Source organism: Pseudomonas sp. zfem002 (genome assembly GCF_032621685.1).
GTDB classification, from domain to species: domain Bacteria; phylum Pseudomonadota; class Gammaproteobacteria; order Pseudomonadales; family Pseudomonadaceae; genus Aquipseudomonas; species Aquipseudomonas japonica.
This window is the reverse complement of record NZ_JAVYJH010000014.1, coordinates 57,672-171,766: the sequence shown is the minus strand read 5'-3', so window position 1 is coordinate 171,766 and position 114,095 is coordinate 57,672. Positions and strand designations below refer to the sequence as shown.

The window sequence follows — 114,095 nt, the reverse complement described above, 5'->3', positions numbered from 1 at the left end:
CGCCATGACGAACACGTTGTCCATCGACAGCGACTGTTCCACCAGCAGGCCGGTGTAGAACTCCAGGGCACTCTGCGCGCCCAGCGCGTACCAGATCCAGCCGCCGAACATCAGGCCGACGCTGAAGTAGCCGGCGTACAGCAGCAGGCTCTCGCGCATTTCGATCTCGTGCTGGTCGCGGTGCAGGACCCCGAGGTCGAAGACCAGCAGGGCGATGACGATAACGATGAAGGCTAGCCAGAGCAGGCTGCTGGTGCCGAGGAATTCGCCGCTGAAAAAATCATGCAGAGCTGTCATGAGCCCCTCCCGATGTCGAAGAAGTGACTCCGACATGGCGGTTGGCGAACCGTCAGAGGGGCCCGGCGTCACAGGCTTGAGCCTAGTCGGGGAACGGCGCGGAAGGGGGATGAGAGCGTTACAAGGTCTTACAAGGCTTTCGGAATTTTCCTTCAATAAACCCAGGCTTCGACACGGCGATTGCGAATGCGCCCCTGGGTATCGGTGTTGGCCGCCACCGGCAGTTCCGCACCCAGGCCCATGACCTCGCGCAGCGTCACGCCCTGCCTGAGCAGTTCGCGGCGTACCGCCATGGCCCGCAGGCGCGAGAGCAGGAAGGCGCGGCGAGCGTCGTCCTTGGCGTCACCGAAACCCACCAGGACGACCTTGCGCTCCAGTTTGCGATTCTGCTTCAGGTAGTCCACCAGGCGTTGGATATCGCGCCGGGCCTTGTTGTCGAGGGTCGCGCTGCCTTCCTGGAAGCGGAAGTTGACCGACAGCCGCTGGGCCTCGCCGGACAGGCGCCGGTAGCTCGGCGGCATGTCGGCCTGGGGTGGTGCGCTGAGGGTGCGCACGCGCTGGTCGATGAAGCCGTTGCTGGCGACGATGGCCTGCCCGCGCGGGCTCTGGGTGAAATCCAGCAGGGCGCGGGCGAGGGGATTGCCTTGCGCCGGCGGCAGATAGAAATACAGGCGGCGGGACAGCGGGTAGTCCTCGCTGGCGACCTGCTCGGGGCTCGGCAGCAGGGCCCGCGAGGCGCCATCGGCGACCGCCAGGACCCGCGCGCCGTGCACCGTGCTCAGGCTGCTGAAACCGATGGCCTGGCGGTCGTGACGCACCGCCTCGGCCAGTTCCTCGCCGGACTCGAAGCGGCGGGCGCTGCTGGCCAGGCTCTGGCGATGCGGCTCGAGGACCAGGGCCTTGAAGGTTTCCCAGGTGCCGGAGCGATCGTCGCGGGCATACAGCTGGATCGGCCCGCCGCCGACGCCGAGTTCTTCCCAGGTGGCGATCTGCCCGGAAAAGATGCGCGCCAGTTGCTCGGTGGTCAGTTGCGGCAGGGGATTGTCAGGGTGCACCAGCACGGCGACCGCATCGAGGGCGATGACCTGCTCGGCGTCGGCGCTGGTCAGGTTGCCGAGGGCCTGGAGATCGGCCGCCTCGCTGTCCTTGATCGGTCGCGAGGCGGCGGCGAGTTCGGCAGTGCCTGCTTTCAAGGCGACGAAACCGGTGCTGCTGCCGTGGGCGGCGATGTCCACCTGGATGTCGCCGCCGCGGATCCGCACTTCGTTGGCCTGCGCCCCGGGTTCGCTGTGGATCTCGCTGATGCCGCGGCTTTGCAGCAGGCCGCGCACCAGTGCCGGTGCCAGCGTCGTGCCGATGGTGTTGGAGCCCTGGATACGCAGGGTATCGGCAACCGCCAGGGGCGTGAGCAGGGCCAGGAGCAGGGCACAGAGGCGGGTCATTGCCGTCGGGGACTCGCGAAACGAAGGTTTCGGCAGATTAAGACAGGCAGGTGACAGAAGTGTGACCGGGCCCGCAAAGCGGGCCCGGACAGGTAATCAGCTCAACTCGAGCCAGATCGGTGCATGGTCCGAAGGTTTCTCCATCCCGCGCAGCTCATAGTCGACCCCGGCCGCCTTGACCCGCGGCAGCAGCCCCTGGGAGGTCATGATCAGATCGATGCGCAGCCCGCGCTTGGGTTCGTCCTCGAAGCCGCGGCTGCGATAGTCGAACCAGCTGAACTGATCGATCACCTCCGGATACAGGTGACGGAAGCTGTCGGTCAGACCCCAGGCCTTGAGTTTCGCCATCCACTCGCGCTCTTCCGGCAGGAAGCTGCACTTGCCGGTCTTCAGCCAGCGCTTGGCGTTGTCCGGGCCGATACCGATATCGCAGTCTTCCGGCGAGATGTTGACGTCACCCATGACCACCAGTGGCTGGTCGTTCTTGAACTGGTTTTCCAGCAGGGCCTGCAGATCGGCGTAGAAACGCTGCTTGGCCGGGAACTTGGTGGGGTGGTCGCGGCTTTCGCCCTGGGGGAAGTAGCCGTTCATGATGGTCACCGGGGTGCCGTCGGCGTCGGCGAAGGTACCCCAGATGAAGCGGCGCTGGGCGTCCTCGTCGTCGGTATGGAAACCCTTGTGCAGGCTCAACGGTGCCTGGCGCGAGAGCAGGGCGACCCCGTAGTGGCCTTTCTGTCCGTGGTAATGCACGTGGTAACCGAGGGCCTGGACGTCCTCCAGCGGGAACTGATCGTCGGCGACCTTGGTTTCCTGCAGGCCGATCACGTCCGGCTGGTGCTTGTCGATCAACGCCGCCAGTTGATGCGGTCGGGCGCGCAGGCCGTTGATGTTGAACGAGACGATCTTCATGGAAGGGCAATCCTGGGTAAAAGGCAGGATGCTAGCCGACAAAGGCGCCATCGGCCAGTACCGAAGCGGCTGCCGATCCCCGCCTATACTGCATCCCGATCAGCAAGGAACGTTGGCGTCGCCCATCCCTCAAAAGGCAATGCCCAACCGCCATCAGGAGACCCGTGACCATGCCCGAATCGACCCCCGCGCCGGCTGAAGTGCGTCTGCTCGACGGCGGCTACAGCCGCGAGGCGCGCTCGCTGCTTTACCACGCCTATCGCCACGAACCCACCTACGGCTATCTGTTCGAGGCCGAACGGCTGGGCTTCGACCAGCGGGTAAGGGCGCTGGTGCGCGAGCGGGTTCGCCAGCATTTCCTCCAGGAGTTGCCGGCCCTCGGGCTGCTGGTTGAGGACCGCCTGATCGGCATCGCCCTGATCTCGCCGCCGGTACGCCGTCTCGGCGTCACCGAGAGCTGGGCCTGGCGCATGCGCATGGTCCTGTCCACCGGCTTTCGCTGCACCCGCCGCTACCTCGAATACCGCGCCGCACTTATGGCCTGCCTGCCCGGGGATGCCGTGCACATCCTGCCGTTGCTGGGCATCCATCCGCAGTTCCAGGGGCAGCACTACGGCGAGCAGCTGCTGGCGGCGGTGCACGACTGGTGCGCGGAGGATGAAACCTCCCGTGGCGTGGTCCTCGATACCGGCAATGAACATTACCTGGCGTTCTATCAGCGCCAGGGCTACGTGGAGATCGGCGAGGTGGCGGTCGGGCCGATCCGCGAACACCTGTTTTTCCATCCCAGTCCGCAGCGGATCGAGCGGGCACGGGCCTGACCGGGGCCGATGGCAGACGGCTTTCGACATGCAAGCCGCTGCCTGGCTCTGGTAGCATCCGCGCCTATGACGTATTCAGGACGCTTCACCTGTGGTTTGATCCTGTGCCTGGCCAGCAGTCTCGCGGCCGCGGCGCAGAGTGAACTGGTTATCCGCATCAAACCCGCCAACAACGCACTCAAGGCCAATGTCGAGGGCTATATCGGAAGCCTCGGCGAGCGCGACGAAGAGGCGCTGCTGCGCTTCAGCCGTGGCGCCGAGGAGCAGGCCCGCAAGGCCGCCCAGGCATTGGGCTACTACCAGCCGCAGATCGCCAGCGAGGTGTTGCCGCCGCGCGATGAAGACAAGGGCCCGCGCCTGCGTCTGACGATCGAACCCGGCGAGCCGATCCATCTGCGCAACGTCAGCGTGCGCATCGAAGGTCCGGCCAGCGAACTCAAGGCATTCCGCATTCCCGACAGCAAGGCGCTGCGCAGTGGCGAGGTGCTCAACCATGGGCATTACGAGGACGCCAAGCGGCTGATCCAGAACCAGGCCTCGCGCTACGGCTTCTTCAACGGCCGCTTCACCCGCAATCGCCTGTCGGTGGACCCGGCCGCCGGGGTCGCCGATATCGAACTGGTCTACGCCAGCGGCCCGCGCTTCACCCTCGGCAAGGTGCAGTTCGAGGGCGACTCGCCGTTCGACGAAGCGCTGCTGCAACGCATGGTGCCGTTCAAGGAAGGCACCCCCTACGACTCCGAATTGATCGCCGAACTGAACAACGCCCTGCAGTCCAGCGGCTACTTCGAAGGCGTGCGGGTCGATGCCGCGCCGACCACCGCGGTCGGCCAGCGCATTCCGGTGGCGGTCGACGTGCAGACCCGCAAGCCGCGGACGATGGGCCTGGGCCTGGGCTTCTCGACCGACGTCGGCCCGCGCGGCAAGGCCAACTGGACCCGCCACTGGGTCAATCCGCAGGGTCATAGCTACGGCATCGAGAGCGAACTGTCGGCGCCGCGGCAGAACATCGGGCTGTGGTACGACATTCCCCTGGATCCGCCGCTGACCGACAAGCTGCGTTTCGCCGGCGGTTATCAGAACGAAGAGATCGCCAACACCGACACCCTCAGCAAGCTGCTCACCGTCGGCCCGGAATGGCACAGCAAGCTGCCCAGTGGCTGGCAACGGGTGATCTCGCTGAAATGGCAGCGCGAGGAATATCGACTCGGCGACGACTCGGGATTGAGCACGCTGCTGATGCCGGGCATCAGCTACACCTATCTGCGCAGCGACAATCGCATCGACCCACACAATGGCTATCGCATCCAGTTCGATGCGCGCGTGGCCAAGGAGGGCCTGCTCTCCGACACCAACCTGTTCAACGGCACGGTGCTGCTCAAGGGCCTGACCACCCTCGGCCAGAACCATCGCTTTCTCGGCCGGGTGCAGTTCGGCGGCAGTGCCACCAATGGCTACAAGTCGGTGCCGCCGTCGCTGCGCTTCTTCGCCGGTGGCGACCAGAGTGTGCGCGGCTACGACTACCAGACCCTGTCCCCGGAAAACAGCGATGGCGATCGCATCGGCGGGCGCTACATGGTCGCCGGCAGCGCCGAGTATCAGTATCAGGTCGCCGATAAATGGCGCCTGGCGACTTTCGTCGACCAGGGCAATGCCTTCAACAACCTGGAGTTGCCCAGCCTCAAGACCGGGGTCGGTTTCGGCGTGCGCTGGATCTCGCCGGTAGGGCCGCTGCGCCTCGACCTGGCCAGGGCGCTGGATGACGACGGCGGTATTCGTTTGCACTTCTCGATGGGGCCGGAGCTGTGAGGCAGGTAATGAAAACCCTGGGCATCGGCCTGCTGGCCGTGCTGCTCATGTTGCTGCTCGGCATCGCCGTGGTGCTCGGCACCCAGACTGGCAGCCGTTGGGCGCTGGGGCTGGTGCCCGGGCTGACGGTGGACAACTTCCAGGGCCGTCTGGCCGACCGCTGGCAGGCCGAACGCTTGGTCTGGGAGCAGGGCGGCGATCGCGTCGAGCTGGTCGCGCCGCTGCTGGAGTGGTCGCCGGGCTGCCTGCTGCGGCGCACCCTGTGCCTGGACAAGCTGCACGCGGCGAATGTCGAGCTGGCCTTCGCACCCACCGAAACCGATCCGGACAGCGGTCCGTTGCAATTGCCCGCACTCGATCTGCCGCTGGCCATCGAGCTGGGCGAGGTGCAGGTCGGCACCTTGCGTCTGGACGGCGCCGAGCAATTGAGTGGCCTGACCCTGGCCGCGCACTGGACACGTGCCGGTCTGAAGATCGACAGCCTCGACCTGCGCCGCGAGGACCTGCACCTGACGCTCCAGGGCCTGCTGCAACCCAATGGTGACTGGCCGTTGCAAGCCGAGGGCCAGGTGCAACTGCCGGCTGTGGACGGCCAGGCCTGGCAACTGGCGGTGCAGGTCAAGGGCGAACTGCAGAAAAGCCTGGAGCTGCAGGCCGACAGCAGTGGCTACCTGCAGGGTCGCTTGAGCGGCCAGGTACAACCGCTGGCCGAGCATCTGCCGGCGCAGGTACACCTCAGCGCGGCGCAGTTCAAGGCTGTCGCCAGCCTCCCGGACACGCTGCTGTTCGAGCAACTGGAACTCACCGCCCATGGCGATCTGGCCAAGGGTTATCAACTGGTCGGCGCCGGCAACCTGGCGGCCAAGGACGGCCCGATCAACCTCGCCGTGCGTGGCCGGGTCGATGCAGAGGGCGCCGAACTGGCCGCCCTCGACCTGCACGCCGCCAACGAGCAACGCCTCGTGCTCAGCGCCAGCGCCGACTGGCAGAACGCCCTGACGGCCAGTGCCACCCTCGACTGGCAGGACTTTCCCTGGCTGCGCCTGTACCCGCTGGAGCAGCCGCCGCAGGTGGTGCTGCATCGCCTGAAGGCGCAGGTGCAGTACCGCGACGGCAACTACGAAGGCGATTTCAGCGGCGACCTCGACGGTCCCGCCGGTGCGTTCAAGCTGAGCAGCCCGTTCACGGGCGATCTCGGCCGGATCAGCCTGTCGCAGCTGGCCCTGGAGGCCGGGCAGGGCAAGGCCGCCGGCAGCGTCAGTGTGGCCTTCGCCGACGGTGTGGCCTGGGACGCGGCGCTGGAGCTGTCCAATTTCGATCCCGCCTACTGGCTCGTGGAAATGCCCGGCACCCTCGGCGGCCCGTTGCGCAGCAAGGGCGAGCTGAAGAACGACAAGCTTTCGCTGAGCGCCGACCTCGATCTCAAGGGCCGTCTGCGCGGCCAGCCCGCGTTGTTGCAGGTCAAGGCCGAAGGCGCGGGCGAGCAATGGACCCTCGGGACCTTGCAGGTGCGCCTGGGTGACAACCAGATCAACGGCAGTGGCAGCCTGCAACAGCGCCTGGCCGGACAGATCGACCTCAACCTGCCACGCCTCGGCCAGCTCTGGCCGCAACTGCAGGGGCGGGTCACCGGGCGTCTGGATGTCGCCGGTACCCTCGATGCACCGCAAGGCCAGCTCAAGTTGCAGGGTGCGCAACTGGTGCAGGCGGAAAACCGTTTGCAGAACCTCGATCTCGACGCGCGCCTCGACCGCGCGCAGAAGGCCGTGATCGACCTCACCGCCAGCGGTATCCGCGCCGGCGAGACTGCGCTGGGCACCCTCACCGCCAAGGGCCAGGGCGATATCCGCCAGCAGCAGTTGCAACTGGCCCTGGACGGCCCGCAGCTCAAGCTCGACCTCGGCCTGGACGGGCAGTTCGAGCGCAGCAAGGGCGATTGGCGCGGCCGTCTGGCCCGCGGCGCGATCCAGGCCGGTGGCCAGGACTGGCGCCTGCAGGCACCGGCCACCCTGCAACGCCTGGGCAATGGCCAGATCGATTTCGGCGCGCATTGCTGGCGCGCCGGGCAGGCCAGCCTGTGCGGCGATCCACAGCGCCTGGCGCCGGAGCCGCGGATTCGCTATCACCTCAAGCAGTTCCCGCTGGACAGCCTGGCGCAATGGCTGCCGAAGGACTTCGCCTGGCAGGGCCAGCTCAACGCCGATATCAATCTCGATCTGCCGGCCAGCGGGCCGAAGGGCACGGTGCAGGTGGACGCCAGCGGCGGCACCCTGCGTATCCGCGAGAAAGGCCAGTGGCTTGATTTCCCGTACCAGAGCCTGCGTCTGGACAGCACCCTCGGGCCGCGTCGGGTCGACACCCGCCTGGACTTTCGCGGTGACCGGCTGGGCGAGCTGAGCCTGTCGGCGCGTATCGATCCGCTGGCGCGCAACAAGCCGTTGAGCGGCGATTTCAACCTGCGCGGCCTGGACCTGGCGGTGGCCCGGCCGTTCGTGCCGATGGTCGAGCGCCTGGTCGGGCAATTGAACGGCAGCGGCAGGATTTCCGGCACGCTGCTGGCGCCGCAGGTCAATGGCAGCCTGGTGTTGTCCGGGGGCGAGGTCGGCGGCGCCGAATTGCCGATCAGCCTGCGCGACCTCAGCGTGCGCGCCATGATTGCCGGCGAGCAGGTGCAACTGAGCGGTGACTGGCGCAGCGGCGAAGTGGGTCAGGGGCAGTTGAGCGGCCAGATCGGCTGGGGCCGTCTGCTGATGGTGGACCTGGCCCTGCAGGGGCAGCGCCTGCCGGTCAATGTCGAACCCTACGCGGCGCTGGAAGTGGCGCCGGATCTGAAGATCAGCCTGCAGGGCGAGCGCCTGGCGGTCAGCGGCAAGGTCCTGGTGCCCAAGGGCAAGATCACCGTGCGCGAGCTGCCGCCGTCCACGGTCAAGGTGTCCGAGGACACGGTGATCGTCGGCCACCAGACCGAAGAGGGCAAGGCGCCGATGCAGGTGGCAATGGACATCGATGTCCAGGTCGGCCAGGAAAAACTCTCGTTCAGCGGCTTCGGTCTCAGCGCCAATCTGCTCGGTCATGTGCATATCGGCGACAACCTCGACACCCGCGGCGAACTGAGCCTGGCCGACGGTCGCTATCGCGCCTACGGCCAGCGCCTGACCATTCGCCGGGCGCGGTTGCTGTTCGCCGGTCCTATCGATCAGCCCTACCTGGATATCGAAGCGATCCGCAAGACCGACGACGTGATCGCCGGCATCCGCCTGACCGGCAGCGCCGAACAGCCGACTACCCAGGTGTTCTCGGAACCGGCGATGAGCCAGGAGCAGGCGCTGTCGTACCTGGTGCTGGGGCGTCCGTTGAGTACCACGGGCGAGGACAACAACATGCTGGCGCAGGCGGCACTGGGCCTGGGCCTGGCGGGTAGCGCGGGGATCACCGGCAGCCTGGCGTCGAGCCTGGGGATCGAGGACTTCCAGTTGGATACCGAGGGCAGCGGCCAGCGCACCAGCGTGGTGGCCAGCGGCAACCTGACCGAGAAGCTGAGCCTGCGCTACGGCGTTGGCGTGTTCGAGCCGGCCAACACCATCGCCTTGCGCTATCTGCTGAGCAAACGCCTGTACCTGGAAGCGGCCAGTGGCCTGGCCAGCTCCCTGGACCTGTTCTACAAAAGGGATTTCTGAGGGACTGCCTCAGCGGACGGTCGCCGCCGTGACGAACTCGTCGTCGGCGGGTGGTGGATCGGGCTGGCGCAATGGCGAAATCAGCTGGGTGTATTCCTCGATCAGCCGGTTCAGGGCCTCCGGTGGTTCGCAGGCCTGGAACTGCATGCGGATCTGCACCTCGTCCGGGTCGCGGGCTTCGCCCTGGCGCCGGGTCTGCTGGCCGACCTTGACGAAGAAGCGCTGGTGCCCGGCCTCGGCGCACTGCTCGGTAGCGGGTCGAGTGTTCTGGATCTTCACCGAGAGGTCGACCTGCATGCGTTCCAGGGCCAGGCCGCGCGGCGCGACCAGGGCGATCAGCGGGATCTTCAGGGTGTGCCGATCGTCCATCGCCACTTCGACCATTTTCGCCTTCATCGGCGCCCCCAGCGCCTGGCTGTCGTAATCGAAGAACTGGTCGAACAGCTTGATGTACTGCTGGGCGATCAGACCGGTGGTGGCGGAGGCGGCTTCCTGCAAGCCGCGGGTGATGTCGCACAGATCGCTGGTGGCAATCGGTTCCTTGGAGGGCGTCTGGTCCACGGGCGGCATTCCTTATCGAGGTGGCGGATGCCCCGCCCGGGGCGGGCGGGGCGGTGGGGCGTGGGCAAAGGCGACGACGATCAGGCGGGAGCCTGCTGTTTGTCTTGCGGCTTGTTCTGCGCTTCCGGGCCCTTGAGGGCGTTGTCGGTGGGCGGCGCGTCCAGGTTGTCCGCCTTGCTGTCGGGCAGGGTGACCGGCTTGGTCGCGGCCTCGGTGAGGTAGTCGATCACCCGCATCAGTGCTTCCGGTGGCGCCTGGCGGGAGACGCGGGTGTGGATGGCATAGCGCGCACGGGTGTCGGTCTTGCGCGTCTGTGCCGACTTGTGGCTGACCTGGCCGCGCACATCGACCTTGAACGGGCCCCAGCCGAGGGATGCGCCGAACTCCGCGGAACCGGCGGTTTCCTTGGTGTCTTCGGCCTGCTGGCTGATGGTCAGTTCGAAATCGATGGTGCCTTCCTCGATCACGATGTTCGGGTGGGCGATGGCGGCCAGCAGCGGGACCTGCATCTTGCGCGACACAGTGCCCTTGTAGACACCCTGTTCGTCGACGATGGATTCGTCGTAGTCGAACTGGATGGAGACGGCCTTGCCGTCCCTGATGCAGACGCCCAGGAGGAAGTCCGCGTAGCTTTTGCTTGCCGTCACCTGGGCCTGGATCATGGCCTGCAGGGGACCGGAGATCATCCGGTCAAGTGGCAGGGCGTTGATTACCGAGCCGATGAGGCTGTTGTCGATGGACATTCAAGAATTCCTTCTCTCGATGTGCGCGGGATTGCGCGGGTTGCAGCGGGCGGCCCGGGCCGCCCGTCACTGAGGGTTCAGCGCGAGTGCGCCTCCTGGCGGCGGATATTGCCGATCTGGCGCAGGCTCAGGCCGTACTTGTTGGCCAGCACACTGCGCGACAGACCGTTGGAACTTTCCTCCTGGATCTGCTGGTTGCGCAACTGGCGGTTGAAGTGATCGCACTTGGGAATTTCCAGGGCCATGCCGGCATAGCGCTTGATCAATGCTTCCAGCGCATCCGGCGGGAGGATTTCCGCCAGCGAGGTGCGTTCGCGGTGCTTGGGAATGTACTTGGGGCGACCGCCGTAGATGTGGGTCAGGCGGTACGCATGTTCGATGCCGATACAGTCGATGAGCATCTGCAGCGATTGTGGAAGTTGCTCTATGTCGATTCGCTTCAGGTCACAGGATTGCATGATGACTTCCTTGTTTTCTTGCGTGAGCAGTGGGGGTCTGTCTTTGGGCCACACAAGGCTTGAGCATCCGTGCCGGGCAAGAAGCGGGTGAGCACCGAGCCGGCCAAGTGGCGTGAGATCGATTCTCGACCAGGCGTACTGCTGTCGCTAGGTGACAAGCAGGTCAGGTGCGGTAGCCCAGGAGTCAAAGCACTGTAAGTTTCATGGTCGCAGACGGTAGGCAGAACCCCCTGTCTTGATCCGCAGCCCCTGTGTTTTCGTGATCCTTCACAAAAGACTGGTCTCTGCTTCGCCAAGGTTGACTCAAGGGCAAGGTTTGCTGACCAACAGGCTGACCTGGCCCATCCAGGAGGTCGCCGCGCCACTGACCCGCTCCGGCAGGGTGCGCCAGTCGACCCACAGGCACAGGGCGGTCAGTGGCCTGCCGTTGTCGTTGCCCAGCACCAGTGGCTGGAAATCGCGCCGATAGCGGGCGCGGGTCCCGCTCTCGGCCTGGGCGGACTGGGGGTTGTCCAGGGTGGCCCGGGTCAGCTGGGCGATCTGTTGCTGGGTGAGGGTGAAATGCGCGACGCTGCCGGGGCTGAGGTGGCCGGCGCTGCGACTGCGCTGCCAGAGCTGCTGCCACTGGCTGCTGCCAGCGCTCTGCGCCAGGTGGCTGGCCAGGGCCAGGAGATCGGCTTCGCTGAGGCGTTCGCTGTCGAGCGCGTGGGCGTCAAGACTGGTGGACAGCACGAGGCTGCCGAGCAGGGTGCGGATGGGCATGGGAGGGTCGACTCGCAGGAGGGGGCGTGGGCCCGAAGTCCCGGATGTTTTCAGTTGTCGACCGAGGAAAAAACCGGGAAAGCATGCTCCGGCAGTGGTAGCGATGTATCATGGCGCCCGGCCATTTACCGGCCGTCACCACAGCTGTCGCAAGGATTTCTCAATGACTCAAGGGCAACGCCTGAAATATTCCATCCTGATGACCCTGGTCCTGCTGGCCGCCATGCTGGGCCTGTCCTGGCTGGTGAAACAGGGCGTGATCACCGAGCAGATGTTCCAGTACATCGCCATGGGGCTGGCGGTGGTGTTCGTGGTCATCAATGGCATTCTGCGGCGCAAGGTCAAACCCTGAGCGCGGGCAGAGCAGGGCGGCCGGCGGGGTGCCGGCCGGTCGCTCAACGTGCCAGGGGCTGTTCCAGGACCGCGCGGGCCTGGGGGTTGAGGCTGTAGCATTTGTCGCTGCCCATGCTGATCACGCCTTCGACGCACAGGCGCTTGAGCACCTCGCGCACGCTGAGGAATGACAGCGGGATATCCAGTTTCTCCAGTTGGCTGTGAATGCCGCGCACGCCGATGCTGCGACCCTCGCGATCGGCCATGTGCAAGGCGTCGATGACCTTGAGGCGGATCAGGCTGGTGCGCAGGCCGAAGACCCGCAGCAGTTCGCGGATCTGCTCGTTGCCGCCGCGTTCCTCGCTCTCCGCGATCTCGCTCTTGACCTGCAATGCGCTGTTCACCTTGCGTCTGTAGCGCAGTGCTTGCGCCGGTTGTTGTTGCGGGTTGTACATGGGTAAAACTCCCTTTTCAGAGCTGGTCTGTCCTGCGTTCAAATGACGCTCCCAATCTATAAGACGAATGAAAACGACAAATCTGCAACGTTCGCGGAAAAAAATTCCGCGTTCCTTGATGTAACGAAGCAGCAGCGCCTTTACCGTAAATTTTTCATCTGAACTTCGTTCTTTCAGGATGCCCCCAACATCCTGATCCGGCCGGAGTTCGCGTGATCATCAATCCTCCCTTCTCCAGACTCTGCCTGGCCGTGCTGCTCGCCGGCCTCGGCCTTGCCGCCCAGGCCCGGGAAAACCCGGGTGAAACTTCCGCCGAGATCCGTCGCACGACGTTCGGCGTGCCCCATATCCTCGCCAGCGACGACCGCGGCATCGGCTATGGCATCGGCTACGCCTACGGCCAGGACAACCTGTGCCTGCTGGCCAATGAAGTGCTCACGGTGAATGGCCAGCGCTCGCGTTACCTCGGTCCCGAGGCGCGCACCCTGGAGCAGCGGGAAAACCTCGCCAGCGACCTGTTCTTCACCTGGTTGAACACGCCGCAGGCGGTGTCGGCGTTCTGGCAGGCGCAGCCGGCGCCGATCCAGGCGTCGCTGGAAGGCTATGCCCAAGGCTTCAACCGCGCCCTGGCCGAGCGCCGCGCGCAAGGCCTGCCCGCAGAGTGCCGGCAGGCCGAATGGCTGCGGCCGATCACCGCCTTCGACCTGGTCAAGCTGACCCGACGCTTGCTGGTGGAGGGGGGCGTCGGTCAATTCGCCGAAGCCGTGGTGGGCGCCACGCCGCCCAATGCCACCGCGCAGCACGGCGCGCAGGATTTCCGCGTCGCCCTGGAGCGCCAGCAGCGTTTCGCCCTGGAGCGCGGCAGCAATGCCGTGGCGCTGGGTCGCGAGCGCTCGGCCACGGGCCGCGGCATGCTGCTGGCCAATCCACATTTCCCGTGGAGCGGTGGCATGCGTTTCTACCAGATGCACCTGACCATTCCTGGCCAGCTGGATGTGATGGGCGCGGCGCTGCCTGGGCTGCCGCTGATCAACATCGGTTTCAACCGCCACCTGGCCTGGACCCACACGGTGGATGCCTCGCGGCATTTCACCCTGCATCGCCTGCAACTGGATCCGCAGGACCCGACCCGCTACCTGTTCGACGGCCAGTCGCTGCCGCTGCAGCGACAGCAGGTCACGGTCACGGTCAAGGGCGCGGATGGGCAACTGCGCGACGTCAGCCGCGAGCTGTACAGCAGCCGTTTCGGCCCTGTGGTGCAGTGGCCGGGGCGTCTGGACTGGACGCCGCAGGTCGCCTTCAGCCTGCGTGACGCCAACCTCGACAACACCCGCGTGCTGCAGCAGTGGCATGCGCTCAACCAGGCCGACAGCCTGGCTGCATTGCAGGCTTCGGTGCAGCGGCTGCAGGGCATCCCCTGGGTCAACACCCTGGCCACCGACGCCGGCGGCCAGACCCTGTACCTGAACCAGTCGGTGGTGCCCTATGTCGATGCCGAGCTGCTGGGCCGCTGCAGCGATCCCAAGGCCGGGCTGGAGCTGATCGTCCTCGACGGCTCGCGCAGCGAATGCAACTGGAAGATCGATCCGCGCGCCGCGCAGCCAGGGATCTTCCCGGCGCAGCTGCAGCCGCAATTGAGCCGCGCGGACTTCGTCCAGCATTCCAACGACACCGCCTGGCTGGTCAATCCGGCGCAGCCGCTGAGCGGGTTCTCCCCGGTGATCAGCCGCGACCACCTGCCCCTCGGTCCGCGCACCCGCTTCGCCCTGACCCGTCTGGAACAACCCGGCAAGCTCGACGCCGAGGACCTCAAGCGCATGGTCACGGACGACCGGGTCTACCTCGCCGACGTGCTGCTGCCGGATCTGCTCAAGTGGTGTGCCGGGGCCGGCGCCGATGCCACGCTCAAGGATGTCTGCACCGCGCTGGCCAGTTGGGATGGCCGCGCCAACCTCGACAGTGGCCTGGGCCTGGTGCACTTCCAGTCCATCGTCGAGGCCTTGCGCGAGAAGGGCGATTTCTGGCGAGTGGCATTCAACCCGGACGATCCCTGGTACACCCCGCGCGGGCTGGCCTATGAGCGCGCCGAGGTGGCGACCGCACTGGGCGACGCGGTGCGCGCTTGCGCGGCCGCGGCCAGTGCCGCCGGGCTCGACGGCCAGCGCCGGTGGGGTCAGATCCAGCAGGCCGCCGACGGCACGCCGATCCCTGGCGGTCCGGCCGATCTCGGGGTGTACAACGCCATCCAGAGTGTCGAGGTGGCGCCGGGCAAGCGCCTGGTGGTGAGCGGCACCAGCTACCTGCAACTGGTGACCTTCGATGACCAGGGGCCCAGGGCCCAGGGCCTGCTGGTGTTCTCCCAGTCCAGCGAGGCCGCCTCGGCCCATGGCAGCGACCAGACCCGTGCTTTCTCGGCCAAGCAGTGGTACCCGACGCCGTTCACCGAAGCGCAGATCAAGGCCGATCCGCAGTACCGCTCGCTGGTGATCCGTGCGCGCGACGAAGCCGGCATGGCCGCCCAGGGCGAAACCGCACCGGCCGCGCCGCGCGGTTAGGCGCTGACGTCGCGCATCAGCAGGCCATAGGCCAGGTCTGCCTGCTCCGGCACCGGCAGGTAGACCACATGGCCGTCACCAGGGGCGACCTGCAACGGGTTGCCCTGACGATCACGCAGTTGCGCCAGGTCGAAATGGAAATTGCCGCCCGGCGTCATCAGTTCCAGGTGGTCGCCGACCGCGAAGCGGTTCTTCACCTGGACTTCCGCCAGCCCGTCGATCCGCGCTCCGCTCAGTTCGCCGACGAACTGCTGGCGCTCCGACACCGAGTTGCCGCGCTGGTAGTTCTGGTATTCGTCATGCACGTGGCGGCGCAGGAAGCCCTCGGTGTAGCCGCGCTGGGCCAGGGATTCGAGATCGAGCATCAGCCCCCGGTCGAACGCACGACCGGCCGCGGCGTCGTCGATGGCCCGGCGATAGACCTGGGTGGTGCGCGCGCAATAGAAGTGCGACTTGGTCCGCCCCTCGATCTTCAGCGAATGCACGCCCATGCGGGTCAGGCGCTCGACGTGCTGCACCGCGCGCAGGTCCTTGGCGTTCATGATGTAGGTGCCGTGTTCGTCCTCGAAGGCCGGCATGTCCTCGTCCGGGCGGTTGCTTTCCTGGAGCAGGAAGACCTGTTCGGTCGGGGCGCCGAGCCCGAGGGTCGGCTCGACCTGGCGGACGATATCGCCGGTCTCGTTCTCGGTCGCCTCGCTGGCGCTGTATTTCCAGCGGCAGGCATTGGTGCAACTGCCCTGGTTGGCGTCGCGCCGGTTGAGGTAGCCGGAGAGCAGGCAACGCCCGGAGTAGGCCATGCACAGGGCGCCGTGGACGAAGACTTCCAGCTCCATGTCCGGCACCTGCCGGTGGATCTCCTCGATCTCCTCCAGGGACAGTTCCCGTGACAGGATCACCCGGGTCAGGCCGAGGCTTTTCCAGAACGCCACGCTGGCCCAGTTCACCGTGTTGGCCTGCACCGAGAGGTGGATCGGCATCTGCGGGAAGTGCTGGCGGACCAGCATGATCAGCCCCGGGTCGGACATGATCAGCGCATCCGGGGCCATGGCGATCACCGGCTCGAGGTCCTTGAGGAAGGTCTTCAGCTTGGCGTTGTGCGGGGCGATGTTGACCACCACGTAGAAGCGCTTGCCTTGGGCCTGTGCCTCCTGGATGCCGAGGGCCAGGTTGGCGTGGTCGAATTCGTTGTTGCGCACCCGCAGGCTGTAGCGCGGCTGGCCGGCGTAGACCGCGTCGGCGCCATAGGCGAAGGCGTAGCGCATGTTCTTCAGGGTGCCGGCGGGGGCGAGCAGTTCGGGCTTGGTCAGGTCGGTCATGATCGGGTCGGGGCAAAAGGCGAGGATGCTACGCCGCCGCCGCGGACGATTTATTGATCTGCGGCAAGGGCACTTTCTTCGTTGCGCCGCGCACTAAAGGTCAGAGTGCTAAGGAGCGGACATGAACGAAACGGCATTGCAGAAAAAGACCCTGGTCGGCCTGCTGGTCCTGGTGACCCTGGCGTTCATCTGGATTCTCCTGCCGTATTACGGCGCGGTGTTCTGGGCGGTGATCCTCGGCATTCTCTTCGCGCCGATGCAGCGGCGCCTGCTGCTGCGCCTGGGTCAGCGGCGCAACCTGGCGGCCGGCCTGAGCCTGCTGGCCTGCCTGCTGATCGCGGTGCTGCCGGTGATCGTCGTCAGTGGGTTGCTGGTCCAGGAAGGCAGCCTGATCTACAAGCGCATCGAAAGCGGCGAGCTGGATGTCGCCGGGTACGTCGAGCGCTTCAAGGATGTGTTGCCGCCAGTACTCCAGCACGGTCTGGAGCGCATGGGCATCGGTGACCTGGAGGGGCTGCGCGACAAGGTGACCAAGGGCGCGGTGGAGGGCAGCCAGTTCCTCGCCAGCCAGGCCTACAGCTTCGGCCAGAGCACCTTCGAGCTGCTGGTGAGCCTCGGCGTGATGCTCTACCTGCTGTTCTTCTTCCTGCGCGATGGCGCCGAACTGGTCCGCAGGATTCGCCAGGCGGTACCACTGGCCGAGCAGCAGAAACGCCGGCTGCAGTTGAAGTTCAACCGCGTGGTCCGCGCGACGGTCAAGGGCAACCTGTTGGTGGCGATCGCCCAGGGGGCGCTGGGCGGCCTGATCTTCTGGGTGCTGGATGTGCCGAGCGCGCTGCTGTGGGCGGTGCTGATGGCGTTCCTGTCGTTGCTGCCGGCGGTGGGCGCGGGCATCGTCTGGGGGCCGGTGGCGGTGTACTTCCTGTTCAGCGGCGCGGTGTGGCAGGGCGTGGTGCTGACCGCATTCGGCGTCTGCGTGATCGGCCTGGTTGACAACCTGCTGCGGCCGTTGCTGGTGGGCAAGGACACGCGCCTGCCGGACTACCTGATCCTGGTCTCGACCCTGGGCGGGCTGGCGGTGTTCGGGCTGAACGGTTTCGTCATCGGGCCTTTGATCGCGGCGTTGTTCGTGTCCAGTTGGGGGATTTTCACCAGCACGCGGCCGCAGGTGCAGTTGCCGCCTTGAGATCGGTGCCGGCCCCATCGCGGGCAACGCCCGCTCCCACAAAGACCGCGAGCGCCGCGGAACGTTGTGGGAGCGGGCGTTGCCCGCGATGCGTCGTCAAGGGCGCTGAAGTATCAGCGGAAGGTATACGAAACCCCCGCATACACCCCGAACCCTTCCCCCGGCACTGAGCGCGCGATATCCGCGCCATTGTCGTTGTACCCTGGCACGACGATGGCCGCGTAACGCTTGTTGGTCAGGTTGCGCAGATCCAGCCAGGTCTGCCAGTCCTGCTTCGGCGCGTTGTAGCCGAAGGTGGCACCGAGGATGGCGTAGGCGTCGGCCTCGTAGCTGTTGGCATAGTCGACCTGCATCTTCGAGGCCATCGTGGTGTTGAGCCCGGCATAGAAACCGCTGGGCAGGTCGAAGCGCAGCTCGCCCTGGTAGTAGTGCATCGGGATGCCCGGCAGGCGGTTGTCGCCGAACACCTTGTCGTCGCGGTAATGGAAGTCGTTGAAGGTGTAGGCCTGGCGCAGCGACAGGCGGCCGACGGCGGCGCGTTCCCACAGGGTGCTGTCGAGGCCGGCCTCGATGCCCTGGTGCACGGTTGGACTGGCGTTGACCTCTTTGCGGAACGGCGCCTGGATTTCCACCTGCAGCAGTTCGTGACGCACGGCCGAGTAGTACCAGGCCAGGTCCCAGCGGCCGAGCCCGGAATCGCCGCGGGCACCCAGTTCGAGGGTGGTGGCGCTCTGGTTCTTCAGTTCGATCGGCTGGGTCTGGGTCGGTGCGCTCCAGATCAGCGACCACGGGTGCGGCGGCTCCACCGAACGGCTGAGGTTGCCGTACAACTGCAGCGCCGGGCTGAGGTCGTAGCGCAGGCCCAGGCGTGGCGCGTAGTCCCAGTCGTTCAGGCTGACCTTGCCGCCGGAGGCCGGGTAGCTCACGTCGCTTTCCCGGCGGGTATAGATCGCCGCCAGGCCGCTGGTCAGCCACAGGTCCGGGACCAGTTCCAGTTCGTTGCCGACATGCAGGACGGTGTCCGAACCCTGGTAGGTGAAGTCACGGCTTTTCGCTCCGACGATGTCGTTCGCCCGCGCGTACTCCGACGCACCGCTGTTGGGCAGGTGTTTGGTGGTGCGCCAGCCGAGGGTGGTCCTGCTCTCGTGACCGAACAGGGTGTGGCGGCGTTGGTAATCGAGCGTGCCGCTGACGTCGGTGTAGGCCACCTTCAGACGCATCGGGCCCTCGCGCAGATCCATCGGATAGTCGTGATAGACCAGTCCGGCCACCAGTTGCGAATCGTCGTCGAGGTAGAAGGTGGTCTTGTTCGCCAGCCAGGTGCTGCCGGGCTGCGGGCGGCTGTCGTTGCGGCTGTAGTAAGTGGGGTTGGCCGCCCGCGGGTGGTGCTTGATCTGGTCCTTGGTCAGGCGTCCCGCCAGGTCGTTGTCGGTTTCCCGATAGCGCAGGTAGAAGCGGGTTTCCAGGTTCGGGTTGAAGCGATAGCCGACGTTCGCCGCGACACCTTTGCCACTGCCGCTGCTGTGTTTCTGATAGCCGTCGTACTCGCTGTCGGTGAGGGCCACGTAGTAGTCCAGGTCGCCCAGCACCTGGCCGGAACTGATATGGCGCTTCTGGTAGCCGCGGCTGCCGACTTCATAGCGCAGTTGCAGGGGCGCGGCGTCATGGCCGGTGTGGGTCACATAGTCGATCGCGCCGCCCAGGGCCAGGGCGCCGCGATCGAAGCCATTGGCCCCGCGCAACACCTCGGCGCGGCTCAGCCACAGCGGTTCGAACAGTTCGTAGGGCGTACCGCCCGGGCCGGTCAGCGGCAGGCCGTCGAACATCACGTAGGTGCCGGAGCCATGGGCGCCGGGTGCGCGGTTGATGCCGGAGCCGCGGATCGACAGGCGAATGCCATCGTTGCCGGCGGACTGGGCGAAGACCCCGGGCTGGTAGGCCAGCACATCCTGGTTGCTGGCCACCCGGCCCTGCCCGACGCGCTGCATATCCACCAGGTTGCTGGCACCGGGCACTTCCCGCAGGCGCTCCCGGGCTGCCTGCAGGTCGTCCTGCTGTTGTCCCTGGATCAACACCTGGTTGAGTTCGACGGTATCCGCGGCCTGGGTGGTGCTGGTAGCGGACAGGGCCAGGCCAAGCAGGTACAGGGAAGAATGCAGGGACAGCGGTGACGGCATCGTACAGCTCCAACTGATTTTTCTGGCAGGCAATGTGGAGTCAGACGAACGAAAGGGCTGTGAAATCACCCTTTCTTCCGTTGTTGATGGAGGACTTTATTCCCCTGATTTGTAGCCTCATTAGCTACAAGCTGTACGACTGGTCTGACTCGCGGCGGCCTCCGTATCGTTCGCCCATCGACAACCGGCCCGGGAGTTCTCCGGGCAGTGCATACGGAGATAACCACCATGCCACGCAACGCCACCGCGCCACTGCTCGTCATCGAGCCGCCGACCCTGACGCCTCGCGAAGAAGAGGTGCTGTATTGGTGTTCCTGTGGAAAGACCTCGTGGGAAATATCGCAGATCATCGCCTGCAAGGAGTCGACGGTGAACTTTCATGTCGGCAACGTGCTGCGCAAGCTTTCCGTGCATTCCCGGGTGGAGGCCGTGATCAAGGCGCTTCGCTATGGCCTGCTGGCCCGTCGAATCGATCGGTGCTGATGCTGGAGGGCTGTTCCATGCATGATCCAACGTCTTCGACCCTTTCCAGCCTGTTCGTCGGGCTGGGGCTCGCCGCGGCACTCCCTTCGGTAGAGGGCGACGTGCTGTTCGGTTCGGTGCTCGGGGCGTGGCTGGTGGCCAGTACGCGGGGCTTTCTCAAGGCCTGGCAGCGCATCGGTTCGTTGCTGCTGTCGGCGGGCGTCGGCTATCTGTTCACACCCTTGATGCGTTCGATCGGTCCGTTTCTCTCGGGAGGGGAGGCGGCGTTCATCGGTGCGGTGGTGGTCATTCCGATCGTCATCAAGGTGATGATCTGGCTGGATGGCGCGTCCCTGCGGGATATCGTCCAGCGCCTGCGCAGCGGCTCCTGAGGCGACTCACTTGTTGAGTTGCGGGAGCAGGCTGGAGATTGCCTCGACCTGCTGTTCGAGCTCGCGAATGCGCTGCTTTTCCTGGACGACGAGGGCAATCGCACGTTGATCCTGGGGGCTGAGCAGACGTACCTGGGCGAGCAGTTGCGCTTCCCAGTCGGGGTCGCTCGCCGGGGCCAGCGCGCGCTGGGCATGGGCGCGAAACTTCGGGCCTTCGCCCACCAGCAGCCAGTCCAGGGAGACGCCGTGTTTCTCGGCGAGATCTACGCAAATCGCATAAGGAATGCTATCGCGGCCTTTCCAGCTGCTGACGGTCTGCGGGCTCACACCCAAGGCCGATGATAAGCTGGAGTCGGTGGCCGACTGGGTGACGAGCTTCATTCTGGCAAGCACCGCAGCAAATCCATTAATACTCATAACGAGTAATCCTCTGGGGTGCTGATATAATGTTCGGCAAAAAAGTATGCAAATCGCATTGTCTCTCTTTGCAACATCGAGCACTACTCGTATGGGGAAATTAAATGTCGGCAATTTCCGTGTTTTGCATAGGAAATTTCCGTTGCTTGTATCGAGCTTACAGGAGATTGGAATAGGAATGAATTACCGTCATAGCAGCACTGTGCGCTGTTTCCGAGTTGAACTGGCGCCGGTCCATGCGGCACCAGGGAGGCCACAGTGAGTACTTACAAGCTCGTATGCCCGCACTGCAAAAGCCGCATGCGCATACGTACCAGCGAGGGTCGGCACATCTTTCTGCGGGTGGCCTACCTGCAATGCACCACGGAGGCCTGCGGCTGGTCGGTGCGGGCCGAGTTCGAGATGACCCACGAACTGTCCCCCAGCGGCATGCCCAACCCGGACGTGCATCTGCCGCGCGCCGACAATGAATTGCGGCGTGCCGCGTTGCCATCGGCTCAGGAGCTCGGTTAGTACTGGGTAGCGGTCAGAGGGAAGCTGACCCGGCGAGCGATGGAGACCAGGGAGGGCGCGCCAATGCGCTGGAAAAAAACACCCCGCCGAAGCGGGGTGTCTGTTTTTCCGGGGTGGCTCAGCCGATCAGTTGCAGACCGGCATGTTGCACCATGTCCAGCAGCGGCTGCGGGTAGACGCCGAGGACGAAGGCCAGGATGGCGATGGCCAGCAGCATGACGCCGCCGGTGCGCTGTTCCCAGTTGAACGGTGCATCGTGACGACGCAGGTTCGGCTCGATCAGGTACAGGGTGACCATGACGCGCAGGTAGTAGAACACGCCGATGGCGCTACCCACGACCAGGGCACCGGTCAGCCACCACAGCTGCGACTCGACGCCGGTGGCGATGATGTAGAACTTGCCGATGAAGCCGGCGGTCAGCGGGATGCCCGCCAGCGACAGCATCATCACGGTCAGCACCGCGGTCAGGTACGGACGGCGCCAGAACAGGCCGCGGTACTCGTACAGGGCGTCGGCATCGCGACCGTTGTACGGCGAGGACATCAGGGTGATCACACCGAAGGCGCCGAGGCTGGTGATCACGTAGGTGACCAGGTACACGCCGATGGCTTCCAGGGCCAGACCCTTGCTCGCCACCAGGGCGATCAGCAGGTAACCGAAGTGGGCGATCGACGAGTAACCGAGCAGACGCTTGAGGTTGCTCTGGGTCAGCGCCAGCAGGTTGCCGATCAGGATCGAGGCGACCGCGATCACCGACAGCACGGTGGTCAGCACGCCGCTGCTGGCAGCAGGGGAGAGCATGAACAGGCGCACGACGACGGCGAACACCGCCACCTTGCTCGCGGTGGCGAGGAAGGCCGCGACCGGTGCCGGCGCACCTTCGTAGACGTCCGGGGTCCACAGGTGGAACGGTACCAGCGACAGCTTGAACGCCAGGCCGACCAGCATCATGCCCAGGCCCAGTTGGGCCATCAGGCTAGGCATGCTGGTGGCGGCCAGGGCCTTGCCGATGGCGTCGAAGGCCAGGCTGCCGGCGTCGGCGTAGAGCAGGGCCATGCCGAACAGCAGGAACGCGGAACCGGCGGCCGACAGGACCATGTACTTGATCCCGGCTTCCAGCGAGCGCTTGTTGAAGAAGGCGTACGCCACCAGGCCGTAGACCGGCACCGAGAGCAGTTCCAGACCGATGAACAGGCCCGCCAGGTGCTGCGCGCAGACCAGCACCAGACCGCCGAGGGCGGCCATCAGGATCAGCAGGTACAGCTCTTCGCGATTGCCCGGGTAGCCCGAGCCGCCATCACCCAGGTAGGCATGGGCGAGTGTGACGCAGGCCAGGGTGGCGACCAGGATCAGCGCCATGTACAGGCAGGCGAACTTGTCGACGGTCAGCAGCGGAGTGACCGCCAGGGGCACGATTTTCAGGACCGGCAGGATCGACAGCAGGGCCAGGTTGAGGCCCACGGTCGACAGCAGGAAGGTTTGCGAGTGGTTGCGGCGCCAGGCGATCGCCAGCATCACCACGACAACGGTGATGGTGGTGATCAGCAGCGGCGCAAGCGCGATAAAGTGTTGAATCGTCAGGTCCATAGCGCTCTTACCGGGCCGAAGCGAGTTGAGTGAAAGCGGAGCCGAGCCACTGCTGCACACCGCTCATGGTGGCGGCGGAAGTGTCGAGGAACGGCTGCGGGTAGACGCCCAGAACGATCAGCAGGACCGCCAGGCCCAGCACCATGATCATTTCGCGGGTATCCATGCCGGCCAGGACTTCTTCCGATTTCGCCGGGCCGAAGTAGGCACGGTGGATCATGATCAGCGAGTAGACCGAACCGAATACCAGGCCGGAGGTGGCGATGACGGTGACCCATGGGGCACTGACGAAGCTGCCGATCAGGATCAGGAATTCGCCGACGAAGTTGCCGGTACCCGGCAGGCCGAGGGAGGCTGCGGCGAAGAACAGGCTGATGGCCGGCAGGTAGGCGATGCGGTGCCACAGGCCACCCATCTGGCGCATGTCACGGGTGTGCAGGCGTTCGTACAGCTGGCCGCTGAGGATGAACAGCGCCGCTGCCGACAGGCCGTGGGCGAGCATCTGGATCACCGCGCCTTGCAGGGCCTGCTGGCTGCCGGAGTAGATGCCGATCAGGACGAAGCCCATGTGCGACACGCTGGAGAACGCGATCAGGCGCTTGATGTCGGTCTGCGCGAAGGCCAGGAAGGCACCGTAGAAGATCCCGATCAGGCCCAGGGTCATGGCGATCGGCGCGAACTCCGCGGACGCATTCGGGAACAGCGGCAGGGCGAAGCGCAGCAGGCCGTAGGCCGCGGTCTTCAGCAGGATACCGGCGAGGTCGACGGAACCGGCGGTCGGCGCCTGGGCGTGAGCGTCAGGCAGCCAGGAGTGGAACGGCACCACCGGCAGCTTGACCGCGAAGGCGATGAAGAAGCCGAGCATCAGCAGGTATTCGGTACCGGCCGGCAGTTCGGCCTTCAGCAACTGGGTGTAGTCGAAGGTGATCACACCGGTGTTGTTGAAGTTGACCAGCACCAGACCGAGGATCGCCACCAGCATGATCAGGCCGCTGGCCTGGGTGAAGATGAAGAACTTGGTCGCCGCGTAGATCCGGGTCTTCTTGCCGTCGGAGGAGCTGTGACCCCAGAGCGCGATGAGGAAATACATCGGCACCAGCATCATTTCCCAGAAGAAGAAGAACAGGAACAGGTCGAGGGCGAGGAACACGCCGACCACGCCGCCGAGGATCCACATCAGGTTGAGGTGGAAGAAGCCGACGTGGCGCTGGATCTCTTTCCACGAGCAGAGTACGGACAGCACACCGAGCAGGCCGGTGAGCAGGATCATCAGCAGCGACAGGCCGTCGAGGGCCAGGTGCAGGCTGATGCCGAAGCGCTCGATCCAGAGGACCTTGAACTCGACCGCCCACTGCGGCGCGGCGCCAGGAGCGGGGGCGAGGGTGTAGTCACCGTGTGCCCACAGCCAGAGGCCGATACCGAGCAGCAGGGACATGGTCAGCAGCGCGATCCAGCGCGGCAGGGTGGCGCCGAAGCGCTCACCCAGCCAGCACAGCAGGCCGCCGATGAAGGGGATCAGGATCAGCCAAGGCAAAATCATGACGGGCTCAATTCCTTTCGCAAAGTCGCAAGGTTCATATCAGACCGCAGCCATCAAAACGGCGCCGAGCACGAGCACGGCACCCACGGCGATCGAAGCGGTGTACCAGCGCAGCTGACCGGTTTCGGTCTTGCTCATGGCGGCGTGTCCGCCACGGGCCATGCGCGGAATCAGGCCAATGGTGCGGTCGACCGGGTCGCGACGCAGGATGTGGCTGATCAGCAGGTAAGGCTTGACGAACAGCTTGTCGTAGATCCAGTCGAAGCCCCAGGCGGCGAACCACCAGGCCGAGAGGACACGGCCGATGCCGCTGTTGGCCACCGCGGTGACGAAACGACGCTTGCCGAGGAACAGCACCGCCGACAGCAGGATACCGGCGATGGCGATGGCGCCCGAGGCGATCTCCAGGCTGTGCTTGGCTTCGCCGCCGGCATGGCCCGCGCTTTCCGGCAGTACGCCAGCCAGCGGTGGGTGGATCCAGGCGCCGACGAAGGTCGACAGGACGATCAGCACGCCCAGCGGCAGCCAGTGGGAGATACCGTGGCCGGCATGGGCTTCGGTCTTGGCTTCGCCGTGGAAGGCGATGAAGATCAGGCGGAAGGTGTACAGCGAGGTCATGAAGGCACCGACCAGGCCGGCGTACAGCAGACCGGTGTTGCCGCTGGCGAAGGCTTCCCAGAGGATCTCGTCCTTGGAGTAGAAGCCCACGGTCACCAGTGGCAGGGCCGCCAGGGCCGCGCCGCCGACGACGAAGCTGGCGTAGGCCAGCGGCAGTTTCTTCCACAGGCCGCCCATCTTGAAGATGTTCTGCTCGTGGTGGCAGGCGACGATCACCGCACCGGAGGCAAGGAACAGCAGGGCCTTGAAGAAGGCGTGGGTCATCAGGTGGAAGATCGCCGCGTCCCAGGCACCGACGCCGAGGGCGAGGAACATGTAGCCGATCTGGCTCATGGTCGAGTAGGCGAGGATACGCTTGATGTCGGTCTGTACCAGGGCGGCGAAGCCGGCCAGGACCAGGGTGACACCACCGACCACGCCGACCAGGTGCAGCACGTCCGGCGCCAGCAGGAACAGGCCGTGGGTACGGGCGATCAGGTAGACGCCCGCGGTGACCATGGTCGCGGCGTGGATCAGGGCCGAAACCGGGGTCGGACCGGCCATCGCGTCGGCCAGCCAGGTCTGCAGCGGCAGCTGGGCCGATTTACCGACCGCACCACCGAGCAGCATCAGGGTCGCCAGGACCATCCAGGTGTCGCCCGCCTGGAACTTCTGCGGGGCCAGCACCAGCAGTTCCTGGATGTTCAGGGTGCCGAGCTGCTGGAACAGGATGAACAGGCCGATGGCCATGAACACGTCGCCGATACGGGTGACGATGAACGCCTTCAGCGCCGCGTTACCGTTGTTGCGGTTGCTGTAGTAGAAACCGATCAACAGGTACGAGCACAGGCCCACGCCTTCCCAACCGAAGTAGATGAACAGCAGGTTGTCGCCCAGGATCAGGAACAACATGCTGGCAATGAACAGGTTGGTGTAGGAGAAGAAGCGCGAGTAGCCCGCTTCACCACGCATGTACCAGGAGGCGAACAGGTGGATCAGGAAGCCGACGCCGACCACCACACCGAGCATGGTGACCGACAGGCCATCCAGGTGCAGGGTGAAGGAGGGAGCGAAGCCGTCGACCGACATCCACTGCCACAGCAGCTGGGTGTACACGCCGTTTTCCGGCGGCGCGACGTTGAACTGCCAGATCACCCAGGCAGCGACGATGGCCGACAGGCCGACCGAACCGACACCGATCAGCGCCGACAGGTTCTCCGAGAAGCGACCGCGGGAGAACGACAGCAGCAGGAAGCCGATCAGGGGGAATACGAAAGTCAGGAAGAGAAGGTTCATCCGCGCATCTCACTGGCTGCATCGATATCGAGAGTGTGGAAGCGGCGATACAGCTGCAGCAGGATCGCCAGGCCGATACTGGCCTCGGCGGCTGCCAGGCTGATCACCAGGATGAACATGATCTGCCCATCCGGCTGCGCCCAGCGGGCGCCAGCGACGATGAACGCGAGTGCCGAGGCGTTCATCATGATTTCCAGACTCATCAGCACGAAGAGAATGTTGCGGCGGACCATCAGGCCGACCAGACCGAGGCAGAACAGGATGCCGGCGACGGCCAGACCGTGCTCGAGAGGAATTGCAGGCATGTGATTACTCCTTCGCCTCGTTGCGGCCGACGTGGAAGGCCGTGACCACTGCGGCGAGCAGCAGCATGGAGGCCAGTTCAACTACCAGCAGGTACGGACCGAACAGGCTGATGCCGACGGCCTTGGCGTCAACGGTGGTGTGGCCGATGGCCGCACCGCTCGGGGTGACGAACAGCACGTACATCAGCTCAAGCAGCAGCAGGGCGGCGAGGAACACCGGCCCGGCCCAGATGCCTGGGGTCAGCCAGCCACGTTCCTGGGCGACCGAGGCCGGCCCCAGGTTGAGCATCATCACCACGAAGACGAACAGCACCATGATGGCGCCGGCGTAGGCGATCACTTCCAGGGCGCCGGCGAACGGGGCGCCGAGGGCGAAGAAGGTCATCGCCACGGAGATCAGGGAGATGATCAGGTAGAGCAGGGCGTGCACGGGGTTGGTGTTGGTGATCACCCGAAGGGTGGACACCACAGCGACACCGGATGCGAAATAGAAAGCGAATTCCATCTTTCTTCCTTAAGGGAGCAAGCTCTTCACGTTGATCGGCTCGGCTTCGTTCTGCGCGGCGCCTTTCGGCTTGCCGGCAACGGCCATACCTGCAACACGGTAGAAGTTGTAGTCGGGATTCTTGCCGGGGCCGGAGATCAGCAGATCTTCTTTCTCGTACACCAGGTCCTGACGTTTGAACTCGGCCATTTCGAAATCCGGGGTGAGCTGGATCGCGGTGGTCGGGCAGGCTTCCTCGCAGAGGCCGCAGAAAATGCAGCGCGAGAAGTTGATGCGGAAGAACTCGGGGTACCAGCGTCCGTCATCGGTTTCGGCTTTCTGCAGCGAGATGCAACCCACCGGGCAGGCCACGGCGCACAGGTTGCACGCGACGCAGCGCTCTTCGCCATCGGGGTCGCGGGTCAGCACGATGCGGCCACGGTAGCGGGGCGGCAGGTAGACCGGCTCTTCCGGGTATTGCAGGGTGTCGCGCTTGCGGAACCCGTGGGAGAACACCATCACCAGGCTGCGCAGCTGGGTGCCGGTGCCCTTAACGATGTCGCCAATATATTTGAACATGGGTCAAATCCTCACTGGGCCGCAACAGCTGGCGTGTTGAGCAACACGATCGCAGCGGTCACCAGCAAATTGATCAGGGTCAGCGGCAGGCAGAACTTCCAGCTGAAGTCCATCACCTGGTCATAGCGCGGGCGCGGGATCGAGGCACGCAGCAGGATGAACAGCATGATGAAGAAGCCGGTCTTCAGGGCGAACCAGATGAACGGGATCTGCGGCAGGATATCGAACGGACCGTGCCAGCCACCGAAGAACAGGGTTACCAGCAGCGCCGAGATCAGGATGATGCCGATGTACTCGCCGACGAAGAACATGCCCCATTTCATGCCGGCATACTCGATGTGGTAACCGTCGGCCAGTTCCTGCTCCGCTTCCGGCTGGTCGAACGGGTGACGGTGAGTCACGGCCACGCCAGCGATGAAGAAGGTACAGAAGCCGAAGAACTGCGGAATGATGAACCACAGGTTCTGCGCCTGGTAGTCGACGATGTCTCGCATGTTGAACGAACCGGCCTGGACCACCACGCCCATCAGCGCCAGGCCCATGAACACTTCATAGGACACGGTCTGGGCGGAGGCACGCAGGCTGCCGAGCAGGGCGTACTTGTTGTTCGACGACCAGCCGGCGAACAGTACGGCGTACACCGACAGGCCAGCCATGGCGAAGAAGAACAGCAGGCCGATGTTCAGGTCCGCGACACCCCAGGTCGGGGTGATCGGGATGATCACGAAGGCGATCAGCAGTGCGCTCATGGCGACTACCGGGGCCAGGGTGAAGATCATGCGGTCGACGAAGGGCGGGTTCCAGTCTTCCTTGAAGAACATCTTCAGCATGTCGGCGGCGATCTGGAACATGCCGAACGGGCCGACGCGGTTCGGACCGTAGCGGTCCTGCCACCAGCCCAGCAGGCGCCGCTCGACGAAGCTGAGCAGCGCGCCGCAGACCACCACCGCCAGCAGGACCACGATGGCCTTGAGGACGGCGATGATCACATCGATCACTTCGGGGGTGAACCAGCTCATTGTGCTGCCTCCTGCAGGCCTTCGACGGACGCACCGAAGATGGCTGGCGGAATACCGGCCAGGCCTTTCGGCAGGGCAACCAGGCCAGCGCCCAGTTCTTCATTGATACGCAGCGGCAGGCGCAGGGTCTGGCCGGCTACGTTCAGGCTGAGCAGGGCACCTTCGTTGACGCCCAGGCGGTCGGCTTCCGACTTGGCCAGCGCGACGTAAGGCTGCGGGATGCGTTCCTGCACCGGGGCGGCACGGGAGGAGTTCTCCTCGCTGCCGAACAGGTGGTAGAACGGCACCGCTTTCCAGGTGCCACGGGCCGGGGCGAAGGCGCCCGGAACGCTGGCGAACCAGTTCAGGCGATCGCCTTGCGACTCGATCAGGCGGGTGCCTGGATCGCCAGCACGCAGGTGGCCACCGACCTCGTCCTGGAACTTGTTCCAGGCTTGCGGCGAGTTCCAGCCCGGCGACCAGGCGAACGGCACCTGGGAGCGCGGTTCGGCGGAGCCCGAGTAGCCTTCCATGGAGAAGGCGAAGGCGGTGTCCTTGTCCTGCGGGGTACGCGGTTCGTGCACGCTGATGTTGGCGCGCATGGCGGTACGACCGGAGTAGCGCAGCGGCTCGCGGGCCAGTTTCAGGCCCTTGATGCGGAACGCGGCGGACGGCGCGGCGTTGACGATGCCGGCCAGTTGCGGCGCGACAGTGGCGCAGGCGCTGGTGACCTGGTCGAGCTGGGTCCAGTCCACCGGCTTGTTCAGCAGGGTCGCACGCAGGGCGTGCATCCAGCGCCAGCCTTCGTGGACCAGGATGCTGCTGTCCAGGTAGGTCGGATCGAAGACCTGGAAGAAGCGCTGGGCGCGGCCTTCCTGGCTGACCAGGGTACCGTCGCCTTCGGCGAAGGAGGCGGCCGGCAGCACCAGGTGGGCACGGTCGGTGGTCGCGGTCTTCGAGTGATCGGCGACGATGATCACCTTGGCGGCGGCGAAGGCGGCGTCGACCTTGGCGGCCGGCACGCGGCTGTACAGGTCGTTTTCCAGGACGACGATGGCGTCGGCCTTGCCGGAAATCACCGCGTCGAGGGCGGCGTCGACGGAGTCGCCACCGAACATGGCCATGCCGATGCTGTTGGCTTCCGGCACCACCAGGCTCAGGGAGCCGGCTTTTTCACGCAGCTTCAGGGCCTTGGCGATGTTGGCCGCGGCTTCGATCAGGGCTTTTTCGCCCAGCGAGCCACCGGACACGATCAGCGGACGCTTGGCGGCGACCAGGGCGTCGGCGATGCGCTTGGCCAGTTCCACGGCCTCGGCGTCCAGGCCTTCGACGGCCGGGGCGCTCGGGTCGATGGCATGGGCCACGGCGAAACCGATACGGGCCAGGTCGGCGGGAGCGGCGTGCACGCACTCTTCGGCGACGTCATCGAGCTTGGTCTCGGCCAGGCTGGCGATGAACAGCGGGTACAGCGCGTGCTGGCCGATGTTCTTCACCGCGGCGTCGAGCCATGGCTGCACTTTCATTGCTTCGGCCATGGCCTCGGCCTTGCCCTTGGTGGCCTGGCGCACGGCCAGGGCGACGCGGGCAGCGGTCTGGGTCAGGTCTTCGCCGAGGACGAACACGGCATCGTGGTCCTCGATGTCGCGCAGGGTCGGGACCGGCAGCGGGCTGTCGTTGAGCACCTGCAGGACCAGGCGCACGTGCGCAAGCTCTGCAGCTTCCATACCCGAGTAGAAGTACTCGGCGCCGACCAGCTCGCGCAGGCCGTAGTTGCTTTCCAGGCTGGCGCGTGGCGAACCGATGCCGACGATGGTACGGCCGCGCAGCAGGTCGGCGGCCTTGTCCAGGGCGGCGTCCAGGCTCAGCTTGCTGCCATCGGCGAGCAGTGGCTGGCGTGGGCGGTCGGCGCGGTTGACGTAGCCGTAGCCGAAGCGGCCGCGGTCGCAGAGGAAGTACTGGTTCACCGAGCCGTTGAAGCGGTTCTCGATGCGGCGCAGTTCGCCGTAGCGTTCACCGGGGCTGATGTTGCAGCCGCTGGAGCAGCCATGGCAGATGCTCGGGGCGAACTGCATGTCCCATTTGCGGTTGTAGCGCTCGGAGTGGGTCTTGTCGGTGAACACACCGGTCGGACAGACCTCGGTCAGGTTGCCGGAGAACTCGCTCTCCAGGGCACCGTCCTCGACGCGGCCGAAGTAGACGTTGTCGTGGGCGCCATAGACACCCAGGTCGGTACCGCCGGCGTAGTCCTTGTAGTAGCGCACGCAGCGATAGCAGGCGATGCAGCGGTTCATCTCGTGGGCGATGAACGGGCCGAGCTCCTGGTTCTGGTGGGTACGCTTGGTGAAACGGTAGCGGCGCTCGTTGTGGCCGGTCATTACCGTCATGTCCTGCAGGTGGCAGTGACCGCCTTCCTCGCACACCGGGCAGTCGTGCGGGTGGTTGGTCATCAGCCATTCGACGACGCTGGCGCGGAACGCCTTGGACTCGTCGTCGTCGATGGAGATCCAGGTGCCGTCGGAGGCAGGGGTCATGCAGGACATGACGATACGACCGCGGGTGTCGTTCTCGTCGGTGTACTGCTTGACCGCGCACTGCCGGCAGGCGCCGACGCTACCGAGCGCCGGGTGCCAGCAGAAATAGGGGATGTCGAGGCCGAGCGACAGACATGCCTGTAACAGGTTGTCCGCACCGTTGACTTCGAGCGCTTTGCCGTCTACGTGGATAGTGGCCATGGTTCAAAGTTCTTCGTTGGCCCGCGTGAGCGGGTGTGGCTAATGGAAATCGGTGTGCCCGCGGCTCGCGCGACAGTGTCGGGCGAGCCCGCGTGGCTGGCGGAGGGCACGGACCCTCCGCTTTTTCATCTTGTTATGCGCCGACTACAATCGGCCCGGCCGGCAGAGGCTTGGCCAGGTTCGGGCTCAGGGCTTCGGCAGCAGGATTGCTGGCGACGCCGGCCTCGAACTCCGAGCGGAAGTATTTGATGGCACTGCCCAGCGGCTCGACGGCACCTGGTGCGTGAGCACAGAAGGTGCGGCCTGGGCCGAGGAAGTTGACCAGCTGCAGCAGGGTGTCGATGTCCTCGCGCTTGCCCTGGCCTTTCTCCAGTGCGCGCAGCATCTTCACGCTCCATGGCAGGCCGTCGCGGCACGGTGTGCACCAGCCGCAGGATTCGCGGGCGAAGAACTCTTCCATGTTGCGCAGCAGGGAGACCATGCTGATGCTGTCGTCCACCGCCATGGCCAGGCCGGTACCCATCCGGGTGCCGACCTTGGCGATGCCACCGGCGTACATCTGCGCATCGAGGTGCTCGGGCAGGAGGAAGCCGGTACCGGCGCCGCCTGGCTGCCAGCACTTGAGCTTGTAGCCGTCGCGCATGCCGCCGGCGTAGTCCTCGAACAGCTCGCGGGCGGTGACGCCGAACGGCAGTTCCCACAGGCCCGGGTTCTTCACCTTGCCGGAGAAGCCCATCAGCTTGGTGCCGTGGTCTTCGCTGCCTTCGCGGGCCAGCGACTTGTACCAGTCGACGCCGCCATCGACGATCGCCGGCACGTTGCACAGGGTCTCGACGTTGTTGACGCAGGTCGGCTTGCCCCAGACGCCGACGGCGGCGGGGAAGGGCGGCTTGGAGCGCGGGTTGGCGCGACGGCCTTCCAGCGAGTTGATCAGCGCGGTTTCTTCACCGCAGATGTAGCGGCCGGCACCGGTGTGCACGAACAGCTCGAAATCGAAACCGCTGCCGAGGATGTTCTTGCCCAGCAGGCCTGCGGCCTTGGCTTCATCGATGGCGCGGTTGAGGTTGCGCGCGGCGGTGGTGTACTCGCCACGCAGGAAGATGTAGCCGCGGTAGGCCTTGAGGGCACGGGCGCTGATCAGCATGCCCTCGACCAGCAGATGGGGCTGTTGCTCCATCAGCATGCGGTCCTTCCAGGTGTTCGGCTCCATTTCGTCCGCGTTGCACAGCAGGTAGCGGATGTTCATGGATTCGTCTTTCGGCATCAGGCCCCACTTCACGCCGGTGGGGAAGCCCGCACCGCCGCGGCCCTTGAGGCCGGAGTCCTTGACGGTCTGGACGATATCGTCCTGGGACATCTGCGCGAACGCCTTGCGTGCTGCGGCATAGCCATTCTTCGCCTGGTATTCGTCGAACCATACCGGTTCGCCGTCATCGCGCAGACGCCAGGTCAGCGGATGGGTCTCGGCCTTGCGCGCGATGCGGTTGGCCGGGCCGAAGGAAGTGATGGTCATACGTAACCCTCCAGCAGTTTGGCGACACCGGTTGGCTGCACATCGCCAAAGGTATCGTCGTCGATCATCAGCGCCGGGGCCTTGTCGCAGTTGCCCAGGCAGCACACCGGCAGCAGGGTGAAGCGGCCGTCCGGGGTGGTCTGGCCAAGGCCGATGCCCAGCTCGCTCTGGATCTGGCCGACCACGGATTCATGGCCGCCGATGTAGCAGACCATGCTGTCGCAGACGCGGATGATGTGGCGACCGACCGGCTGGCGGAAGATCTGACTATAGAAGGTCGCCACGCCTTCGACGTCGCTGGCGGGAATGCCGAGGATCTCGCCGATGGCGTGGATGGCGCCGTCCGGCACCCAGCCGCGCTGCTTCTGGACGATCTTCAGGGCTTCGATGGACGCCGCGCGCGGGTCCTCGTAGTGGTGCATCTCGTGCTCGATGGCCGAGCGCTCGGTTTCGCTCAGGGCGAAACGGTCGGTTTGGATAAGCGTGCTGTTCATGCTTAGCGGTCCACGTCAGCCATAACGAAGTCGATACTGCCCAGGTACGCGATGAGGTCCGCGACCATGCTGCCGCGGATCACCGAAGGGATCTGCTGCAGGTGCGGGTAGCTCGGCGTGCGAATCCGGGTGCGGTAGCTCATGGTGCCGCCGTCGCTCGTCAGGTAGTAACTGTTGATGCCCTTGGTCGCCTCGATCATCTGGAAGGACTCGTTGGCCGGCATGACCGGACCCCACGAAACCTGCAGGAAGTGGGTGATCAGGGTTTCGATGTGCTGCAGGGTGCGCTCTTTCGGCGGCGGCGTGGTCAGCGGGTGATCCGCCTTGTACGGGCCTTCCGGCATGTTGCGCAGGCACTGGTCGATGATGCGGATACTCTGGCGCATCTCCTCGACACGGACCATGCAGCGATCGTAGGCATCGCCGTTGTGGGCCAGCGGTACTTCGAACTCGAAGTTCTCGTAGCCGGAGTAAGGACGGGCCTTGCGCAGGTCGAAGTCCAGGCCGGTGGAACGCAGGCCGGCACCGGTGACGCCCCAGGCCAGGGCTTCCTTGGTGTTGTACTGGGCAACGCCGATGGTGCGGCCCTTGAGGATGCTGTTCTGCAGGGCGGCCTTGGTGTATTCGTCGAGGCGCTTGGGCAGCCATTCGACGAAGTCCTTGACCAGCTTGTCCCAGCCGCGTGGCAGGTCGTGGGCGACGCCACCGATGCGGTACCAGGCCGGGTGCAGGCGGAAGCCGGTGATGGCTTCGATCACGGTGTAGGCGCGCTGACGGTCGGTGAAGGTGAAGAACACCGGGGTCATGGCGCCGACGTCCTGGATGTAGGTACCCAGGAACAGCAGGTGGCTGGTGATGCGGAAGAACTCGGCGAGCATCACGCGGATGGTGTCGACCTTCTGCGGCACCTTGATCCCGGCCAGCTTCTCGACGGCAAGGACGTACGGCAGGTTGTTCATCACCCCGCCGAGGTAGTCGATACGGTCGGTGTAGGGAATGAAGCTGTGCCAGGACTGGCGCTCGGCCATCTTCTCGGCGCCACGGTGGTGGTAGCCGATGTCCGGGACGCAGTCGACGATCTCTTCACCGTCCAGCTGCAGGACGATACGGAAGGCACCGTGGGCGGACGGGTGGTTCGGGCCGAGGTTGAGGAACATGTAGTCCTCGTTCGCGCCCTGACGCTTCATGCCCCAGGCTTCCGGATTGAAGCGCGCGGCTTCTTCTTCCAGCTGCTGCTTGGCCAGGTTCAGGGTGAACGGATCGAACTCGGTGGCGCGCGCCGGGAAGTCCTTGCGCAGCGGGTGACCTTCCCAGGTCGGCGGCATCATGATGCGGGTCAGGTGCGGGTGGCCCGGGAAGTCGATGCCGAACATGTCCCAGACTTCGCGCTCGTACCAGTTGGCGTTCGGCCAGATACCGGTGATGGTCGGCACGCTCAGGTCGGTTTCGCTGAGGGAAACCTTGATCATCACGTCGCTGTTACGTTCCACCGAGAGCAGGTGGTAGAACACGGTGAAGTCGGCACCCGGCAGGCCGCGGCGCTGGGTGCGCAGACGCTCGTCGACGCCGTGCAGGTCGTACAGCATGCTGTACGGCTTGGCGACGTTGCGCAGGAAGGTCATCACTTCGATCAGGCGGGCGCGGTCAACCCACAGCACCGGCATGCCGGTACGGGTTTCCTGGGCGGTGAACGCCTCGGCGCCAAAACGGTTGTGCAGTTCGACGACCACATCCTGGTCGTCAGCCTTGTAAGGCGGAATATAAATAGCGGTGTCCGCTGTCATGGTCTCGGTCGCTTTCGGTCAACGTAGAGAATGAAGCCAGGCCGCCGGTTCCTGGGAACGGGCGGCAGGTCGCTGGATCAGACTTCGTCGGGGCTGCGCAGGTTGGTCACCTGCATGCGCTGTTCACGACGCAGATCTTTCTGGGCCGGCATCTCGGCGCGGTACACGCCTTGATCGCCGACGACCCAGGAAAGAGGGCGTCGCTCCTGGCCGATCGATTCCTGCAAGAGCATCAGGCCTTGCAGGAACGCTTCAGGGCGAGGCGGGCAGCCGGGTACGTAGACATCCACGGGGAGGAACTTGTCGACCCCCTGGACGACCGAGTAGATGTCGTACATGCCGCCGGAGTTGGCGCACGAACCCATGGAAATGACCCACTTCGGTTCCAGCATCTGCTCGTACAGGCGCTGGATGATCGGCGCCATCTTGATGAAGCAGGTGCCGGCGATGACCATGAAGTCGGCCTGACGCGGTGATGCCCGGATCACTTCGGCGCCGAAACGGGCGATGTCGTGCGGCGCGGTGAACGCCGTGGTCATCTCCACGTAGCAGCAGGACAGGCCGAAGTTGTACGGCCACAGGGAGTTCTTGCGACCCCAGTTGACCGCGCCACTCAGCACATCTTCAAGCTTGCCCATGAAGATGTTCTTGTGGACCTGGTCCTCTAGCAGCGAATCGGAGACGGTTTCCCGTTCTCCGATGGGATACTGCTCGTTGGGCGCATCCGGATCGATTCTGGTGAGATTGTATTGCATTGCCAAAGCCTCATTGTTTCAGCTTCGCTTGCCGCTTGCGGCGACCCACGGGAGCCCAATCGAGCGCCCCGACCCGCCAAAGGTAGACAAGACCTGCCAACAGAATTGCTATGAAAACGAGTGCTTCGACGAATCCGGTCCAGCCGCTTTCGCGGACGGACACAGACCATGCAAAGAGAAAGAGGGCTTCGATATCGAAGATCACGAACAGCATCGCGACCAGATAGAATTTGGCCGACAGGCGCAGACGGGCGCCGCCGGTGGGCAGCATGCCGGATTCGAACGGTTCGTTCTTGCTGCGGCCCCAGGCCTTGCTGCCGAGCAGGCTGGACAGGCCGAGCATGAAGGCGCAGAGGCCGACGACACCCAACAGGAAAATGGCGAAACCCCAGTTGTGGGCGATCAGTCCAGTCGAATCGGGCATGCTGAGAATCCTTAACAGAGCACGTGGTCTCTGAGCTTGAAAAGAAGTAGAGCAGTGACGATATGTCGCAGCGGAATCTATCGCGCTGATTTTATGGGTAAACCGGGTGCAAGTAAAATTTCTGCTGCAAATTTATTCGTAGGATTAAGAACAAAAATCTTTCGTAACTCGCTGAAAGCCTTGTATTTCGGGCATTGTCGCTGGTTTCGTTAATTATGTTTCTTTCCCGGCGTAATGAACTGCAAGTTTCGAAATGATAATTGATATCATTTAGAGGTCTGCTGTTATTCCGACTGTTCGAGTCAACTAAGAAGTTCATTGCCTGTTTCCCCTGCACGTTATTTGCAGCCCGTGTTCTAGACGCTTTTGTCCGGTGTCGTCGCGCTCTGGATCAAGGTTTCGGCGGATGTTGCCGACTGCGCCGAGGCGGCGATTGCCCATTGCCCGAGCCAGTAGAACAGGATGATCAGGTACGGCGCGGCAGCGAACGGGCTGACGAAGCGGTCGATGCCGATCAGGCTGTCGGAGAACACGAAACTCAGCGCGCCGATGCCAGCCAGGCCGCCGCAGGCCAGGGCGCGCCAGAGCATGGCGCTGATGGTCAGGGCGTACAGCGCTACTGGCACCAGCAGCGCTCCAAGGCCGTTCCAGGCCAGCAGGCCGAACAGGCTGGCGCCACACAGCGCGGCGATCAGCAGGGCGCCGGTGGCGAGGTGGCGGGTCTTGCCCAGGTAGGCCCAGAGATACGCCAGGTGGGCGCAGAGAAACGCTGCCAGGCCGACGACGAACCAGTCTCCCGGCCAGGCCAGGGCCAGGTCACCGATGATCGACAGGCCCAGTCCGGTCATGACCGCATGGCGATAGGCCGTTGCCGGCGCACGGGTCAGCCAGAGCAGCAGCATCAGCACCGGAATCGGTTTCGCCGCCAGGGCCAGCCAGGGGCTGCCGGCGTGCAGTGCATATAGATAGAGGGCGCCGCCCAGCAGGGCGAGGGCGAGCAGGGGTGTGGAGCGGGGCATGGCCGGTCCTTTGATCTGGCGTGCGTGCAAGCATAGCCAAAGGATCGCGACACGAGGTGCGGGGAGAAAATGAAACGAGGCCCGGAACCCCATCACAGGTTCCGGGCCTCGCGTGTTACCCGAATGCTACAGCGCTTGAATCAGTGGAACTGCTCTTCTTCGGTGGAGCCGGTCAGCGCGGTCACCGAGGACGAACCGCCCTGGATCACGGTGGTCATGTCGTCGAAGTAGCCGGTGCCGACTTCCTGCTGGTGAGCAACGAAGGTGTAGCCTTTCGATGCGTCAGCGAATTCCTGCTCCTGCAGCTTGACGTAGGCGGTCATGTCGTTGCGGGCGTAGTCGTGCGCCAGGTTGAACATGCCGTGCCACATGTTGTGGATACCGGCCAGGGTGATGAACTGGTGCTTGTAGCCCATTGCCGACAGTTCGCGCTGGAACTTGGCGATGGTGGCGTCGTCCAGGTTCTTCTTCCAGTTGAAGGAAGGCGAGCAGTTGTACGACAGGATCTGGTCCGGGTATTCCTTCTTGATCGCTTCGGCGAAGCGACGGGCTTCGTCCAGGTCCGGCTTGGCGGTTTCGCACCAGATCAGGTCGGCGTAAGGAGCGTAGGCCAGGCCGCGGGCGATGGCTTGATCCAGGCCGGCACGAACCTTGTAGAAACCTTCCTGGGTGCGCTCGCCGATCACGAACGGCTGGTCGTACGGGTCGCAGTCGCTGGTCAGCAGGTCAGCGGCGTTGGCGTCGGTACGGGCCAGGATGATGGTCGGTACGCCGGCAACGTCGGCTGCCAGACGAGCAGCGGTCAGCTTCTGCACGGCTTCCTGGGTTGGAACCAGTACTTTGCCGCCCATGTGGCCGCACTTCTTCACGGAAGCCAGCTGGTCTTCGAAGTGAACGCCGGCAGCGCCTGCTTCGATCATGTTCTTCATCAGCTCGTAGGCGTTCAGTACGCCGCCGAAACCGGCTTCGGCGTCAGCCACGATCGGTGCGAAGTAGTCGACGTAGCCTTCGTCGCCTGGGTTCTTGCCAGCTTTCCACTGGATCTGGTCGGCGCGACGGAACGAGTTGTTGATGCGCTTGACCACGGTCGGAACCGAGTCCACTGGGTACAGGGACTGGTCTGGGTACATGGATTCGGCCGAGTTGTTGTCGGCAGCCACTTGCCAGCCGGACAGGTAGATGGCCTGGATGCCGGCCTTGACCTGTTGAACAGCCTGGCCGCCGGTCAGGGCGCCCATGCAGTTGACGAAATCTTTTTCAGGGCGGAAGGACGGATGCGCGCCCTTGGTCACCAGGTTCCACAGTTTTTCCGCACCCAGGCGAGCCAGGGTGTGCTCTGGCTGGATCGAACCACGCAGACGGACGACATCGGCAGCGGTGTAGGTACGGGTCACGCCTTTCCAGCGCGGGTTCTCGGCCCAGTCTTTTTCGAGGGCTGCAATTTGCTGTTCGCGTGTCAGTGCCATGGAAATAAACCTCGTCGCATAGGTCTTGGTGAAAAATGTTCGCTCTGTCGGCTGCGCTGTTCTTACAGGGGCAGCACCGAATGCTCGCGGCTCAGGAACGCTGGCGATGAATCAGTCTCGTCTGGCGAAATCGCGACGTTGAACGATGGGCTCGGGGGAGGAAGTGAGCAGGGTGCGGGCGACTGCCGGGCAGGTTGGCTCGTGGTTGCCGTGCTGCTTCGATCAGGGAATGCCATGTACCGTTTGATGCGCTTCCGTCCCTCGGGACAACTTCGTTCCAGTCGTGATCTCGTCAAACGCGCCTTGTGGGCCGTACAGACACGAATCGGCCTCGGGGGTAGGTTCGAGGCGCGACCCGAAGGCCCTTGCCAGGGCCCCTGATTAGCGGGAGCGGGGCCATCATGCCTCTGCGATTGCAGGTCGTCAAATGTTTTGTAGTGGTTTTTTCATTCCACTACATCTTTGGTCTAATGCGACCCATCAGTCAGTTTCAAAGCCGTTGGTCGAGGCCTTGATTTCACTGGCTTGCGCCCAGTTCGTCGACTTTTACCCGCAATGTCATGTTTTCACCGCGCTGGGTCGAGTACGAGAGGGCCGAGGTAGAGCGTTCGGCTTGGCTTTGAGCATTGAACCCCGCGAGGGTGATCCATTCGCCGAGCCTGCCGGTGACCTTTGTGTCGGTACTTTGTACTTTCACTACATCCTGGCGCTCCTGGCTCATGCGGTCGTTGTTGGTGCTGATGTTCAGGTGCACGGTGTCGCCGGCGACACTGGCGGTGACATAGAAACCCTGGGTGACGTTGCGGTATTCGGTCTGGCTTTGCAGGCGCCCATAGCTGTCGGTCTGGGTGCTGGTGACGGGAATGCTCTGGCCGATCTGGATCAGTGCCGGGGTGCCTTCGCTGGCTTGCACCTGCTGCAGGCCGCCGTCGCGATTGGCGGTGCCGTAGCGGATGATCCGGGCGTTGCCGCGGTTGTCCTGGAAGTTGCTGTCGTTGTTGTCGACGCTGATCAGCAGGCGTTTCGGCGCTGTGTCCAGATCGCGCAGAAGGGTGCGAAGTTCGTCGATCTTGCCGGGTTCTGCCTTGACGATAAGTTTGTTCTCGAAGGCGCTGACGCTGCCGTCGCGGCCCAGGAAGGCTTGCGCGGCGGGGAGGATTTCGGCGCTGGTGCGGTGGTTCAGGGGCAGGACTTCGGTAGCGGCCAGCGCGTTGAGGCTGAACGACAGAAGCAGGGAGGCGAGCAGGGAGCGTAGCGGCATGTCCATGATCTCCGCGGGTGGAGTGGACATGATGGCAAAGATTGTGAAGGTTGTATGGGTTGTGTTTGCTGGCTCGGGCCTTTGTAGGAGCGTGGCTTGCCCGCGAAGGACCGCAGCGCGGTCCCGCATGGCGACGCAAATGCGGACCGCGCTGCGGTCCTTCGCGGGCAAGCCGCGCTCCTACGGGGGTGTGTTACAGCGGTTTCGAGTCGCGCACCATGTCTACATGGGGAATGCCGGCTTCCAGGAACTCCTCGCTGACCACGCGGAACCCCAGGCGCTCGTAGAACGCCGTGGCATGGGTTTGCGCCGTCAGCATCTGCTGGCTCAGGTCGCGGTTCTGCGCCTCGACGATGGCCGCCTGCATCAGCGCATCGCCGACTTTCAGGCCGCGCCAGTCCTTGAGCACCGAAACCCGGCCGATCTGGCCGTCCGGCAGCAGGCGCGCGGTACCGATGGCGTAGTCGTCCTCGACGGCAAGGAAGTGGATCGCGTCGTTGTCGTCCGAATCCCATTCCAGCTCTGGCGGCACGTTCTGCTCGGCGATGAATACCGCCTCGCGAATGCGCCGGATATCGGCGTTGTCCTTGTGCCAGTCGGCCAGACGGACCTTGATCTTATTCATTGGCGAACCCCAGGCTTCCTTGCTTGACCAGTTGGCAGACCAGTTCCAGGCCGGTTTCGTCGCCCAGCCAGTCGGCCAGGTTCTCGATGTGCAGGGCGTCGGCGGCGCAGATCAGCTTCAGCAGTTCGCGCAGATGGCCCGGCAGCAGGCGGCTCTGGCCGCTGGCGAAGAGCAGCAGGTTGTCGTCCACTTCCGACCAGGCCAGGCGCGCGCTCGGATTGCGGATGATGATCGCGCCTTGCTCCAGGCTGTCGACCAGGTCTTCTTCGCTCAGTTCTTCGCCGCTGACCAGTTCCGGGTAGCGTGGCTCGGTCATGAACTGGCCGAACCAGGTCAGCAGCAGGCGTTCGTCGCCCATGTGCTCGTTGAGCAGGCTTTTCAGGCGACCGAGGGCATCGTGCTGGATCTGGTGGGGATCGTCGCTGACCGGCTGGGCATCGGCGTCGCTGTAGCGCTCTTCATCGGTGAGGAACTGGCCGAGGAAATCGGTGAAGTGGGTCAGCACTTCGGCGGCGCTTGGCGCGCGGAAGCCTACCGAGTAGGTCAGGCAGTCGTCTTCGGCAACGCCGTAGTGCGCCAGGCGTGGCGGCAGGTAGAGCATGTCGCCGGGCTCCAGGACCCACTCGTCGCTCTGCTCGAAGTCGGCGAGGATACGCAGGTCGGCATGCTCCAGCAGGGCGCTGTCGCTGTTGCACATCTGCCCGACTTTCCAGTTGCGCTTGCCGTGGCCCTGCAGGAGGAACACGTCGTAGTTGTCGAAGTGCGGGCCGACGCTGCCACCTGGCGCGGCGAAGCTGATCATCACGTCGTCGATGCGCCAGCTCGGCAGGAAGCGGAAGTGCTCCAGCAGTTCGGCGACCTCGGGGACGAACTGGTCGACCGACTGCACCAGCAGGGTCCAGTCACGCTCCGGCAGGGTGCTGAAGGTGTCTTCGGTGAACGGGCCGCGGCGCAGTTCCCACGGGGTTTCGCCGTGTTCGAGCACCAGGCGCGATTCGACTTCTTCTTCCAGGGCCAGGCCGGCCAGTTCGTCGGCGTCGATGGGGCTTTCGAAATCGGTAAAGGCCTGACGGACCAGCAACGGTTTTTTCTGCCAGTAGTCGCGCATGAACTGGCGCGCGGTCAAACCGCCGAGAAGCTGCAGTGGGATATCAGGATTCATGATTAACCTATTGAAAAAAGACAATTTTCTTTCAGGAATAAAAACGCCCGGCTCGGCCGGGCGTTAAAACGCGGGTCGCGGATCAGACGCGCTTGGCTTGCGCCGCTGCGTTACCGATGTAGCTGGCAGGGGTCAGCTTCTTCAGCTCTTCGCGAGCTTCGGCTGGCATGTCCAGGCCGTCGATGAAGGTCAGCAGCGCCTGCGGGCTGATGCCCTTGCCACGAGTCAGCTCCTTGAGCTTCTCGTAGGGGTTCTCGATGTCGTAGCGGCGCATCACGGTCTGGATCGGCTCGGCCAGGACTTCCCAGCAGGCGTCCAGGTCTTCGGCGATGCGTGCGGTGTTGATTTCCAGCTTGCCGATGCCTTTGAGGCTGGCTTCGTAGGCGATCACGCTGTGGGCGAAGCCGACACCGAGGTTGCGCAGCACGGTGGAGTCGGTCAGGTCACGCTGCCAGCGGGAGATCGGCAGCTTGCTGGCCAGGTGCTGGAACAGCGCGTTGGCGATGCCCAGGTTGCCTTCGGAGTTCTCGAAGTCGATCGGGTTGACCTTGTGCGGCATGGTCGAGGAGCCGATTTCGCCGGCGACGGTCTTCTGCTTGAAGTAGCCCAGCGAGATGTAGCCCCAGACGTCGCGGTCGAAGTCGATGAGGATGGTGTTGAAGCGGGCGATCGCGTCGAACAGCTCGGCGATGTAGTCGTGCGGCTCGATCTGCGTGGTGTACGGGTTGAACACCAGGCCCAGCTCGTCTTCGATGAAGGCGCGGGCGTTGGCTTCCCAGTCGATCTGCGGGTAGGCCGACAGGTGCGCGTTGTAGTTGCCCACGGCGCCGTTGATCTTGCCCAGCAGCGGTACGGCGGCGACCTGCGCGATCTGCCGCTCCAGGCGGTAGACGACGTTGGCCAGCTCTTTGCCCAGGGTGGTCGGCGACGCCGGCTGGCCGTGGGTGCGCGACAGCATCGGCACGTCGGCGAAGCGGTGCGCCAGGGTGCGGATGGCTTCGGCGATCTGGCGCATCAGCGGCAGCAGCACGCTGTCACGGCCTTCACGCAGCATCAGGGCGTGGGACAGGTTGTTGATGTCCTCGCTGGTGCAGGCGAAGTGGATGAACTCGCTGACCTTGGCCAGTTCCGGCAGCTTGGCGGCCTGCTCCTTGAGCAGGTACTCGATGGCCTTGACGTCGTGGTTGGTGGTGCGCTCGATTTCCTTGACGCGCTCGGCGTGCTCGAGGGTGAAGTCGTCGGCCAGGCCATTGAGCAGTGCGTTGGCGTCGGCGGAGAAGGCCGGAACCTCGGCGATCTGCGGGTGGGCGGCCAGGCGCTGGAGCCAGCGTACTTCGACCAGGGCGCGGAAACGGATCAGGCCGTATTCGCTGAAAATGGGGCGCAGGGCCTGGGTTTTGCCGGCGTAGCGGCCGTCTACAGGGGAAACCGCAGTGAGCGAGGAGAGCTGCATGGGGTGTTCTCGGACAGTCAGGCTTTTAAGAGGGCGCATATCATACATGAAAAATGCGCCGGAGTCGGGTGGCTGACAAAAGGTACTGTCAGCCGCGAAGCATCGGGTAAAGCTCGCGCAGCAGTTTGCGGCGGCTGAACACCAGCTGCCAGCGATGCCCGCCCAACTGCCGCCAGAGGCGCGCGGCGCGGATGCCGGCAAGCAGCAGGGCGCGAATCTTCGAGGCGTTGTTGGTCTGCTGCAGGTGGCGCATGTCGCCATGCACCTGGATGCGCTGGCGCAGGGTGCTCAACGTATCCTGATACAGCGCGCCGCTCGAGGCGATGACGTTTTCGTGAACCAGGCCGAAGTGATCGGCCTGGGACTGGATCTGCGGCAGGCGATTGCCGATGGTTTCCAGCATGTCGTCACGCTTGGCCAGTTGGCGTTCCAGGCCGAGCATGGACAGGGCGTAGCGCAGCGGCTCGCGCTGCAGGCTACCGGGGTCGCGCTCGAGGGCACTGGCCAGGGCGCGGTAGCCGTCGCGCAGGTTGATGTCGTCGCCGCCGAAGACTTCCAGGGTGTCCTTCGGGTCGCGCACCAGCAGGCTGCCGAGCATGCAGCCGATGTTGGCTTCGCTGGCCGAGCCGGTGCGGGCGATGCGGTCCACCAGCACGGCGGCCTGGAACACACCGCCCAGCGCGATCAATTGTTCCTGCGTCTGGTTCATCCGCGGCTGCTCCACGGCTCGGCGATCTCGATCACACCGCCACCGAGGCAGACTTCACCGTCGTAGAACACCACGGACTGACCGGGCGTCACCGCGCGCTGCGGCTCGTCGAACACCGCGCGATAACCGCTGGCGGTGCGCTCCAGGGTGCAGTCCTGGTCGCTCTGGCGGTAGCGCACCTTGGCGGTCAGGCGCCGCGGCACGGACAGGTCGATCGGGTTGACCCAGAAAATCTCCGAGGCGAGCAGGGCGCGGGAGAACAGCCACGGGTGTTCGTTGCCCTGGCCGACCACCAGCACGTTGCGCGACAGGTCTTTTTCCAGCACGTACCACGGCTCGTCGCCGGCGTCCTTGAGACCGCCGATGCCAAGGCCCTGGCGCTGGCCGATGGTGTGGTACATCAGGCCGTGGTGCTGGCCGATGACCTCGCCATCGGTGGTCTGGATCTCGCCTGGTTGGGCGGGCAGGTACTGCTTGAGGAAGTCGCTGAAACGACGTTCGCCGATGAAGCAGATGCCGGTGGAGTCCTTCTTCTTCGCCGTGGCCAGGCCATGTTTCTCAGCGATGGCGCGGACTTCGGGCTTTTCCAGTTCGCCCACCGGGAACAGGGTGCGGGCGATCTGCTCGCCGCCGACGGCGTGGAGGAAATAGCTCTGGTCCTTGTTCGGATCGAGGCCCTTGAGCAGTTCGGTGCGGCCGTCGATATCGCGGCGGCGCACGTAGTGGCCGGTGGCGATCAGGTCGGCGCCCAGGGCCAGGGCGTAGTCGAGGAACGCCTTGAACTTGATCTCACGGTTGCACAGGATGTCCGGGTTCGGCGTGCGGCCGGCCTTGTACTCCTCGAGGAAGTGCTCGAAGACGTTGTCCCAGTATTCCGCGGCGAAGTTGGCGGTGTGCAGCTTGATGCCGATGCGGTCGCACACGGCCTGGGCGTCGGCCAGGTCTTCGCGGGCGGTGCAGTATTCGGTGCCGTCGTCCTCTTCCCAGTTCTTCATGAACAGGCCTTCCACCTGGTAGCCCTGCTCCATCAGCAGGAGGGCGGAAACGGAAGAGTCCACGCCGCCGGACATGCCGACGATGACGCGGGTCTTTTCGGGTTCTTGGAGAGCTGGTTCGGACATGGCTATGGGTGCGTATCTGGAAAAAGACGACGATTCTATCAGGCTGCGTCCTGCAAGGCGAAAGGCACCTTAGTTGCGGATCAGCGCCAGGCTGTGCAGCGGACCGCTGAGGTAGTCCTCGATGCACTGTGGTACCAATTCGCTGCGCCAGCGTTGCGGATCGGCGAGCAGTTCCTCGTGGGTCATCCACACGGCGCGCACGATATCGCTGTCCAGGGCGCGTTCGGCATGGTGCTTCACGGGCCTGGCGGCGAAGCAGATGCGCTGGTAGGTCACGCCATTGCTGGGGGCGGTATACAGGTAGATGCCGACGACGCCGGTGAGTTCGACGTCCCAGGCGGTTTCTTCGAGGGTTTCCCGCAACGCGGCCTGGAGCAGGGTCTCGTTGGCCTCCAGGTGGCCGGCGGGCTGGTTGAAGACGTGCTTGCCGGCCTTGAATTCCTCGACCAGGAGGAAGCGGCCCTGGTCTTCGACGATGGTGGCGACGGTGATGTGGGGTTGCCAGGTCATGGTGGAGTCCTTGTTGAGCGTTGCGCCGCCCCCCGTAGGAGCTGGCTTGCCTGCGAAAGGACCGCGGCGCGGTCCCGAAAATCTCATTGGCAACACGGTTTGGGACCGCTTCGCGGTCCTTTCGCAGGCAAGCCAGCTCCTACGGGGGCGTTCGGAGAAATAGAAAAACCCCGGTGCGTGGCCGGGGTTTTCCTTGCTGCTTAAGCGGCCTTTACAGTGCGGCGATCGCGCTGTTGAAGGTCTGGCTTGGGCGCATCACTTTGCTGGTCAGCTCGACGTCGGTGAAGTAGTAGCCACCGATTTCGGCTGGTTTGCCCTGGACGGCGTTGAGCTCGGCGACGATGGTCGCTTCGTTCTCGCTCAGGACCTTGGCCAGCGGGGCGAAGCGCGCCTGCAGGGCGGCGTCTTCGCTCTGGGCGGCCAGTGCCTGGGCCCAGAACAGGGTCAGGTAGAAGTGGCTGCCACGGTTGTCGATGCCGCCGACCTTGCGTGCCGGGGACTTGTTGCCATCCAGGAACTGGCCGGTGGCCTGGTCCAGGGTTGCCGCCAGTACCTTGGCTTTCGGGTTGGCGTAGGCGTTGCCCAGGTGCTCCAGGGACGCGGCCAGGGCAAGGAATTCACCCAGGGAGTCCCAGCGCAGGAAGTTTTCCTCGACCAGTTGCTGCACGTGCTTCGGCGCCGAACCGCCAGCGCCGGTCTCGAACAGACCGCCGTTGTTCATCAGCGGCACGATCGACAGCATCTTGGCGCTGGTGCCCAGTTCCATGATCGGGAACAGGTCGGTCAGGTAGTCGCGCAGCACGTTGCCGGTGACCGAGATGGTGTCCTGGCCGGCGCGGATGCGCTCCAGGGAAACCTTCATCGCTTCGACCGGGGCCAGGACACGGATGTCCAGGCCGGTGGTGTCGTGATCCTTCAGGTACTTCTGCACTTTCTCGATCAGCACGCCGTCGTGGGCGCGTTGCGGGTCGAGCCAGAAGATCGCCGGGGTGCTGCTGGCGCGAGCACGGTTGACGGCCAGCTTGACCCAGTCCTGGATCGGTGCGTCCTTGGTCTGGCACATGCGGAAGATGTCGCCTGCTTCCACTTCCTGTTGCAGCAGCAGGTTGCCCTTGCTGTCCACGACGCGGATGGTGCCGTCGGCCTTGGCCTGGAAGGTCTTGTCGTGAGAGCCGTACTCTTCGGCTTTCTGTGCCATCAGGCCGACGTTCGGCACGCTGCCCATGGTGGTCGGGTCGAAGGCGCCGTGTTTCTTGCAGTCTTCGATCACGGCCTGGTAGATGGTCGCGTAGCAACGGTCCGGGATCAGTGCCTTGGTGTCCTGCAGCTGGCCTGCGGTGTTCCACATCTTGCCCGAGTCACGGATCATCGCCGGCATCGAGGCGTCGACGATCACGTCGCTCGGCACGTGCAGGTTGGTGATGCCCTTGTCGGAGTTGACCATGGCCAGGGCCGGGCGAACGGCGTAGACGGCCTGGATGTCGGCTTCGATCTGCGCCTGCTGCTCGGCTGGCAGGGACTTGATGCGGGCGTACAGGTCGCCGATGCCGTTGTTCAGGTTGAAGCCGATTTCCTCGAGGACGGCGGCGTGCTTGTTCAGCGCGTCGGCGTAGTACTCGGCGACGATCTGGCCGAACATGATCGGGTCGGAGACCTTCATCATGGTGGCTTTCAGGTGGGCCGAGAGCAGTACGCCACTGGCCTTGGCGTCTTCGATTTCCTTGGCGACGAAGGCGCGCAGGGCCTTGGTGCTCATGACCGCGCAGTCGACGATCTCGCCGGCCTTGACCGCGGTTTTTTCTTTCAGGACGGTGGTGGCGCCGTCCTTGCCCAGCAATTCGATACGCAGGCTGTCATCGGCTTCGATGAGTGCGGCTTTTTCGCTGCCGTAGAAGTCGCCGTGGCTCATGTGAGCGACGTGGGACTGGGAGTCAGCGGCCCAGGCGCCCATCTTGTGCGGGTGCTTGCGGGCATAGTTCTTGACCGACAGCGGGGCGCGGCGGTCGGAGTTGCCTTCGCGCAGGACCGGGTTCACGGCGCTGCCCTTGATGCGGTCGTAGCGGGCGCGGGCTTCCTTCTCGGCGTCGTTGGCCGGTGCTTCCGGATAGTCCGGGACGTTGTAGCCCTTGCCTTGCAGCTCCTTGATCGCGGCTTTCAGTTGTGGAACCGAGGCGCTGATGTTCGGCAGCTTGATGATGTTGGCTTCAGGGGTGGTCGCCAGTCGGCCCAGTTCCGCCAGGTGGTCGGCCACTTGCTTGTCGGCGCCGAGCTGTTCTGGGAAGGCGGAGAGGATGCGACCCGCGAGAGAGATGTCCCGGGTTTCTACCGCGATGTCGGCGGTAGCGGTGAAGGCTTCGACGATAGGGAGCAGCGAGAAGGTGGCGAGGGCGGGGGCTTCGTCGGTGAAGGTGTAGATGATCTTGGATCGGGTGGACATATTCGGGTTAACTCTCTGTTTTGCTGAGCGTGCTCGGAATCTCGGTAGGGCGCGCAGGGTAAGCGCTTCGCTCAGACACATCCATGAGCGGAAAGTCGAGGATCCCGGGCTGTGATGGTGGGTTGCATCAGTCGAGTGTCAAACGGCTGGACCGCGGTAACAGTCCAGTCTTGTCGGGGCCGCGGGGCCTGTAGCGGACATCTCGCCCCGAGTGACCCTTGAGTCACCGGCGCAGTATACCAATTCCTTGGTCCTAATCATCAAGGCGAACATATCGGATAATCGTCTATAGACCAAAGACGTAGAGCGTTTTCCCGCTTTGTGACGGTTTTGGCGACAAGGTTCCCGTTCGCCGCCAAGTGGGTTAGGCTCTGGGGATTGCAGGACTTCAAACCAAGAAAAAAGCGGAGTGCAGCATGGGATACCAGAAAATCGAGGTTCCGGCAGTCGGCGACAAAATCACCGTCAACGCAGACCATTCTCTCAATGTTCCAGACAATCCGATCATCCCGTTCATTGAAGGCGACGGCATTGGCGTCGATGTCACCCCGGTCATGATCAAAGTGGTCGACGCTGCGGTCGAGAAGGCTTACGGCGGCAAGCGCAAGATTTCCTGGATGGAAGTCTATGCCGGCGAGAAGGCCACCCAGGTCTATGACCAGGACACCTGGCTGCCCCAGGAAACCCTCGATGCGGTGAAGGATTACGTGGTTTCCATCAAGGGGCCGCTGACTACCCCGGTCGGTGGCGGCATTCGTTCTCTCAACGTGGCCCTGCGCCAGCAACTCGACCTCTACGTCTGCCTGCGCCCCGTGGTGTGGTTCGACGGCGTGCCGAGTCCGGTGAAGAAGCCGGGTGACGTCGACATGGTGATCTTCCGCGAGAACTCCGAGGACATCTATGCCGGCATCGAGTGGAAGGCCGGGTCGCCGGAGGCGAACAAGGTGATCAAGTTCCTCAAGGAGGAAATGGGGGTCACCAAGATCCGTTTCGACCAGGACTGCGGTATCGGCGTCAAGCCGGTGTCGAAGGAAGGCACCCAGCGCCTGGTGCGCAAGGCCCTGCAATATGTCGTGGACAACGACCGCAAGTCGCTGACCATCGTGCACAAGGGCAACATCATGAAGTTCACCGAAGGTGCCTTCAAGGACTGGGGCTACGAAGTGGCGAAGAACGAGTTCGGCGCCGAGTTGCTGGATGGCGGCCCGTGGATGAAGTTCAAGAACCCGAAAACCGGTCGTGAAGTCATCGTCAAGGATGCCATCGCCGACGCGATGCTCCAGCAGATCCTGCTGCGTCCTGCCGAATATGACGTGATCGCCACCCTCAACCTCAACGGTGACTACCTGTCCGATGCCCTGGCAGCGGAAGTGGGCGGTATCGGTATCGCGCCGGGCGCCAACCTGTCCGACACCGTGGCGATGTTCGAAGCGACCCACGGCACCGCGCCGAAGTACGCCGGCAAGGATCAGGTGAACCCGGGCTCGGTGATCCTGTCCGCGGAGATGATGCTGCGCCACCTGGGCTGGACCGAGGCGGCCGACCTGATCATCAAGGGCACCAACGGCGCGATCCGCGCCAAGACCGTGACCTACGACTTCGAGCGACTGATGGAAGGCGCGACCCTGGTCTCGTCCTCCGGCTTCGGTGAAGCGCTGATCAAGCACATGTAAAGAAAAAACCGGCCGACCGTCTCGGGGCGGTTGGCCGGTTTCGACTGAAAATGCTGCCTGTGGTCAGATGCTTGCGGCTGTGGACGTGGCGTTCTGGACCTCGCTGCCGGTTTTACAAGCCTGGATGTTCTTGGCCAGCAATCCGTTGGGGCCCTGAAGAATTTCGAAAGTTACGGCCTGTCCGGCTTTCAGCGTCTTGTAGCCGTCCATCTGGATTGCCGAGTAATGCGCGAACAGGTCATCCGATTTGCCGTCTTCATTGATGAAGCCGTAACCCTTCGCATTGTTGAACCACTTGACTTTACCGCTTGCCATCCTCATATCCCTCTGCAAAGGACTCCATCACTGGAGTATCATCCACTCCATCCGCATACGAACCTGCGAAATTTCTGGTTGACTGCGCGGATCTTTATCGACCACGGTGGGTTCTTATTGGTTGTAACACCGTTTTGCCGATAGTCAAGGTCAGGCGACGAGCCGTATTCTGCGCCGGTTACAGCGGTCAACCCACAACCTTAACCTGTCGAAATGATGAAATTCTTTCCATGCATGCACATAGCCAGATTCGACTAACATTCAATCAGGATCGCCCGCAATCGCATGAGGACGATAGTTCCGGCCTGGCCGTACAGGAATCCAAGCCGGCGCTGCAGGCGCCACCGATGTACAAGGTGGTTTTGTTCAACGATGACTACACACCGATGGATTTCGTCGTCGAAGTGCTCGAGGTGTTTTTTAACCTGAACCGCGAGCTGGCGACCAAGGTCATGCTGGCCGTCCATACAGAAGGGCGGGCAGTGTGCGGATTGTTTACCCGCGACATCGCCGAGACCAAGGCCATGCAGGTCAACCAATACGCCAGGGAAAGCCAGCATCCGCTACTCTGTGAAATCGAGAAGGACGGTTAATCGCCGACCACTTGGGTATGAGGTGAAGCTATGTTAAACCGCGAGCTCGAAGTCACCCTCAATCTGGCCTTCAAGGAGGCGCGCTCGAAGCGTCATGAGTTCATGACCGTCGAGCACCTTCTGCTGGCATTGCTGGACAACGAGGCAGCCGCCACCGTTCTGCGCGCATGCGGCGCAAATCTCGACAAGCTCAAACACGATCTGCAGGAGTTCATCGACTCCACTACTCCTTTGATCCCCGTGCACGACGAGGACCGTGAGACCCAGCCGACCCTGGGCTTCCAGCGGGTGCTGCAGCGTGCCGTTTTCCATGTACAGAGCTCGGGCAAGCGTGAAGTGACCGGTGCCAATGTGCTGGTAGCGATTTTCAGTGAGCAGGAAAGCCAGGCGGTGTTCCTGCTCAAGCAGCAAAGCGTGGCTCGCATCGATGTGGTCAACTACATCGCCCACGGCATTTCCAAGGTTCCGGGACACGGCGAACACCAGGAAGGCGAACAGGACATGCAGGACGAGGACGGTGGCGAAACCTCGTCCTCGGGCAATCCTCTGGACGCCTATGCCAGCAACCTCAACGAGCTGGCCCGTCAGGGCCGGATCGATCCGCTGGTCGGTCGTGAAACCGAAGTCGAACGGGTAGCGCAGATCCTCGCCCGGCGGCGCAAGAACAATCCGTTGCTGGTCGGTGAGGCCGGTGTCGGCAAGACCGCCATCGCCGAGGGGCTGGCCAAGCGTATCGTCGATGGCCAGGTGCCGGACTTGCTGTCCCACAGCGTGGTCTACTCCCTCGACCTCGGCGCCCTGCTGGCCGGAACCAAATACCGCGGTGATTTCGAGAAGCGCTTCAAGGCGCTGCTCGGAGAGCTGCGCAAACGTCCGCAAGCGATCCTGTTCATCGACGAAATTCACACCATCATCGGTGCCGGTGCGGCATCCGGCGGGGTGATGGACGCCTCGAACCTGCTCAAGCCGTTGCTGTCTTCCGGCGATATCCGCTGCATCGGTTCGACCACCTTCCAGGAGTTCCGCGGCATCTTCGAGAAGGACCGGGCACTGGCGCGGCGCTTCCAGAAAGTCGATGTCAGCGAGCCGTCGGTGGAAGATACCGTCGGCATCCTGCGCGGGCTCAAAGGTCGTTTCGAGTCGCATCACAGCATCGAGTACAGCGATGAAGCCCTGCGTGCCGCGGCTGAACTGGCGGCGCGCTACATCAATGATCGGCACATGCCGGACAAGGCCATCGACGTGATCGACGAAGCGGGCGCCTATCAGCGTCTGCAACCGGTCGAGGCGCGGGTCAAGCGCATCGAGGTGCCGCAGGTCGAGGACATCGTCGCCAAGATCGCGCGGATTCCGCCAAAACACGTCACCAGTTCCGACAAGGAGCTGCTGCGCAACCTGGAGCGCGACCTGAAGCTGACCGTGTTCGGTCAGGATGCGGCCATCGACTCGCTGGCCACCGCGATCAAGCTTTCTCGTGCCGGCCTCAAGGCACCGGACAAGCCGGTCGGGTCCTTCCTGTTCTCCGGCCCGACCGGGGTCGGCAAGACCGAGGTGGCGCGGCAACTGGCCAAGGCGCTGGGGGTCGAGCTGGTACGTTTCGACATGTCCGAGTACATGGAGCGGCACACCGTGTCGCGCCTGATCGGTGCACCTCCAGGTTATGTCGGCTTCGACCAGGGCGGTCTGCTCACCGAGGCGATCACCAAGCAGCCGCACTGCGTGTTGCTGCTCGACGAGATCGAGAAGGCGCATCCGGAAGTCTTCAACCTGCTGCTGCAGGTCATGGACCACGGTACCCTGACCGACAACAACGGGCGCAAGGCGGACTTCCGCAACGTGATCCTGATCATGACCACCAACGCCGGTGCGGAAACCGCGGCCCGTGCGTCGATCGGTTTCACTCATCAGGATCATTCGTCCGACGCGATGGAAGTGATCAAGAAGAGCTTCACGCCGGAGTTCCGCAACCGTCTGGATACCATCATCCAGTTCGGTCGCCTCACTCACGAAACCATCAAGAGCGTGGTGGACAAGTTCCTCACCGAGCTGCAGGCGCAACTGGAGGACAAGCGCGTCCTGCTGGAGGTGTCCGATGCGGCGCGCAGCTGGCTGGCGACAGGCGGCTACGATGCGCAGATGGGCGCGCGGCCGATGGCACGGCTTATCCAGGACAAGATCAAGCGGCCGCTGGCCGAGGAGATCCTGTTCGGCGAGCTGGCCGAGCATGGCGGTGTGGTGCATGTCGATATCCGCGATGGCGAACTGGTCTTCGACTTCGAAACCACGGCGGAAATGGCCTGACGATAATCGCGGGGCTTGCCCCGCGGTTTTCTGCGGCAACGAAAAAGCCCGGCATCAGCCGGGCTTTTTCGTCGTATCGACGTTTAGCGGGCGCGGTAGGTGATGCGCCCTTTGCTCAGGTCGTACGGCGTCAGTTCGACGCGGACCTTGTCGCCAGTCAGGATACGGATGTAGTTCTTGCGCATCTTTCCGGAGATGTGCGCGGTTACGACGTGCCCGTTTTCCAACTCCACGCGGAACATGGTGTTGGGCAGGGTGTCGACGACAGTGCCTTCCATTTCGAAGCTGTCTTCTTTCGACATGCAGTAAAGCCCTCGGTGTTCAGTTATGGCCGGCCACAGAAGCACCCGGCTACAAAAAGTGGCGTGCATTGTGCCCGAAAAAGGAAGGTCAAGCCAAGGTTTTCAGTTCAGGGTGACCCAGCGCTGGTTGATCAGCAGTTCGATGGGGCGGTACTGGGTCTTGTAGTTCATTTTTTTGCAGTTCTTGATCCAGTAGCCGAGGTAAACCGCATCCAGCCCCAGGCGCAGGGTTTCGCCGACCTGCCAGAGAATGGCGAAGCGGCCGAGGCTACGTCGTTCCTCGTTCGGTTCGTAGAAGGTGTACACCGCCGACAGGCCGTTGGGCAGCAGGTCGGTTACCGCCACGGCGACCAGGCGACCCTCCAGGCGGAACTCGTAGAAACGTGAAAACGGCAGGTCGCGGACCAGGAAGGTGGAAAACTGGTCGCGGCTTGGCGGGTACATGTCGCCATCCGAGTGGCGTTGCTCTATATAGCGCCGATACAGGTCGAAGTACTCTTCGTTGAACGACGGGCGGGCAGGGGTCACCACCAGGTCGGCGTTGCGCTTGATGATGCGTTTCTGCTGGCGGTTGGGGGAGAAACGCGCAGCCGGAATCCGCGCCGGTACGCAGGCATTGCAGTTCTGGCAATGGGGCCGGTAAAGGTGGTCGCCACTGCGACGAAAGCCCATTTCCGACAGGTCCGCATAGACGGTGGCGTCCATCGGCTGGCTCGGATCGAGAAACAGCGTGGTGGCCTGCTCGTCAGGCAGGTAGCTGCAGGCATGGGGTTGAGTGGCATAGAACTTCAACCGCGCCAACTCAGTCATGATCAACCCCTCGGCAGGTGTTTTTTACTAATTGTAAGCCAGCTGTGAAAACTCGCCTAGCAAACGGCCGGGGGACAGGTCCAGGTGGCGCGATTGGGTTGGTCCAGGTACTGGCGCAGATAGTCGGCGAAGCTCGCCCTGGCGATAGGGCGGGCGCCCAGACTGTGCAGGTGGTCGGTGGGCATCTGGCAGTCGATGAGGACGAAACCGGCGTCGCGCAGGTGCTCCACCAGCGTGACGAAGCCCACCTTGGAGGCGTTGTCGGCGCGACTGAACATGGATTCGCCAAAGAACAGGCGTCCCATGGCCAGGCCGTAGAGGCCGCCGACCAGTTCACCGTCGCGGCGCACCTCGACCGAATGGGCGAGGCCGCGCTTGTGCAGCTCGATGTAGGCCGCCTGCATGCTGTCGGTGATCCAGGTGCCGTCGGCATAGGCGCGCGGCGCAGCACAGGCGCGGATCACCGCGGCAAAGTCCTGGTCGAAACTGACCTGGTAGTGGCCTTGGCGAATGAATTTGCGCAATGACCGGGACACGTGCAGTTCGTCCGGAAACATCACCGTGCGCGGATCGGGCGACCACCACAGGATCGGCTGGCCATCCTGATACCAGGGGAAGCAGCCGTGGCGATAAGCCTGGACCAGGCGTTCCGGGCGCAGATCGCCGCCCGCGGCCAGCAGGCCGTCGGGATCGCGCAGGGCGCTTTCCAGGGGCGGGAAGTCCAGCGTATTGCGGTTCAGCCAGGTGAGCATTGTCATCGACACGGAAGGGGAGGGCGTCCAGCATGACCCGAACCCGCGTCTTCGGACAAGCCCGTTGTGACGCAGGCGCATGGCCTCTTGCCACGCAGCGCAACTTAACCCGACGACAGTTGTCCCAACTACGCAAAAACACCGCATAAGCCTTTGTCACAAAAGAAAATGCGTGCTCAAATTGTTGCAGGGGAATTTTGCCCCTGTCATGGCTCGTTCCGCCGAGCCGTAATGGCGATCGTTCGGCAGTAATGTTAAAAGTAGTGATTTGTTGACCGCTCCCCTTTGGTCAATCACGGTTGGACGCGCTCAAGGCGCAGGAATAGACGAGTTTTGAAGAAACCCACAGCAACACCCAATCCCGAGCCGCTCTGGCGCCAGCAGTTGCATTACAGGCTCAAGGAAGGTGCCCTGATTGCCATGGGCGCCCTGTGCCTTTATCTGTGGATGGCATTGCTGACCTACGACCAGGCCGATCCCGGCTTCAGTCACACCAGCAACGTCGACCAGGTGCAGAACGCCGCGGGCCGTGCCGGTGCCTTCTTCGCCGACATCCTGTTCATGGTGCTGGGTTACTTCGCCTACATTTTCCCTTTGCTGCTGGCGATCAAGACCTGGCAGATCTTCCGCGAACGCCATCAGCCCTGGCAGTGGAGCGGCTGGCTGTTCTCCTGGCGCCTGATCGGCCTGGTGTTCCTGGTCCTGTCCGGGGCCGCGCTGGCGCATATCCATTTCCATTCCGCGCCGAGCCTGCCGGCGTCGGCGGGCGGTGCGCTGGGCGAGAGCCTCGGCGATCTGGCGAAGAACGCCCTGAACGTGCAGGGCAGTACCCTGATGTTCATCGCCCTGTTCCTTTTCGGCCTGACCGTGTTCACCGACCTGTCGTGGTTCAAGGTGATGGACATCACCGGCAAGATCACCCTCGATCTGTTCGAATTGATCCAGGGCGCCGCCAGCCGCTGGTGGAATGCCCGCATCGAGCGCAAGCAACTGGTCGCGCAATTGCGCGAGGTCGATCAGCAGGTCAATGAAGTGGTGGCCCCGGTCGTTCCGGATCGTCGCGAGCAGGCCAAGGCCCGCGAGCGCATCATCGAGCGCGACCAGGCGCTGGCCAGGCATGTCGCCGAGCGCGAAGAGAAAGCGCCGCCGGTGATCATGCCGGCCCCGGCCAAGGCGCCAGAGCCGAGCAAGCGCGTGCAGAAGGAGAAGCAGGCGCCGCTGTTCGTCGACAGCGCCGTCGAAGGTACGCTGCCGCCGATCTCGATTCTCGATCCGGCGGAAAAGAAGCAGGTCAACTATTCGCCGGAGTCGCTGGCGGGTGTCGGCCAACTGCTGGAAATCAAGCTCAAGGAATTCGGTGTCGAGGTGTCGGTGGACTCGATCCACCCGGGCCCGGTGATCACCCGCTACGAAATCCAGCCGGCCGCCGGCGTGAAGGTCAGCCGCATCGCCAACCTGGCCAAGGACCTCGCGCGCTCCCTGGCGGTGACCAGCGTGCGCGTGGTCGAAGTGATTCCGGGCAAGACCACCGTCGGTATCGAGATCCCCAACGAAGACCGGCAGATCGTGCGTTTCTCCGAAGTGCTGTCCTCGCCGCAGTACGACGAGGCCAAGTCGCCGGTGACCATGGCCCTCGGCCACGACATCGGCGGCAAGCCGGTGATCACCGACCTGGCGAAGATGCCGCACCTGCTGGTGGCCGGTACCACCGGTTCCGGTAAATCGGTCGGGGTGAACGCGATGATCCTGTCGATCCTGTTCAAGTCGGGGCCGGAAGACGCCAAGCTGATCATGATCGACCCGAAGATGCTCGAACTGTCGATCTACGAAGGCATTCCGCACCTGCTCTGCCCGGTGGTCACCGACATGAAGGATGCCGCCAACGCCCTGCGCTGGAGCGTCGCCGAGATGGAGCGGCGCTACAAGCTGATGGCAGCGATGGGCGTGCGCAACCTGGCCGGCTTCAACCGCAAGATCAAGGACGCCGAGGAAGCCGGCGAGCCGATCTACGACCCGATGTTCCGCCGCGAAAGCATGGACGACGTGCCGCCAACCCTGCATACCCTGCCGACCATCGTGGTGGTGGTGGACGAATTCGCCGACATGATGATGATCGTCGGCAAGAAGGTCGAAGAGCTGATCGCGCGTATCGCACAGAAGGCGCGGGCCGCCGGTATCCACCTGATCCTCGCCACCCAGCGCCCGTCGGTGGACGTCATCACCGGCCTGATCAAGGCCAACATCCCGACGCGCATGGCGTTCCAGGTGTCGAGCAAGATCGACTCGCGGACCATCATCGACCAGGGTGGCGCGGAACAGCTGCTCGGCCACGGCGACATGCTCTACATGCCGCCGGGCACCAGCCTGCCGATCCGGGTGCACGGCGCCTTCGTTTCCGACGACGAGGTGCATCGCGTGGTCGAGGCCTGGAAGTTGCGCGGTGCTCCCGACTACAACGACGACATCCTCAACGGTGTCGAGGAAGCCGGTAGCGGCTTCGACGGCGGTGGCGGCGGTGAAGGCGGCGAGGACGCCGAGACCGACGCGCTCTACGACGAGGCGGTGCAGTTCGTCCTGGAAAGCCGTCGTGCTTCGATTTCCGCGGTGCAGCGCAAGCTGAAGATCGGCTACAACCGTGCCGCGCGGATGATCGAGGCGATGGAGATGGCCGGCGTGGTCACGCCGATGAACACCAACGGTTCCCGCGAAGTCATCGCCCCGGGATCGCCGCGCGACTGATGCCCAGGTTTCACTGGCGGGCAACGACGCCCGCCGGTTCATTCATTCTGCAACGAGGATTGCCATGCGCCTGATTCGCATGATGTTGGTTTCCGCGCTGAGCCTGTCCAGCGCTTCGCTCTTCGCCGCCGAGGCCGACGTGGCCCGGTTGACCCAGCTGTTGAACAACTCGAAGACCATCAGTGCCAATTTCTCCCAGCTGACCCTCGACGCCAGCGGCACCCAACTGCAGGAAACCACCGGGCAGATGGCGGTACAGCGTCCCGGCCTGTTCTACTGGCACACCGACGCGCCGCAGGAGCAGGTGGTGGTGTCCGACGGGGCCAAGGTCACCCTGTGGGATCCGGACCTGGAGCAGGCGACCATCAAGAAGCTCGACCAGCGCCTGACCCAGACCCCGGCGCTGCTGCTGTCGGGTGACGTGTCGAAGATCAGCCAGAGCTTCGACATCAGCTCGAAGGAGCAGGGCGAAGTGATGGACTTCGAACTGCGCCCGAAGACCAAGGACACCCTGTTCGACTCCCTGCGCCTGTCGTTCCGCAAGGGCCTGGTCAATGACATGCAACTGATCGACAGCGTCGGCCAGCGCACCAACATCGTCTTCACCGCGGTCAAGGCCAACGAGCCGGTGCCGGCGAGCAAGTTCAAGTTCGACATCCCCAAAGGCGCGGATGTGATCCAAGAGTAAGAGGTCGTACAGCCGTCCATGGACCTGTTTCGCAGTGAACCGGTTGCCCAGCCCCTGGCCGCGCGCATGCGCCCGGCCAACCTGGACGAATACGTCGGCCAGCAGCACCTGCTGGCCCGTGGCAAGCCGCTGCGCGAGGCCCTGGAGCAGGGCGCGCTGCATTCGATGATCTTCTGGGGCCCGCCGGGGGTCGGCAAGACCACCCTGGCGCGGCTGCTGGCGCAGTTCTGCGACGCGCATTTCGAAACGGTCTCGGCGGTGCTCGCCGGGGTCAAGGAGATCCGCCAGGCGGTGGAAGTCGCCAAGCAGCAGGCGGCCCAGTACGGACGACGGACCATCCTGTTCGTCGACGAAGTGCACCGTTTCAACAAGTCGCAGCAGGACGCCTTCCTGCCCTATGTCGAAGACGGCACGCTGATTTTCATCGGCGCGACCACTGAAAACCCCTCGTTCGAGCTGAACAACGCGCTGTTGTCGCGGGCGCGGGTCTACGTGCTCAAGAGCCTCGACGAAGAAGCCCTGCGCCGCCTGGTGCAGCGCGCGCTGAGCGAGGAGCGTGGCCTGGGCAAGCGTCAGCTGCGCCTCGGCGACGAAGCCTTCAAAATGCTCCTGGCCGCCGCCGACGGCGATGGCCGGCGCATGCTCAACTTCCTGGAAAACGCCTCGGACCTGGCGGAAGACGGCGGCGAAATCGGCGTCGATCTGCTGCAAAGCCTGCTCGGCGACAGCCGGCGGCGTTTCGACAAGGGCGGCGAGGCCTTCTACGACCAGATTTCCGCGCTGCACAAATCCATCCGCGGCTCCAACCCGGACGCTGCGCTGTACTGGTTCGCGCGCATGCTCGATGGCGGCTGCGATCCGTTGTACCTGGCGCGCCGCGTGGTGCGCATGGCCAGCGAGGACATCGGCAACGCCGACCCGCGCGCCCTGAGCCTGTGCCTGTCGGCCTGGGACGTGCAGGAACGCCTCGGCAGCCCGGAAGGCGAGCTGGCGGTGGCGCAGGCCATCACCTACCTGGCCTGCGCGCCGAAGAGCAATGCGGTGTACATGGGCTTCAAGGCGGCATTGCGCGAAGCCGCCGAGCACGGCTCGCTGGAGGTGCCGCTGCACCTGCGCAACGCCCCGACCAAGCTGATGAAGCAACTGGGCTACGGCGAGGAATACCGCTACGCCCACGACGAACCGGGCGCCTACGCCGCCGGCGAGGACTATTTCCCCGACGAGCTCGAACCGCGCCAGTACTACCAGCCGGTGCCGCGCGGACTTGAACTGAAGATCGGCGAGAAGCTGCGTCAGTTGGCCGAACTCGACCGCAACAGCCCCCGGCAACGGAGAAAACCGTGATTGCACTCGTCGCCGCTGTCAGTGCCGGAGGCATTGCCGGCACCCTGTTGCGCTTCGCCACCTCCAATTGGGTTGCTGGCCACTGGCCTCGGCACTTTTATCTCGGTACGCTGGCGGTCAACCTGGTTGGCTGCCTGCTGATCGGCCTGCTCTACGGGCTGTTCCTGCATCGTCCGTATGTCCCGGTCGAACTGCGTGGCGGCCTGATCGTCGGCTTCCTTGGCGGCCTGACGACGTTTTCATCCTTTTCACTGGATACCGTGCGCCTGCTCGAAAGCGGGCAGGCGCCGCTGGCCTTCGGCTATGCCGCGATCAGCGTGCTGGGCGGCCTGCTCGCAACCTGGGCCGGCCTGGCCTTGACCCGAATCTGAATCAACACCACCTATAACGAGAGAACGATATGCTCGATTCCAAACTGTTACGCGGCCAACTTCAGGAAGTGGCGGACCGCCTGGCCTCCCGTGGCTTCAGCCTGGATGTCGCGCGCATCGAATCCCTGGAAGAGCGCCGCAAGACGGTGCAGACCCGTACCGAACAACTGCAGGCCGAGCGTAACGCCCGTTCCAAGTCCATCGGCCAGGCCAAGGCCAAGGGCGAGGACATCGCGCCGTTGATGGCCGACGTCGAGCGCATGGCCGGCGAACTGGCGGCCGGCAAGGTCGAGCTGGACGAGATCCAGACCGAACTGGACCAGATCCTGCTGACCATCCCCAACCTGCCGGACGCCAGCGTCCCGGTGGGCGAGGATGAAGAGGGCAACGTCGAAGTGCGTCGCTGGGGCACCCCGCGCACCTTCGACTTCGCGATCCAGGACCACGTCGCCCTCGGCGAGCGCAACGGCTACCTCGACTTCGAAACCGCGGCCAAGCTGTCGGGCGCGCGTTTCGCCCTGCTGCGCGGTCCGATCGCCCGCCTGCACCGTGCCCTGGCGCAGTTCATGATCAACCTGCACATCAACGAGCACGGCTACGAAGAGGCCTACACCCCGTACCTGGTCCAGGCGCCGGCGCTGCAGGGCACCGGCCAGCTGCCGAAGTTCGAGGAAGACCTGTTCAAGATCAGCCGCGAAGGCGAGGCCGACTTCTACCTGATCCCGACCGCCGAAGTGTCGCTGACCAACATCGTTGCCGGCGAGATCGTCGACGCCAAGGACCTGCCGATCAAGTTCGTCGCTCATACCCCGTGCTTCCGCAGCGAAGCCGGCGCGTCCGGTCGTGACACCCGCGGCATGATCCGCCAGCACCAGTTCGACAAGGTCGAGATGGTCCAGGTGGTCGAGCCTGGCAAGTCCATGGAAGCCCTCGAAGGCCTGACCGCCAACGCCGAGCGCGTGCTGCAGGCGCTGGAGCTGCCGTACCGCGTACTGGCCCTGTGCACCGGCGACATGGGCTTCAGCGCCGTGAAGACCTACGACCTGGAAGTCTGGGTGCCGAGCCAGGACAAGTACCGCGAGATCTCTTCGTGCTCCAACTGCGGCGACTTCCAGGCCCGGCGCATGCAGGCGCGCTGGCGCAACCCGGAAACCGGCAAGCCGGAGCTGGTGCACACCCTCAACGGCTCGGGCCTGGCCGTGGGCCGTACCCTGGTCGCGGTGCTGGAGAACTACCAGCAGGCCGACGGCAGCATCCGTGTGCCGGAAGTGCTCAAGCCGTACATGGGTGGCATCGAGGTCATCGGCTAAATGGAATTCCTGCCGCTGTTCCACAATTTGCGCGGCAGCCAGGTGCTGGTGGTCGGCGGCGGCGAGATTGCCTTGCGCAAATCCCGCCTGCTGGCCGATGCCGGGGCGAAGCTGCGCGTGGTCGCGCCGCAGATCGAAAGCCAGCTGGCCGAGCTTGCCGTGCAGAGCGGTGGCCAGCTTCTGGCCCGTGGCTATGAAGAGGGCGATCTCGACGACTGCCAGCTGATCATCGCCGCCACCGACGACACCGTGCTCAACGCCCAGGTGTCGGCGGATGCGCGGCGGCGCTGCGTACCGGTCAATGTGGTGGACGCGCCGGCGCTGTGCTCGGTGATCTTCCCGGCCATCGTCGATCGCTCGCCGCTGGTGATCGCGGTGTCCAGCGGCGGTGACGCCCCGGTGCTGGCACGCTTGATCCGTGCCCGCCTGGAAGCCTGGATTCCTGCTGCCTACGGCGAGCTGGCCGGGCTTGCCGCGCGTTTTCGCGACCGCGTCAAGCAGCTCTATCCGGATGTCAATCAGCGTCGTGGCTTCTGGGAGGACGTGTTCCAGGGCCCGATCGCCGAGCGTCAGCTGGCCGGGCAGGGCGGCGAGGCGGAGCGCCTGCTGCAGGCCAAGGTCGAGGGTGCCGCGCCGCAGAACGGCGGTGAGGTGTACCTGGTCGGTGCCGGTCCGGGCGATCCGGACCTGCTGACCTTCCGTGCCTTGCGCCTGATGCAGCAGGCCGACGTGGTGCTGTACGACCGTCTGGTCGCCCCGGCGATCATCGAGATGTGCCGGCGTGATGCCGAGCGTATCTATGTCGGCAAGCGCCGCGCCGATCACGCCGTGCCGCAGGAGCAGATCAACCAGCTGCTGGTGGACCTGGCCCGTCAGGGCAAGCGGGTGCTGCGCCTCAAGGGCGGCGATCCGTTCATCTTCGGCCGCGGCGGCGAGGAGATCGAGGAACTGGCGGAGCAGGGCATCGCCTTCCAGGTGGTGCCGGGGATCACCGCGGCCAGTGGCTGCTCGGCCTATGCCGGGATTCCGCTGACCCACCGCGACTATGCGCAGTCGGTGCGTTTCGTCACCGGGCACCTCAAGGACGGTACCAGCAACCTGCCGTGGAACGACCTGGTGGCGCCGGCGCAGACCCTGGTGTTCTACATGGGCCTGGTCGGCTTGCCGACCATCTGTGCCGAGCTGATTCGCCATGGCCGCGCGGCGGATACGCCGGCGGCACTGGTGCAGCAGGGCACGACCCGCAACCAGCGGGTCTTCACCGGCACCCTGGGTGACCTGCCGCAACTGGTGGCGGAGCATGAAGTGCATGCGCCGACGCTGGTGATCGTGGGTGAGGTCGTGCAGTTGCGCGACAAGCTCGCCTGGTTCGAGGGCGCCCAACAACCCTAGCTGCAGAACGCGCCCCCCCGTAGGAGCGCGGCTTGCCCGCGAAAGGACCGCATAGCGGTCCCATTCGGTGGTGTTTTCCGGGACCGCTATGCGGTCCTTTCGCGGGCAAGCCGCGCTCCTACGGGGGGACGCGGGTTGTCAGATTCCGGTTTTCTTCCAGATCCCTTTTCCGACCAGCCGTTCCCGATCATGCGCCTGCCCGAAATCCTGCAACGGCCCCTTCGGCACGATCCCGTTCGGGTTGATGGTCTTGTGGCTCAGGTAGTAATGGCGCTGGATATGCTCCATGTTCACCGTCTCCGCCACCCCCGGCCACTGGTACAGCTCACGCAGCCAGTTGGACAGGTTGGGATAATCGCTGATCCGCCGCAGGTTGCACTTGAAGTGCCCGTAGTACACCGCGTCGAAACGCACGAGGGTGGTGAACAGACGGATATCCGCCTCGGTCAGGTATTCACCCGCCAGATAGCGTTGCCCATCCAGTAGTTGTTCCAGAGTATCCAGTTCGCTGAACAGCGCATCGAAAGCCTCTTCATACGCCCCCTGCGACGTCGCGAACCCGGCGCGGTACACGCCATTGTTCACCGCCGGGTAGATGCGTTCGTTCAGCGCATCGATCCTGGCCCGCAGCGGCTCCGGATACAGGTCCAGGCGATTGCCGGTCAGGCCGTCGAAATCACGGTTGAAGATGCGGATGATCTGCGACGATTCGTTGTTGACGATGCGCTGCTCACGCTTGTCCCACAGCACCGGCACGGTGACGCGGCCACTGTAGTGCGGATCGTCGCGGGTGTAGCGCTGGTGCAGGAAGTCGCTGCCGTCGAGCCTGTCGCCGGTCGAACCCTGGCGCTTGTCGAAGGTCCAGCCATGCTCGTCCATCAGCCAACTGACCACGGACACATCGATCAGGCTTTCCAAGTCCTTGAGCTTGCGATAGATCAGGGTGCGATGGGCCCACGGGCAGGCCAGCGACACGTAGAGGTGATAGCGCCCGGCCTCGGCGGCGGGCAGGGGGTTGTTGCGCTGCGCGCTTTCGCGCTGGAAGGCGCCATCCTTGCTGCTTGTGTACCACTGGTCATGCCAGCGTCCATCGATCAACAGGCCCATGGGCAAACTCCTTGGCAGAAACGTCTGAAAATTCGAGGCCAGTTTACGGACTCGAGTTCGAACGAATAGCGCAAAGATCTCGCCTGTTTGATCGACGGCTTCGATAGATCCCGTTCAGACCAGGCGCGCGGCCCAGTATTCCCGGGCCTTGGCGAAGGCTTCCGCTTGCGGGTGGCCGAGGCCGCGCAGGGCCAGGGCCATGGTCGCGATCACCGCCATTTCGCCGTAGCTGTCGCCGGCCTCGCCAGCCCAGACCTCAAGCAGGTGCCCGGGTACCAGGCTGGCCGGTTTGACATGGCGCTGAGCCGACATCTGCGGCCACTCCTCGTCCCACTCCGCGCCCTCGGCGGTGCCGTAGAGATGACTGGTGGCGTCCGGGTTGATCTCGATTTCGCCGCCGTCGCCCTTGATCACGATGGCGCGATCGCCGAGCAGGCGGCTGGCCTCGCGGTGCACTGCCTGGTAGCCGGGGTGGAAGATGCTCTGCAGGCCGCAACGGGCGCCCAGCGGATTGAGCACCCGGGCCAGGGAGTGGATCGGCGAACGCAGGCCGAGGGTGTTGCGCAGGTCGATCATGCGCTGCAGGCGCGGAGCCCAGTCCTGCAAGGGGATGAAGGCGATGTTGGCGCGCTCCAGGGCCTGGCCGACCTGCGTCCAGTCGCGGCACAGCGGGATGCCTACCAGCTCCAGCACCTGCTCGGTGTACAAGCGCCCGGCGGTATGCGCGCCGCCGCCGTGCATCAGGATGCGCACGCCGTTGGCCGCCAGGCAGCGCGCGGCCAACAGGTACCAGGGCAGGTGGCGCTTCTTGCCGGCATAGCTCGGCCAGTCGATGTCCACGGCGATGGCCGGGGCCTGCAGGCGGGCACGCAGGGCCTCGGTGAAGCCGGCCAGTTCTTCCGGGCTTTCTTCCTTGTGCCGCAGCAGCATCAGGAAGGCACCGAGCTGGGTGTCCTCGACCTTGCCGTCGAGCAGCATGCGCATGGCCTCGCGGGCTTCCTCGCGGGTCAGGCCGCGGGCGCCGCGCTTGCCCTTGCCGAGAATGCGCACGAATTCGGCGAAGGGGTGTTCGGCCGGGGTTTCGGTAACGAGCGGGAGTGGCTGGGTCATATGCAATTGGTCGGCTTGGGCAGGCCCGCCAGCTTGGCGGCGAGTTTGGCGGGAGTGCCGTTGAACAGGCGGTTGAGGTGCAGGCTGTTGCCTTTCTCCGCACCCAGCTTGAGCGCGGTGTACTTGATCAGCGGGCGGGTCGCCGGCGACAGCTCGAACTCCTGGTAGAACTGGCGCAGCAGTTCCAGCACTTCCCAGTGATCGGCAGTCAGTTCCAGCGACTCGCGCTCGGCCAGGGCGCGGGCGACGTCGGCGGACCAGTCGCTCAGTTCGACCAGGTAGCCGTCCTTGTCCAGGGCGATGTCGCGGCCGTTGACGGTCAGGGTACTCATAACCAGCTGTTGACCTTGTCATGGTTCAGGGACAGGGCGACGAAGCCCGGATAGTCCACGGCAGTGGCCGGGCCGTTGGCGATGGCGCGGGCCTGAAGGTCTTCTTCCAGCGCATACAGCCGCGAACCGAGGGTGCCCAGGCCGGCCACGGTGGCCGTACCGGGGTTCAGCGCATACACCGCGTCGCCGCAGAGCAGCAGGCCGTCGTGCGGGCCGAGCAGGCGCAGGCAACTGGCGAGACGATCGTCGCCGAACGGCGAATGGGAAATGACGTGCAGGGTGCTCATCAGAGGGTTACCACCTGGTCGAATCGGTCGATCAAGGCCGTGAGGCCGGCGTCATCCAGCACCTCCACCGGCAGGCTCAGGCCAGCGGCGGCCAGGCCGCGTTCGGCGAGGCTGCTGGCGGCGACGAACAGCTCGTCGACGCCGAACATCGGCAGGGCCTGGAGGTTGGCCGCGAGGTTCTTCTGTTGCAGCAACGCCGGTTGCTGGCTGGCGGCCAGCTGGAACACGCCGTCGTCGAGAAACAGCATGCCCAGTGGCAGGTCGAAGGCGCCGCCGGCCAGGGCGATATCCAGCGCCTCGCTCGCGGACGGGCCGTTCCACGGCGCCTGGCGGCTGATGATCAGCAGGGACTTGGCCATTTCAATCTCCTCCGAAGCAGACCAGGCGGTCGGCGATCTGCGCGGCTTCGTGCAACTGGCCGAGGCCGGACAGCTCCCAGGGCGCGGGCAGGTTCACCGCCGGGCGCTGGTAGCGGCTGGCTTCTTCTTCGTTCAGCACCCCACGGCGCAGGGCGGCGGCGATGCACACCACGGCGTCCAGCGCGTTTTCGCCAACGAAGGCGCGCCACTGCGCGGGAACATCGTTCTCGTCCTGCGGCGTGACCACGTTGGCCGAGGCACTGTGCACGCCGTCCTGGTAGAAGAACAGGCGCACGATTTCGTGGCCGCCGGCCAGGGCCGCCTGGGCGAACAGCAAGGCACGGCGCGAGGAGGGTGCGTGGCCGGGGGAAAACACCGCGATGGCGAACTTCATGGCAAGTCCTGTGGGAAAAACACCCGGCATTCTAAAGCAAAAAGCCCGCAGCAGGCTGCGGGCTTGTCTGGCACAACCGCGGGATCAGGCTTCGCGCCGGGCTTCCGGGAGGAACCAGTTCAGCACCAGGGCGCAGATGCCGCCCGTGGCGACGCCGGATTCCAGCACGTTGCGCAGCGCCGACGGCATGTGCGCGAGGAATTCCGGCACCTGGGCCACGCCCAGGCCCAGGGCCAGGGATACGGCGATGATCAGCAGGGCGCGACGGTCGAGGCTGATGCTGGCGAGGATATTGATGCCCGAGGCCGCCACGGCACCGAACATGACCATGGCCGCGCCACCCAGCACCGGCTCCGGTACTGCCTGGATCACCCCGGCCACCGCCGGGAACAGGCCGAGCAGCACCAGCATCAGGGCGATCCAGATGCCGATATGGCGGCTGGCGATACCGGTCAGCTGAATCACCCCGTTGTTCTGCGCGAAGATCGAACTGGGGAAGGTGTTGAACACCCCGGCCAGCAGCGAGTTGGCGCCGTTGACCAGCACGCCGCCCTTGATCCGCTGCATCCACAGCGGGCCTTCCACCGGCTGGCGCGAGACCTTGCTGGTGGCGGTGACGTCGCCGATGGCTTCCAGCGAGGTGACCAGGTAGATCACCAGCATCGGAATGAACAGCGCCCAGGAGAAACCGAGGCCGAAGTGCAGCGGCACCGGCACCTGGAACAGCGCCGCTTCGTGCATGCCGGTGAAGTCCAGGCGGCCCAGGTAGCCGGCCAGGGCATAGCCGACCGCGAGGGCGATGACGATGGCGCAGCTGCGCATCCACACCAGCGGGATGCGGTTGAGCACGACGATGATCGCCAGCACCACGCCGGACAGCAGCAGGTTCTCGCCGTTGGCGAAGGTGCCGTTGCCCATGGCGGCGAAACCGCCGCCCATGCTGATCAGGCCGACCTTGATCAGGGTCAGGCCGATCATCAGCACGACGATGCCGGTCACCAGCGGGGTGATCAGGCGCTTGACGAAGGGCAGGATGCGCGAGATGCCCATTTCCACGAACGAACCGGCGATGACCACGCCGAAGATCGCCGCCATCACCGCTTCCACCGGCGTGCCCTGCTTGACCATCAGCGCGCCGCCGGCGATCAGCGGGCCGACGAAGTTGAAGCTGGTGCCCTGGACGATCAGCAGCCCGGCGCCGAACGGCCCGAAGCGCCGGCACTGGACGAAGGTGGCGATACCGGAGATGACCAGCGACATCGACACGATCAGGTTGGTGTCGCGGGCCGAGACGCCCAGGGCCTGGCAGATCAGCAGGCCCGGGGTGACGATCGGCACGATGATCGCCAGCAGGTGCTGCAGCGCGGCCAGCAGGCCGATCACCAGGCGCGGCCGGTCTTCCAGACCCAGGACCAGTTCATTGGCCTGCGCGGGTGCCGGCCCTTGTTCGAGTGAGCTCATGGACGTTGCCCTGAAAAAAAGGAGGCGCATTCTACGGTGGGGCGGGGGATTTCGGTAGTGCAATGCAGGCTGGCGAACGCTCACCCCGTAGGAGCGCGGCTTGTCGTGTGACGAACCACCGCGAAAGGAGCGCGCAGCGGTCCCGACATATCATTGGCGGTATCCAATTCGGGACTGCTACGCAGTCCTTTCGCGGGCAAGCCGCGCTCCTACGGGGGTAGAGGGTCCGGTAGACAGCGTCAGCCCGGACGTTACCGGCAGGCCTGCTCCAGCACCCGCGGCCCTGGCCCCTCCAGCCCCAGCCGGTCCTCCGGATTGCGCAACGGGCAATCCTCCAGCGACAGGCACCCGCAGCCGATGCAGTTGTCCAGGCTGTCGCGCAGCGCCTCCAGGGTCCTGATCCGTGCATTGAGGTCCTCGCGCCAGGCCGTGGACATCTCTCCCCACTGCGCCGCGGTCAGCTTGCTGTTCGGCGGATAGCGCCCGAACGCCCGCTTGATCTCCTCCAGCGGAATCCCGGTGCGCTGCGCCACCTTGATAATGGCGATGGTACGCAGCACCAGCGCCGGATAACGGCGCTGGTTGCCGGCGTTGCGGGTACTGGCGATCAGGCCTTTGGATTCGTAGAAATGCAGGGTGGAGACCGCTACGCCGGCGCGTCTGGCCACCTCGCCGACGCTGAGCGTACGCACGCCATCGGTATTATTTTTCGCTGGCACCTGTGTTGACCTCAAGTAAAGTTGAGGTTTTATAGTCCGGCCCCATCGTTTCCCGCAAGGCTTTTCGCCCAGCGGGACATTCACCATCGATGATCGGGGCAAGGCATGGGCAAGAGGATGCTGGTGGGGGGAGGGGCGGCGCTGCTGGTGGTGCTGGCCGTGGTGGGCGGGTTGGCCGGCAGGACGCCATCGGCACAGGCCACCGCGGCATGGCCGGTGACCAAGGTGGCGCTGGCGCGGGTCACGGCGATACAGGCGCCACGGCAGCAGTTCGCTGTGGGTGAGCTGGAGGCGGCCAACCAGGTGCAACTGGCGGCGGAAAGCGCCGGGCGCGTGGTGCGCATCGCCTTCGAGTCGGGCCAGGTGGTCAAGGCCGGACAGTTGCTGGTGCAGCTCAACGACGCCCCCGAGCAGGCCGAGCGCCTGCGCCTGCGCGCGCAACTGGGCAACGCCGAAGCGCTGCTGCAGCGCACGCGCAAGCTGCGCGCCTCGAACGTCACCAGCCAGGAACAACTGGACAACGCCAGCACCGCGATGGAAATGGCCAGGGGCGAACTGCAGCAGGTCGAAGCACGGATCGCGCAGAAAGCCATCGTCGCGCCGTTCTCCGGCAAGCTCGGCATCCGCCGGGTGCATCAGGGGCAGTACCTGAATGCCGGCGAGACCATCGCCAGCCTGGTGGACCCGACCAGCCTGCGGGTGAATTTCTCGCTCAACGAACAGGCGGTCGCCGAACTGCGCAATGGGCAGCACCTGCGACTGAGCGTCGATGCGCTGCCGGACCGGCAGTTCTCCGCGCGGGTCAGCGCCATCGACCCGATGATCAGTGCGTCGCGCCTGGTCCGCGTCCAGGCCACCCTGGCCAATGCGGACGGCGGCCTGCAGCCCGGCATGTACGCCAGCGTGCGCCTCGATGCACTGCAAGCGCCGAACGTGCTGGCCCTGCCGGAAACCGCGATCACCTACACCGCCTATGGCCAGACCGTGTTCGTCGCCAGCCGCGACCCGGACAAGGGCCTGAGCGTCAGTCGCGTGGGCGTGACCACCGGCGAGCGCTGGCAGGGCCGGGTCGAAATCACCTCCGGGCTGCGCGAAGGCGACCAGGTGGTGGTTTCCGGGCAGCTCAAGCTGAGTGACGGCATGCAGGTCGAACAAGTGAGCGAAGACAGCCTGGGCGCCGCCGACGGAGGCCAGTCGTGAGATTCACCGACCTGTTCGTCCGCCGTCCGGTGCTGGCCCTGGTGGTCAGTGCGCTGATCGTGCTGATGGGGCTGTTCGCCCTGGGCAAGTTGCCGATCCGCCAGTACCCGCTGCTGGAAAGCTCGACCATCACCATCACTACCCAGTACCCCGGCGCTTCCGCGGAGCTGATGCAGGGCTTCGTCACCCAGCCGATCACCCAGGCGGTGGCCTCGGTGGAGGGCATCGACTACCTGTCCTCGTCGTCGATCCAGGGCCGCAGCACCATCACCCTGCGCATGGTCCTCAACCGCGACTCGACCCAGGCCCTGACCGAGACCATGGCCAAGGTCAACCAGGTGCGCTATCGCCTCCCGGAAAAGGCCTACGACCCGGTGGTCGAGCTGTCGGCGGGGGATTCGACGGCGGTGGCCTATGTCGGTTTTTCCAGTGAGACCCTGTCGATTCCCGAACTGAGCGACTACCTGTCACGGGTGGTCGAGCCGCAGTTTTCCGGGATCGACGGGGTGGTCAAGGTGCAGACCTTCGGCGGACAGAACCTGGCCATGCGCCTGTGGCTGGACAGCGAGCGCATGGCCGGGCGCGGGGTGACTGCCGCCGACGTGGCCCAGGCCGTGCGCGCCAACAACTACCAGGCCACGCCCGGGCAGGTCCGCGGCCAGTACGTGCTCGCCGACATCCGCGTGGACACCGACCTGACCAGCGTCGAGGCCTTCCGCGACCTGATCGTGCGCAACGACGGCACCGACCTGGTGCGGCTGCGCGATATCGGCAGCGTCGAGCTGAGCGCGGCGATGACCCAGACCAGCGCCACCATGGACGGCAAGCCGGCGGTGCACCTGGGACTGTTTCCCACCCCGGCGGGCAACCCGCTGGTGATCGTCGACGGCATTCGAAAGCTGTTGCCGCAGATCCAGCAGACCCTGCCGCCAGGGGTGAAGGTGGCCCTGGCCTACGAGACCGCGCGCTTCATCGACGCTTCGATTCGCGAGGTGATGCACACCCTGGTGGAGGCCATGCTGATCGTCGTGCTGGTGATCTGGCTGTGCCTGGGGTCGCTGCGCAGCGTGGCGATCCCGGTGCTGGCGATTCCGCTGTCGATGCTCGGGGCCGCGGCGCTGATGCTGCTGTCCGGTTTCAGCCTGAACCTGTTGACGCTGCTGGCGATGGTCCTGGCGATTGGCCTGGTGGTGGACGATGCCATCGTCGTGGTGGAGAACGTCCACCGCCATATAGAAGAAGGACAGACCCCGATCGCCGCGGCCCTGGCCGGGGCGCGGGAGATCGCCGGGCCGGTGGTGGCCATGACCCTGACCCTGGCCGCGGTGTATGCGCCCATCGGCCTGATCGGCGGGCTGACCGGTACCCTGTTCCGCGAATTTGCCCTGACCCTGGCGGGCGCCGTGATCGTTTCCGGCATCGTTGCCCTGACCCTGTCGCCGGTGATGAGCTCGCTGCTGCTCAAGCCGGGGCAGCAGGACGGGCCCATGGCCAGGCTGGCCGAGAAAGTCTTCGGCGGGTTGGCGACGGCCTATGGACGGCTGCTGGCGCGCTCGCTGGCGCGGCGCTGGATCAGCGGCGGCGTGGCCCTGCTGGTGTGCCTGAGCCTGCCCTGGCTGTACCTGCAGGCGCAGCGCGAGCTGGCGCCGCCGGAGGACCAGGCGGCGGTGCTCACTGCGATCAAGTCGCCGCAGTACGCCAACCTGGAGTACGTCGAGCGCTTCGCCAGCAAGCTGGACCGGGTGATGAAGTCGATCCCGGAGACCACCGATACCTGGATCATCAACGGCACCGACGGCCCGGCGTCGAGCTTCGGCGGCATCAACCTGAGTGCCTGGGGCGCGCGGCAGCGTTCCGCGGCGCAGGTCCAGGCCGATTTGCAGCAGGCCGTGGGCGAGGTCGAGGGCAGCAGCATCTTCGCCTTCCAGGTGGCTTCGCTGCCGGGCTCCAGCGGCGGCCTGCCGGTGCAGATGGTGCTGCGCGGCGCCCAGGACTACCCGCTGCTGTACCAGACCATGGAAGGCCTCAAGCAGCGCGCCCGCGAGAGCGGTCTGTTCGTCGTGGTGGACAGCGATCTCGACTACAACAACCCGGTGGTCAAGGTCGCCATCGACCGGGCCAAGGCTGCCAGCCTCGGCATCGGCATGCAGGACATCGGCGATTCGCTGGCGGTGCTGGTGGGCGAGCAGTACATCAACCGTTTCGCCCTGTATGGCCGCTCCTACGACGTGATTCCGCAGAGCATCCAGGACCAGCGCCTGACCCCGCAGGCCCTGGCCCGGCAGTACGTGCGCGCCGATGACGGGCGCCTGGTGCCGCTGTCCACCGTGGTGCGCCTGGAGATGGATGTGGCGCCGAACCGGCTGCTGCAGTTCGACCAGCAGAACGCCAGTACCCTGCAGGCGATTCCCGCGCCGGGGGTGTCCCAGGGCCAGGCGGTGGCGTTCCTGGAGCGCCTGGCCAGCGAGCTGCCACCGGGCTTCAGCCATGACTGGCAATCGGAATCGCGCCAGTACGTGCAGGAAGGCCTGGCCCTGGTGTGGGCGTTTCTCGCCGCCCTGGTGGTGATCTACCTGGTGCTGGCCGCGCAGTACGAAAGCCTGGTGGACCCGCTGATCATCCTGGTCACCGTGCCGCTGTCGATCTGCGGCGCGCTGCTGCCGCTGGCGCTGGGCTGGGCGACCTTGAACATCTACACGCAGATCGGCCTGGTGACCCTGATCGGCCTGATCAGCAAGCACGGCATCCTCATGGTCGAGTTCGCCAACGAGATCCAGGTGCGTGACGGCCTCGCTCGTGCCGAGGCGATCATCCGTGCCGCGCAGGTTCGCCTGCGCCCGGTATTGATGACCACCGCGGCGATGACCTTCGGCGTGGTGCCGCTGCTGTTCGCCAGTGGCGCCGGCGCCAACAGCCGTTTCGGCCTGGGCGTGGTGATCGTCTGCGGCATGCTGGTCGGCACGCTGTTCACCCTGTTCGTCCTGCCCACTATCTATTCCTGGCTGGCCCGCGATCACCGCGTGCTGGGCGTGCGTCAGCAGCAGCTGGCCGATGCCGAGCGCAGCCTTGGCATCGGCGCGGCCTGAGGAGCATTGATGAAATTGTTGATTCTTTCGGGCGCCTTGCTCGCCCTGGGAGCCTGCAGCGTCGGGCCCGAGTACCAGAAGCCCGATATCGCGCCGATTGCCCTGGTCAGTCCGCAGGCGGCGCAGTTTTCCGCCGACCGCGGGCAAGCGGATGCAGCCTGGTGGCGCTTCTTCGACGACGCGCAACTGGCGCGGCTGGTCGGGGAGGCCCTGGTCCACAACTACGATGTGCGTCAGGCCCACGCCAATCTGCTGCTGGCCCGGGCCGGGTTCGACGAGCAGGACCTGCAGCGCTACCCGATCGTCACCAGCGAGGCGGGTTATCGGCGCAGCCTCGAACAGCAGGCGGTGAACGGCGAGCGACCGGCGCGCAGCCTGGCCGAGTCGTGGCGGGCGGGGCTGGACCTGCAATGGGAGCTGGACCTGTTCGGTCGTCTCGATCATCTGAACCGTGCCGCGCAGGCACGGGTCGAGGCATCGCAGGCGGATCTGCAGCAGGTGCAGTTGAGTATCGCCGCCGAGGTCGCGCGGGCGTATTTCGATGCCCAGGGGCAACGCCATCAGCTGGCGCTGGCCGAGGACGAGGTGCGCAGTTGGGGCGAAACCGTGCGCATGGTCGAGGCGCAGTTGCTGGTCGGCAGCGGCCTGCCCGAGGACCGCGAGAGTGCCCGCAGCAACCTGCTGCGCGCCGAGGCCTCGGTGCCAGCGTTGCAGAGCCAGTTGCAGCGCAGCCTGTACCGCTTGCAGGTGCTCTGTGGCCAGCGCCCGGGCAGTGCGGCGCTGGAGCTGGGGGCGGTGCCAGCGCTGCCGTTGGCGCGCCGTCTGCCTCTGGGCGATGTCGATCGACTGATTCGCAACCGCCCGGATGTCGTGCGCGCCGAACGCTTGCTGGCGGCGCGGGTCGAGGATGTCGGCGCGGCCACGGCCGATTTCTATCCGCGCTTCAGCCTGGGCGGTTTCGTCGGCTTCTTCGCCTTGCGCGACGGTGACCTGGGCAGCGCCTCGCGGGCCTTCGAGCTGACCCCGGGACTGACCTGGCCGGCGCTTGACCTGGGCAGTGTCCGTGCCCGGTTGCGTGCCGCGCAGGCGCGTTCGGCGGGCGAGGGCGCGCAGTTCGAGCAGGTCGTGCTGCTGGCGATCGAGGAGGTGGAGGGCGCGGTGGTGCAGTTGACCGAGCACCAGCGCCATCTACAGACCCTGGTCCGCGCGGCCAGCCATGGCGAGACGGCGTTCGACATTGCCAGCCGCCGCTATGACGCGGGGGCCGGGAGCTATCAGGCGGTGCTGGAAAGTCAGCGCGAGTTGCTGCGCATGCGCCAGGAGATCGCGCGGGCGGAGACGGCGTCGTATCGCAATGCGGTGGAGTTGTACAAGGCGCTGGCGTGGCGGGGGGCGTAGGTATCTGCACAACTTTGACGGCTTGGCGGGGAACCGCATGAAGGTTGCCAGGTGCCTGTCTTGAGTCTTGCAGCGCCCTCCAGATCGAGCGCCGCCCGCGCGGCGCATCGCGGATGAATCCGCTCCCACATTTGTTGCAACGTGCCATGGCCTGTGAGATTTGAGTTGCCAGCCTTTGTCTCACGGCGATGTATCGCGGGGAAGCTGTTGGGTTCGACTCGGTATCGCGTCGAACCAACAAGGCGGTCAACCATGGCCTGTCAGACAGAGGTACGTTGCAACAAATGTGGGAGCGGATTCATCCGCGATGCGCCGCGCGGGCGGCGCTCGATCTGGAGGGCGCGGCAAAACTCAAGGCAGGCACCTGGCAGCCTTCATGCAGTTCCCCGCAAAACCTTCATTTTCACTATCTGTAACAAATGGCAAACTCCCCCAGTCCCCGTATTCACGAGCCCCTCATGATCGACATCCACAACGTCACCGCCTACCAGCAGCAGACCCGCGTGCTGGATGGCTTCTCCCTGCATATCGGCGAAGGCGAGAAGGTCGCCATCCTCGGTCCCAACGGCGCCGGCAAGAGCACCCTGCTCAAGCTGATCACCCGCGAGCTGTATCCGGTGGAGCGCGAGGGCAGCCACCTGCGCCTGTTCGGCAGCGACACCGTCAACCTGTGGGCGCTGCGCAGCCGCATCGGCTTCGTCTCCCAGGATCTGCAGGATGACTACACCCCCTACACCCAGGCCCTGGACGTGGTGGTCTCCGGCTTCTTCGGTTCCATCGGTGCCCACGGCCATCTGCAGCCGAGCGCCGAGCAACTGGATCAGGCCCGCGAACTGCTGGCGGTGGTGGAAATGTCCGAGCATGCGCAGACCATGTTCCAGCGCCTCTCCACCGGCCAGCGCCGCCGCCTGCTGCTGGCCCGCGCGCTGGTGCACAAGCCGGGCGCGCTGATCCTCGACGAGCCGGCCAACGGCCTCGACATGGGCGCGAGCCTGGGCATGCTCAAGCTGATGCGGCGCTTCTGCGGGGCGGACCACGCGATGATCATCACCACCCACCATATCGACGAGATCATCCCGGAGATCGAGCGCGTGGTGCTGCTCGACAAGGGCCGTATCGTCGCCGACGGGCCGAAGGCCGAGGTGCTGAGCAGCGAACGCCTGTCCGCCTTGTACCAGACCGACCTGCGGGTGACCGAGCAGGAGGGCTGGTACCGCTGCTGGCATGGTTGATGCTGCTTTGGCCGTCGGCGTTGACTCTGTCCTTGTCAATATGGAAGCGACTCGCAGTGTCCTGAAGGTCGCTGCGAAGGCGGGGCTCGGAAAGGTTGTCTACGTCATGTCGGTCGCTGCCGCAGGCCACGACGGCAGCGCGCTGGATGAGGCATCACATGCCGGAAACGAAAAAGCCCTGAATAATCAGGGCTTTTGAATATGGCGGAAGCGTAGAGATTCGAACTCTAGGATAGTTGCCCATCGACGGTTTTCAAGACCGTTGCCTTAAACCACTCGGCCACGCTTCCACTTTGTAATGCGGGCGCCATCATACCGAAATGAAACAAGCTGTCAAACTCTCTAAGTGGCTGGTTTCCAAGGCTCTGTTATGATCTTTGCAACTCAACGTTTCAAAACCCCCACAGGAGTGTCGCCATGCGCGAACAGGATTACGCCGTCAATCACGGCCTTCAGGCCGAACAGCAGGAGGTCAGCCGGGTCCTGCGCAACACTTATGGTCTGCTGGCCCTTACCCTGGTCTTCAGTGCCGTCATGGCCTACGTCGCACAGCAGTTGCGCGTCGGCTACCCCAACATCTTCGTCGTGCTGATCGGTTTCTACGGTCTGTTCTTCCTCACCGCCAAGCTGCGTGACTCGGTGTGGGGCCTGGTGTCCACCTTCGCCCTGACCGGTTTCATGGGCTTCCTGCTCGGCCCGATCCTCAACCGTTACCTGGGCATGGCCGGTGGCGCCGAAGTGGTCAGCTCGGCCTTCGCCATGACCGCCCTGGTGTTCGGTGGCCTGTCGGCCTACGTGCTGATCACCCGCAAGGACATGAGCTTCCTCAGCGGCTTCATCACCGCTGGTTTCTTCGTCCTGCTGGGCGCGGTGGTCGCGAGCTTCTTCTTCCAGATCAGCGGCCTGCAACTGGCGATCAGCGCCGGCTTCGTGCTGTTCTCGTCGGTCTGCATCCTGTTCCAGACCAGCCAGATCATCCACGGCGGCGAGCGCAACTACATCATGGCCACCATCAGCCTGTATGTATCGATCTACAACCTGTTCGTCAGCCTGCTGCAACTGTTCGGCATCATGAGCTCGGACGACTGATTCAGTCGGCGCAACGAAAAACCCGCTTCGGCGGGTTTTTTCATGCCTGCGGGTATCTCGTTGCGCCACCGGGTACCTGATCGACTACGATTTCACCCACCCGCCCCCAAGCAAGGAAGAGTCGAGATGAGCCTCCATCGAGCCGTCATTGCCACGATCGCATCGCTTGCCCTGTCCCTGGCCCCCTGCGTTTCCTTCGCCGACCCCGGCAAAGGCAAGGGGCACGGTGATCACGGCGGCAGCAACGGCCACGGCAAGAACGACTGGCATGGCGGCCCGTCGATCGATCGCGACGATGTGTTCGGCATCCTCGGTGCCCACCGCAGCTACTGGAGCCCGGGCAAGGCCCTGCCACCCGGCATCCAGAAGAACCTCGCCCGGGGTAAGCCGCTGCCGCCAGGCATCGCGAAGAAACTCGACGGCCGCCTCCTTGGCCAGCTTCCCCGCTATGACGGCTACGAGTGGATGCAGGCCGGCGTCGATCTGATCCTGGTCGCGGTGGCCACCGGGATCGTCTACGAAGTCTTGAATGGCGCCCTGGACTGAGCAGGATCGTGCGCCGCGACGGGGCGCGACACTCCAGGAGAGCGCAGGAAAGACGCTGAGCGCCACGCTTGCCTGTCTCGACAACCGCGGCAACCACTCCACCTTCGCCCTGACCGCTGTCTCGACCCCGCTTCGGCATTGACTCTAAGCTTCGCGCTGCCGGCCCGGCAGGGCGCTCAGATAGGTGAGGCCTGATCCTGTCAGCACCGCGATGCCGGAAATGACGAATATCGCCTGGTGCCCGGTCCACGGCAGTGCCACCGCGACCATCGCGGGTGCCAGTGCCGCCGAACCCGACTGCACGATACTGATCAGCGGCGTGAGGTTGCCGTGCGGGTCATTGCGGGTGATCGATGCCATGTAGTAGGTCAACGCCAGAACCCAGCCGAAGTTCATGATGAACAGCGCGGTGCACAGTTGGCTTGCCGTGTGAGCGTTACCGGCGAGCAGGATGATCGACAGCAGCACCAGCAGCGAGCCCAGGCTGATCATCAGGCCACGGCGCACCCTGGCGCCGAGGAGGCTGGGCAGGGCAGCGCCGGGAAGCCCGCCCAGCACGCCCAGGCCGAAGGCCCAGCCGATGTCGACGGCATCAATGCCGCGTTCGCGGCCCAACTGGTCGATGAACCCCCACAGACAATAGATAGCCACCTGCAGGCACAGCATGCCCAGCAACGAATAGCGACCGATCAGGGCGGTGCCGGTCCCGGTCTGCTGGCGCAGGGTACTGCGCTCCAGGCTGCGCGGCAGCAACAGCGAGAGGAGCACCAGCAGGCTGAACCACAGGCCGATGCAGAGAATTGCCCATTGCTCGCCAGCGGCGTTGGCCAGCCTCGGCAGGGTCGCTGCGACCAGCGCGAACAGCGCCGTCTGTATCAGCAGCACCAGGCCATAGGAGCGGTCCTGGCCTGGCAGGCGGCCGAGGGCGTTGATGGCACCGGCGTACAGCAATCCGGCGCTCAAGCCGCACGCGCAACGGCAGGCGAGCAGCGTGGCGAAGTCGTCCACGGCGACACAGTAGGCATTGACCAGGGCCGCGGCCAGCGCTGCGCAGAAGTACAGGTAACGGCCTGCACAGCGGCGCTCCAGGACAGGCAGCAGCAATGTGCCCAGCAGTATGCCGGTCATGTCGCTGGACAGGAGCCAGCCTTGCTGGCTGAGCGTCAGGGCCAGACGCTCGGCGAACAGGCCGATGAGGATGGGCTGGATACCGATGACGATCAGCGCCGCTGCGGCAATGATGATCAGGGTGGCACGCAGGGACCGGGAATTGTTCTTTTTCATTGTGGGGTCGGGCCTAGGAAGGAAGCACGGCTTGGAGGAGCACCATCGCCCGGTCCGCGTCCAGGGCGGACGAAGTAGCAAACCGGGCGAAACGAATCAGCGGCTGATATCGGCCACGGCATAGTGGAAGGCGATGTCGCGCTGCAGCATCGGGTCCTTCAGTTCCAGGTGCATTTCCCGGCTGGGCTGGATGCCGCCGATCGCTGCGAGCGTTCCGCAGAACATCAGTGTGCCTTTGTCGAACGTTGTGCCGTAGGTGGTGCAGAAGCGGTCAAGCAGATCGTCAGGGGCGAGCATGGCGCTGACATTGCCTTGTTGGTAAAGCACCCGCTGACCCTGGACATCCTCGCGCCAGGCGCGCAACTGCAACTGGTCCCAGTGCTCGCGCAGCTCGTCCAGTGGCCACAGCGTGCGGCACACCGGTTTGGCGCAGACCTGTTTGGAGACGGTGATGTCGTAGGTTTCCACCTTGCGGTCGGTATGGTCCGAGCCGATGCCGACCCACAGGCGCTCACCATCGTTGAGCAGGAAGAATTCGATTTCGCCGGAGGACTCGCCACCCACCACCTGGATGTCGGTCTGCTGGGTCAGGCGGTCATCGCTGACGAAGTAGTAGCAGGGCACCGTTGCCGGGCGTTTCACGCCAAGCTCCTCAAGCTCGACGATGTGCGATTCGACGGCATCCCGGTCGCGACCGGTCCAGCCGGCAATCACCACCTTGTCGATGGCCAGATCGCGCAGGGACTCACCCGCCCGGGTCACACAGTTGAAGGTCATTACAGTCACGTTGTCGCCTCTCGTTCTTGTTGGTCGCGTTGGAATTTTCAGGAGATAGGTCGCACGGGGCCGCTGCGTTGGCGGTCCTTATGGCGTCTCTTTTGTAACAAAAATAGCTTGCAATGCAAGCTATTTTTGTTAGATTGACCCGGCTAACTGAAATCCCGTCAGCGTGTAGAGGAACTGAAAATGGGCGACACCATCTATCTGGACTACTCCGCAACCACGCCGGTCGATCCGCGGGTTGCCGAGCTCATGTGCCGTTACCTCACCGCCGATGGGCATTTCGGCAACCCGGCCTCGCGCTCCCATGCCTTTGGCTGGGAGGCCGAAGAGGCGGTCGAGACGGCGCGCCGGCATGTCGCCGCGCTGGTCAATGCCGATCCGCGGGAGATTGTCTGGACCTCTGGCGCTACCGAGTCGGACAACCTGGCGATCAAGGGCGTCGCCCGTTTCTACCGGACCCAGGGCAACCACATCGTCACCTCCAGCATCGAGCACAAGGCGGTGCTCGACTCCTGTCGTCATCTGGAGCGCGACGGTTTCGAGGTCACTTACCTGGACCCGGACCAGGACGGCCTGATCCAGCCCGAGGCCGTGGCTGCGGCGATTACCGAGCAGACCATCCTGGTGTCGATCATGCACGCCAACAACGAGATCGGTACTGTCAACGACATCGCCGCCATCGGCGAGGTCTGCAAGGCGCGCGATGTGTTCTTTCATGTCGATGCGGTGCAGAGCGCTGGCAAGGTGGCGATAGACATGAAGAAACTCCATGTCCACCTGATGTCGTTCACCGCGCACAAGCTCTATGGCCCCAAGGGCGTTGGCGCACTCTATGTCCGGCGCAAGCCGCGGATTCGCCTGGAGGCACAGATCCATGGCGGCGGGCACGAGCGCGGCATGCGTTCCGGCACCTTGCCGACGCACCAGATCGTTGGCATGGGCGAAGCGTTTCGCCTGGCGGCACAGGAGATGGACAGCGAGAACGCGCGGCTGCTGGCATTGCGCGAGCGGCTGCTCGGCGGGTTTGCCGACATGGAAGAGGTCTACGTCAATGGCTCGCTGGAGCACCGACTCCCCGGCAACCTGAACATCAGCTTCAACTTCGTCGAAGGCGAGTCGCTGATGATGTCGCTGCGCGGGTTGGCCGTGTCGTCGGGTTCAGCCTGCACCTCGGCGAGCCTTGAGCCGTCCTATGTATTGCGGGCGTTGGGGCGCAGCGATGAGCTCGCGCACAGCTCGTTGCGCATCACCCTCGGACGCTTCTCCAGCGAAGCGCAGATCGATCAGGCCATCGAGATGATCAAGGCCGCTGTCGTCAAGCTGCGAGCCATGTCGCCGCTGTGGGACATGTACCAGGACGGCATCGACATCAGCCAGGTGGAGTGGAGCGCCCACTGACACCTGGGCAATTGCGGTTTCTTGACAACAACAAAAACAAGAGAACCAGGACATGCAGACAATCAATGTTCAGGCAGTTATCGACCCTGCGCGCTTTTCGGGATTCCACTGGCAATTGCTGGGCTGGTGCGCGCTGCTGCTGATCTTCGACGGCTACGACCTGTTCATCTACGGCGTGGTGCTGCCGGTGTTGATGCAGGAATGGGGGCTCTCGGCGTTGCAGGCCGGTGCGCTGGGCAGCTATGCGCTGTTCGGCATGATGCTGGGTGCGGTGCTGTTCGGCACGCTGGCTGACCAGGTAGGGCGCAGGAAGAGCATTGCGGTGTGCTGCCTGTTGTTCAGCGGGGCCACTCTGGTCAATGGTTTCGCCAGTACCCCGGTGGAATTCGGTATCTGCCGCTTCATCGCGGGCCTGGGCTGTGGCGGGCTGATGCCCAACGTGGTGGCGCTGATGAACGAATACGCGCCGAAGAAGGCGCGCAGCCTGCTGGTGGCGGTGATGTTCTGTGGCTACCCGCTGGGTGGCATGCTCTCGGCGGGAGTGGGGATCTACCTGTTGCCGCGCTTTGGCTGGGAGGCGATGTTCTACGCCGCCGCCGTACCGTTGCTGCTGCTGCCAGTGATCCTGCGCCAGTTGCCGGAATCGATCGGCATACTCTGGCGCGAGGGACACAAGCAACAGGCGCGGGCGCTGCTGCTGCGCGTCGACCCCGACTGCGGGGTTGGACAGGACGCTGAACTGCGCATTGCCACCAGCACCGGCAGCAAAGCCTCGTTGCCGACCTTGTTCCAGGAGGGGCGGGCGCTGCGTACGGTGTTGCTGTGGATTGCCTTCTTCTGCTGCCTGTTGATGATCTACGCGCTCAGTTCCTGGTTGCCCAAGCTGATGGCCGGTGCCGGCTACAGCCTCGGCTCGAGCCTTTCTTTCCTGGTCGCGCTCAATCTCGGCGCGGTGCTCGGCGCCATCGCTGGTGGCTGGCTGGGTGATCGCTTCGCACTGTCCAGGGTGCTGGTGAGCTTCCTGCTGCTGGCGGCAGGCTCCATCGCGTTGCTGGGCCTGAGCAGCCCGGCGCCAGTGCTTTACCTGCTGATCGGCATCGCCGGCGCCACCACCATCGGCACGCAGATCCTGCTGTATGCCTGTGCGGCGCAGTTCTATGACCTGCCCATCCGCTCCACCGGGCTCGGCTGGGCCTCGGGGATCGGGCGCAACGGCGCCATTGCCGGGCCCTTGCTGGGCGGCATGCTGCTGGGTGCCAATCTGCCGCTGAGCATGAATTTCCTGGCGTTCGCCGTACCTGGCGTGGTGGGTGCGGCCGCGATGCTGCTGTTTGCCTGGTACAGCCCGGACCGCTCCCCCGCCAGCCTGATCGAAGCCGACCGCGCTGGCGCATGACCCCTACCGTTGCCCAGGCCGACCTTGCCCGCAACGCTGGCTAGGTCAGGTCCGGGCGATTTGCCGCTCAAGCATCGAGGCTTGAAACGAGGAGAACGTTGTAATGATCAACAAAGAACACAAAGAATTCTATGCGGTGGACATGAACGATGGCTGGGAGGTCCCGCCGGGGTATCCGCCGGGTATCGAGCAGAAGATCCTCGCCGGGTCGCTGGATGAGCCGGGCAAGGCGGGCACGCGCACGCGCCTGCTGCGTTTCAAGCCGGGGATCTTCACCACCAAGCCGTTCGTCCACGACTACTGGGAGGAGGTGTACCTGGTGTCCGGCGACCTGACCGTGGGTAACGACGAGCAGGGCCGCGGTGGTGAGCCGTTCGCGCCGCACACCTATGCCTGCCGTCCGCCGGGAGCCTTCCATGGCCCGTTCCGCTCCGAGTCCGGTTGCGTGCTGCTGGAAATCCACTACTACGCCTAATCGCTGCTGAGCCAGGCCCGGTTTCATCCTGTCCGTTCGACGTTGCACTGTCGCGGTCAGGATGAGCCGGGCCTGTCTCGTCCTGGGCACTGGCAATCGCCGGTGCCCCTGTTGCCGGGAACCCTGCCATGACACTACTTACCATCCGCCAGGCCATGACCTCTGGCTTGAGCTGTGAAGAACTGGTGCAGCGCTGCATCGACCATATGGACCGCCAGCCAGCATTGGCCGCGAAAGTGTTCACCCGACGCCTGGATGACCAGGCCCTGGCCCAGGCTCGGGCCTATGACCGGCTCAGGGCGCAAGGGGTGCCCTTGCCGCCGTATGCCGGGGTGCCGATCAGTATCAAGGACTTGTTCGACATGGCCGGTGAAGTCACCACCTGCGGGTCCCGGGTGCTGGCCGACACCCCGCCTGCACAGGTCGATGCCGATGTGGTGCGGCGCTTGCGCAATGCCGGTTTCATTCCGGTAGGGCGCACCAACATGAGCGAATTCGCCTATTCCGGGCTTGGCCTGAACCCGCATTACGGCACCCCGGAAAACCCGTGGGACCGGGCCGATCCGCGCATCCCGGGCGGGTCCTCCTCGGGCGCCGCGGTCGCCATCACCGACCAGATGGCGATCGCCAGCCTGGGCACCGATACCGGAGGCTCCTGCCGTATCCCGGCGGCGCTCTGCGGGGTCGTCGGCTTCAAGCCCACGGCAGCCAATGTGTCCAGGCGCGGCGTAGCGCCGCTGTCGAGCAGCCTCGACTCGGTCGGGCCATTGGGCGCTTCGGTGGAATGCGTGGCGATCCTCAACGACATCCTCTGCGGCGATGCGTGCAAGCCGCTGTTTGGCACTCAACTCAAAGGCCTGCGCCTGGCCGTGCCGCAAACGCTGGTGCTGGAGGGAATCGACAGCCGCGTCGCCGCCGCCTTCGAGCGGACGCTGGCCTGCTTGTCCGACGCAGGGGTGCACATCGAGCAGATTGCGTTGCCTGAGCTGGGCGAGCTTGCCGGGATCAACGCCAAGGGCGGCTTCGCCGCCGCCGAAGCCTGGGCCTGGCACCGTGAGCTGATCGCCACGAAACGCGACGGTTACGATCCGAACGTGGTGGTGCGCATCGAAAAAGGCCGCCTGCAGAGCGCCGCCGACTACATCGACCTGCTGCAGGCCAGGGCTGATCTGCAGCAGAGGGTGGCAACGCTCAGCGCGCCGTTCGACGCGCTGATCATGCCGACGGTTCCCACCGTGGCGCCGCGTCTGGAAGACATGGCCGACCCTGAGTGCTTCGCCCATACCAACCTGCTGATGTTGCGCAACCCGTCGCTGGCGAATTTCCTCGATCGCTGCGCCATCAGCCTGCCGTGTCACGCGCCAGGCGAAGCGCCGGTGGGCGTCATGCTGATGGGCGAGCACGGTCACGACCGACGCCTGCTGAGCATTGCCTGGGCGGTGGAAGCGCTGCTGGCGCGGACGCTGCGCGGCTGAGCTTCAAACCTTGTGTCCATAGCCTGTCCGCGTGCTGCGGGCAGGCTTTTTTTGGCTGTTTAGCTTTCAAAGAAAGCTAATATAAAAAGCTTGACGAGGAACCTCAGTTCGCTGATATTTGCTTTACAACAAAGCTAATATTCAAAGGGTGATCTCATGTCTTTCGATGCTTCTGAGTTTCGTGCCGCGTTAGGCCAGTTCCCGACCGGCGTTGCGGTGATCACGGCGGTGGATGGCGGCAATCGCCCCCTCGGTATCACCATGAGTTCGTTCAATTCGGTCTCCATCGATCCCCCCCTCGTACTGTTCAGCCTCGACCGACGGGCGCTGAGCCTGGAGGCCATGCAGTCGGCGAGCAACTTCGCCGTCAATGTCCTGAGCCAGGAGCAACGGGAGCTTTCCAACCGCTTCGCCCGTGCCCGCCAGGACAAGTGGGAAAACGTCGAAGTGGAAACCCGCGATACCGGCGTGCCGCTGCTGGTGGGGGCCCTGGCGCACTTCGAGTGCAAGCCCTATGCGCATTACGACGGTGGCGACCACGTGATCTTCGTCGGCGAGGTGGTCAATTTCAGCAGCAGTCATCACAGCGTGCCCCTGGTGTTCTGCCGCGGCCAGTACGCAGAGCTGGCCTGAGCCCGCAGCCTTCTTTTTCAGTCCGTCCAGGTTCTTGGAGAAACAACAATGATAAAAACCTCAGCCCAACACATTGCGTCGCTGCGCGATGGGCGCAACGTCTTCATCAACGGCGAGCGTGTCGACGATGTCACCAGCCACCCGGCGTTCGCCAACTCCGTCACCTGGTTGAGCAAGCTGTATGACTACCAGCACGACAACCTGGAACTGATGACCACGGTCGATCCGCTCACCGGCGAGCGCTACAACCGTATCTGGCAATTGCCGCGCAGCCAGGCCGAACTCAAGCAACGGCGCATGGCCCTGGAAGCCTGGACCGGGCTGAGCTGTGGTTTCCTGGGGCGGGCACCGGACCATGTGGCCAGCTGCATCTCGGGCATGGTCATGGGGATCGAGCGCTTCGAGCGGTACGACAAAGTGCGTGCCCAAAACCTGCTCGACTACTACCACTACGCTCGCGACAACGACCTCTACCTGACCTACGTGATCATCAACCCCCAGGCCGACCGTTCCAAGTCGACGGGCGAGCAGAAGGATGCGTTTCTCACTGCCGGTATCGCGGCCGAGGATGACAGCGGGTTGACCATCCGTGGCGCGAAGATGCTGGCCACCGGCGGCATCATGGCCAACGAAGTGCTGGTGACCTGCCTGCAGCCGTTGAAAAAGGGCGAGGAAGAACAGTACGCGGTGTCGTTTGCGATCCCGATGAATGCCCCTGGCTTGAAGATCCTGTCGCGCAAGTCCTATGAAGAGCACAACAGGAGTGTGTTCCAGAACCCATTGTCGAGCCGCTTCGACGAAAACGACGCGCTGCTGTATTTCGATGACGTGAAGGTTCCCTGGGAGCGCGTATTCGTTCATCGCGACACCGAAATGTGCATGGCCCAGTTCCATGAAACCCCGGCCCACGTCTACCAGAACTACCAGGCCCAGGTGCGCCTGATGGTGAAGATGCGTTTCCTTGCCGGTGTGGCGTATCGCACCGCCGAGATGAACGGGATCATCGCCTTGCCGCAGGTGCGCGAGATCCTCGGGCAGATCGCCGCGGAGGCGGCCATTTCCGAATCCTTCGTCAACGGCATGGAAAGCAAGGGGCAGCAGGTTGGCGAATACTTCGTGCCGGATCGCCACCTGCTCTATGCCGCGCAGGTCATTGCCCAGCAGCTGTATCCGAGCTTTATTGCGCGGTTGCGCGACCTGGCGGGTGGTGGGGTGATCATGCTGCCGTCCTCGACCCAGGACTTCGCCAACCCCGAGATGCGCGCGCTGATCGAGAAGACCCAGCAGTCGCCGATTGCCAACGCCGAACAGCGGGTGAAGTTCTTCAACCTCGCCTGGGACGCCATCGGTTCCGAGTTCGCGTCACGGCATACCCAATATGAAATGTTCTATTCAGGGGCGACGTTCGTGACCAAAGGTTCTTCATTCCGTACCTTCGACTGGAAGCGCAGCGCCAGCTTGCTGGATACCTTCGCCGGGCAGTACGACCTCCACGACGAGATCTGAACAACACCCGATCGTCGGCAACACAAAAAACCGCAGCGGAGTCTGCGGTTTTTTGCTGTCTGGGTCAGGTAGCGCTATTGCTCAGGTAGTTCGCCAGCTTGAACGCCTGATCACTGTTGCCAACCAGCACGCGGAACGCCTCGCACAGGGCAGCGAAACTCTGCTGGTCAATGCCGGCGAACAGGATGTCGTTGACCTGCTGCTGGGTCAGGCCAAGGTTGCTCAGGGCTTGCTGACCGGTCTCGGTCACTTCGAGCAGGACGCGACGGGCATCGTTGGAGTCCTTGGTTTTCGACAGGTGGCCTTTTTCTGCGAGCTTGTTGGTTTGCAGGGTGATGAACGCGCCACTCAGGTGCAGATGATCGGCCAGGCTGTTCACGTAAACCTTGTCGTGCTGACGCAGATGGGCGGTGGCTATCAAGCAGGTGAACTCGATACCGGTCAGGCCGATGATCTTGCCGAACTCACCGCGAATCGCTTCTATCTTGCTGGAAAAGGCAAAGATATTGTGCAGAAGTTCGCGGAATTTGGCGTCATCACCGTTCTTGTCCAGCATCGAAGCGAGTGTGATGGTGGTCTCCTTCGCGGTGTTGGCCTTTGAATCGCGTTTCGCCATTGCCTGGTTACCATAGCTTGTATAAAAAGCTAACCATGCTACGTGGCTTTCCTGTCAAGTCAACAAGGCCTTGGGTTAGGCCTCAGCGGAGCTGAATCGAAGGGCAGGGGATGAAGGAGGAGGCGCTGGGGGGTAGCTGTCGCACTGATCGGCTGCAAGGCCACGCCCCTTTTGCGAGCGGGCCTTGCAGGCGTCGGTTCAAACGCGGAACTGTTCCATCAGGTTCTGCTGCTGGTTGGCCACCTGGTTCAGCGACCGGCTGATCTGTGCCGAGGCTTGCGCCTGTCCGGACAGTGACTCGGTGACATCGCGGATCCCGGCGACGTTGCCGTTGATTTCCTCGGCCACCGCGCTCTGCTCCTCGGCGGCGCTGGCGATCTGCAAGTTCATGTCGGTTATCACCGCCACAGCCCCTCCTATGCGCTGCAGCGCCGCAACGGCCTGGTTGACCTGGGCGACGCTGCCCTGGGCCAGTTGATGGCTGCCCTGCATCGCGTCGACGACCTCATCGGTGCCTTGTTGCAAACGCTCGATCACCTGGCGGATTTCCTCGACCGAAGCCTGTGTGCGCCGCGCCAGGCTGCGCACTTCGTCGGCGACCACGGCGAACCCGCGTCCTGCCTCCCCGGCGCGTGCCGCCTCGATGGCGGCATTGAGGGCCAGCAGGTTGGTCTGTTCTGCGATCGCACGGATGACCTCCAGCACCGAGCCGATTTGCTCGCTGCTCGTCGCCAGGCTTTCGACCTGGGCCATGGCCTGGTTCATGTCGGCGGCGAGGCTGTCGATCACCTGGCGGGTGTGTCCGATCACCGCCAGCCCGTCGCAGGTTGCCGCGTCTGCGCCACGCGCGGCATCCGCGGCCATGGCGGCGCTGCTGGCGACGTCGTGCGCGCTGCTGCTCATCTGCTGGGAGGCGCTGGCGACTTGCTCGATCTCCCGGAACTGCTGCTGCATCCCTGCGCTGATCTGGGTCGAGAGCGCCGCGGAGCGATCGGCGGTGGCGCGGGCATCCTGCACCGAGCCTTTCACATCACGGATAACCGGCTGCAGCATGTCGAGAAAAAGGTTGAACCCGGCGACCAGCGCGCTGAGCTCGTCCCGGCCCCGGTACGTGAGGCGCTGGGTCAGGTCGCCGTTGCCATTGACGATGTCGCCGAGCATGCGGGCCAGGCCGAGTATCGGCCGGGTTACGCCGCGCACGGTCAGCCACAGCAGTAGCAGGACCAGCAAGGCGAGGCCAGTGCCGAAGGCGATCTGCCTGACGGTCGCGGCGACATTGCCGGCATCCAGTTCCTTTTCCAGGGCCAGGGAGGGGGCCAGCAGTACCTGGCGTGGCACATCCAGAACCAGGCTCCACGCTGCCGAACCCGGTATCACCTGCAGGGGTTCGACGATTCGCAACTGCCCGTCACGGGACAGCACCCGGGAGTTGCCCGTGGCCTGCACGGCGAGGATCTCCCTGGCGCTGGCATCGTCGAGGGACTTGGCCAGCGGCTGGCCGAGCAGGTTGGCATGGCGGCTGTCGCCGGCGAGGAAGCCGGCCGGGCTGACGATGCGTACGTCGCCCTGGCCGTCATACAGTTGCCGACTGCCCTCCAGGCTGAGTTGCTGCAGATGGCTGAGGCTGATGTCGGCGCCTATCACCGCGACCACCTTGCCGTCCTCGAACAGCGGGATCACCAGCGAAGTCATCAGCACGGGTTGCCCCGAGGCTTCGTCGAAGTAGGGGTTGAGCACGCAGGCCTGGCGCGTCTCCCGCGGGCATTGGTACCAGGCGTTGTAGGGGGTGCCGTCGGGCATGGCAGTGGGGTCGGTGATCTTTTCTTCCTCCACCGTCTGGGTGACATCCGCGCTGCCGGTCCGGGCCCGGTAGACGCTGAAGCGTCCCCTGGCATTGCTGCCCAGGGACGTAGCGCCGGCAAAGCGCGAGTCCTGGCCGTCCAGCGCATTGGGCTCGAAGACCAGGTAGAGGCTGAACAAGGCGTTATTGGCCTTGAGCTCGTTGTGTACCAGCTGCACCATCTCCTGGCGCAGCGCCTGTGCATCGACGCCATGCCGGCTGCCTTGGCTGCGTAGCTGCAAGACCTGACGGCCAAACTGACCGGTGAACGCATGGGTCTCGGCGAAGAAGCGCTGAAGCGCTTCCCTCTGCTGTTCGGCACGCGCTTGCAGGCGTGCCTGGGCCGCTGCTTCGAGCATGTCGGCATTGGCCAGCTTCACACGTTGCAGGCCATGGTCGGCCTGGTACAACGCGCTACCCGTCAGCAACGCGATGGTGCAGAGCAGGCACAGGCCTGCCAGCAGCGTCACTTTCCATTGAATTGAAACAGTGGGCATGGGGCATCCTTGGGGGCGAAGGAACAGTAGCGTCAGATCTTCAGGGCGATGCGTCCTCTACGGCGCAGGAACAGGCCGTACGCACAGCCGACCAGCAGCCAGGCGCCGCCGATTTCCAGGGCCGTACGCTGCATGCCGTGCAGCACCACCAGAACCACCGCGATGCCCATCACAGGCACTATCCAGTGAGCGAAGACGCGCCGGCTGCGCTGTTTGAAGGCGAACTCGGCCAGCACCGACAGGTGCAGCAGGGCGAAGGCCGAAAGCGCACCGAAGTTGACGAACGATGCCAGCGTGTCGATGTGGTCACGCATCACCACCGCCACGACCAGCGACACCAGCGTGGAAAACAGCAAGGCGACATGGGGCGTCCCGCTCCTGGCATGCAGGCGTGCCAGTACACCGGGAAGCTGGCGGTCGCGGCCCATGGCGAACAGCACCCGCGACACCCCTACCTGCATCGGCAGCACATTGGTGAAACCTGCCAGCAGGGCGATCAGCCAGGCCACGGCCAGGGCGCTGAACGGACTGATCTGTACCGCCAGCAGTTGATAGATGGTGCTGGAGGGGTCGCTGATCTGCACCCCGGGCATCAGGTTGCCGAGGACCCAGGTGCTGCCGACGAACAGCAGGGTACAGATGGCCAGCACGCTGAAAATGGCGCGCCCGATCATGCGTCGGTCATCGCTCCTGACCTCTTCGGACAGCGTCGAGATGGCATCGAAGCCGAGGAACGACAGGACGCAGATCGAGGTCGCGGTGAAAATCTTCATCAGGTCGAACTGGTCGGCAGCGTAGAGCGGCGCGGCGGTCAGCGCACCCGCGCCCTTGCCGTCGGCCAGTGCCTGCAGGGCCAGGGCTACCAGGGCGAACATGGCCAGGAACTGGACCACCACCGATACCAGGCTGACGCGGGTGGTGACCGCCACGCCCAGCCAGTTGACCGCCAGTGAGATCACCACCAGGCCGGCCAGGCTGGTCGCGCGGTCGAGGTTCGGCAGCAAGGTCTGCAGCCCCACGGCCATGACCAGGAACACCAGCGCCGGGATCAGCAGATAGTCCAGCAGGATCAGCCAGCCGGCGATAAAGCCCGGCAGCTGGCCGAGGCTGTGGCGGGCGAACCCGTACACCGATCCCGAGCAGGGCACCGTGGCGGACATGGTGGCGTAGCTTTGCGCGGTGAAGTACATGCAGACAGCCCCGAGCAGGTAGGCCAGGGCAATCAGTCCACCCGATGCATCCCAGACAAAGCCGAAGGTGGTCAGCGGCGCCATGGGCGCGATGTAGGCCAATCCATAGGCAATCAGGTCCTTCATGCCCAGGGTGCGCCGCAAGCCGGTAGCCCCTTGGCTATCCGATGTTCCATGTGCCAGGCCCATAGTGGACTCCAGATCATTGTGTCGTTGTTATTCTTGACCGAACCGCGGCCGGCGCATGACCGGCGAGCGGTTTGGCGGTGTCGCGTCGCGGGGTGTCAGGCGGTGAAGGCGGGATGCCGGTGGACTTCACGCCCTTCGAGCAGCGTCAGCAGGACCTGGGTCTGGCCGATCTGGTAGGGCGAGATGCTGAACAGGTCGCGGTCCAGCAGGATCAGGTCGGCGTATTTGCCGACGCTCAGGCTGCCGGTGCAATCGTCGCGCCAGGCCGCATGGGCCGCGTTGAGGGTATAGCCCTTGACCGCATCCTCGATGCTGATGCGATGTTGCGGCGTATGCGCAGGGCCCGCTTCGCCCGTGGCAGGGTTCTGCCGTGTGACCGCGCACTGCATGATCTGGAACGGCTCGAAGGTGGTCACGCCCCAGTCGCTGCTGACCATGCAGGTCACGCCCTGGCGGATGAACTCACCGATGGGGTAGCTCCACTGGATGCGCTCCTCACCCAGCATGGCGTCGACGATGGCATCGGCTTCGGGATTGGGTTGCGCCCACAGGGTCTGGTAATTGGCCAGGATGCCCAGTTCACGGAAGCGCGGTATGTCCGCGGGGTGCACGACCTGCAGGTGGGCCAGTTGATGGCGGGCGTCCCACTTACCATTCTGCTGCTGTGCGTACTCGATGCCGTCGACGGCTGCGCGCACGGCGCCATCGGCAATGCTGTGCACGTGCAACTGGAAGCGCTCACGGTCGAAGGCGGTGAAGTATTCGTTGATCTGGTCCTGGGTGAACATCAACTCGGCGTTGCCGCCGGTATCGTGGCGCGGCTCGACCAGTACCCCGGTGCCGTTTTCCAGTACGCCGTCGAGGAAGAACTTGGCCGAGTGCAGCGAGACGCGGTCGCCCTGGTAGGTGTTGCGCAGGTCGATCAGCTCGCGCAACTGCTCGTCCAGCGGCTTGTGGGCGAACACCTTGGAGGTTGCGCGCACGCGCAGCGTCAGGTCGCCACGGTCGTACGAGGCCTGGTAGTTCTTCATGTAGTTGCGGCTGACCATGGCATCGAGCACGCCCGTGATGCCGCGGCTGTTGAATACCTTGCTGTAGTGGGCCATCGCCTCGAGGTAGTCCGCGTCGCTGTAGCCCGGGGCGATGCGGCCCATGGCCCAGATCGCGTCCTCGATGAGCCAGCCCTTGGGGGTGCCGTCGGGCAGGCGCAGGTAGCTGCCGTTGTCCGGTTCCGGGCTGCCAGGGCGCACGCCGGCGACCGCGAAGGCGGCGCTGTTGGCCCAGCCGTTGTGGTAATCGCTGGCGAACATCAACGCCGGACGACCATCGGTCACGCTGTCGAGCAGCTCCTTGGTCAATTGCTCGGGGGAGAAGCGTGCCACGGAGAAGCCGACGCCCCGTATCCAGGGTTTGTCCGGGTTGGCCTGGGCAAAATCGCGGATGATCGCCAGCAGTTCGTCGAGCGTGGTGGCGTCATACAGCGCAGCGTTGTGATACAGGTCGGCGCTGCTCAACTGGAAGTGCACATGGGTGTCCTGCAGGCCGGGCAACATCAACCGGCCCCCGGCATCGATACGCTGCGTGGCGGCGCCCGCGAGACGTTCGATATCGGCATTGCTGCCCATGGCGAGAATGCGCCCCGCGCCGATGGCAATGGCTTCGGCCCTGGGGAAATGATCGTCCATGGTATGGATGTTGGCGTGGGTGATGATCAGTTCGGGTATCTGAGGCATGGCAACTCCAGTGTTACAGGTAGGGGGCGCGAGCGGCCTGGTGTCCAGGCGCTCGCGACCCGTGCGGTCAATACGTGTAGAGGAAATACAGTTCCAGGGCCTGGAAACGATCATTGCCCATGGTCTGTCTGGCAGCACCCCTGGGGGTGACCCAGTTGTAAGCGAGTGAGGTGTGCAGGCTTTTCGTGGGGTTCCAGTCGAGGAACACGACGTTTTCGTCAGCGAAGCGGCGGTCATCCACCGGCATGCCGTTGAAGTTCTTCTGGTCCAGGGAGAACTGGTAGTGGATGCCACCCAGCGTCACGGTGTCGCTGAGGTGGGTTTTCAGCGTCCACTGGTCGACCCGTTCGTTGCTGTTGATCAGCACGTAGTTGCCCACCACATCGCCGATCAGCCAGGTGCTCCAGTCGATGAAACCCTTGTTCAAGGGGTCCCAGCTCTTGCGGGTGTTGTCGTTCGGGTCGTCATCGCCGGAGAAGCGTGCGTGGCGATAGCTGAGCAGCGGCGTCAAGGGCAGTTGCGCGAAGCTGTAGTCGGCCTGGGCATACCAGGCCGAGGCGTGGTACTGCACGCCTTCACCGTTACCGCGTTGCACGGCGTACTCGCCATGCAGGGTCAGGGCGTCCAGGCCCGGTAGCTGGCCGTTCAATGCCCGCACGTTGTAGACGCGCATGCCGTCGCGCGGCGCCAGGTTCTCGCTGCGGCTGGCCAGGGCATCGACGCCCATGGCCATCGCCCCCAGGGTGACGCGGTCGGCGAGGCGGTAGTCGAGGTTCACCCCGTTGAGACGGTAGTCACCGGCATGGTCATCGGTGCGCAGGCTGAATGCCTGTCCCTGCAGGGCGTCATGGGCATAGCGGACCAGCGCCGAGTCGCGAAATGCCGTGCGCGGTGCCAACCAGAAGGCGCCGTCCTTGAACATGTCCAGGTTGCCATCGGCGACGATGAAGCCGCTTCCGACCATGAAGTTCTGTCGGCCAGCGGTAAAGCGCCAGTCGCCAACGCGCAGGCCGGCATAGGCCTCTTCCATGGCGGTCCTGCCGTCCGAGCTGCGGGTGTAGCCGCCGGCATCGCCGTCGCCAAAGGTGGTGGCGCCAATCGCCGACGCACCGGCGAGCAGTTCCAGGTCGGGTTCCAGCCCATAGCTGAGGGTCATGCCGGGCTTGAGGAAGAACTCCTGCCAGGTGGAGCGATTGCCATGGTTGGCACCGCTGCGCAGGTCCACCTGGCCGCTGCCGAAGTTGTTCCCTCGCGTGCTGACGATGGCACCGCCCGCGCCGAGGGTGGCATCGATCTTGAGGTCGTCGAGGTTGAATTGATAGCCGGCCCAGCCCGAGGGAGTGGACAGCAGGCCGCACGAAAGCAATGCCAGGCAAGGCAGGGGAGTACGAGTCATGAAGGTGTTGGTTCCCGTGTTGTTGTTGTTTTTATGCAGGGCCTGAGGGCAGTCTCCATTCGCTGCGGTGTGTGGTTCCAGCGTCTGGAAGAAGCGATTTATGGCCTTGTGGGCGCAAAAGCCGTCACGCTGTCGTTGTCGCGTGGTGGTCTGGGCAAAATTGTTCGGGGCGCTGGTTGGCGCTATTCAGGATGCCTGGCGTAGATTAGAGGCGTTCGTTGCAATTATTGAGTTCGCGCTTGGCACAACTCTTGGGAATTCTGGAACTAAATCGTGGATAAGTTTTGTGGTATGCAGCTGTTCGTCAGCAGTGCCGAACTTGGCAGTTTCAGCCGGGCGGCCGAACACCTGGGCAAGACACCCTCGGCGGTGGCCAAGGCCATTCGCCTGTTGGAAGCGGACCTTGGTGCGCGCCTGTTCGAGCGCACCACCCGGCGCATGGCGCTGACCGAAGCGGGCATGCTGTACCTGGAAAGCGCCCGGGAAGTGCTCGAGCGGATGCGCCAATCCGAAGAAGAAATCGCCCAATTGCATCAGAGCCTGCAAGGCACGCTGAGGATCAGCGGACCCTTGGCGTTCGGGCGGCCATTCCTCAACGCCGCGTGTGCCTCGTTCATGGCGCAGCACCCGGGCCTGCGCCTGCAGGTCGACCTGTCGGATGACTATGTCGACCTGCTCGATGGCCGCTACGACCTGGCGCTGCGCCTGGGCCACAGCGACTTGCCCGGGTTGATTGCCCGGGACATCGGCGAGAGCCGGGCAGTGCTTTGCGCCGCCCCGGGTTATCTGCAGAGCAGTGGCGTACCCACGCACCCCGATCAGCTCGCCCGCTTCGAATGGCTGGTCTACCGGCACCCGGCGCTGGGTGATGGCTGGTGTCTGGAAAAGGATGACGAGCGCCATCTCGTCAGGCACCGCGGGCGACTCAGCAGCGACAACCTCGAACTGTTGCTGGAAGCCTGTCTCGCCGGCCAGGGGATCCTGCCCTGTCCATACTGGAGCGTGCTGCCCTATCTGCATGACGGGCGGCTGCAGGTCGTACTGGGTGATTACCACTTCGACCAGAAAGCGCTGGGGACGCGCTTGCTGGCGGTCTACCCGAGTACCCGCCGCGCCACCCGGAAGATCAACGCCTTCATCGAGCATCTGCGTGACTACCTGCTGCAAGTGGGCCCGATGGGGTGATGCGCAGGAGGGACTGGGCATGACCGTGCGCCGCGACGGTGCGCGATGCTCCAAGAGAGCGCAGAAAAGGCGATGAGCGCCACGCTTGCCTGTCTCGACAGCCTTGGCAAACGGGGCTGACTCGCTGGTTTCGCCACTTGGCACGCCTCTCGCATCACTCCCCCCGTGCGGGAGCAGCGCCAGCTGAATTGCACCACAATCCGAAAATGGTCGGCTAGGGTTCCGGTCCGCTACAGCGGGCGTCTGGACCGAGAGCCGACGACCTCCAGTCGAGGTTACACGGCGGGATAAAAGCCCGGGAGACAGACCACTCACTAGCAATGAGTGTCGTGCTGCTCCCTGTCCGTCCACCGTCAACTGGAGCCTCTCCATGCGAAAGTCCCTGCTTTGCGCCTTCCTCGCCGCCGGCCTGGTCCTGCTCGCCAGTCCTCACTCGAAAGCCGCGGCCAAGACCGATTTCGATATCTGCTGGACCATCTACGCCGGCTGGATGCCGTGGGAATACGCCGCCGCCGAAGGCATCGTCGACAAATGGGCGAACAAGTACGGCATCCAGATCAAGCTCACCCAGGTCAACGACTACGTCGAGTCGATCAACCAGTACACCGCCGGCCAGTTCGACGGCTGCGCGATGACCAACATGGACGCCCTGACCATCCCCGCCGCCGGTGGCGTCGACAGCACCGCGCTGATCGTCGGTGACTTCTCCAACGGCAACGATGGCGTGGTGCTCAAGGGCGCCGGCAAGACGGTCAAGGACCTCAAGGGCATGCCCGTCAACCTGGTCGAGCTGTCCGTGTCGCACTACCTGCTGGCCCGCGCGCTGGACTCGGCGGGCCTGCGGGAGAAGGACCTGAAGGTGATCAACACCGCCGACGCCGATATCGCCGCGGCCTTCGACACCGCCGAGGTGCAGGCGGTGACCACCTGGAACCCGATGCTGGAAGAGGTGAAGAACAAGCCCGGCGTAACCCAGGTGTTCGACTCCAGCCGCATCCCCGGCGAAATCCTCGACCTGATGGTGGTCAACACCCGGACCCTGCAGGACAACCCGGCCCTGGGCAAGGCCCTGACCGGCGCCTGGTACGAGGTGATGGCGCTGCTCGCCGGCAGCTCGCCACAGCGCCAGGCCGCCGTGGAGCACATGGCCAAGGCCTCCGGCACCGATCTCGACGGCTTCGAAGGCCAGCTTTCCACCACCTACCTGTTCGACACGCCGCAGGCCGCGCTGACCTTCGTCACCAGCGCCGAGCTGGCCAAGACCATGGACAAGGTCGCCGCCTTCTCCTTCGACCACGGCCTGCTGGGCGAGGGCGCCAGGGACAGCAAGGCGGTGGGCATGAGCTTCGCCAACCAGGTGATCGTCGGCGACCGCGGCAACCTCAAGCTGCGCTTCGATCCCACCTACCTGCAGATGGCCGTCGACGGTTCGCTGTGAGCGAGGGACAGACCATGCGCCTGATCAACCGTCATCCCGACCGGCCGTCGCGGCTGCTGCTGATGATCCTGCCGTTCGCCCTGGTGCTGTGCGCGTATTTCCTCGGCTCGGCGCAGCGCCTGGCCGACAACCCCAACGACAAGCTGTTGCCGGGCGCTGCGCAGATGGGCGCGGCGGTGCAGCGCATGGCGCTGGTCGAGGACAAGCGCAGCGGCCACTACCTGTTGTGGCAGGACACCGCGTCCAGCCTGCAGCGTCTCGGCGCGGGCCTGGCGATCAGTGCCGGCCTCGGCCTGTGCCTGGGCATCGCCGCCGGCACTGTGCCGTTGCTCGGTGCGCCGCTGTCGCCGCTGCTGGTGGTGCTGTCGATGATCCCGCCGCTGGCGATCCTGCCGATCCTGTTCATCGTCTTCGGCCTCGGCGAGCTGTCCAAGGTGATGCTGATCGTCATCGGCATCACCCCGGTGCTGGCCCGCGACCTGGAACAGCGCGCCCGGGAGATTCCCGCCGAGCTGCTGATCAAGGCGCAGACCCTCGGCGCCAGCACCTGGACCCTGGTCCTGCGAGTGATCCTGCCGCAGTTGCTGCCGCGCCTGCTGATCGCCCTGCGCCTGGTGCTGGGGTCGGCCTGGCTGTTCCTCATCGCGGCGGAGGCGATCGCCTCGGAGGACGGCCTCGGCTACCGGATCTTCCTGGTGCGCCGCTACCTGGCGATGGACGTGATCCTGCCCTACGTGGTGTGGATCACCCTGCTGGCCTGGCTCACCGACTGGCTGCTGAAGACCCTGACCCGGCGCGCCTTCCCCTGGTACGAGGGGGCGCGGACATGAGCTTCATCGAGGTCAACAACGTCTGGCAGGCATACGACGGGCACGTGGTGCTCGAAGGCCTGCACCTGAGCATCGCCGAGGGCGAGTTCTGCACCATGGTCGGCGCCTCCGGCTGCGGCAAGTCGACCTTCCTGCGCCTGTTGCTGGGCCAGGAACGGCCGAGCCGCGGGCAGATCCTGCTCGATGGCCAGCCGCTGCCCGGCGAGCCCGATCCGGCACGCGGCGTGGTGTTCCAGCGCTATTCGGTGTTTCCCCACCTGAGCGTGCTGGACAACGTCGCCCTTGGCCTGGAGCTGCCGCGCGCGCCGCTGCTGGGGCGCCTGTTCGGGCAGGACAAGCGCGCGGCCCGCGAGCAGGCCGCGGCACTGCTGGGCCAGGTCGGCCTGGCGCATGCCGTGGACAAGTACCCCAGCCAGCTCTCCGGCGGCATGCAGCAGCGCCTGGCGATCGCCCAGGCGCTGATCATGAAGCCCAGGGTGCTGCTGCTCGACGAGCCCTTCGGCGCGCTCGATCCCGGCATCCGCAAGGACATGCACGCCTTGCTCCTGGAGCTGTGGCGGAACACCGGGGTGACCGTGTTCATGGTCACCCACGACCTCAGCGAAGGCTTCAGCCTCGGCACCCGCCTGCTGGTCTTCGACAAGGTCCGCCACGACCCGCATGCGCCCACCGCGTTCGGCTCCCGCGTCACCTACGACCTGCCGCTCAACGGCAAACGCCTCAGCGCCCGGGCCGAACTGCCCGCGCTTCTTTCATCGCAATCCGGAGGTCGAGCATGACCCATATCCATCCTTTCGCCGAGGAACTGCTGCCCGGCGGCGGCCATCTGTCGTTCGTCCTCAAGCGCGGGCAACTGCTGCGCGTCACCGATATCCAGGGCGGCGCCAACCTCAGCCTGATGCTGTTCAATGCCCGGGAAAAGAGCGAGCGCCTGAACCTGCCGGACAGCCTCAAGTGCCAGCACACGGCCAAACTCACCGACGGCCACTGCCTGTACTCGGACATGGGCCGCGTGCTGGCGGCCATCGTCGGCGACAGCTGCGGCTGGAGCGACAGCATCGGCGGCGTCCTCGACGCCGCGGAAGTCGCGGAAAAATACGGCGTCGGCCGCTATCAGGAACTGCGCAACGGCTTCCATCGCAACGGCAGCGACAACCTGCTGGTGGAGATGGGCAAGTGGGGCCTGACCCTGTCCGACCTGAGCATGCCGCTCAACCTCTTCAGTCGCGTCGATGTCGCCGCGGACGGCGCGCTGCGCTTCGTCGAGGGCAACTCCAGGGCCGGCGACCGCATCGACCTGTACGCGCCGATGGACACCCTGTTCGTCGTCACCGCGCTGCAGCACCCGATGGACCCGGATCCGCACTACGCGCCGAAACCCCTGCACCTGACCTTCGCCCAGGCCGACGCCAGCGTCGCCGAGCACTGCCGTACCTCGCGCCCGGAGAACGAGCGCGGTTTCCTCAACACCCAGCGCCTGTTCGCCTGAGGACCCAGCGATGACATCACCCCTGCAAGCGCACACCGCGGTCTACCGCGCCACCGTTCCCGCCGGCGAGCCGTGGCTCACCGAAGTCAAGGCGGGGCAGACCCTGCGCATTCTCGACCTGGAAGGCAACCAGGCCGTCGACACCCTGTTCTACAGCGCCGCCAATCCCCGCGAGCGCTACGACGTGCAGCGCACCCTGCGGCGCCAGGGCAATGTCTACCTGGGCGTCGGCAGCGTGCTGTATTCCAACCTCGGGCGGCCGCTGCTGACCATCGTCGAGGACAACTGCGGCCGCCACGACACCCTCGGCGGCGCCTGTGCCCAGGAAAGCAACACCGTGCGCTACGCCCTCGACAAGCGCCACATGCACAGCTGCCGCGACAACTACCTGCGCGCCTGCTGCCACGATGGCCGCCTGGGCAAGCGCGACATCGGCCCCAACATCAACTTCTTCATGAATGTCCCGGTGACCCCGGAAGGCGGCCTGACCTTCGAGGACGGCATCTCCGCGGCCGGCAAGTACGTGCAGTTGAAAGCGCACATGGACGTGATCGTGCTGATCTCCAACTGCCCGCAACTGAACAACCCGTGCAACGGCTACAACCCCACCCCGGCGGAGCTGCTGATATGGAACTGAAGACCCTGCTGCGCACGCTGCGCCTGTGCCTCTTCACCGCCTGCCAGGCCCGCAGCGGGCAACTCAAAGCCACCCGCCTGTCCTGATCGTGAGTCCGGGGACGACCCCGGACCGCCAAAACCATCGCGGGACGACCCGCAACCCAGTCGGGGCCTTCACCGGCCTCCGGGGGACGTTGTCATGTTCGAAAAACTGTTGATCGCCAACCGTGGCGCCATCGCCTGCCGCGTCCTGCGCACCCTGCGCGCACTCCAGGTCAAGGGCGTTGCGGTGTATGCCGAAGCCGACCTCGCCAGCCGCCATATCGTCGACGCCGACCAGGCCATCAGCCTGGGCGAGGGCGCCGCCGCCAGCACCTACCTGGCGGTGGACAAGATCCTCGCCGCCGCCCGCGACAGCGGCGCCCAGGCGATTCACCCGGGCTACGGCTTCCTTTCCGAAAACGCCGCCTTTGCCGAGGCCTGCGAAGCCGCCGGGCTGGCGTTCGTCGGGCCGACGCCGGAGCAGCTGCGCCTGTTCGGCCTCAAGCACACCGCCCGCGCCCTGGCCCGTGAGCAAGGCCTGCCGCTGCTGGAAGGCACCGACCTGCTGGACAGCCTCGACGAAGCCCTGCGCGCCGCGAGCGCGGTCGGCTATCCGGTGATGCTCAAGAGCACCGCCGGCGGTGGCGGCATCGGCATGCGCGTGTGTCGCTCGGCCGCCGAGCTGGAGGACGCCTTCGAGGCCGTGAAGCGCCTCGGGCAGAACAACTTCAGCGATGCCGGGGTGTTCATCGAGAAGTACATCGAGCGCGCGCGGCACCTGGAAGTGCAGGTGTTCGGCGATGGTGCCGGGCAGGTGCTGGCACTGGGCGTGCGCGATTGCTCGGTGCAGCGGCGCAACCAGAAAGTGCTGGAGGAAACCCCGGCGCCGAACCTGCCCGAGGGCATGGCCAAGGCGCTCTGCGAGGCGGCGATCAGGCTGACGCAGGCCGTGTGCTACCGCAGCGCCGGCACCGTCGAGTTCGTCTACGACAGCGATGCGGGGCATTTCTACTTCCTTGAAGTGAACACCCGCCTGCAGGTGGAGCACGGCGTGACCGAACAGGTCTGGGGTGTCGACCTGGTGCGCTGGATGATCGAGCTGGCGGCCGGCGAACTGGCGCCGCTGGAGCAGTTGGCCGCCGGCCTGGAACCGCGCGGCCATGCGATCCAGGCACGGCTCTACGCGGAAGATCCGGGCAAGGACTTCCAGCCCAGCCCCGGCCTGCTCACCGCGGTGCGCTTCCCCGCGGCGGACGGCCAGGCGCTGCGCATCGACACCTGGGTCAGCGCCGGCTGCGAGATCGCGCCGTACTTCGATCCGATGATCGCCAAAGTCATTGCCTGGGCCGACGACCGCGAACAGGCCCGCCAGGACCTGCACCGGGCCCTGGGCGACAGCGAAATCCATGGCGTCGAGAGCAACCGCGCCTACCTGCGGCAGATCCTCGAGGACGCCCCCTTCGTCAGTGGCAGCCCCTGGACCCGCTGCCTGGAAGGCCTGCGCTATCGCGCCGCGACCGTCGAGGTGCTCAGTGGCGGCACCCAGACCAGCGTCCAGGACTACCCCGGGCGCCTCGGCTACTGGGCCGTGGGTGTGCCGCCGTCCGGTCCGATGGACAGCCGCGCGCTGCGCCTGGGCAACCTGCTGCTGGGCAACCCGGAAGGCGCGGCGGCGCTGGAAGTGACCATGAGCGGGCCGTCCCTGCGTTTCAATTGCGATGCCGTGATCGCCGTCACCGGTGCCAGCCTGCCGCTGAGCCTGGACGGCCAGGCCATTGCCATGAACCGCAGCGTGCTGGTCCGCGCCGGTGCGACCCTGAGCCTGGGCAGCATCGGCGGCGCCGGGGCGCGTGCCTACCTGTGCGTGCGCGGCGGCCTCCAGGTGCCGGACTACCTGGGCAGCAAGAGCACCTTCATGCTCGGCCAGTTCGGCGGGCATGCCGGTCGCGCGCTGCGGGCGGGGGATGTCCTGCACCTGGCGGCGCTGGACGACACCACGGCGGGCGACGACCTGCCGCTGCAGGCGGAACTGGCTGCAGTGCGGCAGATCCGGGTCATCTACGGCCCGCATGGCGCGCCGGAGTACTTCAGCGAAGGCTACATGCGCACCTTCTTCGCCACCGACTGGGAGGTGCACTTCAACTCCAGTCGCACCGGCGTGCGCCTGATCGGGCCGAAACCCGAGTGGGTCCGCGCAGACGGCGGCGAGGCCGGCCTGCACCCCTCGAACATCCACGACAACCCCTATGCCATCGGTGCGGTGGACTTCACCGGCGACATGCCGGTGATCCTCGGCCCCGATGGCCCGAGCCTCGGTGGTTTCGTCTGCCCGGTCACGGTGATCGAGGCCGACCTCTGGCAACTGGGGCAACTCAAGGCCGGGGACAAGCTGCGCTTCCTGCCGACCTCCCTGGAAACCGCGCGGCAGCTGGCCTGTGCAGCCTTGCTGGCGGAGCCGGCGCAGGTGCAGGCGGACGTCGAACTGCGTTCGCCGATCGTGCTGGACATCGGCGAACAGGACCGCCGCCTGGTGGCGCGGGTGGCGGGGGATACCCATGTGCTGCTGGAGATCGGCGCCGCCGAGCTCGACCTGGTCCTGCGCTTTCGCGCCCATGCCCTGATGCAGGCGCTGGAAGCCCGCGCGCTGGCCGGGGTGATCGACCTGACCCCGGGCATCCGCTCGCTGCAGGTCCACTACCAGCCGGAGCGCCTGCCCCTGGGCCACCTGCTGGAGATCGTCGCCGGCGAGTGGCAGCAGGTGTGCAGCAGCGACGACCTGCAGGTGCCGTCGCGCATCGTCCACCTGCCGTTGTCCTGGGACGACCCGGCCTGCCAGCTGGCCATCGAGAAATACATGACCACCGTGCGCAAGGACGCGCCCTGGTGCCCGAGCAACCTGGAGTTCATCCGCCGCATCAACGACCTGCCCAATCTCGACGAGGTGCAGCGCACGGTGTTCGACGCCAGCTACCTGGTCATGGGCCTGGGCGACGTCTACCTCGGTGCGCCGGTGGCCACGCCGCTGGATCCGCGCCATCGCCTGGTCACCACCAAGTACAACCCGGCGCGCACCTGGACCGCGGAAAACGCCGTGGGCATCGGCGGCGCCTACCTGTGCGTGTACGGCATGGAAGGGCCGGGCGGCTACCAGTTCGTCGGGCGCACCCTGCAGATGTGGGACCGCTACCGCGAGGTCGCGGCGTTCGCCGGCAAACCGTGGCTGCTGCGCTTCTTCGACCAGATCCGTTTCTACCCGGTGACGGCCGAGGAGCTGCTGCGCATCCGCCGCGATTTTCCCCTGGGTCGTTTCGACCTGGCGATCGAGCCGAGCCAGTTGCGCCTTTCGGACTACCAGGCCTTTCTGCAACGCGAGGCCGACGGCATCCAGGCGTTTCGTGCGCAGCAGCAGGCGGCCTTCGCCGCCGAGCGACAACGCTGGATCGACAGCGGCCAGGCGCATTTCGAAAGCAGCGAAGCGCAGGTCGAGGCGGGTGACGAAGCGCCCTTGCCGGCGGGGCTGACCGGGGTCGAGAGCGGCATCGCCGGCAATCTCTGGCAGGTGCGGGTGGCGCCCGGTGAGCGGGTCGAGGCGGGGGCGGAACTGGTGGTGCTGGAGTCGATGAAGATGGAAATCCCGCTGTGCGCCCCCTGCGCGGGGATCGTGCGCGAGGTGCGGGTCGAACCGGGTTGCGCGGTGCGCGCCGGACAACGGGTGGTGGTGCTGGAACCGGTGAACGAAGAAGGAGTCGAGGCATGAAGGTCAACCTGCAACTGGACGCCCTGCGTCGCGCCTACAGCAGCGGCGAGCAGTCGCCGCGCGAACTGATCCTGGCCCTGCGCGAACGCGCGCTGGCGCTGAACGCCCGTTACAAGGCGTTCATCCACCTGCTGAGCGTGGCGGAACTGGAGCCCTACCTGGCGGCGCTGGACGGGGTCGCGCTGGACAGCCTGCCGCTGTACGGCGTGCCGTTCGCGATCAAGGACAATATCGACCTCGCCGGCATCCCGACCACGGCGGCGTGCCCGGCGTTCGCCTACACGCCGGAGCGTTCGGCGACGGTGGTGGAGCAGTTGATCCGCCTTGGCGCGGTACCGCTGGGCAAGACCAACCTCGACCAGTTCGCCACCGGCCTCAATGGCACCCGCTCGCCCTATGGCGCCTGCATCAACAGCGTGCTCGACGACTACCCGTCGGGCGGATCGAGCGCCGGCTCGCCGCTGGCGGTGGCCCTGGGCCTGGCCAGTTTCGCCCTGGGTACCGACACGGCGGGCTCCGGGCGGGTGCCGGCGGCGCTCAATGGCCTGGTCGGGCTCAAGGCCAGCAAGGGGCTGATCTCCACCGCTGGCGTGGTGCCGGCGTGTCGCACCCTGGACTGCGTCACCACCTTCACCGCCACCGCGGGCGAGGCCAGCCAGTTGCTGCAACTGCTGGCGCTGCAGGACCCGCGGGACGAGTACAGCCGGGCCAATCCGGGCTGGAACCTGGGCAGCGCCTTCGGCCGGATCGACCGCTTGCGCTTCGGCGTGCCACGGCAGCAGGACCTGGAATTCTTCGGCTGCGCAGAAGGCCCGGGCCTGTTCGCCGCGGCGGTCGAGCGCCTGCGGGCGCTGGGGGGCGAGGCGGTGAGCATCGACCTGGCGCCGTTCCTCGAAGCTGCGCGGCTGCTGTACGAAGGCCCCTGGGTCGCGGAACGCTACAGCGTGGTGGGCGAGCTGGCCCGTACGCAACCGGCGGCGCTGCTGCCGGTGATCCATGCGGTACTGGCCAAGGCCCCGCAGGTCAGCGGTGTGGACACCTTCCGCGCGCAGTACCGCCTGCAACAGCTGAAGGCCGAGTGCGACCGGCAACTGGCCGGCCTGGACTGTGTGCTGACACCGACCATCGGGCGCCCGGTGACCCTCGCCGAACTGGCCGAAGAGCCGCTGCTGCGCAATGCCGAACTGGGCTACTACACCAACTTCATGAACCTGCTCGACTATGCGGCGGTCGCCGTGCCCAGCGGGCGCATGGACAATGGCCTGCCGTGGGGCGTCACCCTGTTCGGCCGGGCGTTCACCGACCAGTACCTGCTCAGCCTCGCCGCGGCGTTCCAGGGCGACGAGCTTCCTGCTCGCCCGGCACGCAACGACCAGGCGCGGGTGGTGGTGTGTGGTGCCCACCTGGATGGCCTGGCGCTCAACTGGCAGCTGAAACAGCGGGGCGCGACGCTGCTGGAAGCGACCTGCAGTGCGCCGAACTATCGCCTGTATGCCCTGGCCGGCGGGCCGGTGCAGCGGCCGGGGATGGTCCGGGTCGACACGGGGGGCGTGGCCATCGCGGTGGAGGTCTGGCAACTGCCCAGCGCTGCCCTTGGCGCCTTCCTCAGCGAGATCCCGGCGCCGCTTGGGCTGGGCAAGGTCGAGCTGGGCGATGGACGCTGGGAGACCGGCTTCATCTGCGAGGGGTATGGGCTGGAAGGGGCGCGGGATATCAGCGAGTGGGGCGGGTGGAGGGCGTGGTTGAACGGGCAGGGGTGATCGTTGGCGCTTCTGGAGGGGCAGGGGTATCTGGCGGGAAACCGCATCAAGGCTTCAAGGCGCCTGTCTTGAGCCTTGTAGCGCCATCACGATCGAGCGCCGCCCGCGCGGCGCATCGCGGATGAATCCGCTCCCACATTTGTTGCAACGTACCATGGCCTGTGGGATTTGAGTTGCCAGCCTTTGTCTTGCGGCGATCTATCGCGGGGAGGCTGTCGGGTTCGGCTCGATATCGCGTCGTGTCGACAAGGCGAACAACCATGGCCTGTCAGGCATAGGCACGTTGCAACCAATGTGGGAGCGGATTCATCCGCGATGCGCCGTGCGGACGGCGCTCGATCTCGAGGGCGCTGCATCTATCAAGGCGAGCCCCTGGCAGCCCCGACACGCTTGTCCAAATAGTCCTCCTCAAAGCCCGGCCCCATGCCGGGCTTTTCATTTTCAGCCCAGTGCAGACGCCTTTGTATTCTTCAGTGTTTTTTTATCGATAAAAAAACATTTACAAAGTATCTTCACGCTGTGAATATGTCCCGGCGAATTGAAAAAAACAAAATCGCCGCGGCGCTGATCGAGGTCAGGCCACAACAACAATATGAACAGAACCTTGAGGCCGGGCCTGCCAATGACCGGTCCTTCAGCGAAGGAGAACCTCTCCCGTGCATCCCTTCCGCAGTCCTTCCCTTGCTCGCACCCTGCAGGTCCTGGGCCTGGCGACCCTGAGCACCCTGGCTCAGCAGGCCATGGCCGACACCACCCTGCGCGTGGGCCTCGGCGCCGATATCCGCAGCACCGAGCCCGGCGTCAACCGTGACGAAAACACCGATACCGTGATCCTCCACGTGGTCGAGGGCCTGGTGGCCCACCGCGAGGATGCCTCCGTCGGCCCGCTGCTGGCCCGTGAGGTCAAGGTCTCCGACGATGGCCTGACCTACACCTTCACCCTGCGCGACGACGTGCATTTCCATAACGGCGCGATCTTGAGTTCGGCCGAGGTCAAGTGGACCTGGGAGCGCTACCTCGATCCGCAGACCCAATGGCGCTGCCTGCCCGAGTTCGATGGCCGCGGCGGGGCGAAGATCACCGCCATCGCCACCCCGGACCCGCGCACCGTGGTCTTCACCCTCGACCAGCCCAACGCGCTGTTCCTCGCCTCGATGTCGCGCCCCGACTGCGGCGGCGCCGGCATCCTCCACCCCGACTCGCTGGCCGCCGACGGCAGCTGGAAGGCCCCGGTGGGCACCGGGCCGTTCACCTTCGCCGAATGGAAACCGGGGCAGTACGTGCGCCTGGCGCGCTTCAAGGACTACAGCGCCCGCGCCGAAGCCGGCCCGGACGGCTTCACCGGCAACAAGCAGGCGCTGGTGGACAACCTGCGCTTCATGATCATCCCCGACCCGTCCTCGGCCAAGGCCGCGCTGCTGTCGAACAACGTCGACCTGCTGCCGGACGTCACCGCCAGCGACGCCCAGGAGCTCAAGGCGCTGCCGGGCATCCAGGTCTCGGTGAGCCCGATCATGGCCATCTGCGGCCTGCTGTTCCAGACCAACGACCCGCTGCTCAAGGACGTGCGCATCCGCCAGGCCATCGCCCATTCCCTGGACTACGGGCAGATGGTCACCGCGCTGTCCAACGGCTTGTCGCAGCCGAACAACTCGGCGATCCCGCAGACCAGCGCCTTCTACGACGATGCCGCCAGGCAGGGTTACCGCTACGACCCGGACGAGGCCCGGCGCCTGCTCAAGGAGGCCGGCTACAAGGGCCAGCCGATCAGGATGATCGTCAACAAGCGCTACCAGCAGATGTTCGACATGGGCGTGCTCAGCCAGGCCATGGCCCAGGCCAGCGGCCTGAACATCCAGATGGAGACCCTGGAGTGGGGTACCCAGCTGGAGCGCTACCAGAGCGGCAACTACCAGATGATGTCGTTCTCCTACTCGTCGCGCCTCGACCCGGCGCTGGGCTTCGACTCGCTGATGGGCGACAAGGCCAGGGAGCCGCGCAAGGTCTGGGACAACCCGCAGGCCCAGACGCTGCTGCGCGAGGCGGTGCGCGAGCGCGACAACGGCAAGCGCCAGGCGCTGTTCGGCCAGTTGCACCGGATGATGATCGAGGACACGCCGATGGTGATCATCTACAACGGCACGGTGATCGGCGCCCTGCGCGACAGTACCCGCGGCTACCATTCCTGGCCGGTGGCCAAACCACGGCTGTGGGGCGTCAGCCTCGCGGCGAAGTAGGGCGACGACGATGCTGCGCTTCATACTGCAAAAACTCGCCATGGCCGTGCCGACCCTGCTGCTGATCTCGCTGATGGTCTTCGCCCTGATCCGCCTGGTGCCGGGCGACCCGGCGCTGCTCATGCTCGGCGACATGGCCGACCCGCAGAGCCTGGCCGACATGCGCGCCACCCTGGGCCTGGATCACTCGCTGGCGACCCAGTTCCTGATCTGGTTCAAGGCCGTGCTCAGCGGTGACCTGGGTGTCTCCATCAGCACCCGCGAAGCGGTGCTGCCGCTGATCCTCGAGCGCTTCACGGTGAGCGCCGGGATCGTCCTGGTGGCGGTCCTGCTGGCGACCCTGATCGCCGTGCCGGTGGGCCTGCTGGCCGCCTGGAAGCAGAACAGCGCCCTCGACCTCGGTCTGGTCACCGGCGCCACGCTGCTGCTGTCGATCCCCAGCTTCTGGCTCGGCCTGCTGCTGCTCTATGCCTTCGGCATCAAGCTCGGCTGGCTGCCGGTGGTGGGCTACGTCAGCTTCGGCCAGGACCCGTGGCAGGCGCTGAGCTACCTGATCCTGCCGATCGTCACCCTGACCCTGGTCGAGCTCGGCGCCATCACCCGCATGGCCCGCGCCAGCACCATCGAGGTGCTGCGCCTGGAGTACATCGCCCATGCCCGGGCCAAAGGCCTCTCGGAGTGCGCCGTGCTGTGGCGGCATGCCCTGCGCAACGCCTTCGCGCCGACCTGGACCCTGGTCGGGCTGATCCTCGGCAACCTGCTCGGCGGCATCGCCGTGCTGGAAACCGTGTTCACCCTGCCGGGCATCGGCCGGCTGATGGTCGATGCGATCTTCGCCCGCGACTACCCGGTGCTGCAGGGCTGCCTGCTGCTGATCACCTTCGTCTACGTGCTGGTCAACCTGTTCGTCGATCTGCTCTACCCACTGTTCGATCCAAGGGTGAAGTTATGAGTTCGAAACCCTCCTGCGCGCCGCTGCCAACGCCGGCCGAGGTGCGCAAGAAAGCACCGCGGGCCTGGCCGCCGGCCAATGCGCTGATCGGTGCGACGCTGCTCGCGCTGCTGGTCCTGCTGGCCCTGCTCGGGCTGGTCTGGACGCCGTTCGACCCGCTGCGCATCGACCTGCTGTCGCGCCTTCAGGCACCGTCCGCGGCGCACTGGCTGGGCACCGACGAGTTCGGTCGCGACGTGTTCAGCCGCCTGCTGGTGGGTGCCCGCACCAGCCTGTGGATCAGCCTGCTGGCGGTCAGCGTCGCGGTCATCGGCGGGACCTTCATCGGCATGCTCGCCGGCTACCTGCGCGGCTGGACCGACCGCCTGCTGATGATGTGCAACGACGCCCTGCTGGCGTTTCCCGGGATCCTCATGGCCCTCGGCATCATGGCGATCATCGGTGCCAGCCAGTACGGCATCGTCCTCGCCCTCGGCATCGCCTACACCCCGTCGGTGGTGCGGGTGGTGCGCGGCAGCGTGCTGTCGCTGCGCGAGCGCGAGTTCATCGAAGCCTCGCGGGTGATCGGCAACTCCGAGCTGTACACCATGCTGCGGCATGTCGCACCCAACTGCCTGGCCCCGCTGTGCGTGCTGGCCACCAGCATGTTCGGCTGGGCGCTGCTCTCGGAAAGCGCCCTGAGCTTCCTCGGCCTCGGCGTGCCGCCACCGGCGGCGACCTGGGGCAACATGCTCGCCAGCAGCCGGCCGTACATCGCGTCGGCCAGCTGGCTGGGGATCTTCCCCGGGCTGTTCATCTGTCTGGCGCTGCTGGCCATCAACCTGTTCGGCGATGCCCTGCGCGATCGTCTCGACCCGCGCATGAGGAAATGATCATGTCCCAGTCCAATTCCCTGTTGCGGGTGCGCGACCTGCAGATCCGCGTCGGCGAGCACGGTCCGCTGGCGGTCGATGGCCTGAGCTTCGATATCGCTCCCGGCGAGATCGTCGCCCTGGTCGGCGAGTCCGGCAGCGGCAAGACCATGGCCGCTCGCGCCGCCATCGGCCTGCTGCCGGTGCCGATGCAGGTCTGCGGCGGTCGCCTGGAGTTCCAGGGCCGCGACCTCAACGGTCTCGACGGCCAGACCCTGCGGGCCATTCGTGGTGCGCAGATCGGCATGGTGTTCCAGGAACCGATGGTCTCGCTCAACCCGGCGCTGACCATCGGCCGGCAGATGGCCGAGGCGCTGCGCCTGCATACCGACCTGGACGATGCGCGGATCCACGAACGCTGCGTGGTGATGCTCGAACGCATCGGTATCCGCGACGCCGAGCGTTGCCTCAAGGCCTACCCGCACGAATTCTCCGGCGGCATGCGCCAGCGCATCATGCTCGCCTCGGTGATGCTGCTGCGGCCGAAACTGTTGATCGCCGACGAGCCGACCACTGCCCTCGACTGCCTGGCGCAACTGGACGTGATCGAGCTGATGCTGGAGCTGACCCGCGAGCAGGGCACGGCGATCCTGTTCATCAGCCACGACCTGTCGCTGGTGGCGCGCTATGCCCACAAGGTGGTGGTGATGCGCCATGGCCAGGCGGTGGAGCAGGGCGCCATCGGCGATATCCTCCTCGCGCCGAAGGCCGAGTACACCCGCCAGTTGCTCGAAGCGCTGCCGCGCCGTGGCGAGCTGCCGGCACTGCCGGCGAGCAGTGCACCGCTGGTGGAAGTCGACCAGGTGTGCATCGAGCACCCGGGGCCGGCGAACTTCTGGGGCAAACGCCAGTTCAAGCGCGTGGTGCATTCCGCCAGCCTGGCCATCGCCCCGGGAGAAACCCTGGCCCTGGTTGGCGGCAGCGGCTCGGGCAAGACCACCCTCGGCCGTTCGCTGGTGGGCCTGGTCAAGCCGTGCGCCGGGGCGATCCGCTTCAAGGGCGTGGACATCCTCAAGGCCGCCAACCGCACCCATCGCCTGCAATGCCAGATGATCTTCCAGGACCCGTTCTCCTCGCTGAACCCGCGGATGAAGATCGGCGAGATCCTCATCGAGCCGCTGCGTCACGAGCCGGGCCTGAGTGCCACCGGTCGTCGTGAGCGGGTGGCGCAGACCATGCGCGACATCGGCCTGCCGGAAGCCTTCGCCGAGCGCTTCCCGCACCAGTTGTCCGGTGGCCAGCGCCAGCGCGTGGCGATCGGCCGGGCGCTGGTGCGCCACCCGCAACTGGTGATCGCCGACGAGCCGATCTCGGCCCTGGACATGACCATCCAGAAGCAGATCCTCGAACTGTTCGAACGCCTCCAGGCGCAGTACGGCTTCGCCTGCCTGTTCATCTCCCACGACCTTGCGGCGGTGGAGCGCATTGCCCACCGGGTGGCGGTGATGCACCAGGGCCAGGTGGTCGAGGTGGGCAGTCGCGAGCAGGTCTTCGACGACCCGCGCCACCCCTACACGCGGCAACTGCTGGCGGCGGCCAGCCCGCTGGAGAAGCTCGACGACGGCAGTTACCGAATACGTCGCGCCAGCTGACCTGAACCCCTGATCCACCCCCAGCGCGCCTGTCTGCGAACCGGCGCGGCGGGGCAAGTCATGTCCGAAAAAACAACAACAACAGCTTTCCCACAACGACTGCCAGGAGCCAGAACCACCATGAAACACCCGAACCTGAACCTGTTGCTGACTGGCGTCGGCCTGCTTTCCGCGCAGGCCCACGCCGACTTCATCAAGGACAGCAAGGCCTCGCTGGAACTGAAGAACTACTACTTCAACCGCGACTACCGCGAAGACGCCGGCCAGTCCAAGCGCGAGGAGTGGGCCCAGGGCTTCACCCTCAACCTGCAATCGGGCTTTACCGAGGGCAGCGTCGGCTTCGGCGTGGACGCGGTGGGCATGCTCGGCCTCAAGCTCGACTCCAGCCCCGACCGCTCAGGCTCCGGCCTGCTGTCGCGGGACAACGAGGCCGAGCCGGGCAAGCCGAGCTATGCCAAGCGCGCCCAGGACGAGTATTCCAAACTGGGTGTCACCGGCAAGGTGCGCTTTGCCCAGAGCGAGCTGCGCAGCGGCCACCTGCTGCCCGACCTGCCGACCCTGCAGCCGAACACCAGCCGTATCTTCCCGCAGACCTTCCGCGGCACCCAGGTCAAGTCCGGCGACATTCCGGGCCTCGCCCTGATCGGCGGGCAGATCGACCGGGTACGCCAGCGCGAGTCCACCGACTACGAGGAAATGGGCCTGACCAGCCAGAGCGGCGCCTACCGCAGCAGTGCGAAGAGCGACCGCTTCCGCTTCATCGGTGGCGACTACAAGCTGACCCCGGCGCTGCAACTGACCTATCACTACGCCGAGCTGGAAGACATCTACCAGCAGCACTACGTCGGCCTCAAACATGGTTTCGCCCTTGGCGGCGGCACGCTGAAGAGTGATATCCGCTACTTCGACGCGGGCAAGGCCGGTGCCGGGCTGGCCGGCAAGGTCGACAACCGCGCCCTGAGCACGCGCCTGGCGTACAGCTACAACGGCCACACCCTCGGCGGCGGTTACCAGGAGCAGTTCGGCGACACGCCGTTCACCTACGTGGATGGAACCAACACCTTCCTCTTCTCCGAATACCAACTGAGCAACTTCTCGCAGACCAAGGAGCGCACCTGGCATGCGCGCTACGACTACGACTTCGCTGCGCTGGGCATTCCCGGGCTGAGTTTCTCGACCCGCTGGGCCAAGGGCGACCAGGCGCTGGTGAAGGGCTTCGATGGCGAGGCGCGGGAGTGGGAGCGGGATATCGACCTGGGCTACGTGTTCCAGTCGGGGCCGCTGAAGGGGCTGTCGCTGCGCTGGCGCAATGCGCTGACCAAGGCCAACTACCTGCGCGACATGAACGAAAACCGGGTGATCCTCGGTTACACCGTGGCGATCTGGTGATGAAAAGACCCCGTAGGAGCTGGCTTGCCGGCGAAGGACCGCGCAGCGGTCCCGGAACCTGCGACTCCGCGAGCCTGGATGAACCGGATCGCTCAGGCGCTGTGAGTCCGAAACGTCGCTCGACCGGTGCTCGTGCGGGATGGTGTTGGGACCGCGGTGCGGTCCTTCGCAGGCAAGCCAGCTCCTACCAGGACCGCGCAGTTTCTGAAGGGTCAAGCCTTGCTCCGCGCCACCCCCATCTTGCTCGCCACCTCCAGGTGGCGGTGCAGCAGGGTCGAGGCCCATTCGTTGTCGCCTTGCTCCAGCGCATCGAGGATCGCCAGGTGCTCGCGGCACGAGACCTTGACCCGCTCGACATTGTTCACCGAGTGGAACTCGCTGAGCCGGCGCAGGCGGTTCTGCTGCTGCACCGCCTGGAGGATGTAGGCGTTGCCGGAGGCCGCCGCCAGCAGTTCGTGGAACTGCGCGTTGCTCTCGAAGAAGCGCTTGCTGTCGGCCACCCCTTCGAGCAGGTCCAGTTGCTGCCGACGGCAGCGCTGCACCTGCTCGGGGTTGAGACGGAAGGTCGGCTCCAGCAGCCCGGCCGGCTCCAGGAGCATGCGGAAGCGGTAGCTCTCGAAGCGCGTCTGGCGGTCGCTCAGGGTCGGCGCGAACTGCCAGCCATGGCCGTGCTTGCGCTGCATCACGCCTTCGTCGGACAGGCGCAGCAGGCAGCGGCGCAACACGCTCTTGCCGACGCCGTAACGGCGCAGCAGGTCGCTTTCGGAGATCTGGTCGGGCAGGGCCTGGTTCAGGCGGTCGTCGATCAGCCGGGCGTACAGCGCGTCCTCCTCGCTGTGCAGCTCGCTGACCTGGGCCTCCACCGCCCGCGGCTGCAGCGGCACGCGAAAGCCCTGCTGCGGCAGCGGTTCGATCAGGCCTTCGCCGGCCAGGTAGGCCAGCGCGCCACGCACCGGCGAGCGCGAAACGCCGAAGCGCTCCGCCAGCTCGACTTCCTTCAGGTGACTGCCGGAGGGCAGGTCGCCGTTGTGGATGGAAGTGAGGATCTGGCCGGCGACCTTGGTCTGCAGCGAAGTGAGTTGAGCCATGGGGCGATGTCGTTCCTGTGACGGGTGGAGAGGGCGGGGAGACAGCCCGGTCAATGTACCCATTGTTGTTTTATTTTGCATTTAAAAACATTGGCGGCACACCGCCGATCTTTCGAGGAATCGCGTTGATGAGCTACATCCCACTGCCACGAGCCTTGCCCAGGGACAAGGGCGTCGATCCCCAGGCCATCGTCGATTTTCTCGACGCGGTCCAGGCCGCCGGGCTGGAACTGCACAGCTTCATGCTCTACCGCGACGGCGCGGTGGTCAGCGAGGCGTTCTGGCGGCCCTATTCGGCGCGGCGCGCGCATGTGCAGCACTCGGCGACCAAGAGCTGGACCGCCACGGCGGTGGGCCTGCTGATCGACGACGGGCGCCTGGCGCTGCACGACAAGGTGGTGGATTTCTTCCCCGAGCACTGCCCGGCGCGGATCAGCGAACACCTGGCGGCGATGACCGTGGAAGACCTGCTGACCATGCGCACCGGCCATCGTCGCGGCATCTCCGGCGGTGACTGGCGCAACCTCTCCAGCAGTTGGGTCGAGGCCTTCCTCGCCGAGCCGGTGGAGGAAGCCCCGGGACAGGCATTCATCTACAGCAGCGCCTCCAGCTTCATGCTCTCGGCGATCGTCAGCAAGGTCAGCGGGCAGACCCTGCACCAGTTGCTGGAGCAGCGCGTGCTGCGCCACATGGGCCTGGACCCGCTGCACTGGGACCTGGCCCCGGGCGGTTTCAACAGCGGCGGCAACGGCCTGAGCTGCACCACCGAGGACTCGCTGAAGTTCGGCGTGCTGCACCTGCAGCGCGGGCAGTGGAACGGCCAGCAGCTGCTGTCGCCGCAGTGGGTCGAGGCGGCCACGCGCAACCAGGTCGAGGACGTGTGGATGGGCGAGTTCGACGGCAAGCAGTACCTGCCGCGGGACACCGCCAACAGCGCCGGCAGCCGTCGCGAGGGCTATGGCTATCAGTGGTGGATGATGCGCAACGGCGGTTACTACGCCTCCGGCGTGTTCGGCCAGCAGTGCATCGTGCTGCCGGCGCAGAACACCGTGATCGCCTTCACCTGCGGCCTGCGCCTGGGCGAGAAGCGCCTGCACGCGGCGCTCTGGGAGCATCTGTTCCCCGGCCTCGGCCGCAGTGGCGAGCATCCCGACAAAGCCCAGGCGCAGCTCGACGGCATGATCGACCGCCTGCGCCTGGCCGAACTGGCCGGTGCCAGTGATTCCCTGGCGCGCATCGAGCTGGCCGGGCGCTACCGCATCGAGCCGAACGAGGACCAGGTCAGCGAGATCGCCCTGGCCTTCGATGACGAAGGCTGCGACTTCAGCCTCAGCGATCATCGCGGCACC

Annotated in this window: 99 protein-coding genes, 1 tRNA gene, 1 pseudogene and 1 riboswitch (2 of these 102 cut by a window edge); of the genes and pseudogenes, 45 read left to right on the top strand and 56 right to left on the bottom strand. The window is 65.0% G+C overall.

The features are described from left to right. The 3 genes from RTI28_RS17425 to xthA all read right to left on the bottom strand — a co-directional run. Positions 1-297, bottom strand: the start of a protein-coding gene (locus tag RTI28_RS17425) for a TerC family protein (RefSeq protein WP_316921614.1). Its footprint begins 699 nt before the window's first position; 297 of the gene's 996 nt are visible here — the first part of the coding sequence; it begins with the start codon at positions 295-297; its stop codon lies beyond the left edge, outside the window. Positions 298-449: 152 nt separating this feature from the next. Continuing rightward, positions 450-1,739: a phosphate ABC transporter substrate-binding/OmpA family protein gene (locus RTI28_RS17420; RefSeq protein WP_316921613.1), complete on the bottom strand. Its 1,290-nt coding sequence runs from the start codon at positions 1,737-1,739 to the stop codon at positions 450-452. 96 nt (positions 1,740-1,835) lie between these two features. Then, positions 1,836-2,648, bottom strand: a complete 813-nt coding sequence (xthA, locus tag RTI28_RS17415) for an exodeoxyribonuclease III (protein WP_316921612.1) — start codon at positions 2,646-2,648, stop codon at positions 1,836-1,838. A 170-nt stretch (positions 2,649-2,818) separates the two neighbouring features. Between xthA and RTI28_RS17410 the strand changes: the two genes are divergently transcribed. From RTI28_RS17410 to RTI28_RS17400, 3 genes are all read left to right on the top strand, one after another. Next, positions 2,819-3,469 (top strand): GNAT family N-acetyltransferase, encoded by a 651-nt coding sequence (locus RTI28_RS17410; protein WP_316921611.1) that lies wholly within the window; start codon positions 2,819-2,821, stop codon positions 3,467-3,469. Between the two features lie 66 nt (positions 3,470-3,535). Beyond that, complete coding sequence (locus tag RTI28_RS17405) at positions 3,536-5,278, top strand: autotransporter assembly complex family protein (protein WP_316921610.1); 1,743 nt, start codon at positions 3,536-3,538, stop codon at positions 5,276-5,278. Continuing rightward, entirely contained in the window at positions 5,275-8,955 is a 3,681-nt protein-coding gene (locus RTI28_RS17400) for a translocation/assembly module TamB domain-containing protein (protein ID WP_316921609.1), read from the top strand. Before RTI28_RS17405 ends, RTI28_RS17400 begins: the two co-directional genes overlap by 4 nt. Before the next feature lie 9 nt (positions 8,956-8,964). Here the strand turns inward: RTI28_RS17400 and RTI28_RS17395 are convergent, their stop codons facing one another. The 4 genes from RTI28_RS17395 to RTI28_RS17380 form a co-directional block, all read right to left on the bottom strand. After that, a complete protein-coding gene (locus RTI28_RS17395; RefSeq protein WP_410479006.1) occupies positions 8,965-9,525 on the bottom strand; it encodes a DUF2589 domain-containing protein in 561 nt (186 codons plus the stop codon). A 71-nt stretch (positions 9,526-9,596) separates the two neighbouring features. After that, on the bottom strand, positions 9,597-10,259 hold the full coding sequence (locus tag RTI28_RS17390) for a DUF2589 domain-containing protein (protein ID WP_316921607.1): 663 nt from the start codon (positions 10,257-10,259) through the stop codon (positions 9,597-9,599). A gap of 77 nt (positions 10,260-10,336) precedes the next feature. Beyond that, a complete protein-coding gene (locus RTI28_RS17385) occupies positions 10,337-10,717 on the bottom strand; it encodes a Mor transcription activator family protein (RefSeq protein WP_042125512.1) in 381 nt (126 codons plus the stop codon). A 303-nt stretch (positions 10,718-11,020) separates the two neighbouring features. Continuing rightward, entirely contained in the window at positions 11,021-11,479 is a 459-nt protein-coding gene (locus RTI28_RS17380) for a hypothetical protein (protein ID WP_316921606.1), read from the bottom strand. 163 nt (positions 11,480-11,642) lie between these two features. Between RTI28_RS17380 and RTI28_RS17375 the strand changes: the two genes are divergently transcribed. Beyond that, a complete protein-coding gene (locus RTI28_RS17375; protein ID WP_316921605.1) occupies positions 11,643-11,831 on the top strand; it encodes a hypothetical protein in 189 nt (62 codons plus the stop codon). A gap of 43 nt (positions 11,832-11,874) precedes the next feature. On the opposite strand, the gene RTI28_RS17370 is transcribed toward RTI28_RS17375, so the two are convergent. Beyond that, a complete protein-coding gene (locus RTI28_RS17370; RefSeq protein ID WP_316921604.1) occupies positions 11,875-12,267 on the bottom strand; it encodes a fe2+ zn2+ uptake regulation protein in 393 nt (130 codons plus the stop codon). Between the two features lie 212 nt (positions 12,268-12,479). On the opposite strand from RTI28_RS17370, the gene RTI28_RS17365 reads away from it, so the two are divergent. After that, a complete protein-coding gene (locus tag RTI28_RS17365; protein WP_410479005.1) occupies positions 12,480-14,822 on the top strand; it encodes an acylase in 2,343 nt (780 codons plus the stop codon). On the opposite strand, the gene yegQ is transcribed toward RTI28_RS17365, so the two are convergent. Then, the gene (gene yegQ / locus RTI28_RS17360) at positions 14,819-16,138 is read right to left on the bottom strand and encodes a tRNA 5-hydroxyuridine modification protein YegQ (protein ID WP_316921603.1); all 1,320 of its coding nucleotides are present in this window, start codon (positions 16,136-16,138) and stop codon (positions 14,819-14,821) included. The genes RTI28_RS17365 and yegQ overlap by 4 nt on opposite strands. A gap of 121 nt (positions 16,139-16,259) precedes the next feature. Between yegQ and RTI28_RS17355 the strand changes: the two genes are divergently transcribed. Further along, positions 16,260-17,324 carry an AI-2E family transporter gene (locus tag RTI28_RS17355; RefSeq protein WP_316921602.1) on the top strand — a complete coding sequence of 355 codons (1,065 nt, stop codon included), beginning with the start codon at positions 16,260-16,262 and terminating at the stop codon, positions 17,322-17,324. 113 nt (positions 17,325-17,437) lie between these two features. On the opposite strand, the gene RTI28_RS17350 is transcribed toward RTI28_RS17355, so the two are convergent. Further along, the gene (locus RTI28_RS17350; protein WP_316921601.1) at positions 17,438-19,501 is read right to left on the bottom strand and encodes a TonB-dependent receptor family protein; all 2,064 of its coding nucleotides are present in this window, start codon (positions 19,499-19,501) and stop codon (positions 17,438-17,440) included. 228 nt (positions 19,502-19,729) lie between these two features. Between RTI28_RS17350 and RTI28_RS17345 the strand changes: the two genes are divergently transcribed. Both RTI28_RS17345 and RTI28_RS17340 read left to right on the top strand, forming a co-directional pair. Continuing rightward, complete coding sequence (locus RTI28_RS17345; RefSeq protein WP_316921600.1) at positions 19,730-19,984, top strand: helix-turn-helix transcriptional regulator; 255 nt, start codon at positions 19,730-19,732, stop codon at positions 19,982-19,984. Between the two features lie 17 nt (positions 19,985-20,001). Further along, positions 20,002-20,355 carry a putative holin gene (locus RTI28_RS17340; protein ID WP_042125639.1) on the top strand — a complete coding sequence of 118 codons (354 nt, stop codon included), beginning with the start codon at positions 20,002-20,004 and terminating at the stop codon, positions 20,353-20,355. Between the two features lie 6 nt (positions 20,356-20,361). Here the strand turns inward: RTI28_RS17340 and RTI28_RS17335 are convergent, their stop codons facing one another. After that, positions 20,362-20,772 carry a helix-turn-helix domain-containing protein gene (locus RTI28_RS17335; RefSeq protein WP_316921599.1) on the bottom strand — a complete coding sequence of 137 codons (411 nt, stop codon included), beginning with the start codon at positions 20,770-20,772 and terminating at the stop codon, positions 20,362-20,364. A gap of 258 nt (positions 20,773-21,030) precedes the next feature. On the opposite strand from RTI28_RS17335, the gene RTI28_RS17330 reads away from it, so the two are divergent. Continuing rightward, positions 21,031-21,285, top strand: a complete 255-nt coding sequence (locus RTI28_RS17330) for an ogr/Delta-like zinc finger family protein (protein ID WP_316921598.1) — start codon at positions 21,031-21,033, stop codon at positions 21,283-21,285. Between the two features lie 118 nt (positions 21,286-21,403). On the opposite strand, the gene nuoN is transcribed toward RTI28_RS17330, so the two are convergent. The 23 genes from nuoN to RTI28_RS17215 form a co-directional block, all read right to left on the bottom strand. After that, positions 21,404-22,873 carry an NADH-quinone oxidoreductase subunit NuoN gene (gene nuoN, locus RTI28_RS17325; protein ID WP_316921597.1) on the bottom strand — a complete coding sequence of 490 codons (1,470 nt, stop codon included), beginning with the start codon at positions 22,871-22,873 and terminating at the stop codon, positions 21,404-21,406. 7 nt (positions 22,874-22,880) lie between these two features. Next, complete coding sequence (gene nuoM, locus RTI28_RS17320) at positions 22,881-24,413, bottom strand: NADH-quinone oxidoreductase subunit M (protein ID WP_316921596.1); 1,533 nt, start codon at positions 24,411-24,413, stop codon at positions 22,881-22,883. Between the two features lie 39 nt (positions 24,414-24,452). Continuing rightward, positions 24,453-26,306, bottom strand: coding sequence for an NADH-quinone oxidoreductase subunit L (nuoL, locus tag RTI28_RS17315; protein ID WP_316921595.1), 1,854 nt, complete (start codon positions 26,304-26,306; stop codon positions 24,453-24,455). Beyond that, a complete protein-coding gene (gene nuoK, locus RTI28_RS17310; RefSeq protein WP_042125487.1) occupies positions 26,303-26,611 on the bottom strand; it encodes an NADH-quinone oxidoreductase subunit NuoK in 309 nt (102 codons plus the stop codon). The genes nuoL and nuoK overlap by 4 nt, the downstream gene beginning before the upstream one ends. A 4-nt stretch (positions 26,612-26,615) precedes the next feature. Then, positions 26,616-27,116 carry an NADH-quinone oxidoreductase subunit J gene (gene nuoJ, locus RTI28_RS17305; RefSeq protein ID WP_316921594.1) on the bottom strand — a complete coding sequence of 167 codons (501 nt, stop codon included), beginning with the start codon at positions 27,114-27,116 and terminating at the stop codon, positions 26,616-26,618. A 9-nt stretch (positions 27,117-27,125) separates the two neighbouring features. Then, positions 27,126-27,674, bottom strand: coding sequence for an NADH-quinone oxidoreductase subunit NuoI (nuoI, locus tag RTI28_RS17300; RefSeq protein ID WP_042125483.1), 549 nt, complete (start codon positions 27,672-27,674; stop codon positions 27,126-27,128). Between the two features lie 11 nt (positions 27,675-27,685). After that, positions 27,686-28,693, bottom strand: a complete 1,008-nt coding sequence (nuoH, locus tag RTI28_RS17295) for an NADH-quinone oxidoreductase subunit NuoH (RefSeq protein WP_316921593.1) — start codon at positions 28,691-28,693, stop codon at positions 27,686-27,688. Then, a complete protein-coding gene (gene nuoG / locus RTI28_RS17290) occupies positions 28,690-31,404 on the bottom strand; it encodes an NADH-quinone oxidoreductase subunit NuoG (protein WP_316921592.1) in 2,715 nt (904 codons plus the stop codon). Before nuoG ends, nuoH begins: the two co-directional genes overlap by 4 nt. A 133-nt stretch (positions 31,405-31,537) precedes the next feature. Continuing rightward, positions 31,538-32,917: an NADH-quinone oxidoreductase subunit NuoF gene (gene nuoF / locus RTI28_RS17285; RefSeq protein WP_316921591.1), complete on the bottom strand. Its 1,380-nt coding sequence runs from the start codon at positions 32,915-32,917 to the stop codon at positions 31,538-31,540. Continuing rightward, positions 32,914-33,411: an NADH-quinone oxidoreductase subunit NuoE gene (gene nuoE / locus RTI28_RS17280; protein ID WP_316921590.1), complete on the bottom strand. Its 498-nt coding sequence runs from the start codon at positions 33,409-33,411 to the stop codon at positions 32,914-32,916. Before nuoE ends, nuoF begins: the two co-directional genes overlap by 4 nt. Positions 33,412-33,413: 2 nt before the next feature. After that, positions 33,414-35,195 (bottom strand): NADH-quinone oxidoreductase subunit C/D, encoded by a 1,782-nt coding sequence (gene nuoC, locus RTI28_RS17275; RefSeq protein WP_316921589.1) that lies wholly within the window; start codon positions 35,193-35,195, stop codon positions 33,414-33,416. A 77-nt stretch (positions 35,196-35,272) separates the two neighbouring features. Then, a complete protein-coding gene (locus tag RTI28_RS17270; RefSeq protein WP_042125472.1) occupies positions 35,273-35,950 on the bottom strand; it encodes an NADH-quinone oxidoreductase subunit B in 678 nt (225 codons plus the stop codon). A 10-nt stretch (positions 35,951-35,960) separates the two neighbouring features. Next, positions 35,961-36,374, bottom strand: coding sequence for an NADH-quinone oxidoreductase subunit A (locus RTI28_RS17265; protein ID WP_009400986.1), 414 nt, complete (start codon positions 36,372-36,374; stop codon positions 35,961-35,963). Positions 36,375-36,730: 356 nt separating this feature from the next. Continuing rightward, positions 36,731-37,393 carry a lysoplasmalogenase gene (locus tag RTI28_RS17260; RefSeq protein WP_316921588.1) on the bottom strand — a complete coding sequence of 221 codons (663 nt, stop codon included), beginning with the start codon at positions 37,391-37,393 and terminating at the stop codon, positions 36,731-36,733. 140 nt (positions 37,394-37,533) lie between these two features. Beyond that, the gene (gene aceA / locus RTI28_RS17255; protein WP_316921587.1) at positions 37,534-38,859 is read right to left on the bottom strand and encodes an isocitrate lyase; all 1,326 of its coding nucleotides are present in this window, start codon (positions 38,857-38,859) and stop codon (positions 37,534-37,536) included. Positions 38,860-39,376: 517 nt separating this feature from the next. Continuing rightward, a complete protein-coding gene (locus tag RTI28_RS17250) occupies positions 39,377-40,120 on the bottom strand; it encodes a secretin N-terminal domain-containing protein (RefSeq protein WP_316921586.1) in 744 nt (247 codons plus the stop codon). Positions 40,121-40,313: 193 nt separating this feature from the next. Further along, positions 40,314-40,745 (bottom strand): GNAT family N-acetyltransferase, encoded by a 432-nt coding sequence (locus RTI28_RS17245; protein WP_316921585.1) that lies wholly within the window; start codon positions 40,743-40,745, stop codon positions 40,314-40,316. Further along, on the bottom strand, positions 40,738-41,907 hold the full coding sequence (locus tag RTI28_RS17240; RefSeq protein WP_316921584.1) for a cupin domain-containing protein: 1,170 nt from the start codon (positions 41,905-41,907) through the stop codon (positions 40,738-40,740). Before RTI28_RS17240 ends, RTI28_RS17245 begins: the two co-directional genes overlap by 8 nt. An 82-nt stretch (positions 41,908-41,989) precedes the next feature. Beyond that, entirely contained in the window at positions 41,990-43,360 is a 1,371-nt protein-coding gene (gene purB, locus RTI28_RS17235; protein ID WP_316921583.1) for an adenylosuccinate lyase, read from the bottom strand. An 88-nt stretch (positions 43,361-43,448) separates the two neighbouring features. Further along, positions 43,449-44,069: a high frequency lysogenization protein HflD gene (gene hflD / locus RTI28_RS17230; protein WP_316921582.1), complete on the bottom strand. Its 621-nt coding sequence runs from the start codon at positions 44,067-44,069 to the stop codon at positions 43,449-43,451. Next, a complete protein-coding gene (gene mnmA, locus RTI28_RS17225) occupies positions 44,066-45,190 on the bottom strand; it encodes a tRNA 2-thiouridine(34) synthase MnmA (protein ID WP_316921581.1) in 1,125 nt (374 codons plus the stop codon). Before mnmA ends, hflD begins: the two co-directional genes overlap by 4 nt. A gap of 69 nt (positions 45,191-45,259) precedes the next feature. After that, entirely contained in the window at positions 45,260-45,700 is a 441-nt protein-coding gene (locus RTI28_RS17220) for an NUDIX hydrolase (RefSeq protein ID WP_316921580.1), read from the bottom strand. A gap of 211 nt (positions 45,701-45,911) precedes the next feature. Next, positions 45,912-48,137, bottom strand: a complete 2,226-nt coding sequence (locus tag RTI28_RS17215; RefSeq protein ID WP_316921579.1) for an NADP-dependent isocitrate dehydrogenase — start codon at positions 48,135-48,137, stop codon at positions 45,912-45,914. A gap of 416 nt (positions 48,138-48,553) precedes the next feature. On the opposite strand from RTI28_RS17215, the gene icd reads away from it, so the two are divergent. Then, a complete protein-coding gene (gene icd / locus RTI28_RS17210) occupies positions 48,554-49,810 on the top strand; it encodes an NADP-dependent isocitrate dehydrogenase (protein ID WP_316921578.1) in 1,257 nt (418 codons plus the stop codon). Positions 49,811-49,873: 63 nt separating this feature from the next. Here the strand turns inward: icd and cspD are convergent, their stop codons facing one another. After that, a complete protein-coding gene (gene cspD, locus RTI28_RS17205; RefSeq protein WP_316921577.1) occupies positions 49,874-50,125 on the bottom strand; it encodes a cold shock domain-containing protein CspD in 252 nt (83 codons plus the stop codon). A gap of 230 nt (positions 50,126-50,355) precedes the next feature. Here cspD and clpS point away from each other — a divergent pair, with 230 nt between their 5' ends. Together clpS and clpA are read left to right on the top strand one after the other, a co-directional pair. Then, positions 50,356-50,718 (top strand): ATP-dependent Clp protease adapter ClpS, encoded by a 363-nt coding sequence (gene clpS / locus RTI28_RS17200; RefSeq protein WP_042125447.1) that lies wholly within the window; start codon positions 50,356-50,358, stop codon positions 50,716-50,718. A 30-nt stretch (positions 50,719-50,748) separates the two neighbouring features. After that, on the top strand, positions 50,749-53,019 hold the full coding sequence (gene clpA, locus RTI28_RS17195) for an ATP-dependent Clp protease ATP-binding subunit ClpA (RefSeq protein ID WP_316921576.1): 2,271 nt from the start codon (positions 50,749-50,751) through the stop codon (positions 53,017-53,019). 83 nt (positions 53,020-53,102) lie between these two features. Here the strand turns inward: clpA and infA are convergent, their stop codons facing one another. The 3 genes from infA to aat all read right to left on the bottom strand — a co-directional run bounded on the left by infA (position 53,103) and on the right by aat (position 54,883). Next, complete coding sequence (gene infA / locus RTI28_RS17190; protein ID WP_002553999.1) at positions 53,103-53,321, bottom strand: translation initiation factor IF-1; 219 nt, start codon at positions 53,319-53,321, stop codon at positions 53,103-53,105. A 102-nt stretch (positions 53,322-53,423) separates the two neighbouring features. Continuing rightward, positions 53,424-54,131 carry an arginyltransferase gene (locus RTI28_RS17185; RefSeq protein ID WP_316921575.1) on the bottom strand — a complete coding sequence of 236 codons (708 nt, stop codon included), beginning with the start codon at positions 54,129-54,131 and terminating at the stop codon, positions 53,424-53,426. Between the two features lie 56 nt (positions 54,132-54,187). Next, positions 54,188-54,883: a leucyl/phenylalanyl-tRNA--protein transferase gene (gene aat / locus RTI28_RS17180; protein WP_316921574.1), complete on the bottom strand. Its 696-nt coding sequence runs from the start codon at positions 54,881-54,883 to the stop codon at positions 54,188-54,190. Between the two features lie 333 nt (positions 54,884-55,216). Between aat and ftsK the strand changes: the two genes are divergently transcribed. The 6 genes from ftsK to cysG all read left to right on the top strand — a co-directional run bounded on the left by ftsK (position 55,217) and on the right by cysG (position 62,727). Next, positions 55,217-57,622, top strand: coding sequence for a DNA translocase FtsK (gene ftsK / locus RTI28_RS17175; RefSeq protein ID WP_316921573.1), 2,406 nt, complete (start codon positions 55,217-55,219; stop codon positions 57,620-57,622). Positions 57,623-57,686: 64 nt separating this feature from the next. Further along, entirely contained in the window at positions 57,687-58,310 is a 624-nt protein-coding gene (gene lolA / locus RTI28_RS17170) for an outer membrane lipoprotein chaperone LolA (RefSeq protein WP_316921572.1), read from the top strand. An 18-nt stretch (positions 58,311-58,328) separates the two neighbouring features. After that, a complete protein-coding gene (locus RTI28_RS17165; protein ID WP_316921571.1) occupies positions 58,329-59,654 on the top strand; it encodes a replication-associated recombination protein A in 1,326 nt (441 codons plus the stop codon). Beyond that, a complete protein-coding gene (gene crcB, locus RTI28_RS17160) occupies positions 59,651-60,025 on the top strand; it encodes a fluoride efflux transporter CrcB (protein ID WP_316921570.1) in 375 nt (124 codons plus the stop codon). Before RTI28_RS17165 ends, crcB begins: the two co-directional genes overlap by 4 nt. Before the next feature lie 29 nt (positions 60,026-60,054). Next, a complete protein-coding gene (serS, locus tag RTI28_RS17155; protein WP_316921569.1) occupies positions 60,055-61,335 on the top strand; it encodes a serine--tRNA ligase in 1,281 nt (426 codons plus the stop codon). After that, the gene (gene cysG / locus RTI28_RS17150; RefSeq protein WP_316921568.1) at positions 61,336-62,727 is read left to right on the top strand and encodes a siroheme synthase CysG; all 1,392 of its coding nucleotides are present in this window, start codon (positions 61,336-61,338) and stop codon (positions 62,725-62,727) included. A gap of 138 nt (positions 62,728-62,865) precedes the next feature. Here the strand turns inward: cysG and RTI28_RS17145 are convergent, their stop codons facing one another. The 8 genes from RTI28_RS17145 to soxR all read right to left on the bottom strand — a co-directional run bounded on the left by RTI28_RS17145 (position 62,866) and on the right by soxR (position 68,496). Beyond that, positions 62,866-63,834: a glutathione S-transferase family protein gene (locus RTI28_RS17145; protein WP_316921567.1), complete on the bottom strand. Its 969-nt coding sequence runs from the start codon at positions 63,832-63,834 to the stop codon at positions 62,866-62,868. A 114-nt stretch (positions 63,835-63,948) separates the two neighbouring features. Further along, positions 63,949-64,944 (bottom strand): glycosyl transferase family protein, encoded by a 996-nt coding sequence (locus RTI28_RS17140; protein ID WP_316921566.1) that lies wholly within the window; start codon positions 64,942-64,944, stop codon positions 63,949-63,951. After that, positions 64,941-65,276 carry a TusE/DsrC/DsvC family sulfur relay protein gene (locus RTI28_RS17135; RefSeq protein WP_316921565.1) on the bottom strand — a complete coding sequence of 112 codons (336 nt, stop codon included), beginning with the start codon at positions 65,274-65,276 and terminating at the stop codon, positions 64,941-64,943. Before RTI28_RS17135 ends, RTI28_RS17140 begins: the two co-directional genes overlap by 4 nt. Continuing rightward, complete coding sequence (gene tusB, locus RTI28_RS17130) at positions 65,273-65,563, bottom strand: sulfurtransferase complex subunit TusB (protein WP_316921564.1); 291 nt, start codon at positions 65,561-65,563, stop codon at positions 65,273-65,275. The genes RTI28_RS17135 and tusB overlap by 4 nt, the downstream gene beginning before the upstream one ends. Next, positions 65,563-65,922 carry a sulfurtransferase complex subunit TusC gene (gene tusC, locus RTI28_RS17125; protein ID WP_316921563.1) on the bottom strand — a complete coding sequence of 120 codons (360 nt, stop codon included), beginning with the start codon at positions 65,920-65,922 and terminating at the stop codon, positions 65,563-65,565. Before tusC ends, tusB begins: the two co-directional genes overlap by 1 nt. Before the next feature lies 1 nt (position 65,923). Then, positions 65,924-66,316 carry a sulfurtransferase complex subunit TusD gene (gene tusD, locus RTI28_RS17120; RefSeq protein ID WP_316921562.1) on the bottom strand — a complete coding sequence of 131 codons (393 nt, stop codon included), beginning with the start codon at positions 66,314-66,316 and terminating at the stop codon, positions 65,924-65,926. 84 nt (positions 66,317-66,400) lie between these two features. After that, on the bottom strand, positions 66,401-67,777 hold the full coding sequence (locus tag RTI28_RS17115) for a uracil-xanthine permease family protein (RefSeq protein ID WP_316921561.1): 1,377 nt from the start codon (positions 67,775-67,777) through the stop codon (positions 66,401-66,403). Between the two features lie 251 nt (positions 67,778-68,028). After that, positions 68,029-68,496 carry a redox-sensitive transcriptional activator SoxR gene (gene soxR, locus RTI28_RS17110; protein WP_316921560.1) on the bottom strand — a complete coding sequence of 156 codons (468 nt, stop codon included), beginning with the start codon at positions 68,494-68,496 and terminating at the stop codon, positions 68,029-68,031. Positions 68,497-68,601: 105 nt separating this feature from the next. Here soxR and RTI28_RS17105 point away from each other — a divergent pair, with 105 nt between their 5' ends. The 5 genes from RTI28_RS17105 to RTI28_RS17085 all read left to right on the top strand — a co-directional run bounded on the left by RTI28_RS17105 (position 68,602) and on the right by RTI28_RS17085 (position 75,611). Continuing rightward, positions 68,602-69,696 (top strand): efflux RND transporter periplasmic adaptor subunit, encoded by a 1,095-nt coding sequence (locus RTI28_RS17105; protein WP_316921559.1) that lies wholly within the window; start codon positions 68,602-68,604, stop codon positions 69,694-69,696. After that, on the top strand, positions 69,693-72,782 hold the full coding sequence (locus RTI28_RS17100) for a MexW/MexI family multidrug efflux RND transporter permease subunit (RefSeq protein WP_316921558.1): 3,090 nt from the start codon (positions 69,693-69,695) through the stop codon (positions 72,780-72,782). The genes RTI28_RS17105 and RTI28_RS17100 overlap by 4 nt, the downstream gene beginning before the upstream one ends. Positions 72,783-72,791: 9 nt before the next feature. Continuing rightward, the gene (locus RTI28_RS17095) at positions 72,792-74,180 is read left to right on the top strand and encodes a TolC family protein (RefSeq protein WP_316921557.1); all 1,389 of its coding nucleotides are present in this window, start codon (positions 72,792-72,794) and stop codon (positions 74,178-74,180) included. 458 nt (positions 74,181-74,638) lie between these two features. Further along, positions 74,639-75,412, top strand: a complete 774-nt coding sequence (locus RTI28_RS17090; RefSeq protein ID WP_316921556.1) for an ABC transporter ATP-binding protein — start codon at positions 74,639-74,641, stop codon at positions 75,410-75,412. Next, a complete protein-coding gene (locus RTI28_RS17085) occupies positions 75,405-75,611 on the top strand; it encodes a hypothetical protein (protein WP_316921555.1) in 207 nt (68 codons plus the stop codon). Before RTI28_RS17090 ends, RTI28_RS17085 begins: the two co-directional genes overlap by 8 nt. Positions 75,612-75,614: 3 nt before the next feature. On the opposite strand, the gene RTI28_RS17080 is transcribed toward RTI28_RS17085, so the two are convergent. Further along, positions 75,615-75,702, bottom strand: a tRNA-Ser gene (locus RTI28_RS17080). A 127-nt stretch (positions 75,703-75,829) separates the two neighbouring features. Between RTI28_RS17080 and RTI28_RS17075 the strand changes: the two genes are divergently transcribed. Both RTI28_RS17075 and RTI28_RS17070 read left to right on the top strand, forming a co-directional pair. Further along, the gene (locus RTI28_RS17075; RefSeq protein WP_316921554.1) at positions 75,830-76,501 is read left to right on the top strand and encodes a Bax inhibitor-1/YccA family protein; all 672 of its coding nucleotides are present in this window, start codon (positions 75,830-75,832) and stop codon (positions 76,499-76,501) included. A 126-nt stretch (positions 76,502-76,627) separates the two neighbouring features. Next, positions 76,628-77,047 (top strand): anti-virulence regulator CigR family protein, encoded by a 420-nt coding sequence (locus RTI28_RS17070; protein WP_316921553.1) that lies wholly within the window; start codon positions 76,628-76,630, stop codon positions 77,045-77,047. A gap of 144 nt (positions 77,048-77,191) precedes the next feature. Here the strand turns inward: RTI28_RS17070 and RTI28_RS17065 are convergent, their stop codons facing one another. Together RTI28_RS17065 and RTI28_RS17060 are read right to left on the bottom strand one after the other, a co-directional pair. Beyond that, positions 77,192-78,331 (bottom strand): MFS transporter, encoded by a 1,140-nt coding sequence (locus tag RTI28_RS17065; RefSeq protein ID WP_316921552.1) that lies wholly within the window; start codon positions 78,329-78,331, stop codon positions 77,192-77,194. Between the two features lie 96 nt (positions 78,332-78,427). Beyond that, a complete protein-coding gene (locus RTI28_RS17060; RefSeq protein ID WP_316921551.1) occupies positions 78,428-79,108 on the bottom strand; it encodes a DUF2848 domain-containing protein in 681 nt (226 codons plus the stop codon). 189 nt (positions 79,109-79,297) lie between these two features. On the opposite strand from RTI28_RS17060, the gene RTI28_RS17055 reads away from it, so the two are divergent. From RTI28_RS17055 to RTI28_RS17030, 6 genes are all read left to right on the top strand, one after another. Next, positions 79,298-80,512 carry an IscS subfamily cysteine desulfurase gene (locus tag RTI28_RS17055; RefSeq protein ID WP_316921550.1) on the top strand — a complete coding sequence of 405 codons (1,215 nt, stop codon included), beginning with the start codon at positions 79,298-79,300 and terminating at the stop codon, positions 80,510-80,512. A 52-nt stretch (positions 80,513-80,564) separates the two neighbouring features. Beyond that, positions 80,565-81,908 (top strand): aromatic acid/H+ symport family MFS transporter, encoded by a 1,344-nt coding sequence (locus RTI28_RS17050; RefSeq protein WP_316921549.1) that lies wholly within the window; start codon positions 80,565-80,567, stop codon positions 81,906-81,908. Positions 81,909-82,011: 103 nt separating this feature from the next. Further along, positions 82,012-82,383 carry a hypothetical protein gene (locus tag RTI28_RS17045; protein WP_316921548.1) on the top strand — a complete coding sequence of 124 codons (372 nt, stop codon included), beginning with the start codon at positions 82,012-82,014 and terminating at the stop codon, positions 82,381-82,383. 128 nt (positions 82,384-82,511) lie between these two features. Continuing rightward, positions 82,512-83,858 carry an amidase gene (locus RTI28_RS17040; protein ID WP_316921547.1) on the top strand — a complete coding sequence of 449 codons (1,347 nt, stop codon included), beginning with the start codon at positions 82,512-82,514 and terminating at the stop codon, positions 83,856-83,858. 156 nt (positions 83,859-84,014) lie between these two features. Beyond that, positions 84,015-84,491 (top strand): flavin reductase family protein, encoded by a 477-nt coding sequence (locus RTI28_RS17035; RefSeq protein ID WP_316921546.1) that lies wholly within the window; start codon positions 84,015-84,017, stop codon positions 84,489-84,491. Between the two features lie 48 nt (positions 84,492-84,539). Further along, positions 84,540-85,997, top strand: coding sequence for a 4-hydroxyphenylacetate 3-hydroxylase family protein (locus RTI28_RS17030; protein ID WP_316921545.1), 1,458 nt, complete (start codon positions 84,540-84,542; stop codon positions 85,995-85,997). Positions 85,998-86,061: 64 nt separating this feature from the next. On the opposite strand, the gene RTI28_RS17025 is transcribed toward RTI28_RS17030, so the two are convergent. The 6 genes and pseudogenes from RTI28_RS17025 to RTI28_RS17005 all read right to left on the bottom strand — a co-directional run bounded on the left by RTI28_RS17025 (position 86,062) and on the right by RTI28_RS17005 (position 93,458). Further along, positions 86,062-86,613 carry a MarR family winged helix-turn-helix transcriptional regulator gene (locus RTI28_RS17025; protein WP_316921544.1) on the bottom strand — a complete coding sequence of 184 codons (552 nt, stop codon included), beginning with the start codon at positions 86,611-86,613 and terminating at the stop codon, positions 86,062-86,064. 198 nt (positions 86,614-86,811) lie between these two features. After that, entirely contained in the window at positions 86,812-87,567 is a 756-nt protein-coding gene (locus tag RTI28_RS30380) for a methyl-accepting chemotaxis protein (protein ID WP_410479008.1), read from the bottom strand. A 102-nt stretch (positions 87,568-87,669) separates the two neighbouring features. After that, positions 87,670-88,635 (bottom strand): annotated as a pseudogene (locus tag RTI28_RS30375) (HAMP domain-containing protein); the annotation flags it as partial. 347 nt (positions 88,636-88,982) lie between these two features. After that, positions 88,983-90,284: an APC family permease gene (locus RTI28_RS17015; protein WP_316921542.1), complete on the bottom strand. Its 1,302-nt coding sequence runs from the start codon at positions 90,282-90,284 to the stop codon at positions 88,983-88,985. Between the two features lie 140 nt (positions 90,285-90,424). Beyond that, complete coding sequence (locus RTI28_RS17010) at positions 90,425-92,062, bottom strand: amidohydrolase (protein WP_316921541.1); 1,638 nt, start codon at positions 92,060-92,062, stop codon at positions 90,425-90,427. A 67-nt stretch (positions 92,063-92,129) separates the two neighbouring features. Continuing rightward, positions 92,130-93,458 (bottom strand): alginate export family protein, encoded by a 1,329-nt coding sequence (locus RTI28_RS17005; RefSeq protein ID WP_316921540.1) that lies wholly within the window; start codon positions 93,456-93,458, stop codon positions 92,130-92,132. A gap of 273 nt (positions 93,459-93,731) precedes the next feature. Between RTI28_RS17005 and RTI28_RS17000 the strand changes: the two genes are divergently transcribed. From RTI28_RS17000 to RTI28_RS16940, 13 genes are all read left to right on the top strand, one after another. After that, positions 93,732-94,643: a LysR family transcriptional regulator gene (locus tag RTI28_RS17000; protein WP_316921539.1), complete on the top strand. Its 912-nt coding sequence runs from the start codon at positions 93,732-93,734 to the stop codon at positions 94,641-94,643. A 203-nt stretch (positions 94,644-94,846) separates the two neighbouring features. Next, positions 94,847-94,947: riboswitch (guanidine-I (ykkC/yxkD leader) on the top strand. 66 nt (positions 94,948-95,013) lie between these two features. Continuing rightward, positions 95,014-96,081 carry a putative urea ABC transporter substrate-binding protein gene (locus RTI28_RS16995; protein ID WP_316921538.1) on the top strand — a complete coding sequence of 356 codons (1,068 nt, stop codon included), beginning with the start codon at positions 95,014-95,016 and terminating at the stop codon, positions 96,079-96,081. 14 nt (positions 96,082-96,095) lie between these two features. Then, positions 96,096-96,911, top strand: coding sequence for an ABC transporter permease (locus RTI28_RS16990; protein ID WP_316921537.1), 816 nt, complete (start codon positions 96,096-96,098; stop codon positions 96,909-96,911). After that, positions 96,908-97,690: an ABC transporter ATP-binding protein gene (locus RTI28_RS16985; RefSeq protein ID WP_316921536.1), complete on the top strand. Its 783-nt coding sequence runs from the start codon at positions 96,908-96,910 to the stop codon at positions 97,688-97,690. Before RTI28_RS16990 ends, RTI28_RS16985 begins: the two co-directional genes overlap by 4 nt. Then, the gene (locus tag RTI28_RS16980) at positions 97,687-98,400 is read left to right on the top strand and encodes an urea amidolyase associated protein UAAP1 (protein WP_316921535.1); all 714 of its coding nucleotides are present in this window, start codon (positions 97,687-97,689) and stop codon (positions 98,398-98,400) included. The genes RTI28_RS16985 and RTI28_RS16980 overlap by 4 nt, the downstream gene beginning before the upstream one ends. 10 nt (positions 98,401-98,410) lie before the next feature. Further along, complete coding sequence (locus RTI28_RS16975) at positions 98,411-99,037, top strand: urea amidolyase associated protein UAAP2 (RefSeq protein WP_316921534.1); 627 nt, start codon at positions 98,411-98,413, stop codon at positions 99,035-99,037. Positions 99,038-99,217: 180 nt separating this feature from the next. After that, the gene (uca, locus tag RTI28_RS16970) at positions 99,218-102,817 is read left to right on the top strand and encodes an urea carboxylase (protein WP_316921533.1); all 3,600 of its coding nucleotides are present in this window, start codon (positions 99,218-99,220) and stop codon (positions 102,815-102,817) included. Continuing rightward, a complete protein-coding gene (gene atzF, locus RTI28_RS16965; protein ID WP_316921532.1) occupies positions 102,814-104,577 on the top strand; it encodes an allophanate hydrolase in 1,764 nt (587 codons plus the stop codon). The genes uca and atzF overlap by 4 nt, the downstream gene beginning before the upstream one ends. A 740-nt stretch (positions 104,578-105,317) precedes the next feature. Next, positions 105,318-106,814: an ABC transporter substrate-binding protein gene (locus tag RTI28_RS16960; protein WP_316921656.1), complete on the top strand. Its 1,497-nt coding sequence runs from the start codon at positions 105,318-105,320 to the stop codon at positions 106,812-106,814. Between the two features lie 10 nt (positions 106,815-106,824). Beyond that, a complete protein-coding gene (locus RTI28_RS16955) occupies positions 106,825-107,766 on the top strand; it encodes an ABC transporter permease (RefSeq protein WP_316921531.1) in 942 nt (313 codons plus the stop codon). Next, positions 107,763-108,638, top strand: a complete 876-nt coding sequence (locus RTI28_RS16950) for an ABC transporter permease (RefSeq protein ID WP_316921530.1) — start codon at positions 107,763-107,765, stop codon at positions 108,636-108,638. Before RTI28_RS16955 ends, RTI28_RS16950 begins: the two co-directional genes overlap by 4 nt. A gap of 2 nt (positions 108,639-108,640) precedes the next feature. Continuing rightward, positions 108,641-110,269 (top strand): dipeptide ABC transporter ATP-binding protein, encoded by a 1,629-nt coding sequence (locus RTI28_RS16945; protein ID WP_316921529.1) that lies wholly within the window; start codon positions 108,641-108,643, stop codon positions 110,267-110,269. Between the two features lie 120 nt (positions 110,270-110,389). After that, entirely contained in the window at positions 110,390-111,658 is a 1,269-nt protein-coding gene (locus RTI28_RS16940; RefSeq protein WP_316921528.1) for an OprD family porin, read from the top strand. 212 nt (positions 111,659-111,870) lie between these two features. Here the strand turns inward: RTI28_RS16940 and RTI28_RS16935 are convergent, their stop codons facing one another. Further along, entirely contained in the window at positions 111,871-112,746 is an 876-nt protein-coding gene (locus RTI28_RS16935; protein ID WP_316921527.1) for a GntR family transcriptional regulator, read from the bottom strand. 128 nt (positions 112,747-112,874) lie between these two features. Here RTI28_RS16935 and RTI28_RS16930 point away from each other — a divergent pair, with 128 nt between their 5' ends. Continuing rightward, positions 112,875-114,095, top strand: partial view of a serine hydrolase gene (locus tag RTI28_RS16930; RefSeq protein WP_316921526.1) — the 5' portion only. The gene runs 279 nt beyond the window's last position; only the first 1,221 of its 1,500 coding nucleotides appear in the window; the start codon lies at positions 112,875-112,877; the stop codon falls past the right edge of the window.

What these genes read in the sequence shown, in the direction of transcription:
- RTI28_RS17420 (WP_316921613.1), bottom strand. Translation starts at nt 1,739, where the DNA reads ATGACCCGCCTCTGTGCCCTGCTCCTGGCCCTGCTCACGCCCCTGGCG.
- xthA (WP_316921612.1), bottom strand. Translation starts at nt 2,648, where the DNA reads ATGAAGATCGTCTCGTTCAACATCAACGGCCTGCGCGCCCGACCGCAT.
- RTI28_RS17410 (WP_316921611.1), top strand. Translation starts at nt 2,819, where the DNA reads ATGCCCGAATCGACCCCCGCGCCGGCTGAAGTGCGTCTGCTCGACGGC.
- RTI28_RS17405 (WP_316921610.1), top strand. Translation starts at nt 3,536, where the DNA reads ATGACGTATTCAGGACGCTTCACCTGTGGTTTGATCCTGTGCCTGGCC.
- RTI28_RS17395 (WP_410479006.1), bottom strand. Translation starts at nt 9,525, where the DNA reads ATGCCGCCCGTGGACCAGACGCCCTCCAAGGAACCGATTGCCACCAGC.
- RTI28_RS17390 (WP_316921607.1), bottom strand. Translation starts at nt 10,259, where the DNA reads ATGTCCATCGACAACAGCCTCATCGGCTCGGTAATCAACGCCCTGCCA.
- RTI28_RS17385 (WP_042125512.1), bottom strand. Translation starts at nt 10,717, where the DNA reads ATGCAATCCTGTGACCTGAAGCGAATCGACATAGAGCAACTTCCACAA.
- RTI28_RS17380 (WP_316921606.1), bottom strand. Translation starts at nt 11,479, where the DNA reads ATGCCCATCCGCACCCTGCTCGGCAGCCTCGTGCTGTCCACCAGTCTT.
- RTI28_RS17375 (WP_316921605.1), top strand. Translation starts at nt 11,643, where the DNA reads ATGACTCAAGGGCAACGCCTGAAATATTCCATCCTGATGACCCTGGTC.
- RTI28_RS17370 (WP_316921604.1), bottom strand. Translation starts at nt 12,267, where the DNA reads ATGTACAACCCGCAACAACAACCGGCGCAAGCACTGCGCTACAGACGC.
- yegQ (WP_316921603.1), bottom strand. Translation starts at nt 16,138, where the DNA reads ATGACCGACCTGACCAAGCCCGAACTGCTCGCCCCCGCCGGCACCCTG.
- RTI28_RS17355 (WP_316921602.1), top strand. Translation starts at nt 16,260, where the DNA reads ATGAACGAAACGGCATTGCAGAAAAAGACCCTGGTCGGCCTGCTGGTC.
- RTI28_RS17350 (WP_316921601.1), bottom strand. Translation starts at nt 19,501, where the DNA reads ATGCCGTCACCGCTGTCCCTGCATTCTTCCCTGTACCTGCTTGGCCTG.
- RTI28_RS17345 (WP_316921600.1), top strand. Translation starts at nt 19,730, where the DNA reads ATGCCACGCAACGCCACCGCGCCACTGCTCGTCATCGAGCCGCCGACC.
- RTI28_RS17340 (WP_042125639.1), top strand. Translation starts at nt 20,002, where the DNA reads ATGCATGATCCAACGTCTTCGACCCTTTCCAGCCTGTTCGTCGGGCTG.
- RTI28_RS17335 (WP_316921599.1), bottom strand. Translation starts at nt 20,772, where the DNA reads ATGAGTATTAATGGATTTGCTGCGGTGCTTGCCAGAATGAAGCTCGTC.
- nuoN (WP_316921597.1), bottom strand. Translation starts at nt 22,873, where the DNA reads ATGGACCTGACGATTCAACACTTTATCGCGCTTGCGCCGCTGCTGATC.
- nuoM (WP_316921596.1), bottom strand. Translation starts at nt 24,413, where the DNA reads ATGATTTTGCCTTGGCTGATCCTGATCCCCTTCATCGGCGGCCTGCTG.
- nuoL (WP_316921595.1), bottom strand. Translation starts at nt 26,306, where the DNA reads ATGAACCTTCTCTTCCTGACTTTCGTATTCCCCCTGATCGGCTTCCTG.
- nuoK (WP_042125487.1), bottom strand. Translation starts at nt 26,611, where the DNA reads ATGCCTGCAATTCCTCTCGAGCACGGTCTGGCCGTCGCCGGCATCCTG.
- nuoJ (WP_316921594.1), bottom strand. Translation starts at nt 27,116, where the DNA reads ATGGAATTCGCTTTCTATTTCGCATCCGGTGTCGCTGTGGTGTCCACC.
- nuoI (WP_042125483.1), bottom strand. Translation starts at nt 27,674, where the DNA reads ATGTTCAAATATATTGGCGACATCGTTAAGGGCACCGGCACCCAGCTG.
- nuoH (WP_316921593.1), bottom strand. Translation starts at nt 28,693, where the DNA reads ATGAGCTGGTTCACCCCCGAAGTGATCGATGTGATCATCGCCGTCCTC.
- nuoG (WP_316921592.1), bottom strand. Translation starts at nt 31,404, where the DNA reads ATGGCCACTATCCACGTAGACGGCAAAGCGCTCGAAGTCAACGGTGCG.
- nuoF (WP_316921591.1), bottom strand. Translation starts at nt 32,917, where the DNA reads ATGACCATCACTTCCTTCGGCCCGGCCAACCGCATCGCGCGCAAGGCC.
- nuoE (WP_316921590.1), bottom strand. Translation starts at nt 33,411, where the DNA reads ATGAACAGCACGCTTATCCAAACCGACCGTTTCGCCCTGAGCGAAACC.
- nuoC (WP_316921589.1), bottom strand. Translation starts at nt 35,195, where the DNA reads ATGACAGCGGACACCGCTATTTATATTCCGCCTTACAAGGCTGACGAC.
- RTI28_RS17270 (WP_042125472.1), bottom strand. Translation starts at nt 35,950, where the DNA reads ATGCAATACAATCTCACCAGAATCGATCCGGATGCGCCCAACGAGCAG.
- RTI28_RS17265 (WP_009400986.1), bottom strand. Translation starts at nt 36,374, where the DNA reads ATGCCCGATTCGACTGGACTGATCGCCCACAACTGGGGTTTCGCCATT.
- RTI28_RS17260 (WP_316921588.1), bottom strand. Translation starts at nt 37,393, where the DNA reads ATGCCCCGCTCCACACCCCTGCTCGCCCTCGCCCTGCTGGGCGGCGCC.
- aceA (WP_316921587.1), bottom strand. Translation starts at nt 38,859, where the DNA reads ATGGCACTGACACGCGAACAGCAAATTGCAGCCCTCGAAAAAGACTGG.
- RTI28_RS17250 (WP_316921586.1), bottom strand. Translation starts at nt 40,120, where the DNA reads ATGCCGCTACGCTCCCTGCTCGCCTCCCTGCTTCTGTCGTTCAGCCTC.
- RTI28_RS17245 (WP_316921585.1), bottom strand. Translation starts at nt 40,745, where the DNA reads ATGAATAAGATCAAGGTCCGTCTGGCCGACTGGCACAAGGACAACGCC.
- RTI28_RS17240 (WP_316921584.1), bottom strand. Translation starts at nt 41,907, where the DNA reads ATGAATCCTGATATCCCACTGCAGCTTCTCGGCGGTTTGACCGCGCGC.
- purB (WP_316921583.1), bottom strand. Translation starts at nt 43,360, where the DNA reads ATGCAGCTCTCCTCGCTCACTGCGGTTTCCCCTGTAGACGGCCGCTAC.
- hflD (WP_316921582.1), bottom strand. Translation starts at nt 44,069, where the DNA reads ATGAACCAGACGCAGGAACAATTGATCGCGCTGGGCGGTGTGTTCCAG.
- mnmA (WP_316921581.1), bottom strand. Translation starts at nt 45,190, where the DNA reads ATGTCCGAACCAGCTCTCCAAGAACCCGAAAAGACCCGCGTCATCGTC.
- RTI28_RS17220 (WP_316921580.1), bottom strand. Translation starts at nt 45,700, where the DNA reads ATGACCTGGCAACCCCACATCACCGTCGCCACCATCGTCGAAGACCAG.
- RTI28_RS17215 (WP_316921579.1), bottom strand. Translation starts at nt 48,137, where the DNA reads ATGTCCACCCGATCCAAGATCATCTACACCTTCACCGACGAAGCCCCC.
- icd (WP_316921578.1), top strand. Translation starts at nt 48,554, where the DNA reads ATGGGATACCAGAAAATCGAGGTTCCGGCAGTCGGCGACAAAATCACC.
- cspD (WP_316921577.1), bottom strand. Translation starts at nt 50,125, where the DNA reads ATGGCAAGCGGTAAAGTCAAGTGGTTCAACAATGCGAAGGGTTACGGC.
- clpS (WP_042125447.1), top strand. Translation starts at nt 50,356, where the DNA reads ATGCATGCACATAGCCAGATTCGACTAACATTCAATCAGGATCGCCCG.
- clpA (WP_316921576.1), top strand. Translation starts at nt 50,749, where the DNA reads ATGTTAAACCGCGAGCTCGAAGTCACCCTCAATCTGGCCTTCAAGGAG.
- infA (WP_002553999.1), bottom strand. Translation starts at nt 53,321, where the DNA reads ATGTCGAAAGAAGACAGCTTCGAAATGGAAGGCACTGTCGTCGACACC.
- RTI28_RS17185 (WP_316921575.1), bottom strand. Translation starts at nt 54,131, where the DNA reads ATGACTGAGTTGGCGCGGTTGAAGTTCTATGCCACTCAACCCCATGCC.
- aat (WP_316921574.1), bottom strand. Translation starts at nt 54,883, where the DNA reads ATGCTCACCTGGCTGAACCGCAATACGCTGGACTTCCCGCCCCTGGAA.
- lolA (WP_316921572.1), top strand. Translation starts at nt 57,687, where the DNA reads ATGCGCCTGATTCGCATGATGTTGGTTTCCGCGCTGAGCCTGTCCAGC.
- RTI28_RS17165 (WP_316921571.1), top strand. Translation starts at nt 58,329, where the DNA reads ATGGACCTGTTTCGCAGTGAACCGGTTGCCCAGCCCCTGGCCGCGCGC.
- serS (WP_316921569.1), top strand. Translation starts at nt 60,055, where the DNA reads ATGCTCGATTCCAAACTGTTACGCGGCCAACTTCAGGAAGTGGCGGAC.
- cysG (WP_316921568.1), top strand. Translation starts at nt 61,336, where the DNA reads ATGGAATTCCTGCCGCTGTTCCACAATTTGCGCGGCAGCCAGGTGCTG.
- RTI28_RS17145 (WP_316921567.1), bottom strand. Translation starts at nt 63,834, where the DNA reads ATGGGCCTGTTGATCGATGGACGCTGGCATGACCAGTGGTACACAAGC.
- RTI28_RS17140 (WP_316921566.1), bottom strand. Translation starts at nt 64,944, where the DNA reads ATGACCCAGCCACTCCCGCTCGTTACCGAAACCCCGGCCGAACACCCC.
- RTI28_RS17135 (WP_316921565.1), bottom strand. Translation starts at nt 65,276, where the DNA reads ATGAGTACCCTGACCGTCAACGGCCGCGACATCGCCCTGGACAAGGAC.
- tusB (WP_316921564.1), bottom strand. Translation starts at nt 65,563, where the DNA reads ATGAGCACCCTGCACGTCATTTCCCATTCGCCGTTCGGCGACGATCGT.
- tusC (WP_316921563.1), bottom strand. Translation starts at nt 65,922, where the DNA reads ATGGCCAAGTCCCTGCTGATCATCAGCCGCCAGGCGCCGTGGAACGGC.
- tusD (WP_316921562.1), bottom strand. Translation starts at nt 66,316, where the DNA reads ATGAAGTTCGCCATCGCGGTGTTTTCCCCCGGCCACGCACCCTCCTCG.
- RTI28_RS17115 (WP_316921561.1), bottom strand. Translation starts at nt 67,777, where the DNA reads ATGAGCTCACTCGAACAAGGGCCGGCACCCGCGCAGGCCAATGAACTG.
- RTI28_RS17105 (WP_316921559.1), top strand. Translation starts at nt 68,602, where the DNA reads ATGGGCAAGAGGATGCTGGTGGGGGGAGGGGCGGCGCTGCTGGTGGTG.
- RTI28_RS17095 (WP_316921557.1), top strand. Translation starts at nt 72,792, where the DNA reads ATGAAATTGTTGATTCTTTCGGGCGCCTTGCTCGCCCTGGGAGCCTGC.
- RTI28_RS17090 (WP_316921556.1), top strand. Translation starts at nt 74,639, where the DNA reads ATGATCGACATCCACAACGTCACCGCCTACCAGCAGCAGACCCGCGTG.
- RTI28_RS17085 (WP_316921555.1), top strand. Translation starts at nt 75,405, where the DNA reads ATGGTTGATGCTGCTTTGGCCGTCGGCGTTGACTCTGTCCTTGTCAAT.
- RTI28_RS17075 (WP_316921554.1), top strand. Translation starts at nt 75,830, where the DNA reads ATGCGCGAACAGGATTACGCCGTCAATCACGGCCTTCAGGCCGAACAG.
- RTI28_RS17070 (WP_316921553.1), top strand. Translation starts at nt 76,628, where the DNA reads ATGAGCCTCCATCGAGCCGTCATTGCCACGATCGCATCGCTTGCCCTG.
- RTI28_RS17065 (WP_316921552.1), bottom strand. Translation starts at nt 78,331, where the DNA reads ATGAAAAAGAACAATTCCCGGTCCCTGCGTGCCACCCTGATCATCATT.
- RTI28_RS17060 (WP_316921551.1), bottom strand. Translation starts at nt 79,108, where the DNA reads ATGACCTTCAACTGTGTGACCCGGGCGGGTGAGTCCCTGCGCGATCTG.
- RTI28_RS17055 (WP_316921550.1), top strand. Translation starts at nt 79,298, where the DNA reads ATGGGCGACACCATCTATCTGGACTACTCCGCAACCACGCCGGTCGAT.
- RTI28_RS17050 (WP_316921549.1), top strand. Translation starts at nt 80,565, where the DNA reads ATGCAGACAATCAATGTTCAGGCAGTTATCGACCCTGCGCGCTTTTCG.
- RTI28_RS17045 (WP_316921548.1), top strand. Translation starts at nt 82,012, where the DNA reads ATGATCAACAAAGAACACAAAGAATTCTATGCGGTGGACATGAACGAT.
- RTI28_RS17040 (WP_316921547.1), top strand. Translation starts at nt 82,512, where the DNA reads ATGACACTACTTACCATCCGCCAGGCCATGACCTCTGGCTTGAGCTGT.
- RTI28_RS17035 (WP_316921546.1), top strand. Translation starts at nt 84,015, where the DNA reads ATGTCTTTCGATGCTTCTGAGTTTCGTGCCGCGTTAGGCCAGTTCCCG.
- RTI28_RS17030 (WP_316921545.1), top strand. Translation starts at nt 84,540, where the DNA reads ATGATAAAAACCTCAGCCCAACACATTGCGTCGCTGCGCGATGGGCGC.
- RTI28_RS17025 (WP_316921544.1), bottom strand. Translation starts at nt 86,613, where the DNA reads ATGGCGAAACGCGATTCAAAGGCCAACACCGCGAAGGAGACCACCATC.
- RTI28_RS30380 (WP_410479008.1), bottom strand. Translation starts at nt 87,567, where the DNA reads ATGCAGCAGCAGTTCCGGGAGATCGAGCAAGTCGCCAGCGCCTCCCAG.
- RTI28_RS17010 (WP_316921541.1), bottom strand. Translation starts at nt 92,062, where the DNA reads ATGCCTCAGATACCCGAACTGATCATCACCCACGCCAACATCCATACC.
- RTI28_RS17005 (WP_316921540.1), bottom strand. Translation starts at nt 93,458, where the DNA reads ATGACTCGTACTCCCCTGCCTTGCCTGGCATTGCTTTCGTGCGGCCTG.
- RTI28_RS16995 (WP_316921538.1), top strand. Translation starts at nt 95,014, where the DNA reads ATGCGAAAGTCCCTGCTTTGCGCCTTCCTCGCCGCCGGCCTGGTCCTG.
- RTI28_RS16990 (WP_316921537.1), top strand. Translation starts at nt 96,096, where the DNA reads ATGCGCCTGATCAACCGTCATCCCGACCGGCCGTCGCGGCTGCTGCTG.
- RTI28_RS16985 (WP_316921536.1), top strand. Translation starts at nt 96,908, where the DNA reads ATGAGCTTCATCGAGGTCAACAACGTCTGGCAGGCATACGACGGGCAC.
- RTI28_RS16980 (WP_316921535.1), top strand. Translation starts at nt 97,687, where the DNA reads ATGACCCATATCCATCCTTTCGCCGAGGAACTGCTGCCCGGCGGCGGC.
- RTI28_RS16975 (WP_316921534.1), top strand. Translation starts at nt 98,411, where the DNA reads ATGACATCACCCCTGCAAGCGCACACCGCGGTCTACCGCGCCACCGTT.
- uca (WP_316921533.1), top strand. Translation starts at nt 99,218, where the DNA reads ATGTTCGAAAAACTGTTGATCGCCAACCGTGGCGCCATCGCCTGCCGC.
- atzF (WP_316921532.1), top strand. Translation starts at nt 102,814, where the DNA reads ATGAAGGTCAACCTGCAACTGGACGCCCTGCGTCGCGCCTACAGCAGC.
- RTI28_RS16960 (WP_316921656.1), top strand. Translation starts at nt 105,318, where the DNA reads ATGGCCGACACCACCCTGCGCGTGGGCCTCGGCGCCGATATCCGCAGC.
- RTI28_RS16955 (WP_316921531.1), top strand. Translation starts at nt 106,825, where the DNA reads ATGCTGCGCTTCATACTGCAAAAACTCGCCATGGCCGTGCCGACCCTG.
- RTI28_RS16950 (WP_316921530.1), top strand. Translation starts at nt 107,763, where the DNA reads ATGAGTTCGAAACCCTCCTGCGCGCCGCTGCCAACGCCGGCCGAGGTG.
- RTI28_RS16945 (WP_316921529.1), top strand. Translation starts at nt 108,641, where the DNA reads ATGTCCCAGTCCAATTCCCTGTTGCGGGTGCGCGACCTGCAGATCCGC.
- RTI28_RS16940 (WP_316921528.1), top strand. Translation starts at nt 110,390, where the DNA reads ATGAAACACCCGAACCTGAACCTGTTGCTGACTGGCGTCGGCCTGCTT.
- RTI28_RS16935 (WP_316921527.1), bottom strand. Translation starts at nt 112,746, where the DNA reads ATGGCTCAACTCACTTCGCTGCAGACCAAGGTCGCCGGCCAGATCCTC.